Raw genomic sequence first — 113,317 nt, forward strand, 5'->3', positions numbered from 1 at the left:
GAACCCAATTTACGTTGGGTTCTTCGAACTCCTCTGGGGTGGCCATACCCCCATTACCCCTACCCCCAGCTAAAGCTGGAAGGCTCGGGGTTATGCTTCCTATGGCTTTTTTCAAAATATTGAAAGCACCAACCAACTCAGCATTCATAACGACACCCTCCCTATGGCACTTAAACAAACCTCTAACAAAGCGAGCATTCTTATGGCGTTGGCCACAGAGAGGGCAAACCTGAGAAGTGAAAGCCTCATCAACGAGCTTAACCACAATACCTCCTGATTTGAGGCTGATTTTTAGAATTCTCTACCCCGCCCTAAAAAGGGCGAGGCTTGTTAAAAGAGAAAGTCAGAACCCTCTCCACCTCGAGGAACTCCTCCTCGGAGAGGGGTAGCGTTGGGCTTCTTGGGTACCCTACCTCAAGCCCGAGGAGCCTCATGGCTTCTTTTATCGCGCTCAGCTGGTTGTGGCTCTTCACGAGAACCTCGTTGAGGAGGTTGAGCTTGAGCTGGAGCTTTCTGGCCCTCTCGAGCTGGTTCTCCGTGAAGGCCCTGTAGAGCTCAACGCACATCCTCGGGGCCACGTTGGCTATGGCCACAACCGCCCCCTGGGCGCCGAGACTAAGCGCCGGGAAAATCATGTCTCCCGTCCCAGCGAGAACGCTCACCTCATCCCCAAGCCGCCTCACGAGTTCCGCTATCCTCGACACTTCACCACTCGAGTCCTTTATGGCTATTATGTTGGAGTGCTCCTCGGCGAGGGCCTGTATGACATCAAGGGGGATGTTATAGCCCGTGAACTTGGGCACGTTGTAGAGCACTATAGGGGCGTCAACGCTTTCGGCGATCCTCGAGTAGTGGTGGTAAATCTCCCTCGGGGAGGGCTTGAAGTAGAACGGGGGAGCTATGAGGAGGGCATCAACCCCGAGGTCCCACGCCTCCCACGAGAACTCCACGGTTTCCTTCGTGGACGGGTAAGCCGTGCCCGCTATAACTGGAACGCGGCCGTTAACGCTCTCAAGAACCGTTTTAATAACGTGAAGCCTCTCCTCCCGTGAGAGGTAGGGGAATTCGCCGTTGCTTCCGAGGGTTACGAGTCCCGAAACTCCCGAGAAGATGAAGTACTCAACGAGCTCTCCAAGGGCCTCATCATTGACGCTCTCATCCTCGCGGAAGGGGGTAACGTGGGGAACGAGTATTCCCTCAAGCAACGGCAACACCTGAAAATAAAACGCGGAGAAAGTTAAAAAGTGTTTTGCTTTAGAGAGTCCAGCACGACCTTGAGGACCCTCTCATCGTTCACCGCTATTATGTTTCCCTTTTCCTCGGCGCTGAGCGAGAACCTTAGCTCTTTCCCCTCGGTGTCCATCACTATGGCCCCGGCTTCCCTCGCTATGAGCACCCCTGCGGCTATGTCCGTCGGCCTGACGTAGTTTCTAATGTCGAGAACCCCGTCAATAGCTCCCCTCGCGAGATAGGCTAGCTCGAGAGCCACAGCCCCCAGAACGCGCGTTCTCTTTACCCGCTTTATGAGTTCCAGTCCCCAACCGCGGGTGTAGAAGCTCAGCGCATACTTACCTTCCTCGGCCTTCCTCACGCGTATCCTCTCCCCGTTCAAGTAGGCGCCCTCCCCGGCGATGGCCTCGTAAACGTTGCCCGTTACGAACTCGTATATCATGCCGTAGAGGGGATTCTCGTTTTTGAATACCGCGAAGCTGAATGCAAAGATGGGAATGCCGCTCACGAAGTTGTAGGAGCCGTCAATGGGGTCAACCACCACAGTGTACTCACTCTCGCCCGTGATGGTACCCACTTCCTCGCTAACGATGTTCACCCCGAGAGGCGAAAGCCGGTTGAGTATTACGTTCTCCGCCACACTGTCCACGAACTTCGTCACGTCCCCACTTGGGCTCCTTCCCACGGTTCTGGCCGCCTTTTTTGTACCGAAGAGCGGCATTACTGCCTTTTCAACCTCCTTTGCGAGCTCAAGAGAGATTTCGTTCCACTCCATACTCACACCCCCATAAGCATTCTGAGCAGGTTCCTCGTCCCGGGGGCGAAGCCCAGTATGAACATCACCGTCTTTATGAAGTCCATGAGTTCCCTGTCGGCTTCGGTCTCCTCTATCTCGTCCATCAGGTAGAGGGCCACCGCCAGAACGGTGAACTTGAGGAGGTACATGACCGCGGCCGTCCCCGTGAGGTCTATGAGGTAGCGCGGGAGCACGTGCTGCTCCCAGTAGCCCAGGAAGTCAACCCCAACGAAGGTGGTCGTTGCGTCGTAGAAGTGGGCGTAAAAGAGGTAGCTGTTTCTCTCGATGAGCGGAAACTCCCTTGAGAGGAAGTAAATCACGGCCAGCGCGATGGATGCCAGGGGCACGAAGTAGAGGAGCACCCTCGTGTTGAACTCTATCTTGTCGAGGTGGGACAGGAGGAGGATGAACTCGACGCCGACGAGTGTCCAGCCGGTGTAGAGGAAGGCCCTTCTCCAGTCCTCAAATGCCCTGTGGGTTATGAGGAGTGCTGAGAACGTTATTATGAAGGTTGAGATGTATATCCCCGGCGTTACGGTGAGGTACGTCCTCGGGATTATGCCCGCGTCGGTGAGGGCCCGTCCAAAGGCACCGAGAATCATGTAGGGGATGAGGGCCCTGAAAAACGCCTTATCATACTTTATGCCCAGCCTCTTGAGGATTTTGTACACCCCAAGGGCGGCCAGCCCGAGGATTACGGCGTAGGTGAGCGTGTTGACTGTGTTGTAGCCTTCGTTGTACTTTATCGGGTCCACGAAGTACCTCTGGAAGACTTCCCAAGCTCCCATTCTATCACCAGCCCATATAGGAGTGGGAGGGTTAAATGCTTTTCCTACGGGTGAAGCCAATTATTTTTTAAGGTCTGAGGGCGTAGGAATAAGAGGTGATGCTCATGCACTTAATGGAGCTTCCCAGGGAGGTCCTTCTCGGCGAGAACCTGAAGGACAGGGTTGGTGAGGTTGCGAGAAGGCTCAAGTTGGGAGAAAACGCTCTCGTTCTCTACGGGCCGAAAACCAAGGAAATAGCCGGAAGAGAAGTGGAGGAAAACCTCGAGGGAGCCTACAACGTAACCCACGTTGAAATACGGGAGGCCTCTATGGAGGAGATAAGGAGGACGGAGATGCTGATAAAAGAGGCCGCGATAAACTGGGCCGTGGCGGTCGGCGGGGGAAGTGTGATAGACGTTGCGAAACTCGCCTCCTACCGCGCGGACATACCATTCGTAAGTTTCCCAACGACAGCGTCCCACGACGGAATAGCGAGCGCGAACGCCTCCATAAAGGATTTAGGGGCGAAAACCTCCGTCAAGGCCCGCCCGCCCATAGCGGTCATAGCGGACGTTAAGGTTATTAAGACAGCGCCCTATCGTTTTCTGGCCGCGGGAGTGGGTGACATAATAAGCAACCTAACGGCCGTCAGGGACTGGCAGCTCGCCCACCGCATCAGGGGAGAGTACTACAGCGAATACGCCGCTTCGCTCTCTCTCATGAGCGCCAAGATGATAATAAAAAACGCCGACATAATACGCCTCGGCAACGAGGAGTCCGTAAGGAAAGTGGTGAAGGGCCTCATCTCGAGCAGCGTCGCAATGAGCATAGCAGGTTCTTCAAGACCGGCCAGCGGTGCGGAACACCTCTTCAGTCATGCGCTCGATGCCATAGCACCAAAACCTGCCCTCCATGGGGAGCAGACGGGGGTGGGCACGATAATAACCGCCTACCTCCACGGCCTCAAGTGGGAGCGCATAAGGGACACCCTGAGGAAGGTAAGGGCCCCAACGAACGCCTACGAACTCGGTATTGAGCCCGAGTACATAGTGAAGGCCCTCACGATTGCACACACCATAAGGCCAGAGCGCTACACAATACTCGGCCGGGACGGCCTCACATGGGAAGCGGCAGAAAAAGCCGCAAGAATAACGGGAGTAATATGACTATCATCGTTCACGGAGGTGTTTAAAATGGTGGTCACTCTGGTTGGGGAAAAACTTGCAAAGCCGGGAGTCGAGTTCATTTTCTACGGCCCGGCTGACCCCTGCAGGACGTGCAAGCTCGCAAGGGTCTGCGTTGGAAACCTCGAAAAGGGAAGGCGCTACAAGGTGGTGAGGATACGCAACATAGAGCACTCGTGTCCCCTACACGAGGGGAAGGTCAGGGTCGTTGACGTCGTCGAGCCGGCCATAGACATAGCTATCGAACCGCGCTACGCCATCGTTGGCTCTAAGATGCGCCTCTCCTTTGTTAACTGTAATGATGAGGATAAGAGGGAAGTGATAAGGCCGGAAGGCCTCTTTGAGGGGGACACGGTTAAGATAGTCGAGCTCGTCGGCGACATCGAGTGCGGCGGGAAGCACTACAAGATAGCCCGCGTCATGAGGGAGAAGGAAGAGTAACCCTTCTGCCGTAACCGGCAACCTTTTTAATTTTCCCTCCCAGCTTTTCTCGGTGAAGGTTATGAACTGCACGAAGGATTACTGCGTTAAGGACATCTCGTTAGCGCCGAGCGGGGAGAAAAAGATAGACTGGGTCTCCCGCTTCATGCCCGTTCTCCAAAGCATCAGGGCCGATTTTGAGAAGAGGAGGCCTTTCAAGGGAGTCCGGATAGCGGCAACGCTCCACCTTGAGATGAAGACGGCCTTTCTCCTCCTAACGCTCAAAGCGGCCGGAGCCGAGGTTTCAGCGGCCGCGAGCAACCCGCTGAGTACGCAGGATGACGTTGTCGCTGCCCTTGCGAAGGCAGGCGTCAAGGTCTACGCGATTAGAGGAGAGGACAGGGAACAGTACTACGAGTTCATGCACAAGGCCCTTGACATCAGGCCGAACATCATCATAGACGATGGAGCAGACATGGTTTCAACCGTTCTCAAGGAGAGGGGGGAGCTCATCCCTGACCTCTGGGGCGCGAGCGAAGAGACCACAACCGGCGTCATAAGGCTCCGCGCCATGGAGAAGGACGGCGTTCTGAAGTTCCCGATCATAGCCGTGAACGATTCCTACACCAAATACCTCTTCGACAACCGCTACGGGACGGGACAGTCCACTTGGGACGGCATAATAAGGACGACGAACCTCCTGGTGGCTGGTAAAAACGTCGTCGTTGTCGGCTACGGCTGGTGCGGAAGGGGCATAGCCATGCGCGCCCGCGGACTGGGGGCAACTGTTATCGTCGTCGAGGTTGACCCGATAAGGGCCCTTGAAGCTAGAATGGACGGCTTCCTCGTCATGAACATGATGGAAGCGGCGAAGGTAGGCGACATCTTTGTGACCTCGACCGGAGATATCAACTGCATACGCAGAGAGCACTTCGAGGTCATGAAGGACGGAGTTATAATGGCCAACGCCGGCCACTTCGATGTGGAGATTTCCAAGCCCGACCTTGAGGCCCTCGCGGTTGAGATAAACGAGCCGAGGCCGAACATCACGGAGTACAAGATGGCCGATGGAAGGAGACTGTACCTCTTAGCCGAGGGCAGGCTGGTGAATTTAGCGGCTGCGGACGGTCACCCCGCGGAGATAATGGACATGAGCTTTGCCCTCCAGGCGAAGGCGGCAGAATACATCAAGGAGAACCGCGGAAGGCTTGAGCCAAAGGTCTACGTCCTCCCGAGGGAGATAGACGAGATGGTGGCGAGGATCAAGCTCGCCTCGATGGGGATTAATATTGAGGAGCTCACGGAGGAGCAGAGGCGCTATCTGGCCAGCTGGGAGCACGGGACGTGATTTTTCTTTTCCATTTTCAGAATTTGTTTTGACTGGCGACCCATGCGATTAGTATTCCACCAGGGAGACCAATGACGACAGCTTCAAGGAGCACTCTGGAATACTGCATATGTCCAAGCACAACCATGGTAACGGCCAGCAGTAATTCCACACTAGCAGCCGCGAATATTGCAGCGTAAAGGGAAGTTCGCTTTATTAGACTTGCAGTCACAATAAATGGGATCACCAGCACACTGAAACCCATGAAGAGGCCTTTTAAGATACCGCGTATAGGGTCATTCCAGAAGTCACCGGTAACTATTCCTGCATGAGATGTGAAAATCATTAGAAAAACAACAAACAACATTCCGAGTGCAAGCTTTTTGGCCTCCATTGGCCTTCACCTCTAAGCTCCATGATACTCGCACCCAGTGCCCCACTCGAGACAACTTTCTTCGATACAGAAATAGCAATTTGCAACTACGCAAGCAGTACATACTAGACATCCTATCGGATTTATCAGACATATTGTTGCTCCTGCACCACATACTAACCCACACCGTCCAGCATTAACACAACAATCAATTGCGTAATTCCTGTTATAGGAACAGCAATATTCGGTACAGAATTCTCGGGGATATGAACAATCTGAGTTGCTGGTGCATTTATGTCTACAACTACTTAATACTGTGAGCTTGCCTCCATTCACGCTTACCAATTTAGGTCTCAGTTTACCCTGAGAAAGTTCAATTAGGTATCCTCTTACTTTCACCCCTTGCACCGGCTTTGAGAACTCGTAGAGGGCTATGACATGCTTCTTGTCCTTCAGTGGGATTCCCATGGCGAGCATTGTTATATTCTCTCCATTGTACTCAAGAGTGTGTTTTACAATCTTGACGTGGGAGTAATCTACCTGCCAAGGTTTTGCCAGCTTCCGGAAGTCCCTGCTCATTGCCAGCTTGAAGAATACATGAACCTTAGAAAAATTCTCTTCGACATTATTGACAGGTTTAACAGCCTTAAACGGGTTCACACAGCCTTCAACTTCCGGGTACTTGGGGTAGCTGACCACGTATGCTCCATACGCTCCAACAATAAGGAAGATCACAAATACGGCCAGCAGTGCACGCCTCCGCATCGACCCCCCCCAACAAGATTTTGCATTAGAATTTTTTCACCCATCATATATAACACTTTCGCTTGAAATAAGTCTGGATTTTGGGAGTTTATTTTTAATCGGATTTACTATCGTAATGACCAATTTCGACCACATCAAAACGCTCTTATAGTGAAAACACAATCTCTCCGTGGCCGCTATAAGCAAGTGGGCAGCCCCTGAAGTGGTGGCAGTGAAAAGTGTTTGGGGTTTTTAAACTACATTCACAGTGATGCCTATGGAGTTTGAGCCCTTCAAAATCACTCCAGTCGGCTACGTGAGAAAGGACGAGGAGCTTCAAGAGACATTCATCGAAATCCTCCCGGAGTTCAGAGAAGCCATTGAAGGTCTTCGAGAGGGCGACTGGATAAAGCTTATCCTCTGGTTCCATCTTAGCGACACGCCCGAGAAAAGGAGAACCCTCAAAGTCCACCCGCGGGGAGATCCGGAGAACCCCCTTAGGGGCGTTTTTGCCACGCGCTCGCCCGTCAGGCCCAACCCCATAGCGCTCTACACCGTCCGGATACACAGCGTCGAAGGAAACCGGCTCTACATAGACTGGATTGACGCACATGATGGAACGCCGGTCGCCGACATAAAGCCCTTTGTAGCGAGGTTCGACTGTCCGGAGAAGACTGTTGGGGAGTGAACTCTTAAAGGCCCTCATCTTTTCGATTGGGCTCTTGAAAGGGCCAAAGGGAGCTGGCCCATTGGATTTCCTCTGCCCTCTTTAATTCCGAAAATTTTAAAAAGTTCGCTTTTTACGTTAAATCATGGTCAACAAATCCGGAGTGATATTCGTTATAATGGCAATCGCCTCACTCGGCCTGCTTTATGCGGTGGGGGAGGACGTACCACCTAAAACGCTCAGCACGGCGGAAGAGGGGGACATTGTCGTCTTCAACGGCCTCTGCGTGTACAACGGCAGCTTTTCCGTGCTCTTCAATGGGAGTGATGATGTAAGGCTTTCCCGGCGGCTCGAGGTGGGGAAGGTCTACACCGTGAGGGGGAAGCTCTCTGGTGAAAGCTGGTTGAGGCCACTTGAGGTGAACGAAAGCGAACCGGGGTTCCCCCTCGAGACGTTCGAGGGCGCGCTGTGGAAGGGGCGCCTTATAACCGAAGGGGGAAAGTTAAAGCTCAGCAGGCCCATCGGGGAGGATGGGCACCTCGTGGTAATCAAAGGGCTCCTGTACGGTTCCACTCTCTTTCCCCTCGAGTGGAAGGACTTGGAGAAGCCAAAGGAACCCACGGACGGCTACCCCTTCGAGCTCAGCGGCACCGTTCTCTACGGCGGAAACCCCGCAACCCTCTGGAGCGACGAGGAGGTTAGGGTTTACCTGCCCTACGGCTTAAGCCTCTCCACGGGCGAGCGCGTTAGGGTTAGGGGTATAGCCGCGCTCCGCTCCGTGCTGACCGTGTATGTGGAGGATATTGGGGACGTCGAGAGGCTCGGTGAGCCCCTGGAGAGACCCCTGGGGGAGGAGAAGGTGGGGGAGGTGGCAGCATCCACGTGTGCCGTGATCTCCTCCTCGCGCTTCCTGAGGCTCAACTGCACGGATTTAAGGCTCTACAACGCCCGCGCCCGCGTGGGGGATGTTATAAAGTTCCGGGCCCTGAGGAGGGAAAACTCACTCTACGCCCTCGACTACACCGTTGTGGTGAAGCGGGAGGCCCTCCCCAACTCCATATGCTCCCCCCGGGAAGGGGTGGTTAAAATCGCTGGGAAGGTTGAGTGGGGGAGGGAGTACAAAAACGGGTTCGGACTGGCAAACGTGAGTGAAAACGGCTGCTGGGTCCTGCTGAAGCTCCCAAAGCGTCTTGGGGTCACCGTGAAGGAGAACGATAGCGTTACGGCCTTTGGGGAGTTCACGACCTATCGCGGGATGCCGGCCTTTGAGGTGAGGGGAAGGGAGGACGTATGCTTGGCGAGCTCCTCCTCGGGATAGCCGGGGGAAGCGTTACGGGAATAACCCCGGGAATACACACGAACACGCTCTCCTCCCTCGTCCGGGGTGTGGACTTCGGGGTTTTCCTTATGCTCTACGCCATGGGGCTGACCCACACGTTCCTCGATGCGGTTCCCTCGGCGTTTTTAGGGGTACCCGATGAGGGCACAGAGCTCGCCGTTCTCCCCGCCCACAGGCTTGCCCTCAAGGGGAGGGCGCTTGAGGTGGTGGCCATAGCCCTCAGGGCGAGTCTGATGGCGGTGCTGTTTTCCCTGGCCTTTCTGCCCCTCTATGCCCTTATAGCCCCCCTCTACCGGCAGGGGATGGGAAGGTACCTCGTTTTCCTCCTCTTTTTTCTGCTCGTGGCAACGGAGAGGGGCGTAAAGCGGCTGGCCGCGGTTACAGTCTTTCTACTATCCGGGGCCTTTGGCATTCTTCTCGAGGGTCTGCCCCTGAAGCAGGCCTACTACCATGCCTTCGCGGGCCTCTTTGGCGTCCCCACGATAGTTTTGAGCGGGGAAGGCAGGATTGAAGGGAACGATACGGAGATACTCATGCCGCGGGCACGGTTTGTTGTTTATTCCTTTCTGGGGACGCTTCTCGGGGGTGCCGCTTCACTGTTTCCTGCGTTCACATCCTCGCAGGCGGCCATGCTGGCGACTTTCTTCTCACGTGACGAGAGGGCTTTCCTCACCGTGGCCTTCTCCGTGAACACGTCCAACTTCGTGCTCTCCCTTGCGAACTTCTACCTAACTGGCCGAACCAGAAACGGCGTTCTCGTGGCCCTTCGCGAATACCCCCTTGCCGCCGCCGAGTTCAGGGCCCTTCTCGTAGCTTCCCTCTTTGTGGCGTTCCTCGTGAACCTCTACGGCATTCATCTGGCGCGGGCATTGTTGCGCATAATCTCGCGCCTTGACTACAGGAAGCTGAACATCTCAACGCTCCTGATGCTGATTTTCCTATCGCTGTATTTTGATGGGTCTCTGGGTCTCCTGACGCTCTTGACAGGCTCTCTGATAGGGCTGAGCGCCGTAAAACTTGGCGTCAAGAGAACAAACTGCATGGGGGTGCTCATGCTCCCTATAATGCTTGGAAAATGAAGAGGACAAAGGGGAACAAAAGAGTTCAGGCCCTGTGGCTTTCGGCGATCTTCCTAAACTCGGAGTAGTCCGTTACAATCCTCTTTCCATCTAAGGTCTCAAAATACACCTTCTTTATTTTAACGTTCTTCACAGAAGTGTACTTCATCTCGGGCGGGTCGTAGGAGCCGGGCTCCACGACGGTGTCCTCGACGAAGTATGTCTCGAGGTCGGGCTCCCCGACGTATTTCCAGACCTCAAAGAAGGTCTGGGGGTCGAGGTGGATTTCTCCATCAAGCTCTGTATACACAGCCCCGACATCCTCCAAGAACTCCTTTATTACCTCGAAGTGCATAGAAACCACCGGTAACATATACGGGCCCAAAGGTTAAATACCTATCGCCTCAAGTGGGGGGTGGGTGAGAGGATGGCTAAGGTGTTCGTGGATGCACAGGCTGCGAGGGCCATTGGAAAGGGCGCGATGATAGTTTTCAAAGCCGGGGTGGTGAGAACTGAAGGCTCAATAAGGCCGGGCGACGTTGTGGAGGTTTACACGCGCGCGGGCCGCTTTCTCGGAAAGGGCTTCGCAAATCCGAACTCCAACATCATGGTGAGGCTCGTAACGAAAGACCCCGATACGGATATTAACAAAGAGCTCTTCCGCGAGAGGATAAGGAAGGCAAACGAGTACCGGAAGAAGGTTCTCGGCTATGATAAGGCCTACCGAATGGTCTACGGCGAGGCCGACTACCTTCCGGGCCTCATAGTTGACCGCTTCAACGAGATAGCCTCCCTCCAGATCTCCAGCGCGGGGATGGAGCGCTTCAAGATGGACGTGGCGGAGGCCATAATGGAGGCCGAGCCCGAGATAGAGACCGTCTTTGAGAAGAACACGGGGAGGGCAAGGAGGAGGGAAGGCCTTCCGGAGGTGGAAAGGGTTCTCCTTGGAAAGAAGAAGTACAGGACTGTCATCAAGGAGGGGCGGGCGAGGTTCATAGTGGACATGCGCGGGCAGAAGACGGGGTTCTTCCTCGACCAGAGGGAGAACAGGATAGCCCTCGAAAAGTACGTTAAGCCCGGAATGAGGGTGTTAGATGTGTTCACCTACACCGGCGGCTTCGCAATCCACGCAGCAGTTTCAGGCGCTGAGGAGGTCGTGGCGGTTGACAAATCTCCAAAGGCCATAGAAATGGCGAGGGAGAACGCAAAGCTGAACGGCGTCGAGGAGAGGATGGAGTTCATCGTGGGGAGCGCCTTCCAGGTCATGGAGGACATGATAAAGAGGGGGGAGAAGTTCGACATCGTTATCCTCGATCCTCCAGCCTTCGTCCAGCACGAGAAGGATCTTAAGAGGGGATTAAGAGCTTACTTCAACGTCAACTACTCCGGTTTGAGGCTCGTTAAGGAGGGAGGAATACTGGTTACGGCCTCCTGCTCCCAGCACGTGGACATGCAGCTCTTCAAAGACATGATCATAGCGGCGGCTGCAAAGGCCGGAAAGTTCCTCAAGCTCCTCGAGCCCTACAGGACGCAGGCGCCGGACCATCCGATACTCATGGCCTCCAAGGACACCGAGTACCTCAAGGCCCTCTTCTTTTACGTGGAGGAGGCGAAATAATGGACATCCTGGTGAGGGAGGTCCTCTTCCACGAGCTGAGGCACAACCTGTCGAGGATGGACGACGAGAGGTTTCGCCGGCTTATACGGAGGACGCCGCTCCTTCAGCTTGCCTTCGCGTCGGCCGTTTTTCTGATCTTCTCCCTCATCTTTCTGAGGGCAGAGAAACTTCTCGGCGGCGGGGAGGTGGTCTTCACATCCATAGTGGCATCCATGCTCGTCTTCATGCTCCTGCTCTCGGCGCTCCTCGCGGTGGAGTTCCTCCACGCCCTCGGTAAAACAAGAGCGCTCGCTCCCCTCCTGAGCCATCCCCTGCGCCTAACCCTCCTTCCCTTCAGGGCGTGGCTCCTCTACTACGCCTCGCCCCTCCTCTTCATGATGCTCCCCTTCTACTGGCAGGGACTCTCCTACGGGTTCGAGGTCTTCATCGTCGAGCTCCTCTGGAGCGCCGTCTCCATATTCCTCGGCTACGCCATAGGTGCTTTCTTTGCCCTTCTAGCCTTCAGGATGAAGAAAAGAAGCCCGCTGTGGGCCTTTCTTAGACTCCTTGGCCTCGGCACTGCGGGGCTCGCGGTGATGCTCTTCATATTCTACGGCATACTGTTCCCCCAGGCCTTCACGGGGATAACGGCCCTTAAGCTCTCTTCCTACCTCTTCCCAGTCGTTCAGAGCCTCAGCGTATACTACGCGGTTGAGGGGATCATTAGATGGCCGCCGTTGGGCGCTTACCTGACCCTCTCGGTGGCCCTCTTCGCCCTCGCCAACCTTCTCGTAGAGCGCAGGCTCATCGAGGGAGTTTACACCGGGAAAACCGGGGGAGAGTTCAAAGCCTCACCGACCTCATCCATGGGAGCGCTCGTCCTCAAAGACCTCAAGCTCGCCTCCCGTAGAACCTCGTCCCTCTTCATAACCCTCCTCCCCGTGGTCTTTCTGCTCCCGATGGTCTTTCTCGAAAGGGGCGACCCCGTTACGTGGACGCTCATCGTGGGGAGCACGGCCCTCATGGAGGCGCTCAACACGCAGGTTCTCCTCATTGAGGAGCACAAGAGTGGCTGGTTCCTCTTCTCCCTCCCCCTCACTGAGAAGGATTTCAGAAACGCCAAGTCCCTTACGGTGGCCCTCCTCTACACGCCATCCCTTCTCGTCGGACTCGCGGTGGCCCGCTACAACGGTGCCTCCACCCTTCCCTACCTCGCGCTCTTCGGGGTTCTCTCCAACCTGCTGATGGCCAAGTTCATGACGCTCTGGCTCACGAGGGGAGCGAAGGGGGAGTACACGTTCATGCCCGCCTATTTGACAATAGGGGACAACCTCGTGATATTTGGCCTCGCGGCCCTGCTCGTAAACACCCCCGCGCTCCTCCTGAGGTTCACACACCGCTTCCTCGGCCCGCTTCTCGGCTATGCTTTCCTCGTCCTTGAGGCTTTCATCCTGGTCCTGCTCTGGAGAGAAGACTAGCGGGAGCATCGGCCCGTGGGCGTCTCCCCATCCACGCCGGGGTCAGTGGAGGTGCATTCTCCTCATCTGCCCCCGCCGTTAGCCTCTCGGTGCGGAAGTATAAGAGGCTTTTTGCTTAGAGGCTCAGGATTAAACTGTGTCTCCACCGCGTCCCCACTTTGAACTTGACGTCCCTAACGGAGTAGCCGAGTTCTTTTCCCCTTTCGGATATTTCCTCTATCAACGCTCCTTTGTCCGGAAGGAAGAGCGCAACCCTCCCGCCGGGCCTTAGGTGGTCAAGGGCCTCCTCGATCAGCCTCACCGAGAACCCTTCCCCGTACCTTCCCCCGCCGACACCTTCCCTCTCGGTCAGAACGCCCCTCGTCGGGGCCTCGTAGTAGGGGGGTGCCGAGAAGATTGCGTCGAACCTCTCACCTTTGAGGATGACACCCTTAATGATTCCACCGTTACTCTTGATGAGCCTAACCTTTGCCCCGTTCCTCTCTATATTTCGACGCGCGTACTCGAAGAACTCCTCGTCGAGCTCCGTCGCGGTAACGTCGCAGTTGAAGAGCTTCTCCGCCATGAGTGCCATCATGGCCGTGTGCCCCGTTCCAATCTCAAGAATCCTCTCGCCTCCCCTCAAAAACGTCTTGAGAAATAGGTAGCGCGAAACCGGGGTGGTCACAAGACCACGCGGGTGGTACTCTATCTCCAGCCCGAAGACGGCCTTGGCTATCGCCCTGTTGTAGAGTATCCTCGCTTCCCTGTTCGAGAGGTCGAGCCTTCCTCTCTCGTCGAGGTATTTTTCGAGCTCGGGGAAGAGCCTGACGGCCTCTTTAACCGGCAGTCCGAGCTTTCCGTCCTTCCACGCTGGCATGGGAAACACTTGGAGGGGAGGTTTAAAAGCTCACCCCTTGGGATTCATTAAGCGTCCCATGAAGAGCATCGCGCCGGTCGTTCTATCGTAGATGACGAAGATGAACGGATGGTCCGCTCTGAATATCTTGGGCTCCTCCTTCTCCACGGGGGCACTAAGGGTCATCGTGACCGCGGTGGCCGCAGCCGCCTCCGTTCCGTTCTCGGCGACGCTTATGAAGCTCTTGTGAACGACCTGGCTTATGGCGAGGGGTCCATCGGAGATTCCCGAGAAGTCGGCGTTTGTGAATGCCCTCTCCATCCCCATGTCCATGAGAACGTCCCTGAGCCGGTAGGTCTTCTCAAACTGGAACTTCGGGATGATCACCTCAACGCTCTCGGGCTTCATGCTTTTCAGCGCGGATTCTATGAGCCCCGCTTTTAGGCTGTCTTCCACCAATTCAAACTTGCCCTTCCTGGGCAGGATTATCAGCATGCTCAGCCTCTCGCCCTCGTAGGGAAGCTCGAGGGCCTGAATGTCGTCGTTTTCGAAGTAGGGGAATCTTCCGGTTTGATGCATCATGGGGACGATGACGGTCTCGTTAGGCGCGTAGAAGGTTTCGTTCCGGGTATTGATTGCCTCGAACCTGCTGGACCAGTTGGCCTTGAAGTAAATGGCGTTCGTCAGGATGAGCCTCGTATCCGGAGTTAGTCTACCCACGATGTCCCTAATCCTGCCGTTCGTCTGGTTCTCCACCCATTCGTTTATCTCCTTTGCAGCCCCCTCCGGGTCGCCCTGGAAGTTAACTTTCCTGACCTCGCCGAGGTAGAACTCCCTCACAACCCATAGGTACTTCTCCCGCAGTGGATATCCCTCCTGAACCCAGAGGGCGTTGGCGCTCCTGAGGATGAAGGGCGAGCCTTCGGGGCTTTTCAGGGAGAGTACCAGGTACCTGAAGCCCGTCCACCTCGTATCCTCATCCAGTGGAAGATGGAGGACGCTTCCCATCCCCTCCGCGGTTTCGCCCCTTGCCCCCTCGTAGGCCATGGCCAGCGCGACCTCGATGCTGTAGGGGGAGAAGAAGACGTTGTCATCATCCTTTGCCAGCTCGCGGTAGAGGTCGAAGGCGAAGGCGTTGAGCGCTTTAACCACCGGCTTCTCCTGCCCCTCCTCCAGAACGTCGTACTTCGTCATCGGGGGCGTGAATTGGGGCTCCGGGCTGCTTGTTGGCGTCCCACCATCCCCACCGAGGCATCCCCCGATGAGGACGATTAGAATTAACGCGAATAGGACGGCACGCCTCATGCCCTCACCGGAATTACTATGCAAGGAAAGTATAAATACATGGCGATGACTTCAGTCGGTTTTGAAGCAAAGTGTGCCATCACTATCGGCCTCTCTTCTGAAAAGTCCGTAGAACACGATATCGGTCAGATTAAGGGTTGGTTACTTTTTGTAGTAACACTTATCAGCTGATGTGCAGGAATAGGAAATAAAAATCACAAAAGTTAAAAATCTCTCTGAGAATGGAACTGTTGGGGTTGAACGCATGGAAGGGGTAAAACAGAGCAGCCATCCAACGATAGTGCTTCCATGTGGCGCGGTGGTTGACCACCTCAGCGTGGACGTCCTAAAGATGTACCTGGAAACCTACGGGGGAATCCCTATGGAGAGGGAGGAATGTAAAAGGTGCCCCTTTGTGGATTGGGTTATCGTTGACTTCGGTTTTTCGGTTCAGGTGTGCAGGGCGATTGAATGGATGAACTACGAGGAATTTTAGCCCAAAAAAGAAAGTCAGAGGAGCGCTAAGGCCGCCATCACCTTTGCGTCCTCCACAAGGTTTTCTATCTTGGCGTACTCGTTGGGCTGGTGGGCCATCTCGTCCAGCGTGGCCCAAACCACCGCTGGAATCCCTAACTTTCTGAAGTATGCCGCGAAGGTTCCTCCGCCGATTCCTCCAACCTTTGCATCCTTTCCGCGGAGCTTCTTGAGCGCCTCCTTGAGGAGAACCACTATCTCGCCCTTCGGGTCGGTTGGAGCGGGAGCGTCGAGGCGCTGGAGGATTTCAATCTCTATCTCCGGGAGAACCATGCCCTCTATCTCCTTCCTGTACCTCGCTTTAACCTCTTCGGCTAAGGCCTTAACGTCGTTGAGTACCTCATCGAGGCTGTACTCAGGCAGAACGCGGCAGTCGAAGACGACCTCGTGTTCACCGGGTGCTATGTTTGGAGAGTCTGCTGGATTTTTAACCATCGTGGGCTCGAAGGTGCTCTCTGGGGGCTCAAAGAGCTCGTTCCTCTTGTTGTACTTCTCGTGGAGGAGTTTATCGAGGTGGTAGGCCAGGTCGAGGGCGACGTGGTGGGCGTTCAACCCTTTGTCGGGCATGCTCGCGTGAACCTGCTTTCCCCTCACCTTGAGCTTGAACCAGAGTATGCTCTTCTCGGCAACCTCTATGAAGGTCCCGTCCTCGTTTCCTCCGTCCGGGACGAGAACGAGGTCGTCCTTCCTGAAGAGCTCGGGGTGGTTCTTCATGAGCCACTCGACACCGTACTTGCTTCCGGTCTCCTCATCGGCCACGAAAGCTAAAACCACCGTCCTCTTCGGCCTGATTCCGAGGTTCATGAGCGCCCTGACGGCATAGAGAGAGGCAACAAGGCTCTGCCCGTTGTCCTCGCTTCCCCTGCCGTAAATCTTTCCGTCCCTGACGACGGGCTTGAATGGGTCGCTCTCCCACTTGCTCAGATCTCCAGGCGGGACGATGTCGAGGTGTGTCAGAATCCAGAGGCGCGGGCTTTTTTCGCCCTCCTGACCGTAGTAGTACGCCAGAATGCTCGGTCTTACCCCCTTCTTGGCCCTCTCGTCCGGGGCCTCGTAAACCTCGACCTTGTCGAAGGGCCAGTCCGTTATTATCTCGAGCAGCTTCTGGGCCTTGTCGTATTCCCCTTCTCCCCCGTAGTCGGGGCTCATCGCAGGGATTTTTATAAGCTCCATGAGGGTGTTCACCATCTCGTCGCGGAGCTTCTCAACCTCTTGGGTGACTTTTTTGAGGGCTTCACTCATGGGTATCACCTTCATTCATTTCTCCCCATGTCTCTTAAACCTAATCAAATTTCTCCTGTGGAGGTCGAGCAGAAAAACAACGAGACGCTCGTAGAGGGGTTCAACCTCATCCCCAAAGCGGGCCCTCAGGGCCTTTCCTACCTCCTCCACACTTCTCCGTCCGTCGCAGAGCTCCCAGATGTAGGCGCCAACTTCGTCGAGCTCAATCCTCCTGTAGTCACCGTGGAGCCTTCTCGCGAGAACGTCGAGGGGTGAGTCCATAGGGATGAGGAGGTAGTACTTTCCCTCGATTTTCCTGAGCTCGACGTTCTCGTTGCGCACCGGGTGGAGGTGTAGATAATTCTCCATGGGTATTCCTCCGACCTTCAAAATTTAAAGGTTGGGAAAAAGAGTAAAGGCCTCACTGGCTCCTCTTGCCGATGGTGTAGAGCCAGCCGAGCAGTCCGAGGAGGAAGACGACACCGAGGACGTTGCCGATGAGGGTCGTCGGGACAGAGGGTGCCACGTTCGCAACTATGAGGCCCGCGAAGGTTATACCCATGAGGGCCTCGCCGGCTATGAGTCCCGCCGCACCGAGGATTCCGGCGTCGGTGACATCCTCTTCCCTCTTGCCGGTCGCCTTATCGACGGCGTACCTGACGATACCGCCGAGGAGTATCGGAACGCCGAGCTCGAGCGGCAGGTATATGCCGACCGCCACGGGCATGACCGGTGTCCTGAAGCTTGAGCCCTTCTTGGCGAGTATCTCGTCGAGGATTATGAGGACGACCGCTATGCCCGCGCCTATGAAGACCATGCTCCACTCGAGGGTCCCCTCAAATACACCCTCTGTGACCTTGGCCATGAGGAAGGCCTGCGGGGCCGCGAGGGCGTTCTCGGTGGCGGTCGGGGTTCCCGCTATACCGTAGGCCCTGATGAGGAGGTTGAGCACCGGGGCCATGACGAGGGCGGCGGCGAAGACACCGACGACCTCGAAGACCTGCTGCCTCTTGGGTGTTGCACCGACGATGTAACCGGTGGCGAGGTCCTGCATGGTGTCACCGGCTATCGCCGCGGCGGTACAAACAACTGCCGCCACGAGGATTGTAGCGGCCATTCCCCCGGTTCCCGAGAGCCCGAGCCCCTTGAGAACGAGGGCGGTGAAGAGGAGGCTCATGATGGTGATTCCCGAGACCGGGTTGTTGGAGGAGCCGACGACACCCGCGAGGTAACCGGCTATCGCGCTTCCGAAGAAGCCGAGTATGAGCATCAGGACCGCCATTATTGCCGCGATGCCTATTGAGTCGAGGATGTGGGCGTAGAGGAGGAACAGCGGAACCACGAAGGCCACTATGAGGGCGATGACGTAGTTCAGAGGCATGTCCTCCTCGGTCCTGAGGAGGGTTCCCCCGGCCTGTCTGTGCTTTGCTGCTTCAAGTCCTGCCCTGACACCCCTTGATATCGGTCCCCTGAGCTTGACGAGGCTCCAGAGACCACCGACGACCATCGCACCGACACCCATGTACCTGATCTTGGTGCTCCAGATGGTCCAGGCGAGGTCTACCGCGCTCAGGCCGTTGGGGTTGCCTGTCTTGGCGGCGTAGATTGGTATTGCCACGAACCAGGCTATCGCACCGCCGAGGAAGACGAGGAAGGCTATGTTGAGGCCGACGATGTAGCCAACGCTTATGAGCGCCGCCGAGAGGTCGCTTCCGAAGTAGAAGACCCTCTTTCCAAGGAACTTGGCGCTCTCAAGGGTTCCCCTCCAGACTCCGAGGCTTCCGAAGAGCTTGTAGAGGGCACCGAAGAGTCCGCCGAAGAATATCGGCTTGGCGTGGCTTCCTCCCCTGTCACCGGCGATGAGGACTTCCGCACAGGCGGTACCCTCTGGATAGGGGAGCTTTTCCTCGGCTATGAAGGCCCTCCTGAGAACGATGGTGAAGAGGGCACCGAGGGCTCCACCGAGGGCCGCTATGATGGTCACGATGTAGTACGGGAACGTCGTGTAGTACTCGAGCACGATAAGGGCGGGGAAGGTGAATATGACTCCTGCCGCGAGTGACTCACCTGCGGACGCCGCCGTCTGAACCATGTTGTTCTCCAGGATGTTCCTATCCTTGAATGCGAAGAGTATTGCCATGGATATGACCGCCGCTGGAATGCTCGCGCTCACGGTCATTCCCGCGTACATTCCGAGGTAGGCGTTGGCGGCACCCATGATAATCGAGAGTACGATGCCCAGCACAAACGCCTTGGCGGTGTACTCAGGTAGGGATTTTTCCGGGGGGATGTATGGTTTAAACTCCACTTCGGTTCACCTCCGAATTAAGCATAAAACCCTGTGCATCTTGTGTTAAAAATGTTTCTATAATTTTCCTATACGGCACATATAAATTACTATTTGCGTGTATTATGTTACAAAATGTCATGTTATTCTTCCATGTATTGCCGACGGCATAACAACATGTTAGTTTAATGAGTCCATGAATTCATGACTTCATGCGCGGATGTGCGTTCCTGTGCTTTTTGCCCCCGGCCAATGCCCTTATATAGTGGCGGGGGGATATAGAGACGTCTGCAAAAGAAAAGGGGGTGCAAAGTTGGTAGAGATAACATTCCTCGGAAGCGGGGGCGGGCGTTTTATAACCATAACCCAGATGCGTTCCACCGGTGGCTTTCTCATAAACTCCAGTGTTCGCCTCTACGTTGACCCCGGTCCCGGAGCACTGGTGAGGAGCTGGCGCTACAAGCTCGACCCCAGAAAGCTCGACGCCATCTTCGTCTCCCACAGGCACGTTGACCACTGCAGCGACCTCGAGGTGATGGTGGAGGGGATGACGATAGGCGTTACCAAGAAGCGCGGCGTCCTGATAGCATCCAAGAGCGTCATCGAGGGTGATGAGACCCACACCCCTGCCGTATCCAAGTACCACACGGACTCCCTTGAGGAGGTACACGTGGCCAACCCCGGCGACAGGTTCGTTCTCGGGGAGGACGAGCTCATAATAACGCCCTCTATTCACTCGGACCCGACTACGGTCGGGTTTCGCATGAGGACGGCGGAGGGGGATATATCCTACATTCCCGACACCGAATACTTTGAGGGTCTCAAGGAACTCCACGACGGGGCGAGGATCGTGATAGCCTCCGTCACAAGGCCCCAGGACATGAAGATACCCTATCATCTCACGACCGAGGATGCTGTTTACTTCCTCAGGGGGCTAAAGAAGAAGCCCGAGCTCTTCGTGATGAACCACGTGGGTATGAAGATGCACTTCGCCAATCCCCACAAGGAGGCAAAGTTCATCGAGAACGTCACTGGGGTCAAGACGATAGTGGCCAAGGAAGGGCTTAAGGTCATGGTTCACGGCGACGAGGTCGCTTTGAGAACCCTCCGGCCGGTGCGCTTTGTTTAATCCCTTTATTTTTGGAAAAATGGAAAATCAGGCCTTTGCGGCCCTTTCCACGGCCCTTCTAACGGTTTCGTACGCGAGTTCAAAGAGCTCGTCCCTCCTCCTCTCGCTCGGGGCCTCAACGACCACCCTTATCTTGGGCTCGGTTCCACTCGGCCTGACGAGAACCCAGGAGCCGTCCCGGAGGTTGAAGCGAACGCCTGATATCGTGAGGAGTTCCTTCGTCTCGTCCCGGAGCTTTTCTTCAAGCTCTACCGTTGCACGCTCCATCACGGCCTTCTTGAGCTCATCGGGACAGGGAACGTTCTTCTTTGTGAGGTAGAAGTCGGGGATGTTCTCCTCGATGATCTTCGAGAGGGGCTTCCCCTCCTCGTCTATGAGCTTCAGCAGGAGGCCCATTGTGACAAAGGAATCTATCCAGGGCCCGAAATTTGGATGAACCAGCTTCCAGGGCTCGGCCGCGAAGATTGCACCATAGCGCTTTATCCCGTCGTGAGGCTGGCCGAGGGGTATCCTGACGACCTTCCCTCCACCTTTCTCAACGACGGTGTCTATCCTCGAGCCGGTGTCTATGGAGACGACAACGGTTCCCCCGCCGTGTTCCTCTACGTAGAGCTTCGCGAAGAGCGCTATCACGGTATCCTCGCCCACGTAGTTGCCCTTCTCGTCGAAGACTGCTATCCTGTCCGCGTCGCCGTCCTGGGCAATAACAATATCCACCCCCAGCTCCCTCGCGAGTTCTCCAAGGTAGGCTATGTTCTCGTACCTGGGTTCGGGCTTCCTTCCCGGGAAGTGGCCGTCCACGTGGGCGTTGACGCTTATCACCTTCGCCCCCATCTCGCGGAGGAGGTACGGCGCGAGGACGCTTCCGGCACCGTTTGCCCCGTCGTAGAGAACCCTAAGGTTTGTCTCGTGGTTCACGAAGTCCAGAACCGCGTTTATATAATCGTCAATTACTTCCAGCTTCCTGACGGTTTTTATCTCATTCCAGTCCGCTTTTTTGAAGTTTCTGGAAAAGACCACCTCTTCAAGCTCGCGCTCCTGCTCGACGTAGAACTCCGTTCCATCGGAGTTGAAGACCTTTATCCCGTTGTCGGTCGGAGGGTTGTGGGAGGCCGTTATCATGATTCCCCCGTCCGCGTACTCCCTCGTGGCCCATGCCAGCGCTGGAGTGGGGAGCAGACCGAGGTCGAGAACTTCCTTGCCCGTGCTTAGAAGCCCGGAAATCATCGCGTTTTGGAGCATGACGCTCGACGTCCTGCCGTCCCTCGCGACGGCAATCCTCTCACCGTCTATGTACGTTCCAACCGCCCTGCCAATGTCCATGGCGAGTTCAGGGGTGACCTTCTCCCACAGCGTTCCACGGATTCCAGCGGTTCCGAAGAGTCTCATGGTACCACCAAGAGCTACTTCGGGGCATGCTTAAATACCTTTGCTGTATATCGCCAGACCCCTGTAGTTCTCGAGCCTCATACCTCTGGGAACCCTATCTCCGGAGAGGGGGAGGATGATAACGGGAACCTCTAGCTTCCTCCCAAGCTCCAGAATGGGTTTGATAATCTCCGGTGTGGGCCTAACGGCGTAAATCGCCCCAACACCCGTGTAAAGCTCGAGCCGCGGGTTGAAGACGTCGTCCCTGAAGGCCCTTAGGCCAAGCTCCCTTGCCCTCTCAACCGCTTTGGGGTTCCAGTCAACGACAAAAACGTCCCTCCCAAGGGAGCGCAGGGTTAGGGCCACCTTGAACTGAAAACCCACCCCAATCTCGGCGAGCCTTCCGGAGGTTCTCTCGTTGAGGTAGTACGCGAGGTCTTCAAGTGGCATGAAGAAAAGAGGAAAGGGGGATTAAAAAGCTTACCGGCACTAAAAGACGGCCCTGCCAGTACCCTTGTCGAATATGTGTGCCTTCGTCATGTCGAAGACTATGTCCAGCTCCTCGCCTTCCTTAACCCTCGACTCCGCGGGGAACTTGCCCACAAAGGCCAAATCCCCAACGCTCAAATGAACAACCTTCTCCCCGCCGAGGTTCTCCACAATCTCCACCATCGCCCTTGCCATGTTCTCCCCCGGAACCTTCACCTGGGCGAAGAAAGCGTCGTAGATGTCCTCGGGGCGGATGCCAAAAATGGCCTCCTTACTCAGGTAGCCTCTCTCTTCAAGCACTTCCACCTGCTCGGGCAGGAGCTTTAACCTGAACTCTCCGAAATCCACGAAGCCATCCTCCGTAACGGTGGCGTCCATGAAATTCATCGGCGGGCTTCCAATAAATCCACCAACGAAGGTGTTCGCCGGCTTGCTGTAAACCTCGTCGGGAGAGCCGACCTGTTGAAGGACGCCCTGGTTGATAACGGCCACCCTGTCCCCCATCGTCATTGCCTCGACCTGGTCGTGGGTGACGTATATGGTGGTGACCCCAAGCTGTTTTTGAAGCTTCTTCAGCTCGGCGCGCATTTTCACCCTCAGCTTGGCGTCTAGGTTTGAGAGCGGCTCGTCCATGAGGAAGACCTTCGGTCTCCTCACGATGGCCCTGCCCAATGCCACGCGCTGTCTCTGCCCGCCGCTAAGCTCCCTCGGCTTCCTGTTGAGGAGTTCGCTGAGGCCGAGCATTTCCGCGACTTCTCTAACCCTCTGGTCAATCTCCTGCTTCGGAACCTTCCTGAGCTTGAGGGGGAATGCTATGTTGTCGTAGACGGTCATATGTGGATAGAGGGCGTAGCTCTGGAAGACCATGGCGATGTCCCTGTCCTTTGGGGGGATGAAGAGGCCATTCTCCGGGTCCGCAACCAGCTTATCCCCAACGTAGATTTTACCCTTGGTGGGCTCCTCAAGACCCGCGATCATTCTCAGGGTTGTGGTCTTTCCACAGCCGCTCGGGCCAAGGAGGATCATGAACTCCCCATCTTTAACCTCAAGATTCATATCCTTGACTGCCTCAAACTCGCCAAATATTTTCCACACGTTCTCCAATCTGACACCAGCCATACACATCACCCCTCGAAAAAATATTGGAGGTCAGCGCCTCCTCCTCGCCAGGAGCGGGAGGAGGGCGAAGATACCAAGCATGCCCGGTCCACAGGTTCCGGTTTTGGTGCTCGTGCTGCTCGTGGGCGTTCCCGTTGGGGAGGTTGTACTGGATGTGCTTGATGGGCTGGTTGTCGTGCTCTCCGCTTTCTTGCCCTCAATGATGGGTATCATAACCACAGTGGCCCTCTTTGAGTTTGCCGCGTCGTAGCTGCTTAACTGCTCCTCCTGGGTCGGTTTGAAGCCCTCAGGAGCAAGAAGGTCGTAGACCCTCGGAGCGACGCCGTTTATTACCGCTTGGGCATCTGCTCCTCCACCCTTCCACTCCTCTGCATCAACTGCCACAGGTCTCCACTTGTCCGGTCCGTAACCGTCCTGGGAGCCCACGAGGAGGACGCCGTAGAGTCCGTAGTCCTCGTTTATCTTTATGTAATCCTTTGGTACCTTGACTATGATGGCGTTCTTAACGGGGTCAGCGCTTATCTGGAGCTCACCCTGGAGTGCGGTCCCGTCCGGCAGAACGATGAGGTTTCCGTAGTCCCAGCCCGCTATTCTAAAGGCCGCATCCCATGGGTGGTCCGGGTCGAGGTCAACGTTTGAACCCGGCCCATCAGGGAACATCTTGATGGCGCTGGTGTTACCTCCATCCTTGAAGTCGAGGTAGAGCTCTATGATTTGCAGACTGAAGCCGTTGGGCCCGTTCCACGGGTTGTCGCCGAGGTTCTTGAAGTAGAACTCCATGACGTACGAATCCGTCTGCTCGAGCATTCTAAACCTGAGCAGGTCGAGGTGACCCGGAACGAACACCTTGTTCGTGGCGTAGGTGTAGGTTCCGGGCCCGTGGTCATCTCCTTCAATATCGGCCACATCAACTATCGGGACGCCCTTAACCTCCATCGGGAGCTTGAGCTCTATCGGGGTGGTTATTACGTCAAGGTTGCCCTCATCGTCAACGGTCGAGATGGCGAAGTATACGTCGCTCGGGTTGCTGAGGTAGTCGAAGGGCACCACGATCTCAACGCCCCCATCTTTCTTCTCCGCCTTCAGGTCGGCCACCTTCTCGGACTCATCGTAGCCTTTCGCGGCGTAGAGCTCGGCCTTTCCGTCCTTGTAGAGGATGTGCTTCGTTATCATGAGGCCGACGCTGTCCCTGCTGTAGGGGAAGAGGTCGTAGCGGAACTCGCTCGGCTTCTTCTGAAGGAGCGTGAACGTGTTGCCGACCTTCTCACCGGCCTCCCACACGCTTATCTCGAACTTCTCGCTTCCCTTAACGACGAAGTGGAGGCCCTCTCCATCGAAGAACACCTTGAAGCCTTCCGCCCTCGTTGAGAGGCTCGACCACTCGAGCGTTTGTCCCTCTCCGAGTCCCTCAAGGGCCCTCGGGCTGTAGGGCTCACCGTCCGGGAAGTAGTTTCCGTAGAGGTAGCTCGGCACCTCAAGGCCCGCAAAGCGGTACATCTCGTAGAGGTAGAGCTTGAGGTAGCGGTCAAAGGCCTGATCCTCGCCGCTGAACTGGTCGCTTCCGTACCACCAGAACCAGTCGCTCGCCTCGGCCCTTAGGAGGTACTCGTAGGCAGTTTCCCAGTCCTTCACGTTGTCCCTGTTCTCGAAGAGGGCCTTCCTCGCGAGGTAGAGCCAGTACCATCCGATGTTCTCCTGGGGCTCGCCTATCCAGGTTGAGAGGGTTCCATCAATCCAGCTGCTCTCGGGCCACTGCATCTCCTCCTTCACACCAACGAGCTTGTAGAGGTTGTTGAGGCTGTCCGCCTCGAGGAGCTTCTCGGCCTTCTCGTCCGTGCTCAGGTCGAGGCGCTCCATCATGGTGGGGGTTAGCTTGTTGGCCCTGTCGCCGTAGAGCTCTACGTACTCGCTCGGGGTAACGGTTCTTATGAGTCCCTCCTTCTGGAGCTCCGTGAGTTTCTCGTAGAGCTTCTCAAGGAAGAGCTTACCGTCGAATGGGTAGTGCTCCCATGCGTTCTCGCCGTCGAGGGTCACAACGTAGACGAGCGACCCGTCGTAGTTCTGCTTCTGAACCTTGAGGAGCTCGTTCACAAAGTCCTCGACCGCCTGCTCCTGGTTCATGCCAGAATACCTGAAGCCGACGCGGTCGCTAAGGTCGTGGTTCCTCGGGAAGAGCCATATCTTCTTTCCGTTGAACTCGGCCACCCAGGGCCTGTAGTAGTTCTCCACAGTGTTGGGTATGCCCATTCTGTCGAGAACCATCTGGTCGGTCATGACCCACTTCCATCCGTTCTCCGCGAGAATCTCAAGGGTCTTGTCGTTGAGTGCTGACTCGGCGGCCCAGCCACCCTGGGGCTCCACCTTTCCGGCACCGAGGTACTCCCTGTAGAGCTCGTGGGACTTTTTCACGTGGGCCCTGAAGTCGTCCTCCCAGCCGAAGTCGTTGAGTATCGGCCCTATCGGGTGGGCGTAGGGCACAACCGTTACCTCAACGTTCCCGTTGCCGAGGAGGTAGTTTATCTTCTCGTGCTCCTCGAAGGTGTGGTTGAGGAGCCACATCTGGGCGTCGAGGACAGTTTTAACGTCCTCCCTCGTGTAGCCGCCTTCATCAACCTTGTCGTAAAGGGCCTTCAGCTCCGGGTGCTCCATTATGTAGGCGTAGTCTATCCACGCGAGGTTGAAGAGGACGGCAAGGTCAATGTAGTCCTGATCCGTGAACTCGGCGGTTATCTTCTCCTTCTGCTCCTCGAGGGGAAGGTCCCCGTACTTCTTGAAGGCTTCGTTCCTCTTGTCCTTGAGCTCGGTGTAGCGCTTCCAGAACTTTCTCGTGGGGTTGCCGTTGCTGTCGGCCACGGGTTCGCCGTTCCACGGTGTTGTGTGGTCGAAGAACCCTCCCGGAGCCTGGAGCATGAACCACTTATCCTCGAGGGTGAGGTTGTTGTTTATGACCTTCTCCGTCACTATCTGCGCCATGTCCTTCTTTCCGTTCATGTAGTCCGCTATCTGAGCTATGAGCGAACCGGAGAGGTCTATGGCCACGTGGACGTCGGGGTATTTGCTGAGGTAGTGGGCCATCTTCCAGTAGTCGTTCGCTGCATGAAGCCTGACCCAAGGCCTTATGTAGACGTCCTGAACGGGGTCGTAGTAGTAGGGCTGGTGCTGGTGCCACACTATAACCACGTTAAGGGGCTTTGGCTCCTCGGCGCTGGCCGGAACGGAGAGGGCGCCGAAGAGCATTAAAAAGATTGAAAGCAGGGCTAAAACCTTCTTCATTTCCATCACCTCACTCTTTGAGACCACCCATCGTCAGGCCGCTCCTGACGTAGTTCTGGGCGAGCAGGAACATTACGAAGACGGGCAGCGCAAATATGAGAGCGGCGGCGGCAAACTGGTTCCACGATACTGAGCGCAGGTTGGCGAGCATGGTGTAAATCCAAACCGTGAGTGGGTGTTTCTCCTGGTTGAGGAGCAGGTTGGCAAGGATAAGCTCCGTCCAGCCGCCTATGAAGGCGAATATCGCCACCGTCGCAAGGCCCGGCAGGGACATTGGAATGAGCACGTGCCTTATGATCTGGAGGTAGCCCGCGCCGTCAACGAGGGCCGCTTCATCGAAGTCGGGGCTTATGGAGTCAAGGTATCCCTTGAGGAGCCATGTGTTGAAGGGAACGCTTCCAGCGGCATATATCACGGGGAGCACGTAGATGTTGTTCGTAAGGTGGAGCTTGACGAGCATACCGTAGAGGGCCACGAGTCCAGCGATTCCAAGTCCCCCTGCGACCTGCGTGAACATCAGGTAGAAGTAAAGGATGTGCTCCCTGCCGAAGAACTTGAGCCTCGAAAAGGCGTAGGCGGAGGGTATGACGAAGAGCAGCGTCAGCACCACTGTAAGGCTTGCTATTATGAGGCTCCTCTTCATGTACCCCCACACCTGGCCGCCGACCTTGGCTATTCTGATGTAGGCGAAGTTGTTCGCCTCAAGGGTTCCGGAGCTCGCCTCTATCTTTCCGCCGTCCGGGAGGTAGAGCTTGACGTTTTCGGCCTCGTAGGTGTCCTCTCCCGTCTTCGTGAACTTGCTGAGGTCAACGGGAGAATCCTCCGGTTTGCTCACCTTGAGGATTACCCTCCTCCCCTCGACGTTGAGCTTCCTTATTCCAACGACCGCCTCCATGCTTTCCGCCGAGGCCCTGAGGTATTCACCGTTTCTTATGAGCGTGGCGTCGCTTTCCTCGCTCGTCGTTCCCCCGCGCACTTCGTCAACCTTCATGTTGCCGAGGGTCAGCTTTCCGGGGTAGTCGGAGGAAACCGTTCCACCCTCCACTATGAGCTCGTAGCGGTTGATGGTGTCCCTTATCTTTATCGTATCCGCCGTTATTTTGAAGCTCGATGTCTTTATCAGGCCCTCCTGGTGGCCGAACATTATCTCACGGTAGTTTTCGAGGGTGATTTTGTCTGGGATTAGGTCAATGTTGCTCGTTGCGAGCGTTCCCGATGGCTTAAGGGATATGGTGAACATGTAGTAGACAGGGAAGAGCAGGATTCCCATAACCACGAGCGCCAGTAGCGTGGCGCCCGTTATCTTCAGGATTTCGCTCTTCCGCTTGGGCATCTCGAACTTCATGCTCCCGCCCCCTCCTGGAGTCTGGTTATTCTCATGTTGACGAACATGTAGACCGCCAGCACGATGGTGGCGATGAGAAGCACCGCAGCTGCCTTCCCATACTCGGGAAGCGCCGACCCGAAGGCCTTTCTATAACCGTACAGCAGAAGGAAGCGGTCCTCGAAGAGGTTGCCGTTGTAGAGGAAGGGCACGAGGAAGTACTGGAAGCTGGCGGCGCTCGTTAGTATGGTGGCAAAGGCTATGGGCTTGCTGACTATGGGTATGACCACCCTTGTGAGCCTCTGCCAGTAGTTTGCCCCATCTATGATGGCCGCTTCCACGAGCGTGTCCGGGACCGACTGGAGGGCCGAGGTTATGACCGTCATCATGAAGGGGTACGCCAGCCACACCTCGATTATGTTGAGAGAGACAAAGCCCCACGTTATGTTGGTCATCCAGTCCGGCGGGTTGCTCCACCCGAGGTCCCTGAGGATTATGTTGATGGGCCCAACGACCGGGTCGAACATGAAGCGCCACACCATGACGGAGAAGAGGAGCGGAAGGGCCCAGGGGATTATGAGGAGGGCTCTATAAAGGGCCTTCCCCTTAACGTACTTGCTGTTGTAGAGGACGCTCAAGAAGATACCCGCAAACACCTTGAGGCTCACGCTCGTGAGCACGAAAACCCACGTCCAGAGAAAGGCGCTCCTAAACTTACTATCGCTCAGCGCCCATTTAAAGTTCTCAATCCCCACGAACCTCAGGGGCTCCGCATTGGGAGCCTGTATGGGGAAGTTCCCGAGCTTTGCATTTGTGAACGCGATGTAAATCGAATAAACGATTGGATATATGTTGAAGAACAGGAACGCCACCATTCCGGGCAGGATTAAAGCAAGGGCTGCCATCGTCTTTTTGTCCACAGGTCTCACCTCCCGCATCAATAATAAAGAGAAAAGGAAACCCCATCAACCCTGCAGGGCAGCGAGTATGTCCTGCTGGGCCTGCTGGAGGGCCTCGTCAATGGTCTGCTTTCCACCCATTATGTTGGTTATTGCGGTTCCAACCGGTCCCCAGACGCTTCCCATCTCCGGGCTCTTGGGCATTGGAATTGCATACTGCACGGCCTGGCCAAAGCCGTAGAGGACCGGGTCGTTCTGAATCTCCGGGTCGTTGAGAACTTCCTTGAGAACGGGGATGTAGCCATCCTGGATTGAGAGCTGCTTAACCGCTTCTGGGTTGGTGGTGAACCACTTGAGGAAGGTCCATATTGCATCCTTCTTGCTCGGGTCGTTGAGCTTGGCCACGTAGATGAGCTTAACTCCACCGTAGGGGTGCGGCCTGTGCTGGTCGTCAATGGCCGGGAGAGGAACAACACCGAAGTTTATGCCCGCCTTCTTGACGTCGGCTATGCTCCACGGGCCGTTGATCATCATGGGGGCCTTTCCATCGTGGAAGAGGCTCACCTGGGCGTTGTAGTCCTGGGTCTGGGCCATGTACGGGTAAACCTGCTCGAAGAAGAACTTGAAGCCCTGGAGGGTCTCCGGCTTGTCGAGGCCCGGCTTCTTGGTCTTGTCGTCGAAGTAGTAGCCTCCGAAGGCGTGGACCCATCCGGAGATGAAGTATGGGTCAATGGGTGAGGCAAGGCCGTAGGTCTCGCTGTCGGGGTTGTAGTACTTCTCCATTATCGCCTTCATCTCGTCGAAGGTCTTCGGTGGCTCGCTTATCATGTCCTTGTTGTAGATGAGGGCCACGGTCTCGGCCGCGAAGGGCATGGCGTAATAGTGCCCGCCGTACTGCATGGCCTCCTGAGCCATGGGGCTGAACTTGTCAAGGATATCCGGTGTCACGTACTCGTCAATGGGTTCGAGCATTCCAGCCTCGGCGAACTTTCCAATCCAGTCGTGGGCCCATATGAAGAGGTCCGGCCCCTGACCGGCCGGGATGGCGGCCTTGAGTGAGGTCTCGAGGTCAGCCTTCTGTTCGAGCTTTATTTCAATCTCGGGATGCTCAATCTCGAACTCGGAGATGAGGTCCTCAAAAGCCTTGAGCTCCGCGGGACCGATGGCGTGCCAGAGAACTATGGTGACCTTTTCCTGAGCGGCGCTGCTCGTGGTGGTTGTGGTTTCTGAGGAGGTCGTCGTGCTCGCAGGGGAGCTGGTGGTGGTTTCGCCACCGCCTATACATCCGCTGGCCACCACGGCGAAGGCCATGAGGCCAATCAACAACAATCCAAACACCTTCTTCATGCTTTCCACCCATAAAATGTTTTTCAACTCGAGTATCATCCACGGTGATATATATACCTTGCGCTCCCATGCCCATGGAAGAACATAAATGGGATGGGAGGGTCTCACTCCCCCCAACGTCCCACAAAGAACGACCGAGGGGGCAGTGATTTTCCATCGGCGTGCCCAACTACAGGGATAAAATTCGTCGGAAGTTCAATTTCGAAGGCCCTATCTGAAACGTTTATCCCAACGATTACCCTCTCGCCATCGTGGTGGCGTTCGTAGACAATGACACCCCCACTGGCAACGATGGGTACAAACTCCCCGACCTGAAGGGCCCTGCTTTTCCGTCTGAGTTTTATGAGCTCCCGGGTCGTGTTCAGTATCTCCCTGTCCCACCTCTCCTCGTTCCACTCCATGGGCTTCCTCGAGCGCTCCATGAACGGCGCATCAAAGTGGTCAAGGCCAATCTCATCCCCATAGAAGAGCGAGGGGATCCCCCTGTACGTCATGAGGAAGGCGAGGGCGCAGAGGTATCTTTCCCTCCCCGCTATATGGAGGAAGCGGTCAATGTCGTGGTTGTCGAGGAAGTTGTACATGACGTACTCAAAGGGCCCGTAGCGCGCGCTTAAAAGCTCGATGCCGTTGAGGAACTCTTCTGCTCTCATACCGCCCGCGAAGAACCGCAGGAGCAGCTCGTAGAGTGGGTAGTTCATCGTCCCGTGGAAGGGGCCGAGGAAAAGGGACGGGTCGTCCATGACCTCTCCAAAGAGGTACGCTTTCCCCTCAAGCCCCTCGAGGACATCGCGCCAGAAATCAGGGGGGACGCCGTGGGCGACGTCAAGCCTGAAGCCGTCCGCCCCCCTCTCAAGCCAGTGCACCAGAACGTCCCTTACAAACTTCTTCACCCTCGGATTGTCGTGGTTAAGCCTCGGCATGAGCCACACGGAGAAGAAGGACTCGTAGTTCCACTCGAATTCCTTCAGCTTTCTGTACTTCTCCACCCAGGGTAGGCTTGAGTTGAGCACCTCAAGGAAGCCCTCTGGTAGAGCTGGAAAGCCCTTAATGCGGTAGAAGTCGCGGTATTCGCTTTTCTCCCCCTTGGCTACCACGTCCTGGAAGTAGGGGTGGAAGAAGCTCGTGTGGTGGAACACACCGTCCAGAACGAGCTTCATTCCCCTCTCCCGGAGGACCCTCACGAGCTCCTCAAAGGTCTCGTCCCCGCCAAACTGCTCCCCAACGTGGAAGTAGTCCTCTATGTCGTAGCCGTGATATGTTCTGGAGACGAAGATGGGCGTCAGGTAGAGTGCATTGACTCCGAGCCCCTCCAAATGGTTGAGGTGCTCCACTATCCCCCGCAGGTCTCCGCCGTGGAACCTTTCTCCCGGGGTGAGGCTGGACTTTTCGAAGCCCTTGGCAAAGCGGTCGGGCATTATCTGGTAAAAGACGCTCTCAAAGGCCCACCCCGGAACCTCAAGCCTTCCCGGTGCGGCGGTGAATGGCCCGTACTCCACCGTCCCCTCCTTTGTAAGGGCTTCGAAGGAGTAGCTAAACTCATCCGCTCCCTCCAGTACCGCCTCGAAGTAATCAAAGAGCCCATCGCTGGCCTTTCTCCTCATTTCAACCCTCCCGCCGTCGAGGAGGTACGCTTTCTTCACGAGCCCCTTCCTGGCTCTCAGAACCACGTGGGTTCTGCCGGCGATTGAGTAGAGGTACGTGAGCGACGGGGCGTGGAAGAGAGCCTCCCCCCCTGCAACAACGGCCACGCTCGTTTCGCGGTCGAACTTGTAGGAGGGCCTCACGTACCGCTCCCGAAGGGGGTTTTCGGGGTCAGGGGTAAACTCTCCCCCCACGGAGAAGGCGTAGTGCCAGCGCCCCTCGGGCAGGAGAACCTCAATCCTCCACCGCTCCCCCTCCCTCCTCATCCTGAAGGAGCCTTCGTTGAAGGCGTTGAAACTTCCGATGAGGTAGGCGTAATCCCCATCGGCCGGCAGGGAAAACTCAACCCGGGCCAGTCTTCCGAAGACGTCATCGTGAACAAAGCCGAAAGTTTTATACATATTAAACACCACCTATAGTGTAGTATCACTCCCAATGTTTAAACTCGCAGGAGTGAATATAAAGTTTGGGGGAATGAAAATGAACGAAGAGGAGATAATCGAAAAACTCCAGAAGCTGGGACTCACTAAATACGAGAGCCTCGCCTACATAACCCTGCTGAAGCTCGGCCCGAGCAAGGCTACGGACATCACGAAGGAGAGCGGGATACCCCACACGAGGGTGTACGACGTCCTGAGCTCCCTTCACAGGAAGGGCTTTGTGGACATGATGCCCGGCACCCCGAGGCTCTACAAGCCCGTGAATCCGGAACTCGTGCTTGAAAAGATAAAGGAAGACCTGGTTAACGACATTGACAGGCTAAAGGAGATGTTCGTCGAGCTCTACAAAACGGTTCACGGCGAGGATTTGCCGGAGATATGGACGATACACGGCTTCGAGAACACCGTCGAGAGGGCGGAGTACATTATACGGAGTGCCCGCTACGAGGTTCTCATAAACACTCCCTTCGAGTTCCTGTCCCTCCTGAGGGAGGAGATAAAGAAGCGCAAGGACGTGCTCTTCATAATCATCAGCAACTTCGAGGAAGTGCCCGAGTGGCTCAAGGGGGAGAACATCATACTCGCCCGGAGCGGAGGGGCACCGTGGCTCATGGCCAGCTGGATCATAGGTGATGTGGAGTATGCGCTCTTCTTCGGCGCCCTTCCGAAGGACAGGAGAAGGGAGAAGTTCTATTCCTTCTGGGGCAAGTCCGCGAAGCTCATCCAGAACTACATGCACTGGTTCTACACGATGTACTTTGACAACAGCGAGCTGATCAAGCCCCTCGAGTACGATAGACTAAAGAAGCCCCTGGAGCTTGTCAACATAAGGACGCTCATAACCGTTCTCAAGCAGACCACCCTGCCGAGGCGCATAGAGGTGGCGGGAAGAACGGTGGAGGACAAGGAGGAAATCACGATAGACGGTGAGGTTGTGGAATACGAGTACACTCCTCTGACGGCCAGCGTCCTCGTAAGGGGCAGGGAAGGAGAATGGAAGGTCGGAGGGCTCGGAAGCTATTTCGAGGACATTGAGGGTGAGAAGTTCATACTCATTGACTGAGGGATACGTATGAGGATACTCATACTCGGCTTCGAGTACCTCCCCGTCAAGGTGGGAGGTTTGGCGGAGGCCATAACCAGCATAGCGGAAACGCTCGCGAAGCTTGGCAACGAGGTGCTCGTCTTCACCCCCAGCCACGGCCACGTGGAGGGGGAGCCCCTCGCGAGGTTCAAGATGGATGTTAAAGGTGGTACCGTGGAGGTAACCGCCTACGAGAGGTCCCAGAACGGCGTTAGGGTATTTGCCCTCAGCGACCCCCTCCTTGACAACCCCGATGTTTACGGCCCGGGATGGGAAGGACTCCTCGAGAAGGCGGTGCACTTCGGGAAGGCGAGCGTGGGGCTGCTAAACAGGCTCATCGAGGAGGAAGGAAAGCCCGACGTGCTCCACTTCCACGACTGGCACACCGTCTTTGCGGGGGCGCTTCTGAAGAAGTACTTCCAGCTCCCGGCGGTCTTCACGATTCACCGCCTCAACAAGGCAAAGGTTCCCGCCCACTACTTCCACGAGGCTAACCTCGGTGAATTAGCGCCGTACCCCGACATTGACCCCGAGTACGTTGGAGCCTACATAGCGGACGTCGTCACGACGGTGAGCAGGAGCTACCTCCTGGAGGAGTGGGACTTTTTCAGGAACTTCGAGGGCAAGGCAACGCACGTCTTCAACGGCATTGACTGCTCCTTCTGGAATGAGAACCTTCTCAAGAACGCAGACCTGCCGAGGCACGAGCGCAGAAAGGTGATGCTTAAAGAACTCGGCCTTGAGGACGGCGTCGCCTTCATGTTCATAGGGCGCTTCGACAGGGGGCAGAAGGGCGTTGACACTCTCCTGAGGGCGATTGAAGTGTTCGCGGAGCGCTATCCCGAGGAGTTCTCAAAGGCCTGCTTCCTCATAATAGGGAAAGGCGACCCCGAGCTGGAGGGTATGGCGCGCTCCCTCGAGGGGAGGTATTCCAACGTCAAGGTAATCACGGAGATGCTGAGCAGGGAGTTCGTTAGGGAGCTCTACGGCAGTGTGGACTTCACCATCGTTCCGTCCTACTTCGAGCCCTTTGGCCTCGTTCAGATGGAGGCCATGTGCCTCGGGGCCATCCCGATAGGCTCCGCCGTGGGAGGGATAAAGGACACGATAGTGCCCCTGGAACGGGAGGGAGCCACGGGAATCCTTGTGCCGCCCAGGGATGCGGAAGCCCTTGCGGAGGCCATGAGGAAGGCGGTGCACCTCAGGGACGACGTGGAGAAGATAAGGCTGCTCCGGGAGAACGGCAAGGCCCGCACGGGAATTTTCACGTGGGAGAACGCTTGCAGACGATACCTCAGGGCTTATCGGAACGATATTGACAAGGCGGCCGGCTTCCTCATTGAGTGACACTTTTCTTTTTCCCCTTTGGGTGGCTTGAGCGTGTCAACGGCCCGGCCCACAGCCGCCTTGGCCATTATCCTAACAAAACCAAAGGATAAACCGAAAAGTATTTAACACGAAAGCCGCGATTAGGCTATGACAAACTTCGGAGGTGCCAAAGATGGCAGAGGAGCATGTTGTCTACATAGGAAAGAAGCCTGTTATGAACTACGTCCTGGCCGTTATAACCCAGTTCAACGAGGGTGCCAAGGAAGTCACCGTGAAGGCTCGCGGTAGGGCCATCAGCAGGGCCGTTGACGTCGCAGAGATCGTCAGGAACAGGTTCCTCCCAGAGGTCAGGGTCAAGGAGATCAAGATCGGCACCGAGGAGCTTCCGACCGCCGACGGTAGGACCGCGAACACCTCAACCATCGAGATCGTTCTCGAGAAGCCGTAAATTGGTAAAATTTAGCTTTTCTCTCCTTTTAACCTTCACTTTAAGCCAACTTGAAGCCGTGAAAAGTTTTAATAGGTTTCCCTCCCACTATACTTGGGGTATCCATGGTCGAGTTCGAGACGATAGACGTTGGCGATGAGAAGGCGAAGGAGCTCGCCCAGATAATCGTTAACGATAAGGCCATCGCTATTCTCCGTCTCCTCCAGGAGAAATCCTATTCCGCCTCCGAGATATCGGAAAAGCTCGGGATGCCCCTGTCTACCGTGGTCTATCACCTGGACAAGATGTCCCGTGTTGGCCTCGTTGAGGTCGTTGGAAAGCGCTACGGCAAGCGGCTCCAGGAGGTTAAGCTCTACCGCGCCTCCCCAAGACCAATCCTCCTTCTCCCCGCCAAAACTTCCTTTAAGAAGCGCCTCCTCCGCACGATAGAGAAGATACAGGTGATAAGTCTCTCCATAGCGGGGCTCATAAGCTACGCCGTTTACCGCGCGCTGGCCGGGGGCTTCGGTGCAGCCTCAGCACCTCCATCCCGGGAATTCGAGACCATGACGACGGCCCAGGTGGGTGTTGATAACGCTTCAAAGGCGCTCCCCATGGTGCCCAACACGACAACAAGCCTTTACACTGTGACACAGAAAGCCGCGTCTGAACCCCGTGTACAGGCGTTTGTGGGGGCATTGCTGGCATTCATTGTCATAGCATTGTTGCTTCACTATTACCTATCGCGCAGGAACCTCTGAGCTCGAAACGTTTTTAAGAATTGCCTCCCAACCCCCAAGTGTGAAATTTGGGAGGGATTTCAATGGCTTCAGGAATCACTGTGGAGCAGGTGCTGAAGAGAAAGCCCGTTGTCGTTAGGCCCAGTGATACAGTTGATAAGGTCGCGAAAAAACTCTCGAGGGCCCAGGTCGGCAGCGCCATCGTCATGAAAAGGGACGACATAGTGGGCATAATCACGGACAGGGACATACTCAATAAGGTTGTTGCCAAGGGCAGGAACCCTCGCGAGGTGAAGGTTGAGGAGATAATGACCCCCAAGCCCTACACAATCGAGTACGACGAGGACATAAGCGACGCCGCGGAGCTCATGATCGAGAAGGGCATAAGGCGCGTCATAGTAACCAAGCTCGGCAAGCCCATCGGGTTTCTCCTGGCCGTTGATGTGCTCTCGGCGATAAACAGCCACGAAGAGGAGGAAGAAGAGGTCGAGAACGTTGAGCCCGAATTCTACGGCTACTGCGAAGTCTGCGGACAGTACAAGCCCCTCGAGAAGGTCATTCACGAGGGGAGGGAACTCTGGGTCTGCGAGAGCTGCAAGGACATGCTCCTCAACGAACAGTGAGCTTAAACCGTTCCCCGTGTTTCCCTTGCCCGGTTAGTCATTTCTTTGCCCCCTCTCATCACCCAATAGAGTTAAAAGTCATCGCCTCTTTCTCATATCAGGGGTGATCGAAATGGAGACCAAAAAGACCGGTACCACAACCGTAGGAATTAAGGTTAAGGAGGGCGTTGTTCTGGCCGCTGACACTCAGGCTTCCCTTGATCACATGGTTGAGACGCTCAACATAAAGAAAATCGTGCCGATAACCGACAGGATTGCCATAACGACCGCGGGGAGCGTTGGAGACGTTCAGGCCCTCGCGAGGATGCTCGAGGCGGAGGCGCGCTACTACCAGTTCACATGGCACAAGCCGATGAGCACCAGGGCAATGGCCAACCTGCTCAGCAACATACTCAACGAGAACAAGTTCTTCCCCTACCTCGTGCAGATCATCATAGGTGGCTACGTTGACGAGCCGACCCTGGCCAACCTCGACCCCCTCGGAGGCCTCGTCTTCGATGACTACACCGCAACAGGCTCAGGAAGTCCCTTCGCGATAGCCGTCCTCGAGGACGGGTATAGGGAGGACATGAGCATCGAGGAGGCCAGGGAACTCGCCGTTAGAGCCGTAAGGACGGCCGGAAAGAGGGACGTTTACACCGGCCACAGGAAGGTCCAGGTGGTGGTCATCACCAAAGACGGCATGAAGGAGGAGTTCGTCGAGTTCAAGGAGTGATAGCATGAGAAAAAGGGCACTCCTTGCCCTCCTTCTAGTTTTTGTGCTCCTGGGAGGCTACTTCTCATACGTTAACTTTTACGCGAGCAACGCCCCTGAGGACGTTCTCTCAAGTGTAAAGGCAATAGAGAAGGACGTTGAGGACATAAGAAACCTCACGTTCAGGCAGGAGCCCCGGGTCGTGGTTCTCACGAAGGAGGAGGCACTTAGGAAGTGGGCCCCCTCGAAACCGAGCCCTGAGCTCATGGCGTGGGAGGAAATCTACAAGCTTACCCTCCTTGTATCTCCGGACTACAGCCTAATCAAGGGGGAGCAAAGGGCGACAGCGGGCTGGATAGCGGCCACATCCGGCAACACCCTTTACATCATAGAGGAGAACTTCAGGGAGACCGGTGATACGGCCTACCGTGTCATAGCCCACGAGCTAACCCACGTCCTCCAGAAGCAGTACTTCGACCCCTCCTACGGGAACACGCTGGATGAGAGGCTCGCAATGCAGGCCCTCGTGGAGGGGGATGCAGATCTTGTTGCGGACACCTACTGCCGCCTTCATGGCATAAAAATCGAGAAGATAACCTCTTTTTCCTTTAGGGACCTCCCTGTGGAGCTCCACTACTTCCCCTACGTCTTCGGCGACCGCTTTGTGGAGTACCTCTACGACAAAGGCGGCTGGGAGCTCGTGAACTCCGCCTATTCAAAAAGACCCCTCTCAACGGCGCAGGTGATGCACCCCGAGCTCTACCTCAATTATACGCTCCCCGTTCACGTTGAGCTCGAAGCGGATGGGCAGGTCATCCACGAGGACACCATGGGCGAGTTCTACATCTACCTCCTCGTGAGCGGCCACCTTGGAAACGAGACGGGCTGGAGGGTTGCTGAAGGGTGGAGGGGAGATAAGTTAATCCTCTTCACCAACGGGAGCGAGGTTCTCCTCTGGAAGACGGTATGGGCGAGCGAGGAAGATGCCCGGGAGTTCTACGATGCGATGGGAGAAATATCAAAGGACTCCACCTACGCGAGGGTGACGTTAAAGCTGGATGGAAGGACGGTGCTCTACGAGGCGGTTAGGGAGAGCCAGCCTGGAAAATCTTAATCAAAATGCCGCCCGCCCCGCTTATCATCATCTGCGCCCCTATCGCCATCGTGAAGAGACCTATTATCCTTATGAAGACTCCAAGGGTCGTTTTGCTCACGTTCTCGCTAAGGTAGAGCGTGAGGAACATTATGGTCGCCGTGAGGGCTATCGCTATGAAGGTGGCCGCCGTTGAGACGACTATCCCGCTTTCAGCGGTCAGGGTGATGGCGGTTGTTATAGCAGCCGGCCCGGCTATAAGTGGAGTCGCCACGGGGACAGCCGCCAGGGCCAGTATGTTCTTCTCCTTCTTCAGCGTGACCATTCCACCGCCCTCGAGGGCCTCGAGACCTATCTTGAAGAGGACGAAGCCTCCGGCAACGCGGAGAGCGTCCACCTCGATGTGGAATATGTCCTGGAGGATTATCTTTCCGGCAACGGCGAAGAGGACGAGGAGGAGAAGGCCGATGAGGTTCGCCCTGACTATGAGGGTCTTTATGTCCTCTATGTGGAAGTCCTCTTTGAGGAGGGTAACCAGGAGTATCTTATCGCTCGGGTCTATCATTATGGTCATTAACAGTGCTGCGCTGAGTATTTCGCCAATCCCGCTCACTTCCTTCCCTCCATAGAGCTCAGCCCGGTAGCGCCAATCACAGGTCAGCCAGTGCCGATGTCATCATCGCCTTTTTTCTCCTCTTCTCCCGTATTTATTAAACTTTCTTTGCCCCTGAAGAGGGCCACAACGTTTAGAAATGCGCCCTTAAGCCATCTCCAGTACATCCAGAGGGATTCCTCGAAGTACTCCCACTTCACGACCTCGTAGAGGAAAACACCAACGGCCACCGCGGCGGGGGGAACTAGGGGCGTTGCGTAGAAGCTGAACTGCGTCTTCCCTCCAAGAATCCACTGGAGGGCGTAGAAGCCTATTATGCTCCAGAACGCCCCGAAGGGTACGAGTATCTTCCCCCTCTTCCTGGCGGTGTAGGGGATTGCCAGAACCATCGCGAGCATGAGGAGCATGAGCACCGGGTCAGTGTGCGCGAAGATATCGGGGTTGTAGTGGAAGGGGAAGGGCTTCATGTTGATGAACCACTGCCAGAAGGGCGAGGTCGCTGGATGCTCCCCCTTGAAGCTTAAATGCCACTTGAAAGACCCCACGAACTGCCTGCCCCACCAGTAGGGGCCTACGGCGTACATGGCCGGCAGGTTTGCGAGGATGAATGCCGAGAGTGGAAGGACGAAGCCCTCGTAGAGGCCTTTCTTTATTCCCTTCTCGCGCCACAGCTTTATCGCGAGCACCGGGTAGGGAAAGCCGCCGTTTAGCTTTACAGCAGCGGCCAACCCTATGGACAGCCCGCTGCTTCCCAGGTCGTCCCTGATGAGGAAGTAGACGAACAGGGCCGTGAAGAAGGTCACGTGGATATCGAGCATGGCCGTTATTGATGTGGCGAAGAGGAGTGGGTCGAGCACCACGAAGAAGAACGCTATGAAAGCGGCCAGGTAGCTTCTGGCGATTTCGTAAGCGGCCAGGAATACGAGGAGGGCAATAATAAGGTGTTCTATTATGCCGGGGAGGCGCCACATTATGGGTTCATCCTTGAGGAGCATGCCTAGGGAGATTATGCCCTTGCCGAGGTAGGGGTGCTCAAGGTTCTGGTAGGTGTGGATGTCCTCCTTGTCGGGATACTTAAACCCAGGAACCACCGTGAGGTTCAAACCGGATACGTTCGAGAGGAACGCGTCGTACTTCCCGGCCGGAATCTCGTAGTAAACGGCCGGAAACTTCTCGTAGGGGACGTATTCCGTGTAGTTGTACCCCTCGGCTATACGCCATATTTTGAGCTTGAGGGTGTAGGCTGCGCTCTCGTCGAGCCCCTCGGGGAATATGAGGTTCACTCCAACGCTGCCGTTGTCCTCGTAGTGAACGCTTATGCCCATCTCGTGAAGGAGGTTCCTCGCGGCGGGGACGTACCACACCTCGTCCCCTATGTAATCCATAAGTTCCTCGCTCGAGGCCTCGCGGTAGGAATACCAGAAGAGGGCGATTAGAGTCAGTATCAGGATTCCAGCGTAGATTTTTCTCTTGGTTTCAGGCTTCATGCCGACCCCCCCTCGTTCATCCTCACGAAGAATAATAAGCTTTTGGGATGCCAAAGGTTATAAGCCCTCCAAAAAGTATTTTTATCAGTTGACCCAAATGGAGGCGGTGGTAACGTATGAGAATGCTGTTGATTCACAGCGATTATCTGGAGTATGAGGTTAAGGGAAAGGCCCTGAAACAGCCGGAGGAGATAAGCGAGGAGCAGAAGAAGGGAAGGCTCGACGAGGTTCTCGCGGTTTTTATGAGCGTTGAGAAAGTTGACGAGACGAACCCTGATGAAGTCGCTGAGAAGGCCGTTAAGGAAATCAAGGACGTTGCCGGCCAGGTGAAGGCCGAGAGGGTTTTTGTCTACCCCTTCGCCCACCTCAGCAGTGAGCTGGCAAATCCGGACGTGGCCATGAAGATACTCAAGAGGATTGAGGAGCGCCTCAGAGAGGAGGGTTTCGAAGTTAAGAGGGCCCCCTTCGGCTACTACAAGGCTTTCAAGCTCTCATGTAAGGGCCACCCGCTGGCCGAGCTCAGCAGGACGGTAGTCCCGAGCGGAGAGGCCGTCAGCAGCGAGGAGCGCAACATCGCCCTCGAGAAGGAGGAGGAGCTCGTCAGCTACTGGTACATACTCACGCCCGAAGGAGAGCTTGTGGAGGTTGATAAGTTCGACTTCACGGGCCACGAGAACCTTAGAAAGTTTGCGAACTACGAGATAAGCAAGAGCCGCGTGGCCGAGAAGGAGCCGCCCCATGTGAGGATAATGCTCGAACAGGAATTGGTGGACTACGAACCCGGAAGCGATCCCGGAAACCTCCGCTACTATCCAAAGGGAAGGCTGATCAAGAGCCTCCTTGAGAACTACGTTACCGAAAAGGTCATTGAGTACGGGGCTATGGAGGTCGAAACGCCTCTCATGTACGACTTCGAGCACCCGGCGCTCAAGAGCTACCTCAACCGCTTTCCCGCCAGGCAGTACATCGTTAAAAGCGGCGACAAGAAGTTCTTCCTCCGCTTTGCTGCCTGTTTCGGCCAGTTCCTGATGAAGAAGGACGCCACCATAAGCTACCGCAACCTTCCGCTTAGGATGTACGAGCTTACCCGCTACTCCTTCAGGAGGGAGAAGAGGGGAGAGCTCTCCGGTTTGAGGAGGCTCAGGGCTTTCACCATGCCCGATATGCACACGGTGGCGAAGGACCTGCAGCAGGCCATGGACGAGTTCAAGAAGCAGTACAAGCTCAGCATGGAGGTCCTCAAGGGCGTTGGACTTACTCCGGAGGACTACGAGGTGGCCATAAGGTTCACGCGCGACTTCTGGAATGAGAACAAGGACTTCATAGTGGAGCTGGCGAAGATAATAGGCAAGCCCGTCCTCATCGAGATGTGGGACCAGAGGTTCTTCTACTTCATACTCAAGTTCGAGTTCAACTTCGTGGACAACCTCGACAAGGCAGCGGCCCTAAGCACGGTGCAGATAGATGTAGAAAACGCCCAGCGCTACGGAGTAACCTACTACGACGAGGAGGGTAAAGAGAGATTCCCGCTCATACTCCACTGCTCGCCGAGCGGTGCCATAGAGAGGGTAATGTATGCCATCCTTGAGAAGCAGGCCAAGCTCCAGACAAAGGGAATAAAGCCCATGTTCCCGCTCTGGCTCAGCCCGATACAGGTTAGGGTCATCCCCGTCGGCGAGGAGTACCTTGACTACGCCCTCTACGTTGCGGGCAAGCTCGAGGGCGCTAAGATACGGGCCGACGTTGACGACACCAACGACACGCTCAGGAAGAAGATAAGGAAGGCGGAGAAGGAGTGGGTTCCCTACATCATCGTCGTTGGCGAGAGGGAGAAGGAGCAGAACACCATCACCGTCAGGAGGAGGAGCGACGGAAAGCAGGTTGAGATGCAGCTCGGGGACCTCATAAGGGAGATAAGGAGCCAGACGGAGGGCTTCCCCTACAAGCCGAGGCCCCTCCCGCTGCTTCTCTCGAGGAGGCCGAAGTTCAGGGGCTGAGCCTTCTGGCCCTCAACCTTTCAACTTTTCTCCCCTTTGAGACCGTTAGCTTGAACGTGGTGGGCTCAAACCCCTCTTCGGGGGACATCATGAGGTGCAGTCTCTCCTCAATGCCCTTTTCACGCAACGCGGACGTCCCCAAGAAGACGTAATCGCTTATCCCTGCCACCCATGCGACGGTTTTTTCAGAGACGACGTCCTTGTTAACAAGGAGTATCAACGTTGAGTCGGGGGCATCAATTCTCCTGAGGGCGATAGTTTGATTGAGGAGCCTTAACGTGGGCTCTTCTCCAAGCATGAGGGCCGCTCCATCCAGCGTATACACGAGCCGTATGATCTGTCTGCCCTCCAGGTTCGGCTTTAGCTTCTCGTATATCCGGGATATCTTCGGGTTTATGGTCGCGGGGTCAACGCTGTCGAGCAGAAAAACGTTCTTGAGGGAGCAATCCCTGCCGTATTTGGAACCAAACAGGTCTATCACCGCGACGTTGTCTTCTCGGATTGCCTCTTTAAGGTTGTAGCCCAGGAACTCGAACTTTTTGACGAGCTTTTGCACAGGGATGTTGTAGTTGGAGATCACCCCGAAGGCACCTTCGTTGAGTCCCCTCACCAGAAGGGCGAAACCCACTGCCCATGCCACCGAGAACTTGTCATATATCACGCTTATGATAACATCCTCTTGAGGTATGTTGAGAATATCCTCCATCCCCGCCACCCCTGATGGCGGGTTTTCGCAAATGGTATAAAAGGGTATCGAAGCTACTCCTCTTCCATTGGGGTTATGCCCCTGAACATCTCCTTTATGAACGCCTTCGCCTCCTTGCTGAGCTCGCTCTCCTTGACCTCCTTGCCGAACTTATTGAAGACCTTGCCCCTGATGAAGTTGAGTTCGAAGACCTCGTAGAGCTCCTCGTTCCTGTCCGCGATGTTTACCCCGTGCTCCTCCATGTGGTCGGGCACGCTGTCTATGTCAACGTACTTACCGCACTTCTCGCACTTGTAGAACTGCCAGAACACGTAGTCCTGCCCGCTGGTCATGTTGTTGCGGAGGTGATCTACCATAAGGCCGCCGAGGTATTCGTAGTAGTCCTCCTGGATGAGCTTGCCGTCGTCCGCGACCACCTTGAAGCCGTGCCACACTATGTGGTCGTTTATGTCAACGAGGGTAGAGCGGAGGTAGTTGATGCTGACTATGAAGGTTCCATTCTGGATGTAGAACACGCCCCTCTTCGGAACAACCACGATGTCTATTCCGTAGCCTTCTTTGCTCTCGCTGAGCTTCTCGGCCTCTTCCCTGGTTGAGGCGAACTTAATTCTCACCGGAAGCTCGCTCTTCTTGTGAACCCCAAGGAGTTCCTCCCCGAGGATGTCCCACCTGTAGTCGTCAAGGCTTCTAACGCGTGCGTAGGCGTTCTTGACCTCTGGCTTCAGCCCGTCGTAGTTCATTCACACCACCTGATGGCTACTAGCCGGGAGATTATTTAAGCCTTGCCGGAAAAGTTTAAAAAGCATAGAAGGGGCGGTGTAGGCTCGGGTTCTTGAGGGGAATGGGCCTTCACACTTCCGCAGCTCACTTCCAACCAACAACCTTATAAACTGATATATCGTTCGATAGGTCGGTGATGAAAAATGCAGGTTGTCGAGAAGGGTGAGACATACGACCTCTCATACGCGAAGAAAGCCATGTTCGTTGTCGTCCTGTTGCCTCTCCTCATCATGTACACCGAGGCAATGCTCACGCCCGCTTTGCCCACAATCCAGAAGGAGTTCACGATAAACCCCAACGACGTCAGCTGGGTTCTGACCATATATCTCCTCGTCGGAACGGTCAGCGTGGCCCTCTTCGGGAAGCTCGGCGACATGTACGGGAAAAAGAGGATGTTTCTGGTAGCGTTGGGATTCTACACAGCGGGCGTCATCCTCAACGGCTTCGCGCCGAGCTTCCAGTGGCTGCTCGTAACGAGGGCCATCCAGGGCTTTGGAATGGCTATCTTCCCTCTCGCTTTCTCCCTCGTCCGTGAGGAGTTCCCGCCGAGCATGGTGCCTCAGGTGCAGGGAATGATAAGCGCCATGTTCGGCGTCGGTATGGTCATAGCGCTCCCGCTTGGGGCCTACGTTACTCAGAACTACGGGTGGAGGTGGACGTACCACTCGGCCGCGCCCTTCGCCGTGCTGATGTTTTTCCTCGCCTGGATGATACTACGGGAGAGCCGCTATATAAACCCCGGAAAGATTGACTGGGTCGGAGTGCTCCTTCTTACGGTCGCCGTTGTTCCCCTGCTCGTGGGCGTCACGAGAGCCCCTAACGTCGGCTGGACTGCAAGGGAAACCCTAACCCTCTTCGGGGTGGGTATAATCGGTACAGTTCTCCTCGCCCTCTGGGAGAGGAGAGTGGAAAACCCGCTGCTGCCCCTTAAGATAATCTCCTCGAGAAACCCCGCGATAGTCAACCTCGGCATAATGTTCGCCGCCTTCGGAATCTCCATGATGAGTCAGGCGAACACCTACATCCTCCAGCTTCCGGCACCGTACGGCTTCGGCAAGACGATACTCCAGAGCGGCCTCCTCATGACGCCGATGGCCCTCACGATGCTGGTAATAGCCCCGATAGCGGGCAAGCTGATGCCGAAGACGGGAGCAAAGCCCATAGCGGTAACCGGAGCCCTGACCGCCAGCGCAGGCCTCGCATTCATGTCGAAGTACGCGACGACGCTCTCCCTGGGGCAGTTCGTGGGCATGATATCCCTCATCGGGGCGGGCATAACGCTAATGAACATATCCCTCATCAACGTGCTGGTCTTCTCAGTCCCGCCGAGGATGATGGGCGTGGCAACAGGCTCCAACAGCCTCTTCAGGAACTTCGGTTCAACCTGGGGGCCGGCAATAGCGGGAACGGTGATGAGCACCTACTACGTTCTCTTCCACCCTCCGAGGGCACCGGCCTTCGTCCAGATCAGAATCCCGACGGAAGAGGCCTACCGCGTGCTCTTTGGAGGAGCCGCTGGAGTCTATCTCTTCCTTGCTCTCCTCGTACTGGGAGTAAGGGAGGTTATGAAGGGAGGAAAAATCCACGAGGTTGAAGATGGGGGCGAGAAAGAGGTCGTGGTGGAGTGATGCTCTTCACTCTTTTCTTTTGTTTCGTTCATTTCCAATAACTCCCCGATATCCCCAGCCTCCCCGTGCTTTCAGAAACCTCTGCCCTTGAGAGTGACCTTTGGGAGTGTGGGTCTTACCTTGTTTGGGTCTGCCTTCTCAACGCTTCTTCCCATTCTGATGGTTAGCATTGTGATTGATACAAACTTTTGGAAAAGTCCCTCTTATGCCATCTTTCAAGTGATTAAACTGCAAAAAACGTAGTGCTTAAGCCATACATAACAAAACGTATTTATACAAAGTTAACCTTGTCCTACATTGGGAATCACGAGCCATTCTTAATCACTGAAATTCATTTCCAAACTTTCGGTTCTTCGTCCAACGGTCGTTTTGGAGGGGAACAATATGCGGAAAGCTGCGGCCTTTGTTGTTGGCCTTTTGGTTCTCGGGGCCCTTGCTGGCCTCGGCCTGAGTGATGGTTTTCCAGGGATCGTCATTCCCCCAATCATCATTCCTCCGGCCATCCTCAACTCCAGGAACGTTACCCTCATAGCGGACGCCGACACCTACGTCTCCGAGGCTCTCCCCCGGGACAACTTCGAGGAGGAATTCTACCTCCGTGTGGGCTACGACGGCTCTGAGTTCGGGGGCCTCTGGTACTCCTACGTTTGGTTCAACCTGAGCGAAATCCCGCAGGACACGAACGTAACCGCCGCATACATGTGCATCTACCTCAAAAACCAGGTGCCTGCTCGCAATGACCTTGTGAGCGCCTACGATGTGAGGGTTGCGGTGCCCGGCGACTCATGGAGTGAAGAGCGCGTCACATGGAACAACCGTCCATCCATAGCAAAGAACGTCTCCTCCCTGAAGATCGACCGCGGGACGGAGAGGTACTACTGCTGGGACGTGAGTGACGAGGTGAAGTACTGGGTCTCGACGCCCTACATTGGATGCCCCACTCCAGCATGCCTCAGCATGCCCACGAACAAGGGTTTCGTGATATACACCGACGACCTCCCCACCACTGCCTTCTTCGATTTTGAGAGCAGGGAGAACATCCATCCACCCAAGCTGGTCATCTACTACAACTCCCCCGGGGAGCTCAACGTAACGGAGTCCAGCGGAGCTGTTGCGAACGACACAATTCCTCCCTCTATAATCATATCCGAGGTGATGGAAGGGTTGAACTTCAAGGACTGCGAAATCCGCATCACGGACAACCATGGAATAAAAGGCATAAGGATTTACGAGAACGGGGAGCTGCTTTTCTCCGAGGATGACTACCGGTACACGAATTACAGGAAGGAGCTTAGGGTGGAAAGCTATGGGGACCACGTCATTAGGGTCGTGGCCCTCGATTACGGTGGCAACAGCGCCGAGGAGACCCATGGAGTGCACATCGGAGGATACCACCCTCCTAAAGTTTCCATAAAATTTGAGCCGGAGCATCCAGCGATCGGTGACATTGTCGCGATAGAGGTCACCGCCGACTCCCTTCCCCAGAGACTGACCAGAATGCAGGTCTATGTCAACTCCACGCCCATGGACTTTCAGGTTCTTGAGGACACTCCCATGCTCCAGTACAAGTTCAACAAGACCTATTACATAAGGGCGGAGAGAGGAGTAAGGGCGTACACCGTCACCGCCTACGCCTATGACGAGGAGAATCTTCTCACAATAGAAAACGAAACAACGCTGGTAGGCAGGTGCAACGACATGGTGCTCAACCAGAATGAGGAGGGGGTGGACTGCGGTGGCGTCTGCGACGACTGCAACCCCTATGAATACGGTCTTGTCTCCGTGGGCTACTATGAGCCGCCATGTGAGCAGCACGACATTGGGGATATATACTACATTGTCCACGGCTTTGGGAACAACCTCCCCGAGAGGTGGGTAAAGAAATTTGACCGCTCGTGGAGCGCCGCCTACGAGCGCATGTTCCGGGATAAGAACTGTAGTAGGTGGGTGAACAACAGCACAGTTTTTGGGGAGGATGACCTCTACGTGGACAGCGTTGACCTGGTCTTCTACGGAGGACACGGTGGTATGTCAAATGGAACCAGAGGTGGGGTCTCCTCCTGGGTGTACACGGGAGCCTTTGGGGTGAAGAAAGACTCATGTAGCATGCTAAGCTGGTACCTGCGCTTTGACGAAGACCTGGACTGGCTGATACTCTACTCCTGCCACTCCCTTGAGAACAGCGACGGAAATAATCAGTGGCTGGAGGCATGGAACGGGACCTTCCACGGCCTTCACATGATAATGGGCTTCAATGGAGTAGCGTGGATTGGGTGGACAACCATCGAAATCGGCGAGGACTTCGCCGACAACCTCAAGGACGGCGATACCTTCGCGCAGGCGTGGCTCGATGCGGCAACGGACTGGGCGTGCTGCAACAAGCCAGCAGTGATGGCGGTGAATCCGTACGTTCTTGACCACGACCATCTGCCTGGCGAGGGCGAGGTCGTTTACGTGCCGAACGAAAAGGCAGACCCCTCCAGAATGGTGTGGGTTGGTTACACTGACTGCTGGGGGCTTGACAGCTGCTGAGGTGAGGAAGATGGGAAAGGGAGCTGTTGCTGCAATTCTAATCCTCGTGCTCATCGCGGCGGCCTACTTCACCCTTCAGAACTTTGGAACACCCGGAACATCGGGAAGCGAAACCCCAACGAAAACGGAGACGGTGACGGAGACCATAAGCGAGAGCTCGACCTCGACCTATACGGTTACCGAGACGGTGAGCGAGACCCCCACGGAGAGTTCCCCTCCATCGCAAACGAAAACTCCAGCGCCAACGAGGGAGGAGCTCGAGAAGGAGTTCGGCTACAAAATAACCGCTACTCTACCAGAGATTCCCGAGAAGAGCCCCGTGGTCGTTCTTGACAGGCCGGAGGTAAACGGGGAGTACGCCATAACCGTGGCCAGGGCCTTCAACGTCGAACCCAAGAACGTCACGGAGAGGAGCAACTACTACCGCGTCTTCGACGGAAGGTACGCGGTGAAGGTCTACAAAAAATCGGGGGCAGTCTTCTACCAGGACACAGAGAGGCTCTTCAAGCTCTCCAAGGGGAATTACTCCCTAACCGATGATGAGGCGAGGAGGATAGCCGACCAGGTGCTCGAACGCTACAACCTCCTGCCCTCTGATCCCAGGGATAAAGCATACTTCTACAACATAAGACACCTCTACAGCGCCACCGGGAGCGGGGAGACGAGGATAGAGGACACAGAGGTCATCTACCGGCGCAAGATAAACGGCATCCCCGTTCTCGGCCCGGGATCGATGATGGTGGTCTACCTCGACAACGAGGGGAACCTCATAGGCCTGTACCGCGACTGGAAGCCCCTAAAGGAGCTCACCGGTGAGATGCCCAACGACGGCATAGAGACGGCCTTTTCGAGGATGAAGACGCTCGACGACTCGCGGAACCTCACCACATCGGACATAACGGTTTACTCCGCGGCCTTCGGCTACTACGACGGCGGCAGATACTCAGGGCAGAGCTACCTCCAGCCCTCCCTGATCTTCAAGAGGGACTACGGTGAAAACGAGATTATATACGCCTATATCGCCGTCCCGACCCTTAAGGAGCCCATGGAAGAAATGAAAGGGTAGGGCTTTTCATTCTTTGAACAATTTTTTCAGATTCCTTTCGAAGGGCGGCCACACTACACCTTGGTCGGTGATTATCCCGGTCAGGTACTTGTGGGGTGTCACGTCAAAGGCGGGGTTGTAAACGTCCACATCTGGAGCTATCTTGCAGCCGCCGCAGGTGAGAACCTCCTCGGGCTTGCGCTCCTCTATGGGTATCTCCTTCCCGCTCTTGAGGCTCATGTCTATCGTCGAGAGCGGCGCGACCGTGAAGAAGGGAATCCCGTGCTCCCTCGCGAGAACCGCCAGGCTGTACGTCCCTATCTTGTTGGCGAAGTCTCCGTTGGCAACTATCCTGTCGGCGCCGACGATGATGGCATCGACTTTACCCTGTTGCATCACGAAGCCCGCCATGTTATCGCTTATGAGCTTTAGGAGAATGCCGTCGTAGTGGTACTCCCAGGCTGAGAGTCTCGCGCCCTGGAGGACGGGTCTCGTCTCGTCCACCCAGAGGAGCTTCAGCGTTCCATCGCGGTGCATGACCCTCAGAACTGCACCGACGGTTCCGAGCTGAACCGTTGCAAGGCTTCCCGCGTTGCAGTGGGTTAGAACGTTCCCCTCAGGGAGAACCTCGGCACCGTAGTGACCCATCCTGAGGTTAGCTTCCACATCTTCGTCCGCTATCTTCCCCGCTTCCGCGACTATGAGCCTCTTTATCTCGTCGAGGTTGTCTTCCATATGCTCCTCTACGAGACCCTTTATCCTGTTGAGCGCCCAGAAGAGGTTCACCGCTGTAGGTCTCGTGTTCTTGAGCCTCTCGTAGGCCGAATAAAACCCATCCATGAACTCGTCCTTTGTTTTAGCGTTGGAAGTGTCCGCGTAGAGGGCCAATCCAAAGGCGGCAGCGGCACCTATCGCCGGAGCACCGCGAACCTTCATGGTAATGATAGCCTCGGCGACCTCATCGATGGTTCTGAGCTCTATCGTCTTAAACTCTCTCGGGAGGAGGGTCTGGTCGATCATGACAACCCTTCCCCTCTCGTAGGTCACGCTCCTCGGGAGCCTCGTGAGTTCCTCGGGCCTGTACCTCATCTCCATGAGCATCACCCCAAAGATGTTGGGGTTGGCCCTTAAAATCCGTTCGGTCAGGTTATCTCACTCGGAACCATCATGCCTAGGGAGAGAACGGTTTTGTTCCGTCCGTAACCGTTGTTTAACGCCCGGAACCCCTAAAAGCTCCCATGAAATGCCTGATTTAACGAAGATAAACGGTTAAAAACATTTTTTAACGTTCTTCCGGCAAAAACGGAAGATGCTGCCTTCTCTGTGAACAATCAGTAATTTACGCAAACGATTTCGTGAAAAAAGCTTAAATAGGACTTTTTCACTACATAATAGCGAGGTGATGTGGTATGATGTGGAAGAAAGTCCTGGCTAGCCTCTTTGGAGTGCTGCTCTTGGCCGGGATTGTGCCCCTAATAAGTGCCGAGGAGAATAACACCGTTGACCTCAGCATGGTAATCCTCGTCAGCGACAACGAGGCGGACTCAGCGCTGGCGGAGAAGATAGCGGAGAGCCTTAACGTCTCGATTGTTGTGACCCCCTGGGGCGTCTACGACCCCAACGTGACGTCGGAGATAGCGAGCTACGCTCCGGATAAGGTGCTCATCATAGGCGGCCCTGCGGCGGTTCCAAAGCTCTACGAGGACGACCTCGTGAGCCTCAACATAAGCTACGCGAGGGTCTGGGGCAAAGACCGCTACGGAACCAACGCGCAGGCCCTTGAGTACCTCGTTAAGAACTACCCCGAGCTCATGAAGAACGTCAAAATCGTCATCGCCCACGGCCGCGACCTTGGAGCGATAAAGGACATAGAGAACAGGAGCAACGTCTTTCCGATATACGTGGATAACGGTCATGAGAACCAGACGGACCTCCTCGGAATAATAAAGGTCTCGGGCGTTGTGATAATAAAAACCCCGATTTCGGGCAACATTACGGAGCGCATAAGGGAGCGCGTCAGGGAGAGGGCCGAGAACGTTACGGAGGTCGAGGAGAACATAACGGCGGAGGTTGCGTGGGAGGCCATTGAAATCGCCCAGAACAAGACTGCCCTTGCAGAGAGCATGGTGGAGAACGCGACCATCCCAGCCGCGCCAAAGCTCCTTGAGCTCGCCAAGAAGGAGCTTGACAGGGCCCTTGAGGCCTACAACGAGAGCAACTATGGAAAAGCCTACGGCCAGGCAATGGCCGCCAAGGTGCACGCCGAGGCTGTGATAAGGATGAGCACCGAGAAGTTCAGCGAGAAGTTCAGGAACAACCTTGAGGTCAGGGCGAAGGTCGAGATAGCCAAGGTCGAGCGCATGGTGGAGCGCTTCGGTGAGATGGGCTTCAACGTAACAGCTGCCAACGAGACCCTCCAGCAGGCCAAAGCCGCTTACGATGGGGGCAGGTACGGCGAGGCCTACTCACTGGCCAAGGAAGCGGAGGACATGCTCAGGGGTCTCATCCATGAGAAGAAGCTCGAGATCAGGGAGAAAATGAGGGAGAAGATAAAAGAACGGATCCAGAGGGGCCGAAGGCATGGACAGAGGCCGTGAGCCCTATTTTTCTTCTAACTTTTGCCGTAGAGTTCGTTCAATGCCATGAGAAACTCGCTCGCCGTTACTATGTCCCTCACGTCAATGTGCTCGTTTTTCGTGTGTGATATGTCGAGGTTCCCGGGCCCAAAGACTATGGTTCTGGTTCCGTTGTACATGAAGTTTATCGCATCCGTCCAGCTCCTCATTCCGCCGAACTCGTCTATGTCCGTTATCTCCATCGCCCTCTTCGCCAGCTGGACTATCTCCTCGTCCTCCTCAAGCTCGTAGCCATCCCATATCTCCGTGTACTCGTAGCTGAGCGTGTACTCATCCAGTATGGGGTCGAGGAGGTCGAGTATGTCCTCCACCTCCTGGTCCGGAAGGAGCCTCGCCTCAAGCCTTCCCCTGCAGAGGGCGGGGATGAGGTAGACGGGATTCTCGCATATGAGCTCCTGGATGCCTATGTGGGGGTCGAAGTACTTTCCACTCCTCTTAAAGGGTTCCAGGTTCTTCAGTTCGGTTACCATCTTGTAGGTCTCCTCTATTGCGTTGATGCCGCTCTCGGGGCACGCTCCATGCGCTTCCTTGCCGTCCACCTCAAAGTAGGCCTCTATGTTGCCGGCGTGGGCGATGTGGACTTCCAGATCCGTCGGTTCGAGAACTACGGCCATCTTGGGCTTGTAGCGCTCCATGAAGAGGGCGCTTCCCTTCCCGCCGTGCTCCTCGTCGCTGACGAAGACAACACCAACGTTCAGCTCCTGATTGAGCTTCTTGATGTTCTCCATCATGAGGAGTATTGCTGCCGCTCCGCCCTTTATGTCGCTCGCGCCGGTTCCGTAGACTATGTTGCCCCTCACGAAGGGCTCCGTCCTGACGGGGATTGTGTCAATGTGCACCTCGAAGAAGAGCTCCGCGTCCGGATTAACGACAAGGTCAATTATCTCGCCGTCGCTCTCGATGTGAACGTCGTAGTCGAGTTTGTGGAGGAATTCCATGATGTGGAGCGCTACCCTGTCCTCATGGCCCGAAGGCGAGGGTATTTTGAGGAGATTAACAAGAACCTCCTTGGCCCTTTCAGCTTTCATTTGGGTCACCTAATTCATGTGCACCCTTCACGTTTATTAAACTGTTGGGGTATCAAGCACTGACCTTCTCCCCGCCTGAAGGACGAGACTCGCTAAAAGGAATAATGTCAGAGTATAAACAAAAGAGCATAAAGGATACTCACGAGCACGAGCACCACACCCATAACCAGGTTTCCTCTTCCGCTCATTGAAGAGAGCCTGTCAACGGCACTCCCCAGTTTGGCATATTTCGCCCCGTAGTGGAACCCCAGGGTCACAAGGGCAAAGGGCAGTACGGAGATTCCCACGAAGACTATGAGAAGTGCGGTGGTTGTGCTTGCAGAGAACCCTCCAGAAAGGAGGGAGCTGACCAGCAGGTACGAGGGGAGGACACAGGATAGTGAGAGGAACGCCATGACGCTTCCTATTACGAATGCTGCAGGAGGGGACGTTGCTTTTTCCAGAATTCGGTTGCTCTTCTCCCTCAGGGGACTGGAAATGGAGAGTGCCACGTATCCCAAAGCGGAAAGTATTTTGTAAATGCCAACGGTGACCCCAAAGGCCACCACAAAGTACCTCAGGAAAGGTATTTTAGAGTGCAGATTCATGAGGGCGACAGCAATAACAGAATAACCTAAAAACGCGCCGAGTGTGAAGGCAAAGCCTACCCTGAGAACCCTTCTCTCATCTGTCAGGGCTATCATCGAGAGGAGGAAAATTATCATTAGAAAGATTGAGGGGCGGAGGGCGTTTAGAACACCGAGGGCCACCACAGAGAGCGTGACACCGGTGAACTCAGCAATATTCTGAGCTCCTAATGGTATTTCTCCGGCTGCCACTGTTAGCACCGCATCCATCGCCTCCACCTCAAGGGATAGTTATGAACAGAGACCATAGTTGAATCAGTTTTCTCCCATTTAACCTTACCCCCTTCTAAATGAACATAAAAACGTGAAAACGCTTTCCAAACTCATAAACCCAGTCCATTATGGTCATGAATATTGAAAGTGATGTTCAAAAAACAGCAACACTATTCACGATGACTTGAAATCAAAAGTAAGGGGAGGAAAAATACTCCATCAACTCTCGTCCTCGATGCCCATTGCCTTCTCGCAGGCCTCGTGCATTTCTGCCCAGTTGTTGCCCATGTACTGGTTCATGTAGGGCTCCATCTCCTCGTGGATCTCGGTGAAGTTGCCGCTCGCCATGTAATCCTGCATCTGCTCGTACATCTCGTCGTCCATCATGCCGCGCATGCCGTAGCCCATCATTCCCATGCCCATTCCATGGCCGCCCATTGGGCCAAAGCCCCAGCGCGAACCGGTCTTTTCTCCTACGTCAAACCCGCCACTGTGGGCCATCCCAAGGGGGACAGCAACGAGTACTCCGACTATGAGCCCTATAAACAGGGACTTCCATTCCACTTCGCATCACCTCTTATACTGCTTCCATTGATATGTTGGGGAATAAAGGCTAATAGGCTTATTATTTACAAAGTGAGAACGCGTAAATGGATATTTTTCTGGAGTGAAAGGATAAATGCCATCAGTAATTTGCACGAAGGAACAGTGATGAAAATGTCAAAAACTGCCAAAAAATACGATAGGTTTTCTTGGATATACGACTCTTTTGAGGGACTCGCTGAAAGGAGGGCTTTCTCAAAGTACAGAAGAAAGGCCCTCCGCCTAGCAGAAGGCAAAGTCCTCGAGGTGGGGGTGGGAACCGGAAAGAACCTGCCGTACTACCCCCGGGGGGTGGAGGTTGTAGGTATAGACTTCAGTAGGGGAATGCTGGAGAAGGCTGAGAGGAAGGTAGAAAGACTCGGCTTGGAAAACGTTATGCTTTTACACATGGACGCTCAGAGCCTCGAGTTTGAGGACAACACCTTTGACACCGCCGTGAGTACATTCGTCTTCTGCACAGTACCCGATCCTGTTAAGGGCCTGAAGGAGGTATACAGGGTTCTAAAACCTGGAGGGAAGGCGATATTCCTCGAACACATGAAGAGCGGCTCAGGACTGTTAAACATTTCCCTCTACATGATGGAGCCTTTCACACGGGCGCTCCTGGGGACCTCAATGCTCAGGGAGACCCAGAAGAACATCGAGAGGGCCGGGTTCCAAATAGAGAAGGTGGAGAACCTGTTTTTTGACATTGTGAGGCTGATAATTGCGAGGAAACCGGGTGGTGAATATGATAGCGAAGAAAAACCTGTTCCATGACAGGGGCAGGCTGGCGATGAGCGTGGCCGGTGTGGCCCTCTCGGTCACGCTGGTTATCATACTCCTTGGAGTCTACTACGGCATGACAACGCTTGGAACAAACTACATTGTACATACCGATGCCGATCTGTGGGTCGGGCAGGAGGGGATCCACGACCTCTGGCACACGTATTCCCTCCTCCCACGGGGCCTAAGTGACGAAATAAAAAGTGTGGACGGCGTCAAAGGCGTCCACGAGCTCATAGGGAGGGCCGTTCAGATAGAGGTCCCAAACACCGGCGCCAGGAAGACCGTCTACATAGTCGGCTTTGATCCCGCCAGCGGGGTCGGGGGTCCCTGGGACATTGTCAGGGGCACGGGGAAACCGCAGAGGGGCGAGGCCGTGGTTGATCAGGTGTTTTTTACGAGGAACGGCCTTAAACTCGGCCAGACGCTTAAGATTGGGAACAAGGAGCTGGAGATAGTCGGCGTTTCAAAGGGGACGTTCGCGGTGGTCTATCCCTACATCTTCGTGACAACCGAGGACGCGGCGGAGATATTCGGCACCACGCAGTACGTGAACTACTACCTCGTCCAGCTCTCCGGCGAGAGGCCGGCCGACGGGGTGATCAGTGACATCACCGAAAGGCTGGCAGAGAGGAGTGTAGCGGTCGAGATACTGACGAAGGAGCGGTTCATCCAGAACCATAAAGATGTGATAAACGAGAGCTTCAACTCGATACTCTTCCCGCTGGTGTTCATAGGCTTCATAATCGGGGCGGCGGTCATAGGCCTTACACTCTACACCATGACGATGGAGAAGATGAGAGAGTACGCAATACTGAAGGCAATTGGGGCCCAGAACAGCTTCCTGAGGAGGATAGTATTTGAACAAGCGGCCATCATAACCATGCTGGGCTTTATAGCCGGCATCAGCCTCTCCCTGCTCGCCACGGCCCTTGTGCCAAGGTTCGCCCCGGAGTTCTTCGTTGAGATGAACCCCACGACAGTGGGCGTAACGTTCGCGGCAGTCCTGCTCATGGGGCTGACCGCGCCGCTGGTCCCGATAAGGAGGCTCAACAGAGTCGACCCGGTGGTGGTATTCAATGCCTGAGGCCATCCTGAGGGCAAAGAACATTACAAAGGTGTACGGCTCGGGCAGAACCGCCGTGAGGGCCGTTGATAACGTGTCCCTTATCCTCAAGAGGGGCGAGGTGGTACTCCTCATGGGGCCGTCCGGTTCGGGGAAGACGACGCTCCTCACCATGCTCAGCGGGCTCCTAAGGCCGACCTCCGGGAGCATAGAGCTGTACCCGCCAGAAAACCCCAAAAGGACCATAGAACTAACGGGGCTAACACGGGATGCACTTGCAAGGCTCAGGCGGGAGAGGATGGGCTTCATCTTCCAGCACTCCAACCTGCTTGAGGCACTGACCGCTGTGGAGAACGTCATGGTGCCCCTGCTGATCAAGGGCGTAAAAAAGGTGGAGGCAAGGGAGGGGGCCGAGCGCCTCCTGGTGGAGCTGGGCATGGAGGACAGACTTGACAGCAGGCCCTCCGAGCTTTCCGGGGGTGAGCAACAGCGCGTTGCAATAGCGAGGGCCCTGATAACCGACCCGGACATCATAATAGCCGACGAGCCCACGGCAAACCTGGACTCCAAAAACGGAAAGGAGGTCATAAAACTCATCCACGAGAAGGCAAAGAACGGGGGCAAGTGCGTGATGATAGCCACCCACGACCCGAGGATACTCGGCTTCGCGGACAGGATACTCTATATGGAAGACGGAAAGATATACCTGAAGGACAGAGGACAGGCTGAAAAGTTGCTGGTTTTTAAGGGATAGATACGCGGGCATATAAGGGGACAGCTCCCAGCCCCATTTATGTCCATAACCATTTATTATAAACCTATTGTTAAACTGGCGTTTGTAAGTCCTGTTCTCCAAAAAAGAAGCCTTGCCGTAATCGAAAGATATATATGCATCTTTATTCAAGAATGGGCAGGTGATGGGCAAAATGATAGAAGATTATACAAAAATGGGTATTCATAATGACATTGTGCAGACGATAGGCAACACTCCCCTGGTGAGACTCAGGAAGATGGAGAGGTACTTCAACCTTAGAAACGAACTGTATGCCAAGGTGGAGTTCTTCAACCCAGGGGGTAGCATAAAGGACAGGATAGGTAAGTACATGATCGAGGGAGCGAAGAGGGAGGGTAAAATCGTCGAGGGCGGCGTTATAGTGGAGCCGACCTCAGGAAACACCGGTGTAGGCCTCGCACTGGTGGCAGCGGATGAGGGCTACATGACGGTCTTCACGATGCCGGACAAGATGAGCACCGAGAAGGAGCTCCTCCTTAAGGCACTAGGAGCGTTCGTCATAAGAACTCCAACGGCCGTTGCCCCAAGTGATCCGAACTCATACTACAGGGTGGCCGAGGCCGTGAGGAACCTCATCTGGAAGAAGGGGAGGTCCATCAGCAGGGAGGAGCTCGGGGAGATAGTCAAGTACGTCCAGCGGCTCGTTGATGAGGAAAGGCTCGACGAGCTCAGGGCGATCCTTGAGGAGGAAGTTGAGGAAACCCCCTACGCCTACATCCCCAACCAGTACTTCAACAAATACAACCCCCTGGCACACTACGAAACCACAGCGAGGGAGATATGGGAACAGACCGGAGGGGAGATGAATTACCTTTTCGCAGGAATAGGCACCGGCGGGACGATAACCGGGATCGGGCGCTATCTAAAGGAGAGGAAGAAAGATGTAAGGATAATAGGCGTTGACCCGGTAGGCTCCATATACAGCCTTGTTAAGGGTGGAATGAGCCTTGAAGAAGCCCTCAAGAAGGCCCACCCCTACCTCGTCGAGGGAATAGGCGAAGACATCCTTCCGGAGACCGTTGACCTGAGCCTCGTCGATGGCATGGTGGTCGTCAACGACCAGGAGGCCTTTGCGATGACTCGATTCCTCGCGAGGAAGGAGGGAATCCTCGCGGGAGGCTCTTCGGGAGCAGCTCTCTATGGAACTATAAAGTACCTCAAAGAAAATGGTGTTGAGGGCAAGAAGGCCGTCGTGATATTCCCGGATACGGGAAGAAACTACCTGACGAAGATCTTCAACGATGAATGGATGCTGGAGAACGGCTTCGAGATTGACGATGAAAAGGTTCTGGAGGTGCTGAGATGAGGTTCTCAACCAGGGCAATCCACGTCGGCGAAGAGCCGGAGAGAATGCAATACGGCGATGTGGTATCACCGATCCACCTCTCAACAACCTTTGCAAAGAAGAGCATAAAGGAGGTTGAAGAGGACTACGTCTACTCGAGGAGCGGCAATCCAACGAGGGACGGTCTTGAGAGAAAGTTAGCGGCGCTTGAGAACGCAAAGTACGGACTCGCCTTCTCTTCCGGACTTGCAGCCGAGTCAACGGTGCTCCTGGCGCTGTTAAAGAGAGGGGACCACGTTATAGCGTTCGATGACCTCTACGGCGGCACTAAAAGGCTCTTCAACCAGGTGATGGAGCGCTTTGGACTTGAGTTCACCTACGTCGATGCAAGAAATCCAGAGAACGTTAGAAAGGCAATAAGAGAAAATACGCGGATGATCTGGCTCGAAACCCCCACGAACCCGCTCCTGAAGCTTGCAGACATAAAGGCGATAGCCGAGATCGCCCACGAGGGGGACATCATACTGGTAGTGGACAACACCTTCGCGAGCCCCTACTTCCAGAACCCCCTTGACCTCGGAGCGGATATAACCCTCCACAGCGTCACCAAGTACCTCGGCGGGCACTCGGATGTCGTCGGTGGGGCGGTTATGGTAAACGATGGTGAGCTCTATGAAAAGCTCAGGTTCCACCAGAACGCGGTTGGAGCTGTTCTTTCGCCCTTTGACTCCTGGCTGGTCATGAGGGGCATCAAAACCCTCGCCATCAGGATGGAGAGGCACGAGAAGAACGCCATGGCAATAGCGGAGTACCTCGAAGGGCACCCGCTGGTTGAGAGGGTCTACTATCCTGGATTGCCCTCACACCCGCAGCACGAGCTCGCGAAGAGACAGATGCGCGGCTTCGGCGGAATGCTCTCCTTTGAGCTCAAAGGCGGCCTTGAGGAGGCGGTGAGGTTCGTGGAGAGCCTTGAGATATTCGCTCTGGCGGAGAGCCTCGGAGGTGTCGAGTCGCTCATAGAGCTGCCGGCGATCATGACGCACGCCTCTGTCCCCCGGGAAGAGAGGGAGAAGGTGGGAATAAAAGACTCGCTCATCAGGGTCTCGGTGGGGATAGAGGACGTTGAAGACCTCATCGAAGACCTTGAGAGGGGATTCCAGGCGGTGAGAGCATGATACCCGATATTGATGAGGTGCGGCTCTTCCTTCGGAGGCTGGGCTTTGAGGAAAGTTCACTCAGAGAGCTGATAGAGCAGATAGAATACTTTGAGACGGAGGCTCCCGAGAGGGACGACATCGTCAGGGACTACCTCAGGGACGAGTGCATAGAGCGGCTCGTGAAGGAGATAGTGAGGGAAATCCTGCGGCTGGGAAAGGGAAGGGTGAAGCTCCTCGACGTTGCCGCTGGCTCGGGTTTTTTCACCGAGGGGATCATGAGGAAGCTCGAGGAAAACGGAATCAGTGTGGAGGTTTACGGGCTGGACATAACGCCAAGCATGCTGAAGAGGCTTAGAGATAAGGGCATAACCCCAATCTGGGGCGTCGCCGAGAGAATCGGGGACTCGATACGGATAGCCAACGAGTACTACGGACTCGAAGTGCCGGAGAAGTTCGACATCGTGGTCTCCACACTGGCATTTCACCATTTCCTCAACCCGGAGGAGGTCCTGAGAAGCATCAAAGACGTCCTTGGGGAAGAGGGCAGGGCGATAATCGTTGATGTCCTCAAGCACAGCCATGAGGAGTTCAGGGAGGCCCTAAAGGACACCCACACCGGGTTCTCCCTAGAGGAAATTCAAGAGATGGGCTCAAAGGTGTTCCGTGAGATTGATGCCCGACCCCTTGGGCTCCACTGTGAGGTCAACGGTGTGATGGTCGGCCTCTACAAGGCGGTGTTCTTCTGAGACACTCCCCCAACGTTCCATTTTTTTAAAGGGGCTCTTTAAGTGCGAATTCTCGAGTTCTCTAACCTGCAAAAACCTGCCGGAGAATAAAAAATAAGTCAGGCGAGCCTGAGGAAGCCCACCACGCGGCCGTCCTTGAGGAGCTGAACCCTGGTGCCCCACATTCCCTGGACGTAGGTTCCAATTTCAACCTCATTCAGGTCAACGTCCTCCCAGAGCTGGCCGGCTATCTGGCCGTTGATGATTATCGGTATCCTGACCGGCCCCCAGAAGTTCTGCCACGGAGTTCCCTTCGAGGCGTTCTGGAGTGCCTCTTTGGCCCTGGACTTTATCTCCTCAAAGCTGGCGCCCATTCCTGACATGGGCCCCATGCCGCCCATTCCCTGGAACATGCCCATCCTGCAGCCGCCCATCGGGCCACCGTAGGCCCCAGGCATCATGTCCATCTCGGGCCCCATATCCATAGCCTCCTCCGGCATCTCCATACCCCACATTCTTCCGAACCTTCTCATCATGTGCATCCACCTCGGCATTCCAAACCTCATTCACACCACCTCCACTGTATCTTCGTTTTAGAATATCACAAAAGTATTTATAAAGTTTTCTGTTATATTATTGTTAAAGCACAGGTAAACAGATAGAATTATAAAGGTTGGGAGATAAGTGGCTACGGTGATAGAATGCCAAGATGGATGCGATGCGACCCTTCAAACATGAGGGCATTTACGGCGATGCTGAAGTCCCTACTATCGGAGCCCAGGAGGAGTATTATACGGGCTCTCGCGGACGGCGTTAAGGGTACGAACGATATCTACATCGAACTCCAGAGAAACGGCTTTCACATGCCCCGGTCAACGCTTTACTACCACCTTTCCGCGCTCCAGAAAGCCGGAATAATTGAAATGGTCGGTTACAGGGAGCAGGGAGGTGGTGCACCGGAGAAGCTCTGGAAGCTCAAAGTGAGGAGAATAGGCGTGGATTTAGTTACCGGGGATGTGTTCAGGGAGTAGTGGCCTATTCTCCCCTGAAGAAGAGGGCTTCTAAAAAGGAAGGGTTAATCCCGTTCGTTCAAACTAAGGGGTGTACCTATTGTTATGTCTTAGATATGGCCAAAAAAGAATGGATAAAGGGAGATTCACTCCTCAAGTATCTTCCGCCTTCTCCTCTCGTACTCCTCGTCGTCTATCTCACCGCGAGCGTACGCCTCGTCGAGGAGCTCAAGGGCCCTCTCCTTCGATGTCGAGACCTTTGAACCCCCTGACCCCTGATTCAGGAGCCACTTGACGAGCCACACTATCCCGACTATTATCAGGACCCAGAAGATCAGCATGAAGAGCATGCCAAACCATCCAAACCAGCCGAATCCCATCATGTCGTGCCACCCCCACGTTCCTTCTCCAGCGTGAACCAAAAACCCGCTACTGCCAGTGCTTTCAAACATCATTTTCGTACCTCCAACTACTACTCAATAGGAACCGGTATAACCCTTATCCTTACCAGAATGGGAAGAGTAAGGGACAAAAATTCCAAAAATAAAAGTTTCAAGCCTTCAGGAACTTCGCGTTGATAGCCACTATCACCGTGCTCATGCTCATCAGCAGTGCTCCGAGGGCCGGACTGAGCAGTATCCCGTAGGAGTAGAGGGCTCCAGCGGCGAGAGGGATTGCGAAGGAGTTATAGCCAGTCGCCCACGCTAAATTCTGCACCATCTTCCCGTAGGTCTTCCTCGCGAGGTGTACCGCCGTTATCACATCCCTTGGGTCGTTCTTGACGAGGATTATGTCCGCGCTCTCTATTGCAACGTCGGTTCCAGCTCCGATGGCTATGCCCACATCGGCCTGTATCAAAGCCGGAGCATCGTTTATGCCGTCGCCGACCATTGCCGTTACCAACCCCTGGCTCTGGAGCTCCTTGACCTTCTCCGACTTCTGGTGGGGCAGAACCTCCGCAAAGAAGCCGTCCAGACCTAGTTCTTCAGCCACCCACTTCGCCACCTTGGCGTTGTCGCCGGTAAGCATGTAGGCCTTTATCCCCATCTCGTGGAGCCTCTTGACGGCTTCCCTTGACTCCGGCCTTATCCTGTCCGCCAGGGCCATCGCTCCGGCGAGCTTTCCATCAACCACCAGGAAAACCACCGTCTTTCCCTGCTCCAAAACCCTGTTCACGCGCTCGTCCTCTTTCCAGAGCCCGTTCTCCTTCAGGAAACCGGGGCTCACAACGAGGACTTCCCTTCCGTTGATAACTCCCTGAACGCCCTTGCCGGGAAGGACCTTTGACTCCTTCACGTCATAGGGCTTAAGGCCGAGCTCCCTGGCCTTTTCAACTACTCCCTGCGCTATCGGGTGGCTTGAATGCGATTCAAGCGCCGCGGCGTACTTCAGGATTTCCTCCTCACTAAGCTCGTCCAGCGGAATAACGTCCGTGACCTCGAACCTGCCCTCGGTCAGCGTCCCCGTCTTGTCGAAGACAACAACTTCAACGTCCTTAGCCCTCTCAAAGGCCTCCCTGTTCCTGATGAGGATCCCCTTCTCGGCGGAGATGGAAGTAGAGACCGAAACGACCAGCGGAACGGCCAGTCCTAAGGCATGGGGACACGTTATGACCATTACCGTCACCATTCTTTCCAGGGCAAAGACGAAGGGCTTTCCGAGGTAGAGCCACGTCCCGAGCGTTATACTGCCGGCTGTAATCGCTATCAGAGTGAGGTAGAATGCGGCCCTGTTGGCCAAATCCTGGGTTTTAGAGCGCGTCTCCTGGGCCTGTCTCACCAGTTCGACGACCTGCATGAGGTAGGTGTCCTTCCCCGTCTTCTCTATCCTGACCTTTATTGCGCCTTCGAGGTTTATCGAGCCGCCTATAACGGTATCACCGGGCTTTTTGTAGACGGGCTTCGACTCACCGGTGAGCATAGCCTCGTTCACGCTCGTTTCACCCTCGACGATGACGCCATCGGAGGGTATCTTCTCTCCGGGCTTGACGAGGACAATGTCACCTTTCTTCAGCTCGCTGACCGGGACGTCCTTTATTCCCTCCGGCGTCACGAGGTGGGCTTCCGTCGGCATGAGCTTTATGAGCTCCTCCAGCGCCCTCGAAGCACCGAGGACGGAGCGCATCTCGATGTAGTGCCCCACTAGCATGATGTCAATAAGCGTTGCCAGCTCCCAGTAGAAGGTCTTGCCCGGTACTCCGAAGGTCACCGCGACGCTGTAAGAGAAGGCAACCGTGATTGCCAGCCCTATCAGCGTCATCATTCCCGGGTTCCTCTTCCTCAGCTCGTCCTGCATCCCCTTGAGGAAAGGCCAGCCGCCGTAGAAGTAGACCACCGCCGAGAGGCCGAAGAGAACGTAGTGATCCCCGGGAAAGCTCAGCTCGAAGCCGAAGAAGTTCTGTATCAGCGGCGAGAGAAGGAGTATCGGAATCGTGAGTATCGAGGAAACGATGAACCTCCTCTTGAAGTCCTCCATCATCATCCTGTGGTGCTCCGCGTGGGAGTGCTTGTGCTCGCCATGTCCCCTGTGTTCGTGCTCCATGCCCCCATGTCCGGCGTGTTCTTCCATTCCTCCGCTTCCGTGGGCATGTTCGTGGTTTCCGGCCATCTGCATCTCATGCCCCTCGTGCTCCATATGTTCCATCTCAGAACCATCTCCATCATCGTGCATGTGTGCGTGCTCACGGTGCACGCTGTCTTCTTCTTTCATAACACATCACCCTCGTGACTTACTATTGTGCCAAGAATACTTAACCTTTTCCTGTACAAAAGAGAAAATTTGATGCACCAATTCTTCCAAATAATAAAAAAGAGAAAGGCTACCCCTTCATCATCTCCTCGATTTCCTTCAGCCTCTTTCCAGGTTCGAGCTCCTTCTCGGCCGAGGATGTCATCAGACCTTCCGCCATCTCTACCGTCTCGGCATCGAACTCTCCGGTGAGTATGCTCTCGCTCGTGAGGTCTATCATCGTGCTGAGGGCCTCCTCAAGGCTCTCGACCTTCCCCATTGCCTTCTCAAACTCCACCTGCATCTTTGCAACATCCTCCGCCCCCGGCCCTTCGGCTATGCTTTTGACAACGTCCTTGCTGAACCCTATGAACTCGGCCGAGACCTTAACGAGCTCCCTCTGTATCTCGGCCTCCTCCATGAGGAGAAGCAGCCTCTTTGCCTGCTTTATCCTCTGCTCCAGAGTCAGATACTTTACAGCGCTTCTCTTGAGAAGGGCCTCGTCCCCGAGTTTGGCAGCTTCCTTTCCCTGGAGAAAAATCTTGCGCTTCAGGTTCTCAAGGTTGTTTATGTACTGCTTCAGAGCCATCTTGGCCTTTCTCATCCGAATCTTCCGCTCTATCTCCTTCTCCTCCTTGGATTTCCAGAGCCTCACCATTAACACTACCCCCGTTTGAACACGATTACCGTGATGTTGTCTTCGGCGACTTTCAAAGCCTCCCCAACGAGCCGCTCCGCAGCCTCCTTCGGGCCACCCTGGGAGGCGAGTTCCGCTATCTCCCCGTCATCTAGGGTATCGTGAAGGCCGTCCGTGCTCAGGAGCAGGACGTCGGTCTCTTCAATTTCCCACACGTACGTATCAACCGCCAGCTCTATTCCCAGGGCCTTCGTCACGACGTGTCTCATCGGATGGGAGCGAACCTCCTCCTCCCATATAACGCCCCTTTCAAGCAGTTCCCCCACGATGGAGTGGTCCCTCGTCCTTGAGATCACCTTACCATCCCTTATCAGGTAGGCCCTGCTGTCGCCGGTGTTCGCTATCACTGCCGTGTCCTCCCTCACGAAGGCAGCCACCATCGTCGTGCCGGTCTTTCCTGGCTCTGGGGACATCTCCATTATCCGGCGGTGTGCGTCCTTGTAGGCCGTTTTCAGGAGCTCTTCAACTTCTCTCAGTGCAAACCCCTCGGTGTATTCCCTCTCAAACGTCTCCCGGAGCGTCTCCACCGCCGCCTTCGAGGCTATTTCTCCTCCCTCATGCCCCCCGAGGCCGTCCGCGACGGCAAGGAGGTACGCATTTCCAAGGGGCAGTATCAGAAGCGCGTCCTCGTTTTTCTCCCTCGGCCCCGGGTGTGAGATGCCCCACGCCCTATTCCCAACACCCGTTGAGATGACCCTGCTCATCCCCCGAACTCCTCCGCCCACTTCTCATACCTCTCGATGTCCCTCTTTGTTAACGGAGACTTGATCTTCCTGAACGCCTCCTCGAAGTCCCTCATCTCAAGCGGACGCGTTCTTAATGACCTCTTTCTCAGTTCCTCCAGGGGGAGGGAGGCGAGCTTGTGCAGATCCCTGTTTTCCTCGCGTATCATGTTCCACACCGCCTCCTGGCAGAGATTTCTCACGTCCCTGCCCGAGTACAGCCTTCTGACGCTCTCTTCGGCAATCGCGTCTAAATCGAGTCTCGAAACGTCCAGGCCCTTCGTATGTATCCGGACTATCGCCTTGACGGCCTCTTTATCGGGCAGGGGCACGTAGATCCTCTTGGGGAAGCGCGAGAGTACCGCCTCGTCTAGGTCCCACGGTGTGTTAGTCGCCGCTAGCGTGAGGACTAGCCTCTCACTCTCCCCTTCGTGGAACCCCTCAAGCTCGGTGAGGAGTGTGGAGAGCATCCTCCTCGTTGCCTCGCTTGTGTCGTTTGAGCGCCTCGTGGTGAGGGCGTCTATCTCGTCGAGGAACACTATGCTGGGTGCCTTCTCCCTCGCCACCTCGTAGAGTGCGGAGATTATCTTACTCGACTCACCAAAGTACTTGCTGAGGACGCTTGACGCCTTAACGTTGAAGAACGTCGCGTCCAGGCTTCCAGCGGCGGCCGAAGCTAGGAGGGTCTTCCCGGTTCCTGGCGGCCCAAAGAGAAGGATGCCCTTCCAGGGCTGGATTGAGGCGGGCTTTCTAAGGGCCGAGATGACCACGGTCTCCATCATGAGGAGCTTGACGTTATCAAGGCCCCCTATGTCGTCCCAGGTTACACGGGACTTCGACACAAGCCCCAGGACGTACTCCCTGAACTGGTCCTCTTCTTCCTTCTCCTGGGTAGTGCTCTTTCCTTCGGCCCCGACGATGGCTTTCCTGCCGTACTCCCCCCTCTCAATCTGACCGGCTACATCCTCCCACTTCTTGGCCTTCTTCAGGTACAGCTCCCCGTTGTAGGGCACGTGTTTGGCCAGCTGTCTGAGTATGGAGGCACAGCGGAGGGCGCTCTTCTTAGCCCTCTCCATGTTCCCAGCGGCAACGGCCTTCTCGAACTCCTTTTTGGCCCTCTCGAACTCCGTGAGGAGGGGCCCCGAGAGGTCAACAGGCATTTTCACACCTCCTTAAAGCCAAGTTTTACCCTGTGGACTATTATCTCGGCCTTCTCTATGAGTTCCTCGGGAACCTCCAGGCCGTTCTCAAGGCGCAGTTTCAGCTGCTCCCTCAGCTTCATAAGCTCCCTCCTTGTCTCGCCCCTTGCGTAGTGAACCAAGTCATCGGCGTACTTGAGCGCGTTCACGAGGTCGTTGAGCTTTAGATACAGGAGAAACAGCTCTCCGGCAAAGTACGCACTCCTCGAAAGGTCCCTAACCGAAACGCTCCTGCCGAGTTTTTCGCGGTAGCTGGTGCCGAGGAACTCTGCTATGTCCTTCTGGAGTTCTTCAACGCTCCCGTAGCGCTCCTCCTTTTTCTTCGCGAGGCACTTCATTACTACATGCTCAAGGGGCTTTGCTTCCGGGTTAAGCTGGCTCGGAGGAACGGGTTCCTCAAGGGTTATCTTTGAGGCCACCTCGACGAAGTCCTCGCCCTCGAAGGGTGGCCTTCCCGTGAGAAGCTCGTAGAGCACCGCTCCAATCTGCCATACGTCGGTCCTCTCGTCGGTGCCTCCGAAGCGGGAGCTTATCTGTTCCGGAGCGGCGTAGAGCGGCGTGAAGCTCACGGCCTGGGTGGTTCTGCTCTCCTTGAGGAGCTTGCTCAGCCCCCAGTCGCTCACCTTTGCCCTGCCGTTCTTGAGGAGGATGTTGCTGGGCTTGAGGTCGCGGTGGATGATACCCTTGGAGTGGGCGTACTTTATGCCCTCTGCAACGTCGAAGATGATTCTCGCGGCCCTCTCCGGATTTAGGGGCTTCTCGAGCTTGGCCAGCGAACTCTCACAGTACTCCATTTCCAAATAGGGAACTGGGAAGATGTTGTAGTCGTAGAGCTCGACTATGTTGGGGTGGCTGAGGAGGGACCAGTTCCGCACTTCCCGGAGGAATGCCTTTCCCCCCGCTTCAGTCAGGCTTATGGGTATCTTGAGGGCCACGACGCTTCCGTCTTCCCTCTCCGCCCTGTAAACCCTCGCAAAGCCGCCCTCACCTATTAGCTCGACGTTCTTATACCTCGCAAAGAGCTCCTCCAGCGGGGTGCGAGGCCCTTCCGCTGAATTTTTCGAACCTCCTTGTGCCGGAACGGGGACTGGAAGGGGAGTTTTGGGCTCCACCTTTGGCCTCTCGATTATCTCAGTGCTCACCTTAACTTTAGCACTCACAATTCCGGAGCGGGCGACAACCTTGGCGCTGACCTTTCCGGACCTCCTCGGGACCGCCCTCACGCTCTGGGAGACGTATTCACCTGGCCTCACACTCTTGAAGTAAATCCTCGTGGAGCTGAGGTCGAAGTGCCTTGAGAGGTCGCTGAGGTTTATCTCAACGTTTATCGTCCCCCTGAGCAGGTTCCTGAAGCCGACGTTGAGGGGTATCTCCTCGCCGGCGTGAACCTTCGGCGGAAGCTCGACTATCACTGACTTACGGAGAAGCTCCTTCATATCCTCTCTCGGAACCGGCGGAGCCGGTGGAACGGGTTTAGGATAGCGATACTTGTACCTTTTACTGGACTTCGAAACGTCTTTGAGCAGGTGCTTTATCAGGTGTCCAATCCACATGGCTATCACGATGAAAATTATAAACCCCGCGGCCCTCCCGAAGATGACGGAGATCAGCACTATAACTATGAAGAGCTTGACTATCCCTTCCAGGATGTCGTCATCGAACATATGGCCCATGTGCACGTCAATCCCTCCGTTCTCCCATGGTCACCATCTCTGGCAAACATTTAACCCTTTTTGGTGTCGTTTTGAAAATCTGCAGGAGGTTATCTTTCATTTAGGGCAAATATTGAAGGGAGGTTAGCAACAAAGTGGAAGTCACTCCGTAACGACTTCCTCTGTCTCCTCCTTCTCCCCCGCCACTTTCTCGGCAGCTTTCTCCGGCTCCAGCTCGCCCTCCTTCACCGCCTCTATCGTCTTCATTATCTCAGCGAGCTCTTCGTCCTCCTCGAACTCAACGCCCGCACCTAGAGCCTGGTCGGTGTACTCGAGCATCGTGTTCAGGTTCTCGTTGAGGTTCTGGGCATCGAGCCTCATGCTCACGAGGTTCTTCTCCAGCTCCTCGGGGGACATCTTTCTCAGGAGTTCCCACGTGGGCGTGCCCCTGAGGATGGCCTCGTTCTCCTTGATTATCAGCAGGTTGCTGACGAGCATTAGCTGTTTGTTGAGCTGGGCGTGGGTGTTCTGGAGGCTCTTCTTGCGCTGGTTGAGGGTTTTTATCTTCGTAGCTATCGTGAGTTCCTCGCTTTTGCTTCTGGCATTCTTGGCCCTCTCGAAGAGGAGGGCTATTTCTCTGTCTATCTCAGCTATCTCGTTCTCGATCTTCCCTATCTGCATGTCAAGCTTAACCTGGTTCTCCCTGAGCTTGTCAATCGGTATGTCGAGCGGGTTCTTCTTTCCAAAAAACCTTGAAAGGAGGCCCATCACAGCTCCTCCTCCGTATCCTTCTCGATCTTAGGCGAGGCTATCTCGGAGGATACCTCCTCAGCGTCTGCCTCCCCTGTCTCGACCTTGGCCCAGGCTTCCATGAGCTCCCTCTCGGTCTGGTCTTCCGTCGCCTCAAACTCGGCCACGTCCATCTCGAAGACCCTGTTGAGGCCCTCAACCATCTCATCGAACTCCCTGCCGTCGAGACTCACCCTGACGAGCACGCTTTCAAGCTGCTCCGGCTCGACCTTGGAGAGCTTGTCCCAGAGGCCTATCTTCCTCAACTCCTTCTCGTACTTCTTGACCACTATCAGGTTCTTGATGAAGGTGTACTGCTTCTGGGCGGTGGTGAAGTCCCTCAGCTTGAGCTTCTGCTCCATGTCGAGGCTCTTAATTTCTTGGGCGAGCATCTTCTTCTTGAGGACGTCCGCCCCGATGCCCTCCTGAAAAAGCTGCTTCTTTTTCTTCTCGATGCGCTCGATTTCCTTCTTCGCCCTCTCAAGCCTGTTCCTCAGGCGTATCTCCTCCTCCTGAAGCTCCCTGAGGGAGAGCTTTTCAATCGGGTTCTTCCTAAACCTGTCGAGTATCCCCATCACAATCACCTCACTTCCTTATCAGCACGAGTCCAAACCCGTCTATGTATTTCACCACATGGCCTTCCCGGCCGAGTTCATAGAACGCCCTCCTCACCTGCTCCTCGTCCCCGCATTCGAGGCACTCGCTGAGGGGGAGGTAGTCCCTGCCCTCAAGCTTCTCCCTGACGCACTCCCTCACCTTGGCATAGACCTCCTCGTCCAGTTCAAGGCTCACCAGTGGAGCTAGAGCCCCGGCGTAGCGGTCGTTGGGGTTGTGGATCACCTCTCCCGTCTCGGTGTCGAGGAGTATGAGCGAGACGTTCTCGGAGTAGAAGTTCCTGTGGAAGTCCTCGGATGAGACGTACCTCCTGATGCGCTCCTCAAAGCCGAGGGGTGAAGCTACCACGAGCACGGTTCTTCCCCCGCCAGGGGATTCTCTCGCCCCCACAAGGTGTACGTTCAGCTCCGCCAGGGTCAGCGGGTCAGTATCCATACCTAACTCTGCGAGCCTCTCCACGCGGGTAAGGTAAATCGCCTTTATGAGGATCCTCTCCTTTCTTCCGAGGAGCTTCCTCTCCTTCAGGCGGATCTCCAGGTATCTGTTCTCAGGCAGGTTCCAGAGGGCCGTTTCGTCGAGCTTTCCCCTGAAGCCTGAAACATCGACCCCCTTCTTTTCCTCAACGTCCTCAACGGAGTACCGCTTTCCAAGGAGGCTTATCTTATCCCTGAACTTGCTCTTCACCCTGCCGATGAAGTTGAGCTCCTGAATTCTCGCCTCCTCCCTCACAACGAGCCTGCTGCCCTTCTCCACCTTGCCCGAGATGGCGAGCACTTCCTCTATCTTCCTCCTAAGTTCCTCGTCCCTCTGTGAGACCTCGATTTCCCTCTTCCTGAGCTCCATCTCCTTCTGCTTGAGCTCAAGCTCCCTTCTCCGTATCCTTTCTTCGAGAAGCTTCGCCTCGCGCAGGGCCTCTTCCCTGGCCTTTGCAAGCTCTTCCTCCAGTTTTTCCCTCAGCTCCTCGTCCTTGAGTTCGAGCAACCTTTTAGTCAGCTCCTCCTTCTCACGCTCAAACTTTCTGATCAGCTCCTCCTTCTCCCTGCGGAGCCTCTCTATCTCGGCCAAGTTTGACGTGGAGAGCTCCTCCTCAAGCTTCCTGCGCTCACCCTCGAAGAACTCGACCATCTCGGCCATTCTCCTCTTCAGCTCTCTAACCCGGGTCTCGTAGGTCTCCCTCACGGCTTCGACTTCCCCGGCCTTTTCCCTCTCCCACTCCTCCATGAGCGTCCGGAACCAGCCGTATTTGCTCGCCTCGTTTATTGCCGCATCAATCTTCTCGCGGTATCTCCTCCAGGTTCTCTTGAGGTGGTACCTGAGGGGGAGCTTTATCTCCGGGTCTTCGAGCTGCTCCTCTATCCATCTGTCCATGCCGAGGTAGTAGGTTTTGAGCAGCTGGAGAACCTCTTCATCCCTGCGGTAGAGCTTTCCGAGGATGTCCTCCTTCGTGGTTATTTCGAAAACGTTGTACTTCAGTATCTCATCTATCAGTCCTATTTCGCGCTCCGAAAAGCGCTCGCTGGCAGGAGAGAACTCCTCCCCCTTCCTCCAGAAGCTCCACGCGAGAACCGCCAGGGCGGCCTCAAATTTTGCCCGGAAGGCCGTATCAACATCGTTCAGGAAATCGCCGCATTCCCCCTCCAGATAGCGTGAATACGATTCAAGAACCCGCTCCCAGAGCTCCTTTCTCGTATCAAAGCTCTCCACGAGGATATCTCGCCCCTGCCTGATGACCCTCTCCGCAGGTCTCAGAAGAGTTCTCACGCAGTCGGGATTACCTTCGTTGAATATCACCATGGTATCACCTCACAGGAGCAGGGAAAGCTCCCTCTCGAGTTTTTTTGCCATATCCTCCACCGCGCTGCCGTATCCTTCAAGGCTGATGTTAACGGCCGTTCCTCCATCTTCCTCTTCAACGGACACCGTTATCTCCAGCCTGCCCTTCTTCGTGTAGGCCCTGTACCGTGATACGCTACCCTCGCCGGAAACGTAATATGCGCCGAACTTGGAGAGGACGTACCTGAGGAGCTTGGCCACGATTGCCGGCTCTTCGCTGCTCGTGTGGCGTATTTCAACTACTTTGGGGGTTACCTTTGAGCCGATATCCTCCGGCTCGACTCTGTACACCCTAACTTTGCCCTCCGTCGGCGGGTCGAGCTTTGAGAGGAGTTCCTCCATGAGCTTGGACACATCGGAGGCCTCAACCATGAAGGAGATGCCCTTCAGCTTGGACACCCTGGCCCGATTTGACCACTTGTCAATTAGGTATTCAACGCGCTTTCGCTCAGCATCGTTATCGTAAACCACCACGAACAGGTGTGTCACGGTCTTCACCTCTGCACTTCCTTTGGATTGTGTTGGGCATCGGGAGTATATAACGTTTTCGGCATTTTGGAGAAAAGTACAATACAGTCAAATTTTCCACTTTGTTAAATGTTGGAAAATAGGAGGAGAAACTCATGAAGAAAATCAAACCCTCTCAACGACGCCCTTCAGTATCTCCTCAACCTTCCCCGCCACCTCGAGCAGTTCCTCGTTCCCGGTAACGCCCATGGCCACCGTCGGGAGAAGTAAGCTCACGTGGGTCTTCCCTTCCTCCACGTAGACTACCATGTTGCACGGCAGGAACGTGCCGCTGTTGATGTCTATGCCTATCAGCTCGCTTGAGTAGTTCGGATTGCACGCCCCGAGGATTACGTAGGGCTCCATATCAAGGCCGAGTTTCTCCTTAAAGAGTTTATCAACCCTTATCTCGCTGAGCACTCCGAAGCCTTCCTTCTTCAGCTCCTCCTTGACCTTCTCAACGGTCTCGTCAAATCCTGCCTCGACCCCCAAGACGTAGGCGTACTCCTTCGTGGGCTCTTCCATCCCGTGCATTCCGCGACCTTTCATGCCCTTTCCGTGCCCCTTGCAGCCACCTTTCATCTTGCCTTTGCCCTTCATTCCCTGCATGCCGCCTTCCATGCCTTCCTTGTCTTTTCCCTTCATTCCACCCATTTCATTCATTTTGCCGTTCATTCTGAATCACCTCATTCCTTACAGTACTTAATTGATTGGAGGGAATAATAGGTTTGTCTTTTACAAAATGGAAAAATTGGAGGCCAAAAATTCTCACAATTAAGGCGATCCTTTGAGTCCTTTATAAACCGCCTTCAGGAGCAGAAGAATGCAGACAGTGGAGGTGGTCAGTGCCACAGGAACGTTCACCTCAAACCAGAGGCCTCTCAGTGCGGCGTAGGTGGGAACGGCGAAGAGCGGAATAATCAAGGGAAGAAGGTACCTGCGGGCGGGAGCTCTCGAACCCTTAAGGGCGTTTTTCTCGCCCTTCAGCCTCCTGAGTGTATACAGAGTTAGGGCAAGCAGGGGGAGAAGCACAAGGGGTGAAAAGGTCACCGCTACAAACGTGAAGACTGCAAAGAACGCCACCACCGCGCCAAACACCCCAACCTCCCATCTGGTGGGTATGAACTCCGCAGGAGAGGTTAAATCGAAGGTGGAGTATGCAACCATGAGAAAAGCCGTCGAGATTAAAGTGTAGGCCGCGAAGTGCCCCACACTAACGGCGTAGCCGTCCTCAAGCTTCCAGTAGGTCGCCCAGAGGCCGAAGAAAACGCCGATGCCGGCAAAAAGGGCTATCGCCCGGAGGAGGCTCCACTCACCAATGGCCTTTCTCGCGAAGTAAGTCCCTAAGAGCACGGAAATCAGGGCGTGCCACGCTAAAGGCGTCCACACCAGCTGGAATGGAAACGCCTTGTATGCTTCCTGGACGATAACACCCTCAACGAGCCAGCCGAAGACCGCCCCCACCAGAAAGATGGAGTAAAGGGAATCCGCTTTGAAGCGCTCCGCCATTAGGAGGACGAAGAATGCTAAAACTGAGTATATCAGCCACGTCATAATCGCCCCGATGATAGTGTCTCCCGCTTTCCACCGGCTCCAGAAGGTGAGCTCGGAGTAGAAGTAGAGAATGTAGCCGAGGGAAAGCGTGGAGATAAGTCTTCTAGCGAGTGCTCTGCCCATAGTCCTTCCTCCTGGGTTTCAATGCGATGACAATTTCAACGGGAAGCCCGAAAATCCGTCCCTTCTTCTCCTGCACCACCACAAAACCAGCACCCTTTAAAACCTCAGAGAGATAAATCGGCCGGCAGTCCAGGTACCGGGGGAACCTCTCGTGAAGCCATTCGTAGAGCCTCACGGCCAGCCCTTCACCCTTTGACATACCCACCACACCAAGCCTTCCACCAGGCTTCAGGACTCTCTTAACCTCACCGAGCACTTTCGGAATCTCGGGCGTATCAAAGAGCTCGAGAGTGAAGCTCATGAAGACAGCATCAAACGTGTTATCCTCATAGGGTAATCGTGAGGCATCTCCACGGTACAGCTCAACCCTATCCAACAGTCCAGCTTTCTGGAGTCTCTTTTTACTGACCTCCAGCATCCCGGAAGAGATATCAATACCGTAAACCTTTCCTTTCTCCCCCACGAGCCCGGCCATCTCCACCAAGGCATGGCCCGTTCCAAAGCCTATCTCCAGAACCGTTTCCCCAGTTTGGATGTTGAGGAGCTCCAGCGCCCTGTCTCTGTATTTCCTCTCGGGAAAAGCGAACAAATCGTAGAATCTGCTGATTCTGTCGTAGAGCTTCTTTGCCTCCTCCTGAGTCCGGCAAACCCGCGATACTTTTGAACCCATCCGGCTCGCCCGGTGGAGTTTTGTTCAAGGAATTATTTATGGGTTGTTACCTCAGGTGAGCGGCTGGAAACAGAGTTCACCTCCTCACCCTCCGGTACGCCAGCACGAGCACCAGCACAAGCCCAGCAAAAAGCATCGGGTAGAACTCCAGATACCCAACCCCACTGGCAACAGGACAGGTCGGTAGCTCTTTTTCAAGACCCCTCGTGAGATTCAACCTCCAAAGGGAGCTCCCATCGTAGTAAAGCACGGTAATGTCCTTCCAGTCAAGGGGGACGAAGGGATTTTTAGGCTGGATGTAGATAAGGGCCCCTTCTCCCAGGAAGACTGCACGCAGGGTTGTGTTGCTCGGAAGATGAAGAGTCATGTTGTCGGGGACTTTAATTGTGTAGGACACTCTGCCGTTCGAAACGTGGAGCTTTGAGCCGTTGAATTCGACCGGGTACGAGGGCGAGGTTATGGAAACGTTGCCGCAGGAGCACAGCTCATTTCGGATTTCCTCCGGAATCATAACGTTGTTGGTTACGCACGGTTTTTCCGGGTCTATGGCCCTTCCGTCGCTCAAATACCAAAGCCCCCTGTAGAATGTATAAAAGAGCTCCTCCGCCCCGGTGGTGCTGCCAAGGTAGTAGAGCTTCCCATCCCTGAAGTAGAAGTAGTACCCCCCAACCATGCTCGGGGTGGGTACCCCCTGCATTCCCGAGCCCAGTGCGTCCCAGGAGAGGGTTATTATCGCGTCGTCTTTTCCGACTTTAATAAATGGGGCGAAACTGCAGTATTCCGTGGGGCCGAGAACAGGATGCGGGCCGCAGAGAGACTCGGTAGCTAAAACCGGGGACAAGAACAAAAACAGAAGAAAAACAAAAAAGCCCAATTTCCATGTGGGGTTATACATACGATACCCCCAAATTGTTTCTGCAGTATGAATCAACGTGTCTAACAACATCAAAAGTCACTCCAAAGTAGTATGCCCTCTGAGAATATTTTCTGCCAATATTATTAATCTGAGCCTGTATGTAGTCGCTTGCTAATTTTGTGCAGTTGTTTGAGTCACTGCAAGTTTTGCAGTTTCCTCCACCACCTATAACACATTCATCAGCTTCCATTTCCATGAACACGTTCCAGCAATTGTACTTAAGCTTTGATCCCTCAAGATTAAGTACCCAGCCATTTATGTTACTTATCCGGCCCATATAATAATTTGGCTGTGCGAAAATATAGTCAAAATATTCGCAGGCTCCGGGATAGTTTGGAGGATAATACCAGGGGAATATATTCGTCCCCTCAATATTCATTGTTGGTACACTTGGAATCCAGATGAATTCAAATCCCGTGCTGTGTATCTTTTGTGACATTTCTTTGATCAATTCGTGGGAGATTCCCACTCCCCTCTCTATCTGATCCTGTTTAAACATCCAAGCATTCTCAAGGCTCCAATAGAATCCCCTTAAATTAGGGTCTGATGATCCAGTAAATACATTGATCCATTTTTCCCAATAGGACCCTTCAAAACTTCCTGTTATGTTGCCACGAGGTGTCTTTGAGGGCGTAAAGAAAGGTATTGTAACATAGTATGGCATGTTCATGTGCTCACTCAGATATTCTGAAAGGTTATATGCGTCAGTCTCTGCATCTCCGGTATACTGGATGTGAGCTGGCTGTCCTAGTACTACAGCATAGCCAAAACCTAGTTCTCTAAACTCATTTAGGCTCCCGCTCATCCTCGATTCGTAGTTCGAGCCATTCCATCTGATCCACCACAGTCCAAAGTTCGCCATGGAAATCACCAACACATGTTATCTATTAAAGTATAAAAATCTTTTGAACAAGAAGATGGTTACAAACTTAATAATAGCTAATCAAAATAATATGGGCCATGCTACCGTCCGGGAGGTAGTTTATCGGTCTGGGGTCTGTTTAGCCGTTGGGAACCTTTGCGATGAGGGAATGTCTTCCTGATTGGGGGACAGTCCAGTACCGAACTCCGCTTTCAGGAGCCTGTTATATGCCCAAAACACGACACCCTTGCATGGAGGTAGAACGCCATCCCTCGGGGAGAGTGTAAAAACACCTCGTGTGCTTCGTATCTCTGTGCTTCTGGCATTTCAACGGTTCTTTACGTGTTTGGAACCTGCTGAAACCACGTGAACCTGAACGGCCCTCAACTTTTCAAATCCAAGCGCGGCTTTTCACGTGAAACCATCTGGAACGTCCTCTTCCCGCCGGTTCCCTGAAATAGCAGAGGGAACAAGTAGAGTATGGTGATGCAACATGCAGAGTGGAAGGATTGTAAGCACTATGGAGATTATCGGCGGAGCTGATTGGGCGAACCCGGGCATAACGGCACAGAACGGCTACATGGGGAACATGGAGAAAATGTTCCGGGCGGCAGAGAAGACCCCCACCGAGGATACCTACGCCATACTTGAGGGCATTGAGTTTGCATTGAAATCCCTCAGGAACAGGATGAGTATCAAGGAGATGGCCCTCCCGGAGGTCGCAAACCTTATGCTGGAAATCGAAAACCTCATAGAAAGCGCCAGGGTGGCTTATGAGCTTGGATATTATGATTCCACAGAGGCTGTGGCGCTGGCGGCCCTGGAAGCCTACAGGGCTCTCGAGGAGGTTATCAAAGGGAAAAGGTCAAAATGAAGCCGGCGTTAACCGGCCCTATGTTTCCTCCTCTCCTTTGGCGGCAGCAACGTATATTTTCCCTGCTACCTCTTCTCCAAGTGCAACCGTCGTGTTCCCCACCCGAATCACGTAGGAAGGGAACCTGTGCAACACTTCCACCCTTCTCCCCGGCATGATGCCCATTGATACCAGCTTCCTCAGAGTTCTAACGTCCTCCTGGGCGATGTGCACTATTCTAAGAATCCCCTCTCTTGCCTTACTCAGTGGTAGGGCTTCCCTTAACCTTTCCATAAATCCACCTCCAGGTGTTTTTAAGCGAGTTCAGCGTTCTGGGCTCAGGGACCATCTCATAGCCGCAGTTGGGACATTTTACCAGCGAGCAGGAGCCTGCAAGGGGGCATCCCTTACATGCCTTTGATCCCTCGGTGAACTCAAACCCGCAGAGGGGACACTTCACAGGCTCACCCCCAGGGAAGTCAGGAGGAGGCTCAGTACAGCCCCCACCGTAAAGGCAAAGGTTATGTTAAAGGCAAACACCGACAGGGCAATCTTTGGTCCGCGCTCCTTCCACATGACCGAGAACTGGGCTATACACGGTACGAAGAGCGTAAGCACCACCGCGGACACCACGAGGGGGATGCCGCTCAGCGCACCCGCCTGGGCCAGGTCGTAGAGTCCAGCTGCACCGTAGTCCCTCCTGAAGAACCCGAAGAGGAAGGCCACCGCACTCTCCCTCGGCAGGCCTATCCAAGTCACAGGATAGCTCACGAGGCCGACCACGAAGTCGAACACTCCGGTAATCCTCCCCGCCCATATCAGGACGCTCGCTATTACGAAGATTGGAAAGACCTCCTTGAAGTACCACTCCATCCTGGCCCATGTTTTGATGACCACGTTCGAGAGCTTCGGCATCCTGAGGGGCGGTATTTCCATGAAGAACTGGGGCCTCTCACCGGGCATGAGCTTTGCAGCCAGCCATCCTATGAGGAGCAGAACCAGTACGTCAACCGCGAGCCAGATTGCCAGAGCTTTCGAGTTGCCCGCGAGGAGGGCGAGTATAACCCCGAGCTGGGCGGAGCACGGAATGGCCAGGGCGAGGAGGAAGGTCGCTATGACGCGCTCCCTCTTCGTTTCAAGGGTTCTCGTAACGATTGTGGCCATTGTGTCGCACCCGAAGCCGAGGACTATCGGGATCACCGCCCTGCCGTTCAGCCCTATCCTTTTGAAGACCCTGTCCACGAGCATCGCCAGCCTCGGCAGATAGCCGCTGTCTTCAAGGATGGAGAACGCCAGGAAGAACGTACCCACTATTGGGAGGATTATGGCCACGGCGTACCTTATCCCAAGTGTGATGATGCCGTACTCGTGTACGAAGAGGTCCTGGATCACGGGCCAGGGGATTATGCTCTCGAAGAGCCTGTTCATGTAGGGGTTTATGTGGCCCTCAAAGACCGTCCCCTCGATGAAGTCCACGAGGGTCTGCGCACCGAAGACGCCCACGAAGAGGTAGAACCCGTAGAGCACTCCCAATAGTATCGGTAGCCCCGTTATCGGGTTCATCGTCAGCCTGCTGAGCTTCTCACCTAAGGTCTCCTTTTTCTGCCCCTTTTTCTCCGTAACTTCCTCCGCTATGGCCGACGCGACCTCATAGTATTTTGACATTATCCTGTATGCCAGTGAATCGCCGTATCTCTGTGAGAGCCTCCGGGCGGCTTCTCTGGCAGCGTCATCCCTCGCAAACCTATCGGGGTCAATGAGGGCCAGCACCGCTTCGAGCCGTGTGTAGCCGTGGCCAGAGGCCAGGTTCTCCAACTCCCTCTCAATACCCTCCTCATGAAGCACCTTAACCTTTGGAGCCCTCTTTCTGTAGTTAACTATCACCTCCCTCAGCCTATCGAGATTCCTCCCTTCGATGGCCACCGTGTCAACCACGGGGATTCCGAGAACTTCCGCAAGCTTCCCAACATCTATGGAAACGCCGTATCTTTGAGCCTCGTCCATCAGGTTGAGAACGAGGGCAACGTTCTTACCGGCCTCAATAAGCTGGAGCGTCAGGGGTATCATCCTCTCGAGGTTCTTTGCATCCACAACGTGAACCACAACATCGGGATTGTCGTTGAGGATTATGTCCCTCGCGATTTCTTCCTCCTGGGTTATTGGGGAGATGAGGGAGTACATCCCGGGGGTATCTATGACCCCGAACTCCCTTCCACCTATCGTGGCCTTCCCGGTTGATATGTCCACAGTTGTACCTGGATAGTTAGACACCGTAACGTACCTTCCGGTAAGGTGGTTGAAGATAACGCTCTTCCCGACGTTTGGATTGCCGACCAGCGCTATCTTTGGCACATCCCCCAGATCCTCCATCACGCCACCGTGACATGAGCACGAGGCGTTCCTTGCTTCTCCTTTGGAATCCCTTTCCCGGTGAAGTCGAAGTTCCAGCTTCATGTTTACCCCCCTTTGTTTTATCCTCCGATATTTATTCGGCATATCTAATTTTATAAGACCTTCCGAAACCCTAGGTTTGAAACTTTACGTGTGGATACGCGCCCTTACTCAGATACCCTTTTCCGCCCGGGCCTTCCAAAGTATCGGGGAGTTCTTTCTTTGTATCTCCTGTACCCTTCTCCGAATATCCTCTCAAGATACGGTTCCTCGAGTCTAACAACATACGTATGAAACCCGAGGGCAAACACTGCGGTGAGCAGGAGGGCGAGGAACGACCGACCTGCAGTTGATATACCCAGGAAAACCAGGAGTAACCCTAGATTTTGAGGATTCCTGCTGTAGCGGTATATCCCCGTGGTTACGAGCTTAGATGTATCTACTCCCGACATTCGTTTGAATGAGCGGAACTCCAGCACGCCGAGAAGCATTATGATGAAGCCTGCAGCAACAAAGATGAACCCTCCGATTAGGGCAACGGTTGTGTTGATGGGAACCTCCCAGAATCCCTTTAATGAGGCCCATGCTATCAGGACGAAATGGAGTATATACAATGCCCATACCGCAACGACAACGTTAGTTGGCAAAGTTTCTCCCCTGTCATAGATTTTCCCAATTTTCAAGAGCATATAGATAACCACAATCCCCCAGATAGCAAAGAGAGCTGCATAAGACCAGCTCATCGTTTACCACCTCCATTACTCCAAAACGCCACAGGGTCTGCCTCCATATCTTTAGCATTCCCCTTCAAACATTCTTCCAGGCAGGACTTTCCAAGCGTGAGGTTATACAGGCCAATTCTGACGATGAGTGCCACTGTGAGGAGGAGGGCGAGTAGTGAGCGCCCTATTACCGAAATCCCAGTTAGGGCTATAAACCACCCAGTGTATCTGGGGTTCCCGCTGTATTGGTAGATCCCCGCGGTGAGAACTTTAGAGGTATTCAGTTTATAGAGCCCTTTTGGGTTGTTGTATTTCATAACGTTGGTAGCTATCATGAGAAGCCCAGTAAAAGCCAGTATCGAGCCAACAATCATCGTGTAGGTACCATCAATAGGAATTGGCCATATCCTCCATATTACGGCCCCGCCGATCAGAGCGAAGTGCACCGCATCGTTTAGTCCAATTAACGTAAAAACGCGGAAGGGGATGCTTGTTCCACTCTCACAGGCACGCTTTAGTTCAAACCATGAGTATACGGAGAGAAAAAAGGTAAAAAGTATCCCAAGCGCATAGAGCATGCCCTCACCTCAGAATCCTCATCGCGTTGAAGACCGCTATCAGGGAGACGCCCACGTCTGCAAACACCGCCTCCCACATGGTCGCCTCGCCAAGGATTCCAAGGCTTACGAAGGTCAGCTTAACGGCGAGCGCAAGGATTATGTTCTGCCAGACTATCCTCTGCGTCCTTCTGGCGATCTTTATTCCCCTTGGCAGCTTCGAGGGTTTGTCGTCCATTATGACCACATCGGCCGTCTCTATTGCCGCGTCGCTTCCAAGGGCGCCCATTGCCACGCCAACGTCTGCCCTGGCCAGGACGGGAGCATCGTTTATGCCGTCCCCGACGAAGACGACCTTCCCGTTGCCCTTCTCCTTCTCAAGCTCCTCTACGACCTTCACCTTGTCCTCGGGGAGGAGCTCCGCGTAGAAGCCGTCGAGACCTATCTCCTTCGCTATCTCCGCCGCGACTTCCCTGCTGTCGCCGGTGACCATGACTACTTTCTTCACTCCAAGGCGCTTGAGCTCCTTCACGGCTGTGGGTGAGTCCTCCTTTATTTCGTCCGAGATTATGATGTAGCCCGCGTACTTCCCGTTGATGACGACGTGAGCTACGGTTCCCTTTACGCGGCAGGTGTCGTGCTCGATGTTGAACCTATGGAGGAGCCTGTCGTTTCCGACCATCACTTCAATGCCGTCTATCTTTGCCCTCACGCCGTGGCCGGCTATCTCCTCATACTCCTTGATTTCGGCCTCGTTGATCTCCTTCCCGTAGGCGTCCCTGATGGCCTTCGCTATAGGGTGGTTGGAGTGGGCCTCGGCTAATGCCGCGAACCTTATTATCTCCTCCTCGGTGTAACCGTTCCGCGTTTCCACCTTCGTGACCTTGAAGACGCCCTTGGTTAGGGTTCCGGTCTTGTCGAAAGCCACTATCGTGGCTTCCTTGAGGGCATCCAGATAGTTGGAGCCCTTGACAAGTATTCCCTCCTTTGCGGACCTCCCAATGCCGCCGAAGTAGCCGAGCGGGATCGAGAGGACGAGGGCACACGGGCACGAGATGACGAGTATCACAAGCGCCCTGTAAACCCAGGGAGTGAACGGGTCTCCAGTTAGGAGCGGCGGCACGAGGGCTATCAGGGCCGCTATCCCCACCACAGCCGGCGTGTAGTAGTGGGCGAAGCGCGTTATGAACTTCTCCGTCTTTGCCTTCCTGGCGCTGGCGTTCTCGACGAGCTCAAGGATGCGCGAGATGGTTGATTCGCTCAGCTCCTTGGTGACTCTCACCTTTAGGAGGCCGCTGAGGTTGACCATGCCGGAGAGGATCTCCTCCCCTTCTTTCACCGTCCTCGGCACGCTCTCACCGGTTAAGGCAGATGTATCAACGCTCGAAGTCCCTTCGATAATGACACCGTCAACGGGGACCTTCTCGCCCGGCTTGACGAGGATTACGTCCCCCACCTTAAGCTCCTCCGGCTTGACCTGGACGACCTCGCCGTTCCTGAGCAGGTTGGCGTACTCCGCTTTGAGTGCGAGTAGAGCCTTAATTGAGCGTCTTGACTTCCCAACTGCAAGATCCTGGAAGAACTCGCCAACGACGTAGAACAGCATGACCGCTACTCCTTCCGGATATTCCCTGATTATGAAAGCACCTACGGTCGCCACTGCTATCAGGAAGTTCTCGTCGAAGACGTTGCCGCGGATGGAGTTGACTACAGCACTCCTCAGTACTTTCCAGCCGGAGATGACGTAGCTCGCCAGGAATATTCCGAACACGAGGGCGTTGTCCATGTCGTAGTAGTAGCGCAGGACTATCCCTATGAAGAAGAGCAGCAGTGAGGTTCCTATCAGGTACACCGTCTTCCCGTACTCCTCTTCCTCTCCGTGCTCGTGGCTGTGTCCGTGCCCGTGCTCGTCCGCCTCCAAAACTTCAACGTCCGGCTCGACCTTCTTGATTATCTCCTTGGCCTTCCCGATGTCGCCTTCGATTATAGCTTCCTTTGTTGTGAAGTTCACAACAGCGAACTCAAAACCCTCTTTCTTTAAGGCCTCCTCTATCTCGTAGGCGCAGCTTGCGCAGTCGAGACCCTCCAGCTTGAGCTTCTTTGGCATTCACTTCACCTCCGAGAGATGCTCCATAGCCGTTCTCAGAATGTCCTTGATGTGCTCATCATCGAGGCGGTAGAAGACGTTCTTGCCCTCCTTGCGGTAGGCGACTATCTTCCTGTCTTTGAGGATTCTAAGCTGGTGCGAAATGGCGGATACCGAAAGCTTCGTTACCGCCGATAGGTCGCAGGTGCAGAGCTCGCCGGCCTCCATTAGTGCCAGCAGGATTTTGAGCCTCGTTGGGTTGCCGAGGGCGTCAAAAAAATCCGCCACCTCCAATACGGTCTCCTCCTCCGGGATTTTTGATTGGGCCTCAAGCACCTTGTCGAGGTGCTCCTCGTACACCCTACATACCTCGGTCATTTTTCATCACCTTTACATTTGAGCATTTGTGCAAATGTTTATAAACCTTGCTATTGAGGGGATTGCATAGGCATGGAGTTCCCAGGTTGAGGAGAAAGCAACTCCACGATTCCCAAGAATAATCGGGTGTTAAAGGAGGATTAACCCTATGGGACCCGGAGAAACCCCTTGAAACCCTAAAATCCCGCCGTTTCCCTAAAATAAGTGACGAATTAAGGTAGGATTGGTGATGTGATATGTGGGCAGAGTTGAGGAAAATGAAAAAACTGATCGCAGGCCTTTTGCTCGCCCTGCTCCTCGCGGGCGGGCAGGCGTTTGCCGACAACGTGACAGGAACAGTGGGAGGCAGCAACAGTGGAACCCTCCAGGTGGGTGTGAACGTGACTACCAACGTCACCCTCCAGGAGAGGGCATACAATATGCTTATCATTCTTGAGAGGGTGGCCAACTACACCACGATCCTAATTGACAACTCCGGTACCGTGGACAACGAAACCCTGAGCCTCTACGCTCAAGCGGAGAACCTCAGGGGAAGTGCATGGGCAGCATACAATGCCGGCAACTACAGCGAGGCGATAACCGCTGCGATGAGCGCAATGGAGACCTACGAGCTTGTGATCGAGAGGATGACTCCCTCTAGTGGCATGCAGCAGATGAATCCCTCCGCTAACATGAACAGCCAGGCTCTCTACTGGGCCAGTATTGAACTTCAGAGGGCCAAAGAGTACCTCGCCTACGCCGCAGAGATAATAGACGAGGCCTCAGGGCTTGGCATTGATACCTCTCAGGCCTCAGAGCTCTACGATCAGACCGTCGAGGCTTACACCCGGGTGGAAGTGGACATAAAGAACGGCGATGTGAGCAACCTCAGAAACGACATGAGGGTTGCAGAGAACCTCAGGATGCGGCTCGAGATGGCCGTCGAAGGGCTCGTTAGGGGAATACTCTCGGCCAACGCCGGCGACATAGCCGAGACCTTCACAAAAAAGCTCGAGGTCGAGCTCAACAGAACCGCCGAGTTAATGACCCTTATGGAGAGCGTGATGGGGAACTCCAGCGCTGACGACCCCAGGGCGTCCATGATGTTAAGAATGATCGAAATGAGAAAGGCAGAGCTCCAGAACATGCTTGCGATGGTTCAGAGGCTCATCGACTCAGGTAGGTACGAAATGGCCCTCCGCATGGTGAAGGAGATAAACCTCGAGCTGGAGGAGGCCATAAGTGAGATAGGACAAGCGGCCATGGAGTTCCAGAACAGTTACATGATGGACTACTGCGGTCAGTACGCCAACACAACAACCCAACCCATGAGTCCGGACTACCAGAAGTACTGCAACCAGAGCTGGTGGGGACAGTGGGAAAGAGAGATGGACGATATGATGGGAACCGGTTGGTGGAACGAGGAGACAGACCACATGGGCGCAGGAATGGGCATGAACCAGAACGGAAGCTGGAACGGCATGGGAATGGACAATATGGGCGGATGGAACGGTCCATGGTGGAGCGATGATGAAGAGGGAATGAACTGGAGAGCCCCCGGTAATGGAAGCATGGGCGGGGGCTGGATAAGCCAGGAGGACAGCCACCGTGGAAACGGTACTAGGTACGGCATGGTCTACGACGACTGGAGCGAGAACTGGATGGGAACCAACAACGGCAACTGGACAATGAACCAGACTAACAGTACTGAAACGAGCAACGAGACCACAGAAGGGAACGCCATGCAGGACGGTGACCAGATGGAAGACAGCAACCAGGACAGTGGTGCGGGAGATATGAGTAACAACATGGGTGATGGCAGCGATGACCAGAATAACATGACTGACTCAGGAGATGGCTCGGGAGGCAGCGGGAATGACGATCAGGACAACGACGATTCCGGCGGCTCCAGCGGCAGCTGGAATGGCTGGTGGGGCGGTTGAATCAAACTGAACAGACCGGAGGTGAGTTCACGTGATTAAAAAAATCTTCGCTGCTTTCCTTTTCCTTTCATTGTTTCTTCCGCTCTCTGCGGCGCAGTACACCGTAGAATCCGCTGAACTGGTTGTTTACCCCGATGGGTACGTTAAGGTGATAGAAATTGTAAGGCCCGCTGAATACACCGTCGCGGTTAGCATCCCTCTCCTTGACGACTCCCCCAAGGGGGTTATTGTGGTGGACGAGACCGGCTCTCCCATCCCCTACGAGATAACCAACTCTACCCTAACGGCCTACTTCGAAAACGCGAGCCTGATTAAGGTTACCTATCACACCCCAGCCCTCACGTCCAAGGAGGGCTCCATATGGAGGATTAAATTGAGCTCCGAAATCCCTGTAAGGTTTCACCTTCCCGATAACGCGGTTGTTGTCAAGCTGAGTGAGGTGCCCCTCCAGGTGGATAAGAACCACATCCTCATGCCCGCTGGGAACGTGAGCGTGTCCTACACCCTTGAGAAGTTTGGGGGGGCAGAACTGGCCGACTATTCCGCGGAGGGGAGCGGAGATGCTCCCTCTACAACTGCTGGGGAAGACGCGTCCCCTGCCGGCTCAGATGTCCCCTCAAAGGGCGGCAGAAGCGGGATACTTTACCTCATTGGACTGGGTCTTGTGTCCCTCGGCGTGGGCTACTCCATTGTTACAAAACGTAAAGGGGAAGACCCCTACGAGGAGGATGAGGGGTTGCCCGTAAGCAGGGAAGAGTACAAGAGAAAGCTGGAGGAGAGCGACCTCAACAGCGACGAGATAAGGGTGCTCCTCTACATCTACGACAGGGGAGGCAGAACGACCCAGGCAGAAGTGAAGAAGATGCTGAACATCCCCAAGACGACCGCCTGGAGGATGTTCAAGCGTCTCGAAGAGAGAGGGCTCGTGAGGGTCTACAAGAAGAGGCGCGAGAACTGGGTAGAGCTCCTCTTTTAAATTTTCTTTTTAAAATTCATCCAGAGAAAGCAGATATACCCCGAGGAACATTAAAATGCCAAAAAGCGCTTTAGCTATTCCAAAACCTTCTCCAAGTATGAGAAAAGCAAAGAACGCACCAATTAGTGATGAGGTTGAGAAAATCGCACCCGTCCTCATCGCCCCAATCTCCCTGAGGGCAAAGAGGAAGAGCACGATGGAAAAGCCTATACTGAAGGCACCGACCGTCAATACATATGGAAGGCTCTGAAGTGGGATGTGAAGGGGGATTCCAATTAGAGAAGCTAAAACTAACAATGCACTTCCCCCAGAAAGTCCTTTTAGAGAAGTCACCAATAGAAGATCTCGCTTAACGCTCAGGAGCTTGCTCAGATTGTTGTCTATCGCCCATGAAAGGCCCGCTAAGATTATTAAAATATTCCCGAGGATACCCTTGCTGAGCTCTACCTCCATGAAGTTCTCCGTCGAGATCACAGCGGCCCCAATTAAAATTAAGAGAATTCCTAGGATGCCTCTTCTTGAGGCTTTCTCCTTAAAGACCATGAGGGCTATTAAAACTGTGAACAGAGTTTCCGTGTTGAGCAGGAGGGAAGCATTTACGGCCGTTGTCTTACTCAGTCCAAACATGAATAAGAGCGGCGCCAAGAAGGAGCCAAAAAGCACGATAAAAGTTAACAACAGTAAATCTCGCCTTGAGAAGACCTCTTGGGTTTTGACTTTAAATTCAAGTCTTTCAAGGATCTTCTCTTTGACGGGCGTAAAACGGAGGAACATTAAAACTATTCCAGCTGTCAGGTAGATACTTCCTGCTATTATCATGGGGTGAACAGTTTTAAGGGCTATTTTATTCAGCGTTGAGCTTATTCCAAAGAGCAGGGCTGCCAAAACTGCACTTACATAGCCGTAGTGGTGGGTCATGGTGGTGGATACAATAAAGAAAGTTATAAACGTATTTCACACAAAAAATTGGTAGAGTAATACAAAGTCTCATTCTTTTGAGCAAAGTAACACTTGATTAAAGGGCACAGCACGGCATTTTTGATACGTCCCCCTTGAAGGAGAGCGCAACCAGCTTTATCGCCTCGCTCATCGTCGGAAAGACGTGGAGGGTCTCTATCACGTCGTCAAGGGTCATATTGTTCCTCACTATCATCGCCGCCTCATGAATCATCTCCGCCGCGTTGTGGGCCAGGATGTGAACCCCGAGGATCCTCTCGGTTTCGTTGTCCACCACCATCTTGATCAGCCCGCGCTCCTCCCCGAGGATCCTTGCCTTCGGGACGCTCGAAAATTCAACTGTGTTGCAGAGACACCTTCTTGCCTTTGAGGCCTCCCGGTCGGTCAGGCCCACGCTGGCCAGCTGGGGATCGGTGAAGACCACCTTCGGAACCACAGAGTAGTCCATCTCGACCGGGCCGGCTCCAAGCGCGTTAGAGGCGGCCACGAAGCCCTCTCTCGCCGCCACCGTTTCAAGCATGGGCTCTCCAACGACATCACCAGCGGCGTAAACGTTCCCCCCGGCCCTCATGGTTTCGTCAACAGCTATAAAGCCCCGCTCGTCCGTTCTCACCCCAAGGTTCTCAAGGCCGAGGCCAGCGGTGTTTGGAACCCTCCCCGTGGCGAAGAAGATGTACTCCCCTTCGAAGGTCCTGGCTTCGCCGTCAACGGTGGCCTCGAGGACTACGCCGTCCCCGCCCCTCTTCAGAGCTCTCGGCGCTGCCAGGGTGTGGATTTCCACCTCTTCTCCTAAAATCTCCTCAAGCTCCAGTGCCAGCTCCGGCTCCGCATCGGGCATTATCCTTATGCTCCTCTGGAGGAGTGTGACCTTACTGCCCGCCCTCGCGAAGACCTGGGCGAACTCAAGGGCCTGCGCCCTCCCCCCGATAACGATCACGGAGTCAGGAACTTCCCTAAGGTTCAGAGCCTCTACATGGGTGAGGACTCTTTCCCTAACCGCCTCAAGTCCCTTAAGCGGGATTATTCTCGCCTTCGAGCCCGTCGCTATGAGGGCCTTTTTGAAGCGGAACCGCTTTCCATCGACATTGACGGTGTCTCTTGAGGTGAACCTGGCGGAGCCATCAACGTAGTCAACGTTTTCGAGGCCCTCAATGACTTTCTCGTACTTCTCTTTCCTGAGCTTCCTGACAAGCCTCTCCTTTCCCTCCATCAGCTCGGCGAAGTCAAATTTCTCGATGGAGAACTCCATCCCCGGATAGGGGCTGAAAAGTGCCTTCCTCTTAAGTTCAAAAGCACTAAGGAGGTATTTCGTTGGGACGCATCCGACGTTTACGCACGTCCCGCCTATCGGCCCCCTGTTGACCATAAGCGTCCTTACTCCAAGCTCGTCAGCCTTCAGGGCCGCGGCAAAACCGGCGGCACCGCCGCCGATGATAACAAAGTCGTACTCACCCATACCATTTCCCCCAAAACGAGAAAAGTGAGAGAATCAGTGGTGGCAGCCGCCCATGTGGTGCATCCTGTGGTGGGAGTGCCCAACACTAACGTACTTCTCAGGATTCGCCTCGAACTCAGCCTTACACCCTGGAGAGCAGAAGTAGTACACTCTACCCTTGTACTCGACCCTAAAACCAGTGCCCTCATCAACCTCCATTCCACAGACTGGGTCAATGGGCATTCACACCACCTCCACCTCGTAACCATACTTCTTGATGGCTTTAATCACATCCTCCAGCCTCGTTTTTCCGGGGTCGAAGTCAACCACGGCCGTTTTGGTTTCGAGGTCGGCCCTTCCATCAGCCCCAGCACTCTTTATGGCCTTCTCTATCCTCATGACACAGTGCCCACAACTCATGTTGGGTATCTTCAAAACAACTTCAGTCATTCACATCACCAATAAGGACTGGGAAAGAAGGCTTATTGGCCTTATCATTTGCATTGTGTAAAGTCCGAAGCCAGAAATTTGAATAGTTGAAAATCGAGGGATTCTAATAATCCGATGACTCTCCCATCCCGTCACAACACTATTGGACCCAATGGATCTGCCGTCCCTTATGCTCTCAATCCCTCTCCCGCTCCCCGAGGAGGTATGTGGCCGTTGCCTTCCTCACCCTCGCCTTCACGAACTCCCCACTCTCGCCCGAGTCAATGATTATATCCTTGTAGTTGAACGTTCTCCCCTCAACGCCGCCCTTTCTGCCCTCGCCGTGCACTAAAACTTCCACCCTTCTCCCCACGTAGGCGCGGTTTATTTCGTGGGCTATCTGAAGGCGGAGCCTGTGCAGCAGCCTCGACCGCTCCTTGATCTTCCATCCCGGGAGCTGCTTCCACTTGGCCGCTATCGTTCCGGGCCTCGGCGAGTAGCGGGAGACGTTTATCTTGTCCGGCCGGACTCTCTTAACCAGTTCAACAGTGTTCTCGAAGGCTTCCTCACTCTCCCCAGGGAAGCCGACTATGATGTCAGTGTTGAGGTTGAGGTGGGGGATGGCCCTCCTGAAGGCCCTCACTATCTCCTCGAACTCCTCAACGGCGTAGGTTCTACCCATTCTCCTCAAAACCTCGTTATCGCCGCTCTGAACGGGGAGGTGGAGGAACCTGTAGACCTTCTCGCTCCGGTATGCCTCAACCAGCTCGTCGAGTATCCTCACCGCGTGGTTGGGGTTCATCATGCCAACCCTTACCCTGAACTCTCCTTCAATGGCGGTTATCTCGTCGAGGAGCTTTGCCAAGTTGGTGCCTATGTCGAAGCCGTAGCAGCCGGTGTCCTCACTGGAGAGCTGTATCTCCCTGTAACCCCTCGCTATGGCATCTTTAACCCACTTCACCACGAGCTCGGGCCTGTAGCTCTTGAGTACGCCGCGAGCAAACCTCGTCGCGCAGTAGGTGCACCCGTTCAGGCACCCCTCGCTTATCGGGACGACGAAGGCAACGCCCGACTTCCAGAGGCGCGGGAGCTCGAGCTTGTCTATGCTCCTCTCCCTCCAGTTCTCAACACTAACCAGCTTTCCACCGCTCTCGGCAACCTCTATGGCCTCGACGATTCTATCAATGCTCTTAACTCCGAGCATCCCGGAAACGCGTGGATCTATGACATCGGGGTTCACGTGGGGCAGGCAGCCCGTCACGATGACCCTCTTTTCGGAGTCAAGGAGCTCCTTAATCCGCTCCCTCATGTGCTTCTCTGTGGGGTCCTTGACGGCGCAGGTGTTGACCACGACGTAGTCCGCCTTTTCCGGAGCTTCGACCAGCTCGTAGCCCGCCCTAACCAGGAGGGCCTCCATAATCTCCGCATCAGCCTTGTTCCTCGTGCATCCGTAGGTCTCGACGTGGACTCTCATGCTCTCAACTTCAGGGGGGAGTTTAAAAACCTGATGTCCCGCAAGGTTTAAGTTCCAGGGGGGCGAAAACCTTGGGGGTGTGCATATGAAGGAGGTAATACTTCTAACCGGGGCCCCCCTCAACGGGAGGGACGAGTACGCCTGCGAGGCCCTGGAAGGGGCGGGGGAAATCTACCAGTACTACCACGTTTTTGACTACATCAGGAGAGTAGCGAAGGACATGGGCGTTAAAATAACCCGGAAGAACGTCCTCGACTTTGCGCTCAACCACTCAGAGCTCATGAACGACATACGGGATGAGGCCTTCAGCAGGATAAGGCGCGAGATAGATGATAGCGAGAAGGATTACCACATAGTCTCAACCCCGGCGCTCTTCCGGTGGGGCAGCGGGAGCGTTATAGGCTTCACCCTGAGCAACCTCAAGCTCCTCAAGCCGGAGAGGGTGATAATAGTCCTCGACGACATCCTCAGCGTCAGGCGGAGGATCATAAACGACCCCGAGTGGTTCGAGCGCTTCGGAAGCGAAGAGAACATAAAGCTCTCCACCCTCGTCATGTGGCGCGAGGATGCGATAAACCACGTCAAAACGCTCGTCCACGAGCTCAAGAAGGAGGGCATAGAGGTTCGCTACGTCCTCCAGTTCGGAATAAGACATCCAAAGGAAACCTTCCTTGACCTGCTCTTCCATGAGAACGAGAAGCCGCTCGTTTACCTCAGCTACCCCATGACCGGCCACGAGGAGGAGTACTATCAGCGCGTCAGGGGCTTCTACGAGAAGCTGAGCGAGCACTTTACGGTTCTTGATCCCGGTGCCCTCGACGATTGGTGGGTCGTTGCCGAATACGACAACCAGGTGGAGAAGGATCCGGAGATAAAAAAGATACACATAAAGCACCTCCTCGACGGCAACGAGGTGGACGAGCTGGACAGGGAGGACATAGAGCAGGCCACGGAAATCCTCAGGAGGCAGCTGGTGGACAGGGACTTCAACCTCGTGAGGGTGAGCAAGGCCATAGCGGTTTACCACTACACACAGCACGTCTCGGCTGGGGTTATAAGTGAGATGGCCGAGGCTCACAGGAACTTCGGGGCGATATACCTCTACTACCCCTTCAAGCGCCGTCCCAGCCCGTTCATGGAGTACTACGGCATGCAGAACCCCTCGAGAAAGACGATGTTCAAGGACGAGGACGAGATGATAAGGGCGATGGTGGAGGAGAAGGAGTACTGGACTAAGGCGTGATCAGGGGAGGGGAATCCTCTCCACCTCTATTCTGTCCCACGTGGGGTACTCCTCCACTATGAAGAACCTCACGTCGCCTTCTATCGCATCCGCCAGCTCAACCGCCACCTCCTCGGGCATCTCAAGCCTTCCCCTCTCGCGGTTGATGTAGAGCCACTCTCCCGGGACTTCCGCCTCCTCAACGAGGAACTCGTAGAGCTCATTCAAATCTTCGTACTCCGCTATTCCAAAGCGGAGAGTTCCCTCTTCAGTTATCTCCATGTATGGCCTCGCGACGTTCTTCGCCATCCTCCTCAGGCGGTTCTTGAGCTGAACCGCGTCCTTGAGCTTCGCGGTGCACAGGTGGTAGCTGAGGGAGGTGTTCTCCTCCCCCCAGCGGAGGAGCTCAAGCCCGAGCTCGAGGGAGCCCTTTATGGCGGAACTCTCGTCGCTTATGGGCTTGAAGCCCCTGTTGAGTATGGCCCTTAGGTTGGTCTCGCTGAACTCAAGCTCGTTCACGTTGAGGAACTTCGCGCCGAGCTTATCCAGGAACCCGGCGTACCACCTCATCCTCTCCAGCTGGCCTGGGATGGAGGGTATCTCTCCTCCAACGTCCCAGCCGAAGTCGAAGGCGTTGCGAATGTTCTCTATCTCAACTTTGAAGAGCTTCGAGTTCGGGTTGAAGAGATCAGGGTGGAATCTTATTTCGTCTAAACCGGCGTCGTAGAGCTTTTCGAGGTTCTTCTTCGTTGCGAGCGCTCCGGTTGTGTAGAGGTGGACGTGGAACCTCTCCCCGAAGCTGTCCTTGAGGGTCTTTATGTACTCCACAGTCCTGTCGAGCCTGGCGAGAGGGTCTCCCCCTGTAACCCCTGCACCTTTAGCCTCCTGAATTTTGGCCTCCTCGATGATATCTCTTACCCTCTCAACGGGCCTCTCGTTGGCATAAACAACGTCCTCCCTCCTCCACGGGCTGAGAGGGCAGTAGAAGCAGTCCCTTGGACATGCCCCCGTTGTGAAAAGGACAAGCTTCTCGCCCCTAACGCAGAGCTGGCAGCCCTTTGGAAGCTCTCTCACGGAATAGGAAAAATAAGGGGTCTCTCTCATGAGCGTCACCAAAAAAGAGAAAGGGGCGGGGGGCTTTAAACCCTTCGGTGGCGGGGGCTGATTTAATCCACTGATTACACCATGGAACGCAAAACGGGGGTGCCTAACGGAGGATCGTAACAAGCTCTTGTATCTCCTCGCTCTGCGTGAGCTCCTCCACCTCTTCCAGTATTCTCTCCTTCTGGCTGATGACGATTCCGGAGGCCCTGTCCTCGCCGGGGACTATCACGTGGATGTTGCCCATTATTATGGCCCCAAGGTTGAGCCTCTTTATGAGGAAAGGTCCGTACTTCTGCACGATTCCGTGAATGAGCTCCTCGATGGCCTCCCTCGAGTACTTGAGCCCCTCGGGCTTCACGGTGACGGCGAAATCTAACTTTAAATCCACCTTCTTTCCGATGGGAGCATGGAACACCTGGGTGGACAGGACGAGGTTGTTCACGTCAACGCCCTTCTCCCTAAGGTGTATGGCCACACCCTTGGCGAACCTCTCAAGCTCTTCCCTGTACTCCTCGGGACAGTCCACGAGCACCGTGAGCTTTCCCCTCTCCTCGACATCGCCTGTGGTGAACTCTATCCTGAGGACCTCCTCCGGGACGTAAACTAGTAGGCCCCTTCCCTTCAGCTTCTCCGTGAGGTTCTCCGCTACCTTCTGGACTATTGACGTTATGAGCTCCTCCTCGTCGAAGAGGATGTAGCTCTGGGAGTCGTCCACGGCAAGGTAGGTGAGGGGAATTAACACCCTCCGTCCGTCCCCAAGCGTCCTGGTCTCCACCCTCACAAGGACCTTCACGGGCTCCATTCCCACTGCCTGTATGCCCGATAGGATTGGGTTCACGTAGTGACTCCTTATGATTGAATGATAAGTGGGATTCTCGGCGATGACCATAATCTCCTCAACCATCTTAACCACCTCCTCTCGCCAATTGAAAATTGTCCTAAAAGTATATAAATTTTTCCCAAAATTTTGGACAAGTTTTTAGTATTGCATTAAAATGTGGTAATATTTCCAAGTAAGTTCTTCTTTTGTTGAAAAATTTACAATACTGGTTGTAAAATCTCCAACATCATGCAACCTCCGTCTGGTCGTATATGGGGAGGTTCTTCATATGCCTTGACAGCGTCCTGTAGAAGAACTCCTTCATCTCGGCGCTCATCCCGTCGTCGAGGATTATGTCGGCCTTTCTCTTCTCACGGTAGTTCATCCTATCCGCCCTCTGGAGGAGGAGCTCTATCGCGGGCAGGAGCTGGATTATGAGCTCCCTGAACAGGTCAACGTAAACGTCCTCGTCAAGTCCTTCATCGCTCTCTATCCCGACGTAGATCGCGTACCCCCTCAGCTGTATGACTATCACGAACTCGTTCTCGCTCACCTCAACGAAGGAGAATGAGTACTGGGTTGAGCCGATGGTGGCTAGCATAACCCCCTTTATCGAGAGTATGACGCTCTCTCCCTCAACCTCGAAGATTAAATCCTTGGCCAGCTCCCTCTGGGCTATGTCGTACAGGCCTATCATACAAACCCCTGTCAAAGTAGGGCGTAGGCCTTTATATCCCTTTGCACTTTTAATAACGAAAAGTTTTTAAAATCTCCCGTCCATAGTTAAATCGCCTCTTCTTGGAGCGCCTTGGCAAACCCAAAAAACACCGGGAGGTGGGGCCATGCTCGAGGATGTGCTCCTGCTCTACCTACTGAGCGATAGGAAGAAGGGGAAAAAGCGCAGGCCACGCGACACCCAAACCCTTTAAATTCCCTCCCCCAACTACATACGGGTGTGACCATGGACGTGTTCTCCCTCCTCGTGAGCCTCAAGAAACCGGAACCCCTCACCCCCGAGAAGAGGGCCCGGGACTTCCAATCACTCCTGCAGTCGGCCAGACCCGGCGATGAAATCGAGGTAAGGGGATTTCTCCTCATGAGGGAGCCCCCTAACTCACCGCACGATGCCCTCTACTACCTCCTATCGCCCCTGAGCCCTTCGGAGCTTGAAAAAAGCCGTTTCCGAACTTTCGCGGTCCTCAAGATAACCGAGAGGACGAGGGTGTCAAAGGATGCAGACTTTCGGGGAGGGGCCTACGTCAGGGTGAGGGGCCTTCTCGAGCCCTATCCCTACGGCACCCTGCGGGCCGTGAACGCCCTTTCCATTGAGGGGGAGGATTACACCTCATACTGGAGGGACTACCGCGGGTACGCCCTCAGCAGACGGGAGATGGAGGAGCTCTTCGCTTCAACCTTTGACATGAACTTTCAGCTCAGGACGGCCTTTTTGTACACCCTCTTCTCCTCCCCCACGCTCCCGGAGTACCGCATGAGCGAGGGGGGAACGCTCTCCGTAATCGAGACGGACGAGAGGGTCGTAAAATCCTTCTGGGAGGTGGGGCGTTACCTCGTGGGGCTCCTTCCACCGGAGCTCCTGCTCCGTAGGGGAATGGCGAGAAGGCTCTACGTTGACCCCGAGCTTGACATTGACTTCCCGCTCTTCCTCCCGGGCGGCTCAATGAGGTACTACTCTCCCACCTCCTCGGCGCTCCTGAAGAGGGAAGTGCCCGTCGCGAAGTGGGCGAGGGAGTACTTCACCTCCCACGGAGCGGTTTTCATAACCCCCAAGGCCGCTGGAAAGCTGACCCCCGCGGACTCCCTCGCCCACCTCTCGGAGTTCCCGTTCATACGTCAGGAGCCGGCTGGAGTCGAGAGGAACCGCGAGTTCGAACAGCTCATCCCCAACATACTGGTCACCATAGCGCTCGCCCGCGAGAGGGTAAAAACTCTCTCAAGCGGGGACCCCGCCGTTGAGGACTTTGGAGAGCGCTTCCAGCGCTGGTTGACCAAAAACCGCTTCGAGTACGGCGAGATGATGGACGCCCTCATGCTCCACGGAAGCGTCTTTGACGCGGACACCCGCTTCAGGCTCAGCCTCGCCCTCCTCGGGGAGATGGCCCGCTTCGAGGGGAAGGTTACGAACTCGCTCAAGGGCAATGTGCTCGAGATCAACCAGGAGCTCCTCGACACGTGGATAAACGAGGTGCCGGAGGAGACGATAATGAGGGCCGTCAAGGATTACGAGACCTTCGTGAGCAGGGACAAGAGGATGCGCATGGCCCTTCGCGTGTTCCTCGACCTTGAGGCCACCTCCTCGGGAGGACTGGTTGGAAGGGCGGAGTTTGAGAGGGCCCTCGTTGGGGCTGGTTTCAGGCCGGCTGACGCTTCGAGGATAACGGACATGCTGATAAAGGAGGGCTACATCTTCCAGCCAAGGCCCGGAAGGCTGCGCCTGATAGTGAGGGACTTCTAGGGCGATACGTTTATAAGTCTATCACTTTATCCCCTACCGAGGCGAAAGCCAATGAGGGAGATAACGGAAGAAAAACTACAGAAGTACTTTCAAATTGCCAGAGAAGCCCTGGAAACCCTCGAAATTGCCGTCCATGAGAAGAGTCTTCTGTACCCCGTTGCGAAAGACTTTTTAACCATGGCCAGAAGCTACTATGAAGACGCCCGGTACTACTACGAAAAGGGCGACTACGTGACGGCTTTCGCGGCTTTGAACTACGCACACGGCTTCATTGACGCAGGGGTAAGGCTTGGAGTGTTTAAGGGCGAAGACGACAGGCTGTTCGCCTTCGGATGAGGTGAGAGCATGGGAGACTACGTTGTGGTGTTGGAAGCACCAATCATAGTGAGAGACGTTGAGACGGCTGAGGATGCAATAAACGTGGCCGTTTCAAAGGTTGCAAAGGCTTTGAATAAAGAGAAGCTCGATTTTGTGAGGGTTGAGCTCGGGTACTCCCAGTGCCCGGTCTGCGGGAACCACTTCGAGAGCGCGTTTGTCATAGGGAACGTCGGACTCGTTGGGATTTACCTGACGCTCAGAGTGTTCAACGCCCAGAGCGTTGAGCACGCCGAGAGGATAGCCAAGGCCGTTGTCGGAAAGGCCCTCAAGAAGGTGCCCCTGAAGGTGTTTGAGATTAAAGAACTCCACGACGGAACGGACGAAGAGGGGATAGAGATAAACAACGGGGAGATGCTTTAGTCGCCTTTTCTGCCCTTTAACTTTTGGCTACCTCTCTCCCTTCATTGGATGCCTTCGGGAAGGAGGCCATTCAAAGCAGGCTTTCGATGAGCTTGTAATCCTCCTCTGGAATTTGCCTCATCGATTTACCCATCAAGTGGCCGCTCCAGCGCTTCTTGTTCGTGATGAACTTCAGCTTTGGAATGAGCGGCTTGAAATCAATCTCGCCGAGTTTGGCCGGCTTGATCTTCACCCTGAGTGGATAAGTCTCGTTCGGCATATGAGCCTTGAAAATCCTGCTTGAGTCCTCGTAAGGCTCGCTTATCACTTCAAAAATGCCGACAATTCTGGGTTCAAGGACTTCCTTGTTTTCGCGCTCCTGCTTGAGGTAGATGACGAGCTTATCGCCGAGCTTGACTTTGGCGATGGTATTCCTGTGCCTCCTCGGCACGCCCCAGACGTTCTTCTCCTTAATCACCTTCCAGTTCGCACGGTTGGTAATGCAGAGCCAGTAGGTCATGGAGGTCACCCCCACCACTCTATAAACGGGAAGCTTAATAACCTTTTGTGTTCACCCATGCATATATTTAGCCACTAACCTTTAAATAGAAGTTTAACAGAGAAAAGAGTGGAGATGAGGGTAAGTCCCGGTGTCCGCCGCGTACCCTGAGGTACGCAGAAATGGCGGCCCGGGGGCCGATTCTAGGTTCAGTCTCTTATTAGCTGTGCTAAATCAAGATTTATTGCTTCAATCTTTATTGGAGTTTTAGGAAATTCCAGCTCAATAAGGTGCTTCAATTTGTTAATATATTCGGGGGTTGCACCAACAATACCAAGTAGTATCACTGCGTCTCGCCGGTATCTACGTTCATATGCTTTCCTGGCAGCATCTAAGCGAAATATTTGACTACGTACAACTTCTAGAGGAAGAGGACTAAGTTTTATCTCGATTATAGCATCCGTTTTTTCATCAAGTGGCATGACAGCATCTGCAACATGTCTCTCAATTCTGACCTGTCGTTTTGCTATAGAGTTATACTTCCGCTCAAGTTCCCTAATTGCAAATTCTTCGATAATGTACGGAGGAATTTTGTCTTTTTGATTGAACTTCAGTTTAACCCCTGGAGAAGCTTTGTCCTTGTTCTTTGATACTTCCGGGATTTCCTCGAGTTCACTTCTTTCCTTTTCTTGTACTTCTTGAGGGGTCGCATATGGAAGCTTAACAAGAACTTCAAAAAATGTACGTGCTGCTTCCCCACCTCTAAGTATTGCTACAAGATTCAAAAGAAAGTCTAATCTCGTGATTCCCGTTGCGATGATAACAATAGCAAGAAAATAAATTAATGAGTCCCTGGCAATTAGAGCTATTGACGATACTAAAACAATACTTGAAACCCTAAGGAGATCAGTTATATCAAGGCGTTCTTTTTTCATTTTGAATATGAATAATGCCAATATCATTACAAAAGCAAGAACAATGCCTAAAACTCCCACACTTGTTGGATCTGGAATTTCAAAGTTATACATCACAACTCACCCCTGAACGCCCTGTCGAGTATCGAGGGGAATAGCCTCTCAAGCTCCTTCTCCCTCTCCTCGTAGAGCTTTACAAGCTTCTGCGCGCGCTCGCTGATCCTGTCGAGGTAAGCTACTATGCGTTTCTGTTCTTCGAGGGGCGGGAGGGGTATTGGAGTCTTTTTGAGGGTATCCATATTAACTCCAGCTTGCCCCACCCAGCGAGTGCATACACTTCTAAAATACCCCTGCATCCAAAGGTAATTAATGGAAACTGTAAGCCACTCGGGCAAAATTACTTCCTCTTTAACACGAATTCTTGTTATGTGATTGCTGTACCCCCATGGGAGCTCCTCAGTTACTAACGCCGCTCTACCTACAAGCTCAAAGCTGTTAGTATTGTTAAAGAGAACATCCCCCTTTTGGAGGTAGTAGTCTTTGATGTTAATTTTCTCATCAAGCTTAACCTTTACAACCTTCTCTAGATTTAAATGACCAACATCAATGTTATTTGGCCTCAAGTGAGGAACGCCATCTTCACTAATGTGCTTTTTATTTCTTGCAAAGCCTGGTTTCATATCCTTAGCAACTTCACCAAGCCTCACCCACTCCCAGCCCCTCTTGTCCGCCCGCGAGAAGACCTCGTGCAGAGCGGAAGCCACGAGATTTTCCGCCTCTTCCCTCGCTTCCCTCGCGAGCCTTTTGGCTTCCTCAAGCCTCTTGCTCACCTCGTCGAGCTTCGCCACGATGCGCTTTTGTTCTTCGAGGGGTGGGAGGGGAACTAAGATACGGGAAAGTTCTTTGGCATTTATTCCCTTTCTCAGCTTATCTCCCATCTCCGCTTTGACATTAGCCCAATAGTATGGAGTTTGGGCAAAATAAAACACAAACTTGGGGAACACATCTGTTCTTTTAACTTTTAGTCGGATTAAGTATGAAGCAAAAACAGAATTTATCTCCCGATCAATATAAGTTGCCTTGCCTGTCGTTGCTCCGATTCTTGCGAATAGTAAATCCCCAATTCTTAAGCGATATTTCTCTAACTCCTTTTTGGAAATTTCACAGAAGGGAACTTCTTCCCAATTTATGTTTCCAGTTTCATCAATGTCGGTTATCCTAAGAAACTTTACCCCAGTATTGTTCTCTATAGCCGATGCAGTATAACCATACCCAAACTTCCCTAAATCGCCCAGCCTCACCCATCTCCACCCTTCCGGAAGCTCCCACGGGCCTTCGTGCTTCTTCGGCTTTTCCGCCTTCTTCTCGGCCTTTTCTGCCTTTCTCGTCTTCCCAAGGAACGCCGTGAGCGGCTTCTCCTTCATGGCTTCTCACCGAGCACTGCCTTTATCTCGTTCAGGAGCTCGCTTATCCCCCTCTCCTTCTCCTCAAGAGAGGCTATTATTTCCTCTGGTGCGGGGTACTCGATGGTTAGCTTTCTGTTCGGGTTCCTCGCGCTTAAATCGTAGTCCCTCTCCTTTATCTTGTCAATGCCCACAACCCACGAGTTCTCAGAGAGGGCCTTCTTCTTCCACTCCTCGTCGCCCGTTTCAAGGTACTTCCTCCAGGCCTCGAACTTGTCCAGGGCGTCGCTTAAGTCCTCGTCCTTTATCGGGTTCGCCCTCGTGTAGTTCTTCCCGTTGGGAGGAACGAGCTCGTAGTACCAGATCTCCCTCGTGGGCTTACCGCGCTCGAAGAAGAGCAAACTAGTCTTCGGCCCGGTTCCACCCTTGGGCGAGATGTTGGCGAAGACCCCCTGCGGGAGGCTGACCACCGCGAAGACGTTGTTCCTCTCGAGGAGCTCCTTCCTGACCTTGATGTAGGACTTCGTAACGTTCGAAAGGACGCCATCGGGCAGGACTATCCCGACCCTTCCCCCCGGCTTCACCTTTCTCATGACGTATTGAAGAGCTGCAAGCTCCGTGGAGCGCGTCCTAACCGGGAGGTTCTGGAGGTTTGATTCCTTTATCTTTCCACCAAAAGGCGGGTTCGTGAGGATGATTTTGTAGAGCTCACCGGGACTGTGCAGGTCTTCGCTGAAGGTGTCGGTCTTGGTGAGCTTGGCGTTAACACCGTGGAGGAGGGTGTTCATGCTGGCTATGAGGTAAGCTTGGGGCTTCAGCTCCTGGCCGTAGAAGGACTCCTCAAGCTTCTTTAGATCTTCGACGCTCTTCGCCTTCTCGTAGGCGTGGTTGTAGGCCTCCACGAGGAAGCCGCCGGAGCCGCAGAAGGGATCGAAGACGGTCTCCCCTATCTCCGGATCAACCACCTTCACCATGAACCTCACAATGGGCCTCGGCGTGTAGTACTCTCCGGCCGCTCCACCCTCGCGCCCCATGAGCATCAGCGTCTCCTCGTAGAGCTGGGACATTATGTGGGTGTCCTCCTCATCCGTCCTGATGTCCTCTATACTCTGGAATATCTCAAGGAGGTTGTGGGGGTCGTGTATCTTCAGGCTCACGTTCGAGAATATTTCCCCTATCTTGTTGAGCTCGTCGCTACCACCCAGGGAGCCCAGGTAGGGCCAGAGTTCGGTGGATATGAACTCGTAAAATGCCCTGACGTCCTTTACCTTTTTTAGACTGGGGGCATCGAAGCGCCTCGGCCAGTTGTGGAAGAGGTACTCCTCCTTTATCACCGGCCGGTACTTTTCCCCCTTCAGCTCTGCGGTGAGTTTCCTTTCCTCCTCCCTGTCGCTCAGTATTTTGAGGAAGAGCATCCACGAGAGCTGTTCAACGTAATCCAGTATGCTTAAACCTTCAGCGCGCATTATTTCGTAAATGTGCTCGATTTTATTCGCAAGAGCCTGCCTTTCCATTTTCAGCCCTCCATCAGATCAGCGTACAGACCTTTTTCAAGCTCTTCGAGGAGCTTCTTTAATCCCTCTCCTCCACCAAGGATCCTCAACACTCCCTTAAGGTTGCCGTATTCCCTGAACGTTGGTAACTCAAACACCTTCGGATCCTCTATCTCACTCAGACCGTAGAGCCTGTAGTGGTCGAGGAGCGTGAGTATAACGTCCCTTCCTTTCTGGCCGAACTTCTTTATGAATTCTTTCTTTACCTCCCTGAACAGCTCGGCCCTCTCATCGCGCGTTACTATTGGTGCGTCAAAGAGGAGGTGGGCCAGAAGGTCGAACTCGTCCGCTTCGGGAACCTTCTCTATAAGCGAGAGGAGTTTGAGGTCTATACCGGACTTCTTGAGGTCTTTCTTGAACTGGAGCCTCATGTTGCGGTTGAGCCACACTTTTTTCAGGTCGTTCAGGCTCGCGACCCTCCTTTTCACCTGCTCTCTGGTGTATTTGACGTACTCCGCCTCAAGAACCTTGTTGCCGCGGACCTCTATCCTGATTTTGTTTTCTTCCTCGATGAAGACATTTAAGCCATGGACGGTTATCGGGGCTTTGTTCTCAGGGTTGAGCTTCCTCAGGGTTACGGTGGTTGTGCTGTCGGGCCGTGGGAAGGTTGTAACGTACGTCTTCTTCGGGCGGTAGCCACTTGCCCGTATATCAATCAGCACCGCCTCTCTGGGCACGTTGCTTTGAAAGACCCTCCCATCATCTCCGGCCACAACATGGAGGGGCTTTCCGGGTTTAACGTGAATAACAACATCGGCCCCTTTGACGGGTTCCAGCGTCTCATCGTCCACTATGGCCATGTTTAGATACCAGTCGGTGGGCCTTTCTTTTTTGGGTTTATACGGGGGGAAATCCCACCTGTCCAACAATCTCGTGGCCCCAGTGAAGTCCACTATCCTGAAGGTGTACTTCTTCTTAATGACATCCCCCCTTGTGTAAATCCTTGCGGCCCTGCCGATAATCTGGTGGAACTCAACCTTGGAACCGACGTGCTTGAGGAAAATGATGTTCTTTATCGTGGGGACGTCTATCCCGGTGCTCAACATGTCAACGGTCGTTGCCACCACTGGAAAAGGCTCTTGGGAGCTCGCAAAACTGTTCCTCAGTATGGTGTGGGATTCCGGGTCGTCCGAAACTATTGGGTAGGCGTAGTTGTCAACGCCAAACCGGGAATTGAAATGGTTATTCAGCAGCGCCGCCACTTCCCTTGCGTGCCTCTGGGTGGGGCAGAATATAACGGTCTTCTCAAGGGGGCCTGTCTCTTCTAAAAACCTGGCTATCCATCCCACTATCGCCCTGGTTCTGTCAGGTAGTATGATGTTCTTCTCAAACTCGTTGGCGGTGTAGTACTCCTTCACTTCCGCCCCTTCAGGTATTTCGAGCTTAACCCCCGCCGTTCTGAGCTCCTTGAAAGTGATCATACCATTCTTGTCAACGTTGGTGTAAACCCTTATTATCTCCTCGGGTGGCGCGAGATAGCCGTCTTCTATACCCTGTGCGAGCTTGTATTCGTAAACAGGCTTGCCAAAGTAATCGTAAACGTCCACGTTGTCGGCCCTCTGTGGAGTGGCGGTGAGACCGAGGTGAATCGCCCTATTGAAATACTTGAGGATGTCGTGCCACCTGTTCCAGCCGGAGCGGTGGCACTCGTCTATTATCACGAGATCAAAGTAATCCGGGTCGAATTCCTGGTAAACTTTCTTGCCATCCTTTTCAGAATAGAGGGTCTGATACGTGGCGAAATAGACATCCTTGGCAAAGTTGAGGTTGTCCCCCTTCAGCTCCTCACGTGCGGTTTTGAAGGCTTCAAACGCGTTGTAAGCTTGATTCCTAAGGTAAACCCTATCAACCACAAAAAGTATCTTCTTCACAAGTCCGCTCTTGTAGAGCTTCCATGCTATCTGGAACGCTACGAAGGTTTTTCCACTCCCCGTGGCCATGGTGAGCAATAAGCGCTTTTTACCAAGAAGTATTTCTTCAATGGCCCTCCTCACGGCCACTTCCTGGTAGTAGCGTGGCTTTTTGTCACGAATATAATAAGGAACTTCCAGTGGATTTGCCCCGCTCCTCTTTACCGCTTCGTCCAGTCCCTTTCTTCTGGTGTATCTCTCCCAGAGTTCTTCTGGACCAGGAAACGCTTCAATCTCCCTCGCCTCTTTCGTGAAGAAGTCATACTCAATTATCTTGAGGCCGTTGGTGGCGTATGCGAATGGTGCATCCAGAGCTTTTGCGTACCTTTTCGCCTGCTCTAACCCATGGTATGCATCTTCCCTTGCTTTCTTTGCCTCAACAACGGCTATTATATGACCCTGAGCATTTGGGTAGAAGAGAACGTAATCCGCCCTTTGGGGGGATGTTCTGCCCCCATCGCTGTTGAGAATTCTCCCCACCGAAATAGTGAACTCTCTCATTATTTTATCCTCGTCCCATCCACTTTCATGGAGCTTGGGATCAATGAGTTTAGCCCGCGTGTCTTCCTCACTATAACGCGTGTACACTTAACCCCACCCAATGTTGTTAGTGGTTACTTTTCTCTTCCGAAAGCCTCGCCCTTCAGGGCGGGGATGCAGTATTCGGAGATTCAGCCTGAGAGCAGGAAAGCACTCCACCAAAACACTTAAATATTAAACCATACTACTAAATACTGGTGAGTGAAGTGGGAGTAATCACGATCTCCGTTGATGATGAAATCGAGAAAAAATTCAGAGAACTCGTGGTGAAAAAATACGGGAAAATCAGAGGAGCGTTAGGAGTAGCAGTAACCGAGGCTATGAAACTCTGGATTAAAAAAGTCGAAAGCGAGGAAAAATGAAGCGGTCAATAACCATTAAGCTCCAGCCCTCAAAAACCCAAGAGAAAACACTCAAAGAGTTAGCTCTTATTAGCTCGAAAGTTTGGAACAGGGTGAACTATCTCAGAAGGCAGGAATTCTTTGAGGGGAAACCCATAGACTTTCTCAAAACTGAGAAAATAGTTTATGAAGAGTTCAAAGCTGAAATAGGCTCGGCAACAGTCCAGCAAATTTGCAGGAAGAACGCCGAAGCTTGGAGAAGTTTCTTCTCCCTTTTGAGGAATAAACGGAACGGAGAACTCCCCAAATGGCTTAAACCAAAACCACCCGACTACATCAAGGAAGAAGGCTTAATCGTCCTTAGAAATGACCAATACAGAATTGAGGGGAATAAACTCATCCTAAAAGGCCTTGGGAAGTTTAAACGCTTGGAAGTTCAATTCAAGGGGAGAATTCATCTTAAAGGAAAGCAAGGGAGATTAGAGATAACTTATGACCCAATAAGGCAGAAGTGGTATGCTCACATTAGCATCACCTTAGAGAAAAAACTTCAGGGCGAGGAATGGGTAGAAGTTCCAAGACAACCTTTAGGAAACCTATCCGCCGGAATTGACCTTGGAGTGAACAATTTGATGGCCGTTTACGTCGAAAACGGGGAAAGTTTTTTGGTGAACGGCAGGCCTCTGAAGTCAATAGCCTTCTATTGGCAGAGGAGAATAGCGGATTATCAGTCAAAACTCAACAAAAGCGGAGCTAAAAAGAGCAGAAAACTCTCCAGAATGCATCAGAAGGCCAAGCTTCAAGCGAGGCACTACATTAACACGGCGGTAAGGCAAACTGTTGAAAGGCTTTATCGTCTCGGAGTTTCCAGAATTGTAGTCGGTTATCCAAAGGGAATAGCAAGAAACCCTAACAAGGGTAAGAAGCAGAATTATCTCCTCTCCCACATCTGGAGGTTCAACACGGTAATAAAACGGCTCAAGGAAGTAGCCGAGGAGTATGGTATTCAAGTTCTGGTTGTTAACGAGGCTTTCACTTCAAAAACGTGCCCCGTCTGCGGGAAGCCCCACGAAGGGGCTCGCTTTGTTAGAGGATTATTTAAGTGTCCCGCAACGGGGCTTATCTTTAACGCCGACTTAGTTGGCGCTTTTAATATTTTGAAGAAGGGCGTAAAAACTATAACCCCGAGCTTGCCGGGTTTAACGGCAAGTAGGGGTAATTGGCCGAAGGCCCGGCCAGAGGGGTTCGAAGAACCCGATTCAAGTTGGGTTCTTGTAAGAACCCCTCAAACTTCCCTGTCTTTAGCGAGGGGTTAGCTCGTTGGAACCCTCGCCGTTCACGGCGGGGAGGAGGTCAGATACAGCCTTATAATTTTATCTGCTTTCGAAAGAAAACAAAGAATAACTATAACTTTTCAAACCATCCGAGCTTTCCCCTCGGGCTCGAGGTGATCACATCAAGACTGGCATCAACGAAACCATGCGACACTGGCAGACTGATAGTCCCAAGCACCCCTTAATTCTTGCCCTCTTTTGCTGGGGGTACTTAATTGGGAACTCACAATTTTTAGCCTTTTCTAAACAAAACTTTTAAGCACTCCTCAATCAACCACAGACATAACGGGTGGAGGTTTTGCCATGACGAAGTTCATATTCATAACGGGCGGTGTTGTTAGCGGTCTCGGAAAGGGCATCACCAGCGCTTCTATGGGAATGCTCTTCAAGGCGCGCGGCTTTAGAACGACCAACATCAAGATAGACCCCTATCTAAACTACGACGCGGGAACCATGAACCCCTACCAGCACGGGGAGGTTTTTGTGCTGGATGACGGCGGCGAGGTTGACCTGGATTTGGGCAACTACGAGCGCTTCCTCGACACCAGTTTGAGCTTCGACCACAACATAACCACCGGAAAGGTCTATTCAGCGGTCATCGAGAAGGAGCGCAAGGGCGAGTACCTCGGCGCAACTGTCCAGGTGATTCCGCACGTAACCAACGAGATTAAGGAGCGCATCAGGAGGATAGCGAGAGACTACGACGTGGTCGTTGTCGAGATAGGCGGAACCGTGGGAGACATAGAGAGCATGCCCTTCCTTGAGGCAGCGAGGCAGATGCAGATAGAGGAGGGAAGGGAGAACGTCGCCTTCATCCACGTCACCTACGTGCCAAAGCTGAAGGTCGTCGGCGAGCAGAAGACCAAGCCGACCCAGCACAGCGTCAAGGAGCTCCGCTCCCTTGGAATCCAGCCGGATGCGATAGTTGCGCGCTCGGAGGAGCCCCTCGAGGAGAGCGCCAGGATGAAGATAAGCCTCTTCACGAACGTTCCCGATGAAGCTGTGATCAGCGCCTACGACGTTGAGGACACCTACGAGGTTCCCCTCATGCTGGAGAAGGAGGGACTGGCCAGGTACCTCACCAAGAGGCTCGGCCTTCCTGAGAAAGAGCCCGAGCTCGAGGCGTGGCGCGAGATGGTCGAGAAGTACAAGAGCCTTGAGGACACCGTTGAGATAGCGGTGGTGGGCAAGTACGTCAAGCTGTCCGATTCTTACCTCAGCATAAAGGAGGCGTTAAAGCACTCCAGCGTCGCCAACGGCGTGAAGGTTAAGATACGCTGGATAGAGGCGGAGGACCTCGAAAGGCAGGGCTTTAAGCTCCTCGAGGGCGTTGATGGAATAATCGTGCCCGGCGGCTTCGGGGCGAGGGGAACCGAGGGCAAGATGATGGCGGCGCGCTACGCGAGAGAAAATAACATCCCCTTCCTCGGAATCTGCTTCGGCTTCCAGCTGACCGTTGTGGAGTTCGCTCGCAACGTTCTCGGCCTCAAGGGGGCGCACTCAACAGAGATAGACCCGCAGACGCCGTATCCGGTCGTTGACCTCATGCCGGAGCAGAGGGATTTGGATAGGCTCGGCGGAACGATGAGACTTGGCGCCTACCCCGTCCACATCAAGCCCAACACCCTCGCGAGGGAGCTCTACGGCAGGGAGATAGTCTACGAGCGCCACAGGCACCGCTGGGAGGTCAATCCTGACTACATAGAGAAGTTCGAGAAGGCCGGCCTCGTCTTCAGCGGAGTGGCCGGTGACGACGGCAGGAGGATGGAGATACTCGAGCTTCCGGAGCACAGCTACTTCATAGCCACCCAGTTCCACCCGGAGTTCAAGTCGAGGCCGATGAAGCCCGCGCCCGTCTTCAGGGGCCTCGTGAAGGCGGCGAAGGAGAAGAAGTACGGAAACTGATTCCATCCCTCTTTTTTTAACCGGCCCCCGTGGGCCTTAAGAAAACGTTTTAAGTCCCGTCCCGTTATGAAGAGTTAGGTGAAAGACATGCTGGACCTCAAGCTTATCCGTGAAAACCCGGATGTTGCCAGGGCAGACCTCCTCAAGCGCGGTGAAATAGAGAAGCTCAAGTGGATTGACGAGATACTCGAGCTCGACGAGAAGTGGCGTGAGAACCTCCGCAGGATAAACGCACTGAGAAAGGAGAGGAACAGCATTGCCATGGAGATAGGGAAGCGCAAGAAGGCCGGCCAGCCCGCGGATGACCTCCTCGAGAGGAGCAAGGAGGTAGTGAGGCAGATTGGGGAGCTTGAGAAGGAGAACAACGCCATAAGGGAGAAGATTGACTACTACCTCTGGCGTTTACCCAACATAACCCACGAGAGCGTCCCGGTCGGCAAGGACGACAGCGAGAACGTCCCCATAAGGTTCTGGGGCAAGGCGAGGGTGTGGAAGGGCCACCTCGAGAGCTTCCTTGAGCAGAGCGGCGGTAAGATGGAGTACGAGGTCATAGAGTGGAAGCCCCTCCTACACGCAGACCTGCTCCCCGTGATAGACGGCGCCGACCTCGAGAGGGCGGCAAAGGTGAGCGGTTCGCGCTTCTACTACCTCAAGAACGAGCTGGTCATCCTTGATCTTGCCCTAATACGCTTCGCCCTCGACAGGCTGATTAAGAAGGGCTTCGTTCCCGTAACTCCTCCCTACATGGTGCGCCGCTTCGTCGAGCAGGGGGCCACGGTCTTCGATGACTTCGAGGAGGTCATATACAAGGTTGAGGGCGAAGACCTCTACCTCATCCCGACAGCTGAACACCCGCTCGCGGGAATGCACGCCAACGAAATCCTCGATGGGAAGGACCTCCCACTCCTCTACGCCGGGGTTTCACCGTGCTTCAGGAAGGAGGCGGGAACGGCAGGAAAGGATACGAAGGGCATCTTCAGGGTTCACCAGTTCCATAAGGTGGAACAGTTCGTCTACGCGAGGCCGGAGGAGAGCTGGGAGTGGCACGAGAAGCTCATAAAGAACGCCGAGGAGCTCTTCCAGGAGCTTGAGATTCCGTACAGGGTTGTCAACATATGTACCGGCGACCTCGGCTACGTGGCAGCTAAAAAGTACGACATAGAGGCTTGGATGAGCGCCCAGGGCAAGTTCAGAGAGGTTGTGAGTGCGAGCAACTGTACGGAGTGGCAGGCGAGACGCTTAAACATCCGCTTCAGGGATAAAACCAATGAGAAGCCGCGCTTCGTCCACACGCTCAACTCAACGGCGATAGCCACGTCGAGGGCCATCGTGGCAATCCTCGAGAACTTCCAGGAGGAGGATGGAACCGTCAGGATTCCAAGGGCCCTCTGGGACTACACGGGCTTCAAGGAAATCCTCCCAGTGGAAAAGAGGAAATGAGCTCGCATTAGAGCTTTATAACTTTTCTTACCCCTTCTTTGGCCACCTCAAGGGCGCGGGGGACTTCCCGCGGATGCTCAAGGATTATCACGCCCTCGTCCCTCAGCGCCTCAAGGTGCTCCAGGTCAATTTTGCGCACGTATATCTCGAACTCCTGACCGTTGGGGGCCTTTGTTTTTACAACGGGCTTCGAATCTGTGGGAACGATTATGAGGGGCACGCGGCTCTTGAGGGCGAGGATGGCGCAGCAGCTCAGAAAGCTGTCCCCTATTCCGAGCCTTATCTTTGCCACGGTGTTCGAGGTGGCAGGCGAAATAACGAAGACGTCGTACCTTCCGAGGTTAAATGCCCCGCAAGAGGGGAAGGAGCGCCCCTGCCGCGATTCGCGCACAAGGGGGAGTTGCCCTATGTCCTCGAGCACCTTGTACATGGCCGCGACCTCTTCCCCGGCCGCTGAAAGGAGAACCTTAACGTCGTGCTTCTCCGAGAGCTTCATGAGGACCTCAACGCTCTCCTGCAGAAGGTGGCCCGCCCCGCTTATTCCCCAAGCTATCCTCATAGCCTCACCTAATGGAGTTTCGAGGGAGAAGCTATAACCTTTTCCTCGATGGGACAAGCCTTAAGAGATGGACGCGTAGTTTAACCGGTGGTCGTATGGAGATACCGAACTACGGAGTTCTTGAGGCGAAAACCGTTGTCTTTGACCTCAACGGCACCCTCGGGGAGAGCGGAAAAATGGGAGAGGAAGTGAGGCACCTGATGGAGAGACTCACCGACCGCTATACCGTCGTCGTGTTGAGTGCGGACACCTTCGGCACGCTCGAGGAGGAACTCAAGGGGCTGCCCGTTAAGGTCGAGAGGGTCTCGAGCGGCGAGGAGAAGCTTGAGAAGGCTTTGGAATACGCGCCCTACATAGGGGTGGGCAACGGCAACAACGATGTCCCAATGCTCGAAAACGCGGAGCTGGCATTTTGCGTCATAGGGAAGGAGGGGGCCACCGTTGATGCTCTCCTGGCCAGCGATATAGTCGTCACGGACGTGAGGGATGCGATAGCGATGCTCCTGGACGAGAAGAAGCTCATCGCGACGCTGAGGAGATGAGGTGAAAGGTTTGGACTACAGGACGCTCAAGGGGGCGGGGACAGCCGAGCTGGTGGTCAAGAAATCAGTGTTCATCGGCTACGCCTCACCCGCTGGAAGGGAGGAGGAGGCAAAGGCCTTCATAGCGAGGATAAAATCCAGCCACAGCGACGCGACCCACAACGTTTCAGCCTACGTTATAAACGACGGAAGGAACTTCGCGGTCAGGTATGACGACGACGGCGAGCCCAAGGGATCAGCAGGAAAGCCAGTCCTCAAGGTCATCCAGAACAAGGGGCTAAGCAACGTTGTTGTGGTAGTTACGCGCTACTTTGGAGGAATAAAGCTCGGCTACGGCGGTTTGGTGAAGGCCTACAGCGACGCTGCCAGTCTGGCCATAGAAAACGCCGGGATCGTTGAGGTCTACGAAACGGAGCGCTTTGAGGTAGCTTTTCCCTACAACATGTTCCACGTCGTTAAAGAGACCGTCGAGAAGGCCGGCGGAAAAGTCGTGGACGAGGAGTACGGGGAACTGGTAAAGTTTACGGTTGAGACGAGGAAAGGGGAAGCGGAGCCGCTGATGGAGCTTTTAACCGAGAGGACGAGGGGAAGGGCGAGGCTTCGGGCGATGTTCATGAGGGCTCTCTAAGGAAAGCCTTTTATATTTACACGCCGTGTAATTTACATGGGGTGTAATTTACATGGTATGTAAAAACTTCTTCAGCACGAGGCCGGTTATGGAGGAGGATTGCCTATGGGGGGAGGGGCACATAAGGGCGGTGGAAAACCTTCTGAAGGCTGTAATCAGGGGCAACACCTCCGTCCTCCTCGGGCCGAGACGGGTCGGCAAGACCAGCGTGGTAAGCGTCATGGCCGAGAAGCTCGCCAGGAAAAGGGGACACCACTACATCTACTTCAATCTCTCGCGTTTTATTGGGGCTAAAGCTCTCTCGATAGCAGACATCGAGCCCAACAGAACTTCCCTCAGGATGATAACAACGAGCAAAAGCTACAGCCTCTCACTGAAGGGCCTGTCCGTAGAGGTGAGAAAAACGAGTATAGAGGAGTTCACATCGGACTTTTCGAGACTCGTCAGACTCCTTTCGGAGAACGCTAAGGTGGGTGTCTTGATATTCGACGAGGCCCAGGTCCTTGCGAGGCTGAAAAACGTGGACTTTCGGGGTCTGTTCCAGGAGATAACGGACAGCTATCCGAATATCTCGCTCGTGTTCACCGGCTCAATGCCCGGAATGCTCATGGAGTACCTGAACCCGGAGGCAGAGAGGGCCGGCTTCATGCGCTCGGCGGAGACCTCCACCCTCGAACGGTGGAGCGAGGAGGAAAGCCTTTCCTTCTTAAAGGCGGGCTTTGAGTCCTACGGAATAAAAATTTCCGACGAGCTTGAGCTAAGGAGGGCATCGGCGGAGCTTGGAGGAATCCCTGGTTTCCTCTCATACTTTGGGATGACGGTGGTGAACCTCATCAGGGGAGGACTTCCAGCCAAGGAGGCCCTGCCAAGGGCCCTTGAGGAGAGCAGGAGGTACGCGTTAAGCGAGTGGAAGAGGGACATAGAGGCCTTCCTTAACGTCTACAACAGCGAAGTTTACGTCGAAGTCCTCGAGGTTCTTGCATCGTCGTACCCCACGGCCCTCAGGGGGGCTCAGGTCTACAGGGAGCTTGAGCGGATTGGGAAGGCTCCCAAAAGGGTTCAGCACATCTACAAGTACCTTGGAACCCTCAAAAAGGCCGGCTTTATAAGGGAGGCGGAAGGGGCCTACTGGATAGACGACCCCCTCCTCAGGAAGGTCATCAGGGCCCTTCCGTAGACCTTAAAATTCTCTCCCACACCCTTATGGCCAGCCATTTGTCCAGAAACTCGTTGAATGTTCCGCACTTCGGCGAGAGAACGCAGACTGGACAGCCGTCCTGGCACTCACAGGATCTCAGGTGCTCAAGGCTCTTCTCCATCAACTTCTCAGCGTTCTCGTAGATTATCTCCGCCAACCCTGCACCGCCCTCGTTGCCGTCGTAGATGAAAACGACCGGCTTCCCGAAATAGGGCATTCCAGGAAAGTTCTCGTAGCTGTAGCCACCGAGCTCTCTTGAATCCACGTAGGTGAATATCGGCGCTATCTTTATCATGTTGTGCTCTATCGCGTGGAGCGCGCTCCCGATGCCGTCCTTGCTGTCCACCATCTTCTTTACGGCGAAGGCGAGCTCCTCATCCTGGATTCCGGCCTTCTGGAGGCTCTCACCTATCGTCTTCTTTATGGCAAAGCTCGTGGCGCCGAGGTAGAGTGAAAAGATCTTTCTCCTGTCGAGGCTCTCGTAGATGTAGAATGCAATATCCTCAAACCCCCTCTCGGCCGCCCTGCCAAGGAACTCCCTGAACTCCTCTTCCGTTAGTTCTCGTACCTCATCGGGGAAGACAAGCCAGATTCCCTCGGTCTCGAATTCCCTAACGTAGGGTTCTTCGAACTCGACCTTGGCAAAGCGCTCCCAGTTGAGTATCGAGAAGTCTTCCCCCGTCTCAACTCCCTCGCCCGTCGCTGGAGAGGAGATTTCACCCCTGAGTATTCCCGCTTCCCTCAGCTTTACCAGTTCGCCCACGTAGTTCCCGGTATCGAGGCCCTTGACGGCGAAGCCGGTATAAATGTGCCTGACGCGGAGCCTTCCTAGACCAATCTCTACGCCTTTGTAGGACTTCTTTGCCCTCTCTTCCAGTATCTCGACCTCTTCCAGCTTCCTCGCGAAGGTCCCAACGTCCCAGAGGCGGTTTAGTTGCTTTGCGAAGACGAAGTGGAACTTTCCGATGCTGACTCTTTCTTTAGCCATGTAGAGCTCTCCCCTTGAGAAGTACGCCATCCCCGGCAGGAGAGAGCGGTGGTATTCATCTTCATCAACTTCTTCGATGATGTAGCCCTTCATCTTGAGCCAGTTGATGAAGTTTAGGAGCTCCCTGAGCGAAGCCTTCTCCATCAGCTTCGCCCTTATCCACGGCTCGTCCTTCACGAGAAAGAAGCTCTCGTCGCTGGCAGTCCTAAGTGAGGAGTACTCGAAGGCCGGTCTTCTGACTCTAACCTCAAGCTTCCCTGTCAGCGGGTTCTTCTTGAGGTCTGCCTTCCTCTCGATGGCGAGTTTTTCGGCTATTTTCCTCTCAAACCCGTCCAGCTCGTCCCAGTCAAGGATTCCAAGCTCTGTGAAGAGGTAGTGCAGGTGCTTCTCCGCTATGCGCTCGTTGTCTACCTTGACCGGCATGTACTCGATGATGCCCTTCTCAAGCCTCTCGACGAGCTCATCGAAGTGCTCCCGATAGTAATAGTCGAGGCCGTTCTTCCTCAGAACAACGCCGTTCAGAGCTTCCCTGTCGGCGCTCCTTCCTGCCCTCCCAAAGCGCTGGATTAGCGAGAAGAGGCCATCGGGAGGAATGCCGTAGTTTATCACCGCGTCAAGGTCGCCGATATCTATCCCGAGTTCGAGGGCGTTCGTCGTGAGGAGGACGAGGAGCTTTCCATCTTTGAAGTCCCGTTCTATCTCCCAGCGGACGTTCTTCGGCAGGGTGCCCTTGTAGGTGCTCGTTTTGGCGAAGATCGACGAATTCAGGAGAAACCTCATGAGTTTCTCCGTGCCCCTCCTGCTGTCGAAGAAGACGAGGGTTTTGATCTTTTCCGCGGTGAGCCTCTCAACCGCCGCCCTTAGGAGCTGCCTCTCATCGAGGTTCTTCGGTTCGAAGAGCACCAGATACCTCCTCGGGAAGGGGTTGGTTGCACTCTTTACCTCCTTGAACTCGGCCCTGAAAAGCCTTTCCGCGAACTCCTTAGGGTTCCTCAGCGTCGCGGAGAGGGCAATTATCTGGGGCCTAACGCCGAGGCGTTTGAGCCTGAAGAGCAGACGCCTGAAGAGCCACGCCGCGTTGCTCCCGAAGACCCCGCGGTAGACGTGGAGCTCGTCAACGACAAGGTAGCGGAGGCTTCTCAGGAGCCACTCGTAGTCCCTCCACCGCCTTAGGATGTTGTAGTGGAGCATGTCGGGGGTTGTGAAAAGGACGCGCGGCTTCTCGCGGATCAAGGCCTTTCTCTCGCTCCAGGGGACGTCGCCGGTTAGAATCCTCGCGCTCACCATTTTCCCTGTCAGGCGGTAGAAGATGAGATTAGCCCT

At 54.5% G+C, this 113,317-nt stretch carries 108 protein-coding genes and 1 pseudogene (2 of these 109 cut by a window edge); 43 read left to right on the forward strand and 66 right to left on the reverse strand.

All coding sequences use genetic code 11. The features are described from left to right. The 4 genes in view from PFER_RS10755 to PFER_RS10770 are tightly spaced (at most 23 nt apart) and all read right to left on the reverse strand, a layout consistent with a single transcriptional unit that may run on beyond the window. Positions 1–298 carry the 5' portion of a zinc ribbon domain-containing protein gene (locus PFER_RS10755; protein ID WP_281175732.1) on the reverse strand. Its footprint begins 38 nt before the window's first position, so 298 of the gene's 336 nt are visible here — the first part of the coding sequence; the start codon lies at positions 296–298; its stop codon lies off the left edge, out of view. A gap of 13 nt (positions 299–311) precedes the next feature. After that, positions 312–1,214, reverse strand: coding sequence for a 4-hydroxy-tetrahydrodipicolinate synthase (gene dapA / locus PFER_RS10760; protein ID WP_245612551.1), 903 nt, complete (start codon positions 1,212–1,214; stop codon positions 312–314). A gap of 23 nt (positions 1,215–1,237) precedes the next feature. Further along, a complete protein-coding gene (locus tag PFER_RS10765) occupies positions 1,238–2,005 on the reverse strand; it encodes a bifunctional fructose-bisphosphatase/inositol-phosphate phosphatase (protein ID WP_048152156.1) in 768 nt (255 codons plus the stop codon). A gap of 2 nt (positions 2,006–2,007) precedes the next feature. After that, positions 2,008–2,814 carry a DUF63 family protein gene (locus PFER_RS10770; protein WP_048152160.1) on the reverse strand — a complete coding sequence of 269 codons (807 nt, stop codon included), beginning with the start codon at positions 2,812–2,814 and terminating at the stop codon, positions 2,008–2,010. A 104-nt stretch (positions 2,815–2,918) separates the two neighbouring features. Here PFER_RS10770 and PFER_RS10775 point away from each other — a divergent pair, with 104 nt between their 5' ends. From PFER_RS10775 to PFER_RS10785, 3 genes are all read left to right on the forward strand, one after another. Further along, a complete protein-coding gene (locus PFER_RS10775) occupies positions 2,919–3,959 on the forward strand; it encodes an NAD(P)-dependent glycerol-1-phosphate dehydrogenase (protein ID WP_048152163.1) in 1,041 nt (346 codons plus the stop codon). Positions 3,960–3,986: 27 nt separating this feature from the next. Continuing rightward, the gene (locus PFER_RS10780) at positions 3,987–4,418 is read left to right on the forward strand and encodes a UPF0179 family protein (RefSeq protein WP_048152165.1); all 432 of its coding nucleotides are present in this window, start codon (positions 3,987–3,989) and stop codon (positions 4,416–4,418) included. Positions 4,419–4,479: 61 nt separating this feature from the next. Beyond that, positions 4,480–5,745 carry an adenosylhomocysteinase gene (locus PFER_RS10785; RefSeq protein WP_048152167.1) on the forward strand — a complete coding sequence of 422 codons (1,266 nt, stop codon included), beginning with the start codon at positions 4,480–4,482 and terminating at the stop codon, positions 5,743–5,745. Between the two features lie 16 nt (positions 5,746–5,761). Here PFER_RS10785 and PFER_RS10790 read toward each other — a convergent pair whose 3' ends face one another. Next, positions 5,762–6,118, reverse strand: coding sequence for a hypothetical protein (locus tag PFER_RS10790; protein ID WP_048152169.1), 357 nt, complete (start codon positions 6,116–6,118; stop codon positions 5,762–5,764). Positions 6,119–6,130: 12 nt separating this feature from the next. Further along, complete coding sequence (locus tag PFER_RS10795) at positions 6,131–6,862, reverse strand: hypothetical protein (protein ID WP_048152171.1); 732 nt, start codon at positions 6,860–6,862, stop codon at positions 6,131–6,133. 250 nt (positions 6,863–7,112) lie between these two features. Here PFER_RS10795 and tsaA point away from each other — a divergent pair, with 250 nt between their 5' ends. From tsaA to PFER_RS10810, 3 genes are all read left to right on the forward strand, one after another. Continuing rightward, positions 7,113–7,529 (forward strand): tRNA (N6-threonylcarbamoyladenosine(37)-N6)-methyltransferase TrmO, encoded by a 417-nt coding sequence (gene tsaA, locus PFER_RS10800; RefSeq protein WP_245612553.1) that lies wholly within the window; start codon positions 7,113–7,115, stop codon positions 7,527–7,529. Between the two features lie 124 nt (positions 7,530–7,653). Continuing rightward, positions 7,654–8,826, forward strand: a complete 1,173-nt coding sequence (locus PFER_RS10805) for a hypothetical protein (protein ID WP_048152176.1) — start codon at positions 7,654–7,656, stop codon at positions 8,824–8,826. After that, complete coding sequence (locus PFER_RS10810; RefSeq protein ID WP_048152179.1) at positions 8,799–9,926, forward strand: tripartite tricarboxylate transporter permease; 1,128 nt, start codon at positions 8,799–8,801, stop codon at positions 9,924–9,926. The genes PFER_RS10805 and PFER_RS10810 overlap by 28 nt, the downstream gene beginning before the upstream one ends. A 25-nt stretch (positions 9,927–9,951) precedes the next feature. Here PFER_RS10810 and PFER_RS10815 read toward each other — a convergent pair whose 3' ends face one another. Continuing rightward, on the reverse strand, positions 9,952–10,260 hold the full coding sequence (locus PFER_RS10815; RefSeq protein WP_048152182.1) for a DUF5748 family protein: 309 nt from the start codon (positions 10,258–10,260) through the stop codon (positions 9,952–9,954). Positions 10,261–10,332: 72 nt separating this feature from the next. Between PFER_RS10815 and PFER_RS10820 the strand changes: the two genes are divergently transcribed. Then, a complete protein-coding gene (locus tag PFER_RS10820) occupies positions 10,333–11,523 on the forward strand; it encodes a class I SAM-dependent rRNA methyltransferase (RefSeq protein ID WP_048152185.1) in 1,191 nt (396 codons plus the stop codon). After that, a complete protein-coding gene (locus PFER_RS10825) occupies positions 11,523–12,980 on the forward strand; it encodes a hypothetical protein (RefSeq protein WP_048152188.1) in 1,458 nt (485 codons plus the stop codon). Before PFER_RS10820 ends, PFER_RS10825 begins: the two co-directional genes overlap by 1 nt. Before the next feature lie 115 nt (positions 12,981–13,095). Here the strand turns inward: PFER_RS10825 and PFER_RS10830 are convergent, their stop codons facing one another. Both PFER_RS10830 and PFER_RS10835 read right to left on the reverse strand, forming a co-directional pair. After that, entirely contained in the window at positions 13,096–13,839 is a 744-nt protein-coding gene (locus PFER_RS10830) for an RlmF-related methyltransferase (RefSeq protein WP_048152190.1), read from the reverse strand. Between the two features lie 30 nt (positions 13,840–13,869). Continuing rightward, positions 13,870–15,123 (reverse strand): serpin family protein, encoded by a 1,254-nt coding sequence (locus PFER_RS10835; protein ID WP_048152193.1) that lies wholly within the window; start codon positions 15,121–15,123, stop codon positions 13,870–13,872. A 244-nt stretch (positions 15,124–15,367) separates the two neighbouring features. Here PFER_RS10835 and PFER_RS10840 point away from each other — a divergent pair, with 244 nt between their 5' ends. Next, a complete protein-coding gene (locus tag PFER_RS10840) occupies positions 15,368–15,598 on the forward strand; it encodes a hypothetical protein (RefSeq protein WP_048152195.1) in 231 nt (76 codons plus the stop codon). Between the two features lie 14 nt (positions 15,599–15,612). Here PFER_RS10840 and PFER_RS10845 read toward each other — a convergent pair whose 3' ends face one another. Genes PFER_RS10845 through PFER_RS10855 form a run of 3 tightly spaced genes read right to left on the reverse strand, consistent with a single transcriptional unit; the run spans position 15,613 to position 19,165 of the window. Beyond that, complete coding sequence (locus PFER_RS10845; RefSeq protein WP_048152662.1) at positions 15,613–16,878, reverse strand: M20 family metallo-hydrolase; 1,266 nt, start codon at positions 16,876–16,878, stop codon at positions 15,613–15,615. 15 nt (positions 16,879–16,893) lie between these two features. Further along, positions 16,894–17,226: a PqqD family protein gene (locus PFER_RS10850; protein ID WP_048152198.1), complete on the reverse strand. Its 333-nt coding sequence runs from the start codon at positions 17,224–17,226 to the stop codon at positions 16,894–16,896. Between the two features lie 52 nt (positions 17,227–17,278). Continuing rightward, positions 17,279–19,165, reverse strand: a complete 1,887-nt coding sequence (locus PFER_RS10855; RefSeq protein WP_048152201.1) for an OPT family oligopeptide transporter — start codon at positions 19,163–19,165, stop codon at positions 17,279–17,281. A 292-nt stretch (positions 19,166–19,457) separates the two neighbouring features. Here PFER_RS10855 and PFER_RS10860 point away from each other — a divergent pair, with 292 nt between their 5' ends. Further along, entirely contained in the window at positions 19,458–20,273 is an 816-nt protein-coding gene (locus PFER_RS10860; protein ID WP_048152205.1) for an MBL fold metallo-hydrolase, read from the forward strand. A 27-nt stretch (positions 20,274–20,300) separates the two neighbouring features. Here the strand turns inward: PFER_RS10860 and glmM are convergent, their stop codons facing one another. The 8 genes and pseudogenes from glmM to PFER_RS10900 form a co-directional block, all read right to left on the reverse strand. Then, entirely contained in the window at positions 20,301–21,662 is a 1,362-nt protein-coding gene (gene glmM, locus PFER_RS10865; protein WP_048152208.1) for a phosphoglucosamine mutase, read from the reverse strand. Between the two features lie 30 nt (positions 21,663–21,692). Next, a complete protein-coding gene (locus PFER_RS10870; protein WP_048152210.1) occupies positions 21,693–22,091 on the reverse strand; it encodes a UPF0146 family protein in 399 nt (132 codons plus the stop codon). Positions 22,092–22,130: 39 nt separating this feature from the next. Then, positions 22,131–23,249 carry an ABC transporter ATP-binding protein gene (locus PFER_RS10875; protein WP_048152214.1) on the reverse strand — a complete coding sequence of 373 codons (1,119 nt, stop codon included), beginning with the start codon at positions 23,247–23,249 and terminating at the stop codon, positions 22,131–22,133. 195 nt (positions 23,250–23,444) lie between these two features. Beyond that, positions 23,445–26,522, reverse strand: a pseudogene (locus tag PFER_RS10880) (glucodextranase DOMON-like domain-containing protein); the annotation flags it as partial. 10 nt (positions 26,523–26,532) lie between these two features. Continuing rightward, positions 26,533–27,867 (reverse strand): ABC transporter permease subunit, encoded by a 1,335-nt coding sequence (locus PFER_RS10885; protein WP_048152218.1) that lies wholly within the window; start codon positions 27,865–27,867, stop codon positions 26,533–26,535. Further along, a complete protein-coding gene (locus PFER_RS10890) occupies positions 27,864–28,766 on the reverse strand; it encodes a carbohydrate ABC transporter permease (RefSeq protein ID WP_048152221.1) in 903 nt (300 codons plus the stop codon). The genes PFER_RS10885 and PFER_RS10890 overlap by 4 nt, the downstream gene beginning before the upstream one ends. 45 nt (positions 28,767–28,811) lie before the next feature. Further along, positions 28,812–30,092: an extracellular solute-binding protein gene (locus PFER_RS10895; RefSeq protein ID WP_048152224.1), complete on the reverse strand. Its 1,281-nt coding sequence runs from the start codon at positions 30,090–30,092 to the stop codon at positions 28,812–28,814. A 104-nt stretch (positions 30,093–30,196) separates the two neighbouring features. Next, positions 30,197–32,134 (reverse strand): alpha amylase N-terminal ig-like domain-containing protein, encoded by a 1,938-nt coding sequence (locus PFER_RS10900; protein WP_048152227.1) that lies wholly within the window; start codon positions 32,132–32,134, stop codon positions 30,197–30,199. Between the two features lie 79 nt (positions 32,135–32,213). Here PFER_RS10900 and trmBL1 point away from each other — a divergent pair, with 79 nt between their 5' ends. From trmBL1 to PFER_RS10935, 7 genes are all read left to right on the forward strand, one after another. Further along, on the forward strand, positions 32,214–33,236 hold the full coding sequence (gene trmBL1, locus PFER_RS10905; RefSeq protein WP_048152228.1) for an HTH-type sugar sensing transcriptional regulator TrmBL1: 1,023 nt from the start codon (positions 32,214–32,216) through the stop codon (positions 33,234–33,236). A gap of 9 nt (positions 33,237–33,245) precedes the next feature. Further along, positions 33,246–34,604 (forward strand): glycogen/starch synthase, encoded by a 1,359-nt coding sequence (locus tag PFER_RS10910; protein WP_048152231.1) that lies wholly within the window; start codon positions 33,246–33,248, stop codon positions 34,602–34,604. A gap of 154 nt (positions 34,605–34,758) precedes the next feature. Beyond that, positions 34,759–35,034 carry a DNA-binding protein Alba gene (albA, locus tag PFER_RS10915; RefSeq protein ID WP_010477671.1) on the forward strand — a complete coding sequence of 92 codons (276 nt, stop codon included), beginning with the start codon at positions 34,759–34,761 and terminating at the stop codon, positions 35,032–35,034. A gap of 104 nt (positions 35,035–35,138) precedes the next feature. Next, positions 35,139–35,774, forward strand: coding sequence for an ArsR/SmtB family transcription factor (locus PFER_RS10920; RefSeq protein WP_048152233.1), 636 nt, complete (start codon positions 35,139–35,141; stop codon positions 35,772–35,774). A gap of 62 nt (positions 35,775–35,836) precedes the next feature. Further along, entirely contained in the window at positions 35,837–36,376 is a 540-nt protein-coding gene (locus tag PFER_RS10925; RefSeq protein ID WP_048152236.1) for a CBS domain-containing protein, read from the forward strand. Between the two features lie 112 nt (positions 36,377–36,488). Continuing rightward, complete coding sequence (gene psmB / locus PFER_RS10930) at positions 36,489–37,091, forward strand: archaeal proteasome endopeptidase complex subunit beta (protein ID WP_048152238.1); 603 nt, start codon at positions 36,489–36,491, stop codon at positions 37,089–37,091. A gap of 4 nt (positions 37,092–37,095) precedes the next feature. Then, a complete protein-coding gene (locus PFER_RS10935; protein WP_048152241.1) occupies positions 37,096–38,184 on the forward strand; it encodes an eCIS core domain-containing protein in 1,089 nt (362 codons plus the stop codon). Here the strand turns inward: PFER_RS10935 and PFER_RS10940 are convergent. Both PFER_RS10940 and PFER_RS10945 read right to left on the reverse strand, forming a co-directional pair. Beyond that, positions 38,156–38,776 carry a MarC family protein gene (locus PFER_RS10940; RefSeq protein WP_281175730.1) on the reverse strand — a complete coding sequence of 207 codons (621 nt, stop codon included), beginning with the start codon at positions 38,774–38,776 and terminating at the stop codon, positions 38,156–38,158. The genes PFER_RS10935 and PFER_RS10940 overlap by 29 nt on opposite strands. Before the next feature lie 44 nt (positions 38,777–38,820). Continuing rightward, positions 38,821–40,263 (reverse strand): phospholipid carrier-dependent glycosyltransferase, encoded by a 1,443-nt coding sequence (locus tag PFER_RS10945; RefSeq protein ID WP_048152244.1) that lies wholly within the window; start codon positions 40,261–40,263, stop codon positions 38,821–38,823. Positions 40,264–40,379: 116 nt separating this feature from the next. Here PFER_RS10945 and PFER_RS10950 point away from each other — a divergent pair, with 116 nt between their 5' ends. Then, positions 40,380–42,260, forward strand: coding sequence for a threonine--tRNA ligase (locus PFER_RS10950; RefSeq protein WP_048152247.1), 1,881 nt, complete (start codon positions 40,380–40,382; stop codon positions 42,258–42,260). Here the strand turns inward: PFER_RS10950 and PFER_RS10955 are convergent. Together PFER_RS10955 and PFER_RS10960 are read right to left on the reverse strand one after the other, a co-directional pair. Next, positions 42,250–42,966 (reverse strand): hypothetical protein, encoded by a 717-nt coding sequence (locus PFER_RS10955; RefSeq protein ID WP_048152251.1) that lies wholly within the window; start codon positions 42,964–42,966, stop codon positions 42,250–42,252. The genes PFER_RS10950 and PFER_RS10955 overlap by 11 nt on opposite strands. Before the next feature lie 53 nt (positions 42,967–43,019). After that, positions 43,020–43,706, reverse strand: coding sequence for a TBP-interacting protein (locus PFER_RS10960; protein WP_048152253.1), 687 nt, complete (start codon positions 43,704–43,706; stop codon positions 43,020–43,022). Between the two features lie 183 nt (positions 43,707–43,889). Between PFER_RS10960 and PFER_RS10965 the strand changes: the two genes are divergently transcribed. From PFER_RS10965 to PFER_RS10975, 3 genes are all read left to right on the forward strand, one after another. Continuing rightward, on the forward strand, positions 43,890–45,374 hold the full coding sequence (locus PFER_RS10965; protein WP_048152256.1) for an MFS transporter: 1,485 nt from the start codon (positions 43,890–43,892) through the stop codon (positions 45,372–45,374). A 384-nt stretch (positions 45,375–45,758) separates the two neighbouring features. Further along, a complete protein-coding gene (locus PFER_RS11935; RefSeq protein WP_052696237.1) occupies positions 45,759–47,906 on the forward strand; it encodes a DUF6345 domain-containing protein in 2,148 nt (715 codons plus the stop codon). A 10-nt stretch (positions 47,907–47,916) separates the two neighbouring features. Further along, positions 47,917–48,972: a hypothetical protein gene (locus PFER_RS10975; protein WP_048152260.1), complete on the forward strand. Its 1,056-nt coding sequence runs from the start codon at positions 47,917–47,919 to the stop codon at positions 48,970–48,972. Between the two features lie 6 nt (positions 48,973–48,978). Here the strand turns inward: PFER_RS10975 and mtnA are convergent, their stop codons facing one another. Next, a complete protein-coding gene (gene mtnA, locus PFER_RS10980; RefSeq protein WP_048152262.1) occupies positions 48,979–50,046 on the reverse strand; it encodes an S-methyl-5-thioribose-1-phosphate isomerase in 1,068 nt (355 codons plus the stop codon). A 314-nt stretch (positions 50,047–50,360) separates the two neighbouring features. Here mtnA and PFER_RS10985 point away from each other — a divergent pair, with 314 nt between their 5' ends. Beyond that, positions 50,361–51,548 (forward strand): cell wall-binding repeat-containing protein, encoded by a 1,188-nt coding sequence (locus tag PFER_RS10985; RefSeq protein ID WP_048152265.1) that lies wholly within the window; start codon positions 50,361–50,363, stop codon positions 51,546–51,548. Positions 51,549–51,562: 14 nt separating this feature from the next. Here the strand turns inward: PFER_RS10985 and PFER_RS10990 are convergent, their stop codons facing one another. From PFER_RS10990 to PFER_RS11000, 3 genes are all read right to left on the reverse strand, one after another. Beyond that, a complete protein-coding gene (locus PFER_RS10990) occupies positions 51,563–52,615 on the reverse strand; it encodes a M20/M25/M40 family metallo-hydrolase (RefSeq protein ID WP_048152267.1) in 1,053 nt (350 codons plus the stop codon). A 107-nt stretch (positions 52,616–52,722) separates the two neighbouring features. Next, positions 52,723–53,451: a cytochrome c biogenesis protein gene (locus PFER_RS12240; protein ID WP_048152269.1), complete on the reverse strand. Its 729-nt coding sequence runs from the start codon at positions 53,449–53,451 to the stop codon at positions 52,723–52,725. A gap of 222 nt (positions 53,452–53,673) precedes the next feature. Beyond that, complete coding sequence (locus PFER_RS11000) at positions 53,674–54,018, reverse strand: hypothetical protein (RefSeq protein WP_048152272.1); 345 nt, start codon at positions 54,016–54,018, stop codon at positions 53,674–53,676. 153 nt (positions 54,019–54,171) lie between these two features. On the opposite strand from PFER_RS11000, the gene PFER_RS11005 reads away from it, so the two are divergent. The 6 genes from PFER_RS11005 to PFER_RS11030 all read left to right on the forward strand — a co-directional run bounded on the left by PFER_RS11005 (position 54,172) and on the right by PFER_RS11030 (position 59,869). Next, positions 54,172–54,816, forward strand: a complete 645-nt coding sequence (locus PFER_RS11005) for a class I SAM-dependent methyltransferase (protein WP_048152276.1) — start codon at positions 54,172–54,174, stop codon at positions 54,814–54,816. After that, on the forward strand, positions 54,788–55,909 hold the full coding sequence (locus PFER_RS11010) for an ABC transporter permease (RefSeq protein ID WP_048152280.1): 1,122 nt from the start codon (positions 54,788–54,790) through the stop codon (positions 55,907–55,909). The genes PFER_RS11005 and PFER_RS11010 overlap by 29 nt, the downstream gene beginning before the upstream one ends. Further along, positions 55,902–56,642 carry an ABC transporter ATP-binding protein gene (locus PFER_RS11015; RefSeq protein WP_048152283.1) on the forward strand — a complete coding sequence of 247 codons (741 nt, stop codon included), beginning with the start codon at positions 55,902–55,904 and terminating at the stop codon, positions 56,640–56,642. Before PFER_RS11010 ends, PFER_RS11015 begins: the two co-directional genes overlap by 8 nt. A 163-nt stretch (positions 56,643–56,805) precedes the next feature. Further along, positions 56,806–57,987 carry a PLP-dependent cysteine synthase family protein gene (locus PFER_RS11020; RefSeq protein WP_245612555.1) on the forward strand — a complete coding sequence of 394 codons (1,182 nt, stop codon included), beginning with the start codon at positions 56,806–56,808 and terminating at the stop codon, positions 57,985–57,987. Beyond that, a complete protein-coding gene (locus PFER_RS11025) occupies positions 57,984–59,141 on the forward strand; it encodes a cystathionine gamma-synthase (protein WP_048152288.1) in 1,158 nt (385 codons plus the stop codon). Before PFER_RS11020 ends, PFER_RS11025 begins: the two co-directional genes overlap by 4 nt. Beyond that, entirely contained in the window at positions 59,138–59,869 is a 732-nt protein-coding gene (locus tag PFER_RS11030; RefSeq protein ID WP_048152291.1) for a class I SAM-dependent methyltransferase, read from the forward strand. The genes PFER_RS11025 and PFER_RS11030 overlap by 4 nt, the downstream gene beginning before the upstream one ends. A gap of 98 nt (positions 59,870–59,967) precedes the next feature. Here the strand turns inward: PFER_RS11030 and PFER_RS11035 are convergent, their stop codons facing one another. Continuing rightward, a complete protein-coding gene (locus PFER_RS11035) occupies positions 59,968–60,414 on the reverse strand; it encodes a hypothetical protein (protein ID WP_052696238.1) in 447 nt (148 codons plus the stop codon). Positions 60,415–60,549: 135 nt separating this feature from the next. Between PFER_RS11035 and PFER_RS11040 the strand changes: the two genes are divergently transcribed. After that, the gene (locus tag PFER_RS11040) at positions 60,550–60,879 is read left to right on the forward strand and encodes a winged helix-turn-helix domain-containing protein (RefSeq protein ID WP_048152294.1); all 330 of its coding nucleotides are present in this window, start codon (positions 60,550–60,552) and stop codon (positions 60,877–60,879) included. 125 nt (positions 60,880–61,004) lie between these two features. Here the strand turns inward: PFER_RS11040 and PFER_RS11045 are convergent, their stop codons facing one another. From PFER_RS11045 to PFER_RS11115, 15 genes are all read right to left on the reverse strand, one after another. Then, positions 61,005–61,313, reverse strand: a complete 309-nt coding sequence (locus tag PFER_RS11045; protein ID WP_052696239.1) for an SHOCT domain-containing protein — start codon at positions 61,311–61,313, stop codon at positions 61,005–61,007. Between the two features lie 97 nt (positions 61,314–61,410). Next, a complete protein-coding gene (locus PFER_RS11050; protein WP_211255085.1) occupies positions 61,411–63,567 on the reverse strand; it encodes a heavy metal translocating P-type ATPase in 2,157 nt (718 codons plus the stop codon). 109 nt (positions 63,568–63,676) lie between these two features. Next, a complete protein-coding gene (locus PFER_RS11055; RefSeq protein ID WP_048152300.1) occupies positions 63,677–64,243 on the reverse strand; it encodes a hypothetical protein in 567 nt (188 codons plus the stop codon). A 5-nt stretch (positions 64,244–64,248) separates the two neighbouring features. Then, a complete protein-coding gene (locus PFER_RS11060; RefSeq protein ID WP_048152303.1) occupies positions 64,249–64,986 on the reverse strand; it encodes a PP2C family protein-serine/threonine phosphatase in 738 nt (245 codons plus the stop codon). After that, positions 64,983–66,164 carry an ATP-binding protein gene (locus PFER_RS11065; protein ID WP_048152306.1) on the reverse strand — a complete coding sequence of 394 codons (1,182 nt, stop codon included), beginning with the start codon at positions 66,162–66,164 and terminating at the stop codon, positions 64,983–64,985. The genes PFER_RS11060 and PFER_RS11065 overlap by 4 nt, the downstream gene beginning before the upstream one ends. Positions 66,165–66,166: 2 nt before the next feature. Beyond that, the gene (locus PFER_RS11070) at positions 66,167–67,876 is read right to left on the reverse strand and encodes a serine/threonine-protein kinase (RefSeq protein ID WP_245612565.1); all 1,710 of its coding nucleotides are present in this window, start codon (positions 67,874–67,876) and stop codon (positions 66,167–66,169) included. Positions 67,877–68,017: 141 nt separating this feature from the next. Beyond that, a complete protein-coding gene (locus PFER_RS11075) occupies positions 68,018–68,623 on the reverse strand; it encodes a hypothetical protein (protein WP_048152310.1) in 606 nt (201 codons plus the stop codon). Beyond that, on the reverse strand, positions 68,623–69,219 hold the full coding sequence (locus PFER_RS11080; RefSeq protein ID WP_048152313.1) for a hypothetical protein: 597 nt from the start codon (positions 69,217–69,219) through the stop codon (positions 68,623–68,625). Before PFER_RS11080 ends, PFER_RS11075 begins: the two co-directional genes overlap by 1 nt. Before the next feature lie 10 nt (positions 69,220–69,229). Next, complete coding sequence (locus PFER_RS11085) at positions 69,230–71,053, reverse strand: hypothetical protein (protein WP_048152315.1); 1,824 nt, start codon at positions 71,051–71,053, stop codon at positions 69,230–69,232. Between the two features lie 9 nt (positions 71,054–71,062). Then, positions 71,063–71,590 carry a hypothetical protein gene (locus PFER_RS11090; protein ID WP_157255231.1) on the reverse strand — a complete coding sequence of 176 codons (528 nt, stop codon included), beginning with the start codon at positions 71,588–71,590 and terminating at the stop codon, positions 71,063–71,065. A gap of 135 nt (positions 71,591–71,725) precedes the next feature. Then, positions 71,726–72,274: a DUF302 domain-containing protein gene (locus PFER_RS11095; RefSeq protein WP_052696240.1), complete on the reverse strand. Its 549-nt coding sequence runs from the start codon at positions 72,272–72,274 to the stop codon at positions 71,726–71,728. Positions 72,275–72,373: 99 nt separating this feature from the next. Next, the gene (locus PFER_RS11100; RefSeq protein ID WP_048152321.1) at positions 72,374–73,276 is read right to left on the reverse strand and encodes a hypothetical protein; all 903 of its coding nucleotides are present in this window, start codon (positions 73,274–73,276) and stop codon (positions 72,374–72,376) included. Then, the gene (locus tag PFER_RS11105) at positions 73,257–73,946 is read right to left on the reverse strand and encodes a class I SAM-dependent methyltransferase (RefSeq protein ID WP_048152324.1); all 690 of its coding nucleotides are present in this window, start codon (positions 73,944–73,946) and stop codon (positions 73,257–73,259) included. The genes PFER_RS11100 and PFER_RS11105 overlap by 20 nt, the downstream gene beginning before the upstream one ends. A 76-nt stretch (positions 73,947–74,022) precedes the next feature. Beyond that, the gene (locus PFER_RS11110; protein ID WP_157255232.1) at positions 74,023–74,787 is read right to left on the reverse strand and encodes a hypothetical protein; all 765 of its coding nucleotides are present in this window, start codon (positions 74,785–74,787) and stop codon (positions 74,023–74,025) included. 46 nt (positions 74,788–74,833) lie between these two features. Continuing rightward, a complete protein-coding gene (locus tag PFER_RS11115) occupies positions 74,834–75,733 on the reverse strand; it encodes a DUF4855 domain-containing protein (RefSeq protein ID WP_156471219.1) in 900 nt (299 codons plus the stop codon). A gap of 484 nt (positions 75,734–76,217) precedes the next feature. On the opposite strand from PFER_RS11115, the gene PFER_RS11120 reads away from it, so the two are divergent. Beyond that, positions 76,218–76,598, forward strand: coding sequence for a hypothetical protein (locus tag PFER_RS11120; RefSeq protein WP_048152334.1), 381 nt, complete (start codon positions 76,218–76,220; stop codon positions 76,596–76,598). A gap of 18 nt (positions 76,599–76,616) precedes the next feature. On the opposite strand, the gene PFER_RS11125 is transcribed toward PFER_RS11120, so the two are convergent. The 7 genes from PFER_RS11125 to PFER_RS11150 form a co-directional block, all read right to left on the reverse strand. After that, positions 76,617–76,871, reverse strand: coding sequence for a FeoA family protein (locus PFER_RS11125; protein ID WP_052696241.1), 255 nt, complete (start codon positions 76,869–76,871; stop codon positions 76,617–76,619). Next, entirely contained in the window at positions 76,837–77,037 is a 201-nt protein-coding gene (locus PFER_RS12315; protein ID WP_084593963.1) for a hypothetical protein, read from the reverse strand. The genes PFER_RS11125 and PFER_RS12315 overlap by 35 nt, the downstream gene beginning before the upstream one ends. After that, positions 77,034–79,031, reverse strand: a complete 1,998-nt coding sequence (gene feoB / locus PFER_RS11130; protein WP_052696242.1) for a ferrous iron transport protein B — start codon at positions 79,029–79,031, stop codon at positions 77,034–77,036. Before feoB ends, PFER_RS12315 begins: the two co-directional genes overlap by 4 nt. 104 nt (positions 79,032–79,135) lie before the next feature. Next, positions 79,136–79,711: a methyltransferase family protein gene (locus PFER_RS11940; RefSeq protein WP_052696243.1), complete on the reverse strand. Its 576-nt coding sequence runs from the start codon at positions 79,709–79,711 to the stop codon at positions 79,136–79,138. After that, a complete protein-coding gene (locus tag PFER_RS11140) occupies positions 79,708–80,268 on the reverse strand; it encodes a methyltransferase (protein ID WP_048152340.1) in 561 nt (186 codons plus the stop codon). Before PFER_RS11140 ends, PFER_RS11940 begins: the two co-directional genes overlap by 4 nt. Before the next feature lie 4 nt (positions 80,269–80,272). Further along, on the reverse strand, positions 80,273–82,354 hold the full coding sequence (locus tag PFER_RS11145) for a heavy metal translocating P-type ATPase (RefSeq protein WP_048152343.1): 2,082 nt from the start codon (positions 82,352–82,354) through the stop codon (positions 80,273–80,275). After that, entirely contained in the window at positions 82,355–82,711 is a 357-nt protein-coding gene (locus PFER_RS11150; protein WP_048152346.1) for an ArsR/SmtB family transcription factor, read from the reverse strand. Between the two features lie 257 nt (positions 82,712–82,968). On the opposite strand from PFER_RS11150, the gene PFER_RS11155 reads away from it, so the two are divergent. Both PFER_RS11155 and PFER_RS11160 read left to right on the forward strand, forming a co-directional pair. Beyond that, the gene (locus PFER_RS11155; protein ID WP_157255234.1) at positions 82,969–84,633 is read left to right on the forward strand and encodes a hypothetical protein; all 1,665 of its coding nucleotides are present in this window, start codon (positions 82,969–82,971) and stop codon (positions 84,631–84,633) included. A gap of 31 nt (positions 84,634–84,664) precedes the next feature. Next, the gene (locus PFER_RS11160) at positions 84,665–85,609 is read left to right on the forward strand and encodes a helix-turn-helix transcriptional regulator (protein ID WP_052696244.1); all 945 of its coding nucleotides are present in this window, start codon (positions 84,665–84,667) and stop codon (positions 85,607–85,609) included. Between the two features lie 9 nt (positions 85,610–85,618). Here PFER_RS11160 and PFER_RS11165 read toward each other — a convergent pair whose 3' ends face one another. From PFER_RS11165 to PFER_RS11185, 5 genes are all read right to left on the reverse strand, one after another. Continuing rightward, positions 85,619–86,527, reverse strand: a complete 909-nt coding sequence (locus tag PFER_RS11165; RefSeq protein WP_048152355.1) for a DMT family transporter — start codon at positions 86,525–86,527, stop codon at positions 85,619–85,621. A 97-nt stretch (positions 86,528–86,624) separates the two neighbouring features. Then, the gene (merA, locus tag PFER_RS11170) at positions 86,625–88,022 is read right to left on the reverse strand and encodes a mercury(II) reductase (RefSeq protein ID WP_048152357.1); all 1,398 of its coding nucleotides are present in this window, start codon (positions 88,020–88,022) and stop codon (positions 86,625–86,627) included. 33 nt (positions 88,023–88,055) lie between these two features. Next, the gene (locus tag PFER_RS11175; protein ID WP_048152363.1) at positions 88,056–88,244 is read right to left on the reverse strand and encodes a YHS domain-containing protein; all 189 of its coding nucleotides are present in this window, start codon (positions 88,242–88,244) and stop codon (positions 88,056–88,058) included. Then, the gene (locus PFER_RS11180; RefSeq protein ID WP_048152366.1) at positions 88,245–88,451 is read right to left on the reverse strand and encodes a heavy-metal-associated domain-containing protein; all 207 of its coding nucleotides are present in this window, start codon (positions 88,449–88,451) and stop codon (positions 88,245–88,247) included. Positions 88,452–88,626: 175 nt separating this feature from the next. Further along, a complete protein-coding gene (locus tag PFER_RS11185; protein ID WP_048152371.1) occupies positions 88,627–89,904 on the reverse strand; it encodes a tRNA (N(6)-L-threonylcarbamoyladenosine(37)-C(2))-methylthiotransferase in 1,278 nt (425 codons plus the stop codon). A gap of 85 nt (positions 89,905–89,989) precedes the next feature. Here PFER_RS11185 and PFER_RS11190 point away from each other — a divergent pair, with 85 nt between their 5' ends. After that, positions 89,990–91,147 (forward strand): hypothetical protein, encoded by a 1,158-nt coding sequence (locus PFER_RS11190; protein ID WP_048152374.1) that lies wholly within the window; start codon positions 89,990–89,992, stop codon positions 91,145–91,147. Here the strand turns inward: PFER_RS11190 and PFER_RS11195 are convergent, their stop codons facing one another. The 3 genes from PFER_RS11195 to PFER_RS11205 all read right to left on the reverse strand — a co-directional run bounded on the left by PFER_RS11195 (position 91,148) and on the right by PFER_RS11205 (position 93,747). Further along, positions 91,148–92,230, reverse strand: a complete 1,083-nt coding sequence (locus PFER_RS11195; protein ID WP_048152377.1) for a radical SAM protein — start codon at positions 92,228–92,230, stop codon at positions 91,148–91,150. A 103-nt stretch (positions 92,231–92,333) separates the two neighbouring features. Continuing rightward, on the reverse strand, positions 92,334–93,134 hold the full coding sequence (locus PFER_RS11200; protein ID WP_048152381.1) for a hypothetical protein: 801 nt from the start codon (positions 93,132–93,134) through the stop codon (positions 92,334–92,336). A gap of 163 nt (positions 93,135–93,297) precedes the next feature. Continuing rightward, positions 93,298–93,747, reverse strand: a complete 450-nt coding sequence (locus PFER_RS11205) for a hypothetical protein (RefSeq protein ID WP_048152383.1) — start codon at positions 93,745–93,747, stop codon at positions 93,298–93,300. Between the two features lie 258 nt (positions 93,748–94,005). Between PFER_RS11205 and PFER_RS11210 the strand changes: the two genes are divergently transcribed. From PFER_RS11210 to PFER_RS11220, 3 genes are read left to right on the forward strand one after another with little or no spacing between them, the layout of a single operon-like run. Then, a complete protein-coding gene (locus tag PFER_RS11210; RefSeq protein ID WP_157255236.1) occupies positions 94,006–95,523 on the forward strand; it encodes a hypothetical protein in 1,518 nt (505 codons plus the stop codon). Positions 95,524–95,574: 51 nt separating this feature from the next. Then, positions 95,575–95,859 (forward strand): DUF357 domain-containing protein, encoded by a 285-nt coding sequence (locus PFER_RS11215; RefSeq protein ID WP_048152389.1) that lies wholly within the window; start codon positions 95,575–95,577, stop codon positions 95,857–95,859. A gap of 9 nt (positions 95,860–95,868) precedes the next feature. After that, a complete protein-coding gene (locus PFER_RS11220; protein WP_048152392.1) occupies positions 95,869–96,261 on the forward strand; it encodes a DUF555 domain-containing protein in 393 nt (130 codons plus the stop codon). 70 nt (positions 96,262–96,331) lie between these two features. On the opposite strand, the gene PFER_RS11225 is transcribed toward PFER_RS11220, so the two are convergent. The 5 genes from PFER_RS11225 to hsdR form a co-directional block, all read right to left on the reverse strand. Beyond that, positions 96,332–96,760 carry an EVE domain-containing protein gene (locus PFER_RS11225; protein ID WP_048152395.1) on the reverse strand — a complete coding sequence of 143 codons (429 nt, stop codon included), beginning with the start codon at positions 96,758–96,760 and terminating at the stop codon, positions 96,332–96,334. 188 nt (positions 96,761–96,948) lie between these two features. Beyond that, positions 96,949–97,767 carry a hypothetical protein gene (locus PFER_RS11230; protein WP_048152399.1) on the reverse strand — a complete coding sequence of 273 codons (819 nt, stop codon included), beginning with the start codon at positions 97,765–97,767 and terminating at the stop codon, positions 96,949–96,951. Then, positions 97,767–99,077 (reverse strand): restriction endonuclease subunit S, encoded by a 1,311-nt coding sequence (locus PFER_RS11945; protein WP_052696245.1) that lies wholly within the window; start codon positions 99,075–99,077, stop codon positions 97,767–97,769. Before PFER_RS11945 ends, PFER_RS11230 begins: the two co-directional genes overlap by 1 nt. Beyond that, positions 99,074–100,570 (reverse strand): class I SAM-dependent DNA methyltransferase, encoded by a 1,497-nt coding sequence (locus PFER_RS11240; RefSeq protein ID WP_048152402.1) that lies wholly within the window; start codon positions 100,568–100,570, stop codon positions 99,074–99,076. Before PFER_RS11240 ends, PFER_RS11945 begins: the two co-directional genes overlap by 4 nt. A 2-nt stretch (positions 100,571–100,572) precedes the next feature. Further along, positions 100,573–103,107, reverse strand: a complete 2,535-nt coding sequence (hsdR, locus tag PFER_RS11245; RefSeq protein ID WP_048152405.1) for an EcoAI/FtnUII family type I restriction enzme subunit R — start codon at positions 103,105–103,107, stop codon at positions 100,573–100,575. 149 nt (positions 103,108–103,256) lie between these two features. On the opposite strand from hsdR, the gene PFER_RS12245 reads away from it, so the two are divergent. The 4 genes from PFER_RS12245 (at position 103,257) to serS (ending at position 108,079) form a co-directional block, all read left to right on the forward strand. Next, positions 103,257–103,421, forward strand: coding sequence for a hypothetical protein (locus PFER_RS12245; protein WP_157255239.1), 165 nt, complete (start codon positions 103,257–103,259; stop codon positions 103,419–103,421). Continuing rightward, a complete protein-coding gene (locus PFER_RS11250) occupies positions 103,418–104,716 on the forward strand; it encodes an RNA-guided endonuclease InsQ/TnpB family protein (RefSeq protein ID WP_048152412.1) in 1,299 nt (432 codons plus the stop codon). The genes PFER_RS12245 and PFER_RS11250 overlap by 4 nt, the downstream gene beginning before the upstream one ends. Before the next feature lie 321 nt (positions 104,717–105,037). Continuing rightward, positions 105,038–106,639: a glutamine hydrolyzing CTP synthase gene (pyrG, locus tag PFER_RS11255; RefSeq protein ID WP_048152415.1), complete on the forward strand. Its 1,602-nt coding sequence runs from the start codon at positions 105,038–105,040 to the stop codon at positions 106,637–106,639. Positions 106,640–106,726: 87 nt separating this feature from the next. After that, a complete protein-coding gene (gene serS, locus PFER_RS11260; RefSeq protein WP_048152418.1) occupies positions 106,727–108,079 on the forward strand; it encodes a serine--tRNA ligase in 1,353 nt (450 codons plus the stop codon). A 7-nt stretch (positions 108,080–108,086) separates the two neighbouring features. On the opposite strand, the gene PFER_RS11265 is transcribed toward serS, so the two are convergent. Next, positions 108,087–108,638, reverse strand: a complete 552-nt coding sequence (locus PFER_RS11265; protein ID WP_048152421.1) for a flavoprotein — start codon at positions 108,636–108,638, stop codon at positions 108,087–108,089. 95 nt (positions 108,639–108,733) lie between these two features. Between PFER_RS11265 and PFER_RS11270 the strand changes: the two genes are divergently transcribed. The 3 genes from PFER_RS11270 to PFER_RS11280 are packed head-to-tail and all read left to right on the forward strand — an operon-like array spanning position 108,734 to position 110,985. Then, positions 108,734–109,180, forward strand: a complete 447-nt coding sequence (locus PFER_RS11270; RefSeq protein WP_048152424.1) for an HAD family hydrolase — start codon at positions 108,734–108,736, stop codon at positions 109,178–109,180. Positions 109,181–109,190: 10 nt separating this feature from the next. Further along, positions 109,191–109,808 (forward strand): YigZ family protein, encoded by a 618-nt coding sequence (locus PFER_RS11275; RefSeq protein WP_048152682.1) that lies wholly within the window; start codon positions 109,191–109,193, stop codon positions 109,806–109,808. A gap of 52 nt (positions 109,809–109,860) precedes the next feature. Then, positions 109,861–110,985, forward strand: coding sequence for an AAA family ATPase (locus PFER_RS11280; protein ID WP_048152427.1), 1,125 nt, complete (start codon positions 109,861–109,863; stop codon positions 110,983–110,985). Here PFER_RS11280 and PFER_RS11285 read toward each other — a convergent pair. Next, positions 110,969–113,317 carry the 3' portion of a DEAD/DEAH box helicase gene (locus PFER_RS11285; protein ID WP_048152430.1) on the reverse strand. 339 nt of this gene lie beyond the right edge of the window, so only the last 2,349 of its 2,688 coding nucleotides appear in the window; the start codon falls outside the window, past its right edge — the gene reads right to left on this strand; it ends in the stop codon at positions 110,969–110,971. The genes PFER_RS11280 and PFER_RS11285 overlap by 17 nt on opposite strands.

The organism is Palaeococcus ferrophilus DSM 13482 (genome assembly GCF_000966265.1).
Taxonomy (GTDB): domain Archaea; phylum Methanobacteriota_B; class Thermococci; order Thermococcales; family Thermococcaceae; genus Palaeococcus; species Palaeococcus ferrophilus.

Excerpts from the sequence above, each read along its gene's own strand:
- PFER_RS10765 (WP_048152156.1), bottom strand. The coding sequence starts at position 2,005 with ATGGAGTGGAACGAAATCTCTCTTGAGCTCGCAAAGGAGGTTGAAAAG.
- PFER_RS10770 (WP_048152160.1), bottom strand. The coding sequence starts at position 2,814 with ATGGGAGCTTGGGAAGTCTTCCAGAGGTACTTCGTGGACCCGATAAAG.
- PFER_RS10775 (WP_048152163.1), top strand. The coding sequence starts at position 2,919 with ATGCACTTAATGGAGCTTCCCAGGGAGGTCCTTCTCGGCGAGAACCTG.
- PFER_RS10780 (WP_048152165.1), top strand. The coding sequence starts at position 3,987 with ATGGTGGTCACTCTGGTTGGGGAAAAACTTGCAAAGCCGGGAGTCGAG.
- PFER_RS10785 (WP_048152167.1), top strand. The coding sequence starts at position 4,480 with ATGAACTGCACGAAGGATTACTGCGTTAAGGACATCTCGTTAGCGCCG.
- PFER_RS10790 (WP_048152169.1), bottom strand. The coding sequence starts at position 6,118 with ATGGAGGCCAAAAAGCTTGCACTCGGAATGTTGTTTGTTGTTTTTCTA.
- PFER_RS10795 (WP_048152171.1), bottom strand. The coding sequence starts at position 6,862 with ATGCGGAGGCGTGCACTGCTGGCCGTATTTGTGATCTTCCTTATTGTT.
- tsaA (WP_245612553.1), top strand. The coding sequence starts at position 7,113 with ATGCCTATGGAGTTTGAGCCCTTCAAAATCACTCCAGTCGGCTACGTG.
- PFER_RS10805 (WP_048152176.1), top strand. The coding sequence starts at position 7,654 with ATGGTCAACAAATCCGGAGTGATATTCGTTATAATGGCAATCGCCTCA.
- PFER_RS10810 (WP_048152179.1), top strand. The coding sequence starts at position 8,799 with ATGCTTGGCGAGCTCCTCCTCGGGATAGCCGGGGGAAGCGTTACGGGA.
- PFER_RS10815 (WP_048152182.1), bottom strand. The coding sequence starts at position 10,260 with ATGCACTTCGAGGTAATAAAGGAGTTCTTGGAGGATGTCGGGGCTGTG.
- PFER_RS10820 (WP_048152185.1), top strand. The coding sequence starts at position 10,333 with ATGGCTAAGGTGTTCGTGGATGCACAGGCTGCGAGGGCCATTGGAAAG.
- PFER_RS10825 (WP_048152188.1), top strand. The coding sequence starts at position 11,523 with ATGGACATCCTGGTGAGGGAGGTCCTCTTCCACGAGCTGAGGCACAAC.
- PFER_RS10830 (WP_048152190.1), bottom strand. The coding sequence starts at position 13,839 with ATGCCAGCGTGGAAGGACGGAAAGCTCGGACTGCCGGTTAAAGAGGCC.
- PFER_RS10835 (WP_048152193.1), bottom strand. The coding sequence starts at position 15,123 with ATGAGGCGTGCCGTCCTATTCGCGTTAATTCTAATCGTCCTCATCGGG.
- PFER_RS10840 (WP_048152195.1), top strand. The coding sequence starts at position 15,368 with ATGGAAGGGGTAAAACAGAGCAGCCATCCAACGATAGTGCTTCCATGT.
- PFER_RS10845 (WP_048152662.1), bottom strand. The coding sequence starts at position 16,878 with ATGAGTGAAGCCCTCAAAAAAGTCACCCAAGAGGTTGAGAAGCTCCGC.
- PFER_RS10850 (WP_048152198.1), bottom strand. The coding sequence starts at position 17,226 with ATGGAGAATTATCTACACCTCCACCCGGTGCGCAACGAGAACGTCGAG.
- glmM (WP_048152208.1), bottom strand. The coding sequence starts at position 21,662 with ATGAGACTCTTCGGAACCGCTGGAATCCGTGGAACGCTGTGGGAGAAG.
- PFER_RS10870 (WP_048152210.1), bottom strand. The coding sequence starts at position 22,091 with ATGCCACTTGAAGACCTCGCGTACTACCTCAACGAGAGAACCTCCGGA.
- PFER_RS10875 (WP_048152214.1), bottom strand. The coding sequence starts at position 23,249 with ATGGCTGGTGTCAGATTGGAGAACGTGTGGAAAATATTTGGCGAGTTT.
- PFER_RS10885 (WP_048152218.1), bottom strand. The coding sequence starts at position 27,867 with ATGAAGTTCGAGATGCCCAAGCGGAAGAGCGAAATCCTGAAGATAACG.
- PFER_RS10895 (WP_048152224.1), bottom strand. The coding sequence starts at position 30,092 with ATGAAGAAGGTGTTTGGATTGTTGTTGATTGGCCTCATGGCCTTCGCC.
- PFER_RS10900 (WP_048152227.1), bottom strand. The coding sequence starts at position 32,134 with ATGTATAAAACTTTCGGCTTTGTTCACGATGACGTCTTCGGAAGACTG.
- trmBL1 (WP_048152228.1), top strand. The coding sequence starts at position 32,214 with ATGAACGAAGAGGAGATAATCGAAAAACTCCAGAAGCTGGGACTCACT.
- PFER_RS10910 (WP_048152231.1), top strand. The coding sequence starts at position 33,246 with ATGAGGATACTCATACTCGGCTTCGAGTACCTCCCCGTCAAGGTGGGA.
- albA (WP_010477671.1), top strand. The coding sequence starts at position 34,759 with ATGGCAGAGGAGCATGTTGTCTACATAGGAAAGAAGCCTGTTATGAAC.
- PFER_RS10920 (WP_048152233.1), top strand. The coding sequence starts at position 35,139 with ATGGTCGAGTTCGAGACGATAGACGTTGGCGATGAGAAGGCGAAGGAG.
- PFER_RS10925 (WP_048152236.1), top strand. The coding sequence starts at position 35,837 with ATGGCTTCAGGAATCACTGTGGAGCAGGTGCTGAAGAGAAAGCCCGTT.
- psmB (WP_048152238.1), top strand. The coding sequence starts at position 36,489 with ATGGAGACCAAAAAGACCGGTACCACAACCGTAGGAATTAAGGTTAAG.
- PFER_RS10935 (WP_048152241.1), top strand. The coding sequence starts at position 37,096 with ATGAGAAAAAGGGCACTCCTTGCCCTCCTTCTAGTTTTTGTGCTCCTG.
- PFER_RS10945 (WP_048152244.1), bottom strand. The coding sequence starts at position 40,263 with ATGAAGCCTGAAACCAAGAGAAAAATCTACGCTGGAATCCTGATACTG.
- PFER_RS10950 (WP_048152247.1), top strand. The coding sequence starts at position 40,380 with ATGAGAATGCTGTTGATTCACAGCGATTATCTGGAGTATGAGGTTAAG.
- PFER_RS10955 (WP_048152251.1), bottom strand. The coding sequence starts at position 42,966 with ATGGAGGATATTCTCAACATACCTCAAGAGGATGTTATCATAAGCGTG.
- PFER_RS10960 (WP_048152253.1), bottom strand. The coding sequence starts at position 43,706 with ATGAACTACGACGGGCTGAAGCCAGAGGTCAAGAACGCCTACGCACGC.
- PFER_RS10965 (WP_048152256.1), top strand. The coding sequence starts at position 43,890 with ATGCAGGTTGTCGAGAAGGGTGAGACATACGACCTCTCATACGCGAAG.
- PFER_RS11935 (WP_052696237.1), top strand. The coding sequence starts at position 45,759 with ATGCGGAAAGCTGCGGCCTTTGTTGTTGGCCTTTTGGTTCTCGGGGCC.
- PFER_RS10975 (WP_048152260.1), top strand. The coding sequence starts at position 47,917 with ATGGGAAAGGGAGCTGTTGCTGCAATTCTAATCCTCGTGCTCATCGCG.
- mtnA (WP_048152262.1), bottom strand. The coding sequence starts at position 50,046 with ATGGAGATGAGGTACAGGCCCGAGGAACTCACGAGGCTCCCGAGGAGC.
- PFER_RS10985 (WP_048152265.1), top strand. The coding sequence starts at position 50,361 with ATGATGTGGAAGAAAGTCCTGGCTAGCCTCTTTGGAGTGCTGCTCTTG.
- PFER_RS10990 (WP_048152267.1), bottom strand. The coding sequence starts at position 52,615 with ATGAAAGCTGAAAGGGCCAAGGAGGTTCTTGTTAATCTCCTCAAAATA.
- PFER_RS12240 (WP_048152269.1), bottom strand. The coding sequence starts at position 53,451 with ATGGATGCGGTGCTAACAGTGGCAGCCGGAGAAATACCATTAGGAGCT.
- PFER_RS11005 (WP_048152276.1), top strand. The coding sequence starts at position 54,172 with ATGTCAAAAACTGCCAAAAAATACGATAGGTTTTCTTGGATATACGAC.
- PFER_RS11010 (WP_048152280.1), top strand. The coding sequence starts at position 54,788 with ATGATAGCGAAGAAAAACCTGTTCCATGACAGGGGCAGGCTGGCGATG.
- PFER_RS11015 (WP_048152283.1), top strand. The coding sequence starts at position 55,902 with ATGCCTGAGGCCATCCTGAGGGCAAAGAACATTACAAAGGTGTACGGC.
- PFER_RS11020 (WP_245612555.1), top strand. The coding sequence starts at position 56,806 with ATGGGCAAAATGATAGAAGATTATACAAAAATGGGTATTCATAATGAC.
- PFER_RS11025 (WP_048152288.1), top strand. The coding sequence starts at position 57,984 with ATGAGGTTCTCAACCAGGGCAATCCACGTCGGCGAAGAGCCGGAGAGA.
- PFER_RS11030 (WP_048152291.1), top strand. The coding sequence starts at position 59,138 with ATGATACCCGATATTGATGAGGTGCGGCTCTTCCTTCGGAGGCTGGGC.
- PFER_RS11035 (WP_052696238.1), bottom strand. The coding sequence starts at position 60,414 with ATGAGGTTTGGAATGCCGAGGTGGATGCACATGATGAGAAGGTTCGGA.
- PFER_RS11040 (WP_048152294.1), top strand. The coding sequence starts at position 60,550 with ATGCCAAGATGGATGCGATGCGACCCTTCAAACATGAGGGCATTTACG.
- PFER_RS11045 (WP_052696239.1), bottom strand. The coding sequence starts at position 61,313 with ATGATGTTTGAAAGCACTGGCAGTAGCGGGTTTTTGGTTCACGCTGGA.
- PFER_RS11050 (WP_211255085.1), bottom strand. The coding sequence starts at position 63,567 with ATGAAAGAAGAAGACAGCGTGCACCGTGAGCACGCACACATGCACGAT.
- PFER_RS11055 (WP_048152300.1), bottom strand. The coding sequence starts at position 64,243 with ATGGTGAGGCTCTGGAAATCCAAGGAGGAGAAGGAGATAGAGCGGAAG.
- PFER_RS11060 (WP_048152303.1), bottom strand. The coding sequence starts at position 64,986 with ATGAGCAGGGTCATCTCAACGGGTGTTGGGAATAGGGCGTGGGGCATC.
- PFER_RS11065 (WP_048152306.1), bottom strand. The coding sequence starts at position 66,164 with ATGCCTGTTGACCTCTCGGGGCCCCTCCTCACGGAGTTCGAGAGGGCC.
- PFER_RS11070 (WP_245612565.1), bottom strand. The coding sequence starts at position 67,876 with ATGGGCCATATGTTCGATGACGACATCCTGGAAGGGATAGTCAAGCTC.
- PFER_RS11075 (WP_048152310.1), bottom strand. The coding sequence starts at position 68,623 with ATGGGCCTCCTTTCAAGGTTTTTTGGAAAGAAGAACCCGCTCGACATA.
- PFER_RS11080 (WP_048152313.1), bottom strand. The coding sequence starts at position 69,219 with ATGGGGATACTCGACAGGTTTAGGAAGAACCCGATTGAAAAGCTCTCC.
- PFER_RS11085 (WP_048152315.1), bottom strand. The coding sequence starts at position 71,053 with ATGGTGATATTCAACGAAGGTAATCCCGACTGCGTGAGAACTCTTCTG.
- PFER_RS11095 (WP_052696240.1), bottom strand. The coding sequence starts at position 72,274 with ATGAACGGCAAAATGAATGAAATGGGTGGAATGAAGGGAAAAGACAAG.
- PFER_RS11100 (WP_048152321.1), bottom strand. The coding sequence starts at position 73,276 with ATGGGCAGAGCACTCGCTAGAAGACTTATCTCCACGCTTTCCCTCGGC.
- PFER_RS11105 (WP_048152324.1), bottom strand. The coding sequence starts at position 73,946 with ATGGGTTCAAAAGTATCGCGGGTTTGCCGGACTCAGGAGGAGGCAAAG.
- PFER_RS11120 (WP_048152334.1), top strand. The coding sequence starts at position 76,218 with ATGCAGAGTGGAAGGATTGTAAGCACTATGGAGATTATCGGCGGAGCT.
- PFER_RS11125 (WP_052696241.1), bottom strand. The coding sequence starts at position 76,871 with ATGGAAAGGTTAAGGGAAGCCCTACCACTGAGTAAGGCAAGAGAGGGG.
- feoB (WP_052696242.1), bottom strand. The coding sequence starts at position 79,031 with ATGAAGCTGGAACTTCGACTTCACCGGGAAAGGGATTCCAAAGGAGAA.
- PFER_RS11940 (WP_052696243.1), bottom strand. The coding sequence starts at position 79,711 with ATGAGCTGGTCTTATGCAGCTCTCTTTGCTATCTGGGGGATTGTGGTT.
- PFER_RS11140 (WP_048152340.1), bottom strand. The coding sequence starts at position 80,268 with ATGCTCTATGCGCTTGGGATACTTTTTACCTTTTTTCTCTCCGTATAC.
- PFER_RS11145 (WP_048152343.1), bottom strand. The coding sequence starts at position 82,354 with ATGCCAAAGAAGCTCAAGCTGGAGGGTCTCGACTGCGCAAGCTGCGCC.
- PFER_RS11150 (WP_048152346.1), bottom strand. The coding sequence starts at position 82,711 with ATGACCGAGGTATGTAGGGTGTACGAGGAGCACCTCGACAAGGTGCTT.
- PFER_RS11155 (WP_157255234.1), top strand. The coding sequence starts at position 82,969 with ATGAAAAAACTGATCGCAGGCCTTTTGCTCGCCCTGCTCCTCGCGGGC.
- PFER_RS11165 (WP_048152355.1), bottom strand. The coding sequence starts at position 86,527 with ATGACCCACCACTACGGCTATGTAAGTGCAGTTTTGGCAGCCCTGCTC.
- merA (WP_048152357.1), bottom strand. The coding sequence starts at position 88,022 with ATGGGTGAGTACGACTTTGTTATCATCGGCGGCGGTGCCGCCGGTTTT.
- PFER_RS11175 (WP_048152363.1), bottom strand. The coding sequence starts at position 88,244 with ATGCCCATTGACCCAGTCTGTGGAATGGAGGTTGATGAGGGCACTGGT.
- PFER_RS11180 (WP_048152366.1), bottom strand. The coding sequence starts at position 88,451 with ATGACTGAAGTTGTTTTGAAGATACCCAACATGAGTTGTGGGCACTGT.
- PFER_RS11185 (WP_048152371.1), bottom strand. The coding sequence starts at position 89,904 with ATGAGAGTCCACGTCGAGACCTACGGATGCACGAGGAACAAGGCTGAT.
- PFER_RS11190 (WP_048152374.1), top strand. The coding sequence starts at position 89,990 with ATGAAGGAGGTAATACTTCTAACCGGGGCCCCCCTCAACGGGAGGGAC.
- PFER_RS11195 (WP_048152377.1), bottom strand. The coding sequence starts at position 92,230 with ATGAGAGAGACCCCTTATTTTTCCTATTCCGTGAGAGAGCTTCCAAAG.
- PFER_RS11200 (WP_048152381.1), bottom strand. The coding sequence starts at position 93,134 with ATGGTTGAGGAGATTATGGTCATCGCCGAGAATCCCACTTATCATTCA.
- PFER_RS11205 (WP_048152383.1), bottom strand. The coding sequence starts at position 93,747 with ATGATAGGCCTGTACGACATAGCCCAGAGGGAGCTGGCCAAGGATTTA.
- PFER_RS11215 (WP_048152389.1), top strand. The coding sequence starts at position 95,575 with ATGAGGGAGATAACGGAAGAAAAACTACAGAAGTACTTTCAAATTGCC.
- PFER_RS11220 (WP_048152392.1), top strand. The coding sequence starts at position 95,869 with ATGGGAGACTACGTTGTGGTGTTGGAAGCACCAATCATAGTGAGAGAC.
- PFER_RS11225 (WP_048152395.1), bottom strand. The coding sequence starts at position 96,760 with ATGACCTACTGGCTCTGCATTACCAACCGTGCGAACTGGAAGGTGATT.
- PFER_RS11230 (WP_048152399.1), bottom strand. The coding sequence starts at position 97,767 with ATGTATAACTTTGAAATTCCAGATCCAACAAGTGTGGGAGTTTTAGGC.
- PFER_RS11945 (WP_052696245.1), bottom strand. The coding sequence starts at position 99,077 with ATGAAGGAGAAGCCGCTCACGGCGTTCCTTGGGAAGACGAGAAAGGCA.
- PFER_RS11240 (WP_048152402.1), bottom strand. The coding sequence starts at position 100,570 with ATGGAAAGGCAGGCTCTTGCGAATAAAATCGAGCACATTTACGAAATA.
- PFER_RS11250 (WP_048152412.1), top strand. The coding sequence starts at position 103,418 with ATGAAGCGGTCAATAACCATTAAGCTCCAGCCCTCAAAAACCCAAGAG.
- pyrG (WP_048152415.1), top strand. The coding sequence starts at position 105,038 with ATGACGAAGTTCATATTCATAACGGGCGGTGTTGTTAGCGGTCTCGGA.
- serS (WP_048152418.1), top strand. The coding sequence starts at position 106,727 with ATGCTGGACCTCAAGCTTATCCGTGAAAACCCGGATGTTGCCAGGGCA.
- PFER_RS11265 (WP_048152421.1), bottom strand. The coding sequence starts at position 108,638 with ATGAGGATAGCTTGGGGAATAAGCGGGGCGGGCCACCTTCTGCAGGAG.
- PFER_RS11270 (WP_048152424.1), top strand. The coding sequence starts at position 108,734 with ATGGAGATACCGAACTACGGAGTTCTTGAGGCGAAAACCGTTGTCTTT.
- PFER_RS11280 (WP_048152427.1), top strand. The coding sequence starts at position 109,861 with ATGGTATGTAAAAACTTCTTCAGCACGAGGCCGGTTATGGAGGAGGAT.